Origin of the sequence: Variovorax sp. PvP013 (genome assembly GCF_050435945.1) — a bacterium.
In the GTDB taxonomy this organism is placed as follows: Bacteria; Pseudomonadota; Gammaproteobacteria; order Burkholderiales; family Burkholderiaceae_C; genus Variovorax.
In genome coordinates, this window is sequence record NZ_JBNDLF010000014.1 from 1 (window position 1) to 98,197 (window position 98,197).

A 98,197-nucleotide genomic window follows, 5' to 3' on the forward strand; every position below is an offset into this window, starting at 1 on the left:
GACGACAGCTCGACGATGGAGAGCGCGACCGGCTCGTACTGGGCCTCCAGCTTCTCCAGCTTGGCGAACAGCAGCCGCTCGCGCTCCGGGATGTCGGGATCACCGTTCATCGCATCGCGCAGTTTCATGAGCGCCGCGTGGAGTTCCTTGTTCGAGGCAACGGCCACTGCTTTCGCGGCATTGCGTTCCACGGCAACGTCGATCAGGGCCATGTCGCGCACGCCAATGGCTCGGCGATTGGCCGCCGCCCTGATGTCGGAGATCAGACCCTGCCGCTCGGCGACACCATGGACATAACCCGAGAAACGATCGTTCGAGCCACTCAACGCGCGCGTGGCGAGAAGGCTCACCAGCAGGACCAGCATCGCCAATGCAGTGAAGGTACAGACAAGAAGCTGATGGGTGGAGAGTCTCTTCATGGGAAATTTTCAGAGGGGCAGAGATTTCTTCGAGAACGCCGCACGCGATCTCGATATCCCTGCATCGGTCAGAAGTTGCCCCCTCTTGAGCCTGGTTGTCATCTGATCGACACGATCGCGAAACTTTTTTCAGTTTTGCGCAACTCAATCGATGCACTAAAAATCATCCTTACATTTTGAACAATAAAGTACTAGTTATTCAAAGGATGATTCGATTCAGTCTTGAACGAAATTCCAACCTGTCTTAGCGATATCAGAAAATACGTTGATCGATACTCAATCGAAGATTGATCATCAATCGTTGGTCATGCCCCCTGGCTCCTCACCCTAGCTGGCCCGGAGAAACGAAGGATTCGAAGGCGATGGCATGCCACCTGCAAAGTGAACGCTGAATCCACCGAGGTATGCGGGAGTGCATGTCACGAATCCGCTCAAACCAAGAATATCCCTGCATCCCCATGAACCAGCCAGTCGACCCGCCGAAGGACGACCAGAACTTCGTGCTTCATCGACCTCATCGCGTTTCGCTGCAGTCGAGCGATCTGGAGGAAACACAGTCCTTTCTGTCGTCACTGTTCAATTCGGTGACGGTAAAACCCAAGAACAAGGAACTCTTCGCATTCGAGGCCACGATGGTGATATTTGGCGGTGTCTATTCGGGCACGGCCAGTTCGCATTCGGGCATCGAGATGATGTTCAACGAACCATTCGACGGCTACGGCATGTCACTGTTGAATACCGGAATCCTGTCGGTCGGCACGGCCACCCTCGGCCAACTAGTCTCTCCCGCGAACACCGGGGTGATCGTCGATCTGCAGAGCGTCAGCGAGGCGACGTTCCGCCCCCATACAGGATTGCAGCGCATCGTTCTGGGCAGCGACGAACTGCATCGCCACATCGCTCTTCTGACGGAACAACCCTTGCGCCAGAGGGTGAAGTTCGCACCCTATTTCGATCAGAAATCAAGCGCCGCCCGACTGCTCTTCGCCGTTGGGCAAGCGATCATGAACGGGACACGCGGCACCGCGCCATTGCTGTCTGCGCCAACGGCGGTCGCCAGTCTCAAGTCTTCCATCCTCTCGATGTTCGTCGAGACCATGCCGCACAACTACTCGGACTTCCTGGGCCGCCGTACTCCCTTGCCGGCACCTCGGCACGTCAAGCGCGCCATCGACTTCATGCACGCCAAGCTCACCGAGCCGCTTCATCTGGAGGACATCGCGCGCGCGGCACAGACCAGTCCTCGATCGTTGCAGACGGGCTTTCGCAAGTTTCGTGGCATGACGCCCATGCAGTATCTCAAGCGCTTGCGTCTCGAGGGCGCACGCAGCGAATTGCTTCAGGCCGCTCCCGGCAGTCGGGTGGTCGACGTCGCGTACCGCTGGGGTTTCGCTCATCACGGAGTGTTCTCGGCGAGCTACGCGGACGTCTTTGGAGAGTTGCCCTCCGTCACCCTGCGGCGCGGCCACAAAAGCTGAGAGGGCGCAGACGAAATCAACCGGCCTGAACATTGCGGGTCGTCCGCCTTCGATGCAGGAAATGGCGACGACGAAGCACAGGCCCGAGCGTAGCGAGAAGGCGGTCAACCGAGGTGGCAGGCTTGTGGCGCTTACACCGCAACACATCCTCCTGTCGAGTGCAATCGTTGCCCGGATGCCGCACGCGACACTCGATGAACTCGCTGACGAACTCGATCGCCTCGGCGATCTTCGCGCCTGCACTGCGACCGTCCGCCGAACGCTGCGTGCGCAAGACATCGTGCGTTCGATGCCAGCGCGGCAGGCCCGAGGCGAACCGGTCGAGCCAGTCGCCCCGATCGCTGTGGCCAAGCGCCATGACGACCCCGCGGCGCACGGCGCCAGGCTGGCCGATACAGCACCGAACTGACCGATGCCCAATGGCACGTGGTCGCCGACCTTTCCAAGCGGCCCGAGGGCAGCTGCGGTGCGCCGGCACGCCACAAGCGCCGGGTCGAAGTCGACGCCTTCGAGCAGATGCGGGACCGGTCGCGCCAGCAGTGGCGAGAGCGCATGGGCCGCGCAGCCGAACCGAGTGCGGCGGTCATCGACGCGCAGTCCGACCCTGCCTGACCGCAGGGTGGCGAATGCGGCGATGACGCCGGCGAAAGGGTAAGGCAGGAAGCGCCACATCGCGGTGGACACGCTCGGGCTGCTGCCAGCCATGACGGTGACCACTGACAGCGTGCAGGACCGCGATGGCGCTGCCGACGTCGTGGCGCAGGCCTGTCGACAAGGTTCCCGCCGTCGAACGGCTCCAGACCGATGGTGCGTACGCCGGGCAGTGCGCCGGAGCGATCGAGCAGACCCACGGGATCCGGGTCGAGCGCGAATTCCAAGAGTTACTGGCGTTCCGGTCCTTCTGCATGACCCATGTCTCGACGTGACCCCAACCTCAACCTTCGACATCGAAACCGCGTGTACGGGCATCATCGAGCGGCAAGGCAAGGCAAGTCAAAGGCACTGAGGGGCTTCGCCAAGCGGCGTACGACGTCATCGGGAGTCGAGCGACAAGCAGACAGCCGGCGTGGCGGCCCATGACCAGACTCTTCGCGCTTCCGGATCGATAACTGCGTCAGAGGTCCGACGTCGATGCGCTTGATCGTGCAAGCGCATCCTCGATCGAGGAACCATTCGAAACAACGCCGACTGCGACCTCATCAACGGTATCGTCGTCGACCTCGAGAACGGTTTTTCAGACGGGGAGCGTGCAAGTCTCCAGCGGCTCTTGGAAAGTCACGAAGCCGCAGCCAGAAGGAATCCGTGATCGGCTTCGCAGGCATGGGAATGTCTGCTCTGGCGTTGCCGCCATGTCGGCTTTAAGCCCAAAGCGGACTTTCTGGTCAGCCGTCCAACCAATCGTTTTGTTGATAAACCATAGATCATGCCCCCTGCAGGCCAGTTGCTACCACTCGCAGAAAACAGGGTTGTTAAGAGCAATTTGTAGCACGATGGCGCAAGCCCCAATCCTCATTCGAGCCGTCAGGACTGGTAAAAGCGGCCCTAGCCTTCGCGTCGGCACATTCTTGCTTGCGTCGTTCTGCCTGCTCTTCCAACACCCTTTCATTAGACGAGCGCGGGTTATTTGCTTCAGGAGCCGACTGTGATGAAAGCGCCAGTCCTAGGAGCCCTAAAAGAATGTTGGCGCCTAACTCTTCTGACTGAGGACCTACCATTTGTACACCGTCAACTTTGACTAGAAGATTTTTTGCAAAATCACTCAGCAACGAATTTGATTGGGCGACTTTGGAAAAGTGTGATTTTGCCGCGCGCTTTGATTCTTCGAAACGGGCCAGTGCGGTTGCCTTACTGTTTTGGCCTGCGCCAGCTTGGCGTGCATTGCGCAGATGTAGAACACCCAGCGTAAGATGAGCGACAGGGTCATCCGCATTGGCGGCGATCCGCAAAATGAGCGCGCAACCTTCTTCTCCTGCAAAGTCCGGACTTGGCTCCTTCAAAACCTTTGACCATGGTGGCACTGCACGTCCACACATGCCATAGCTCATCAAGTGGCTGGCCATTGCCGACACCATGGCAGGCCCCCCAGACATTCGGGAAGCCGCCTCCAAGAGCTCAGCCGGTCGGTGCAATGCGGTATACGGAAGTATTTGGCCATTGACGACCATGAGGGTTTGGGCGAGAAGCACTTTAGGACCCGGCTCATACGGCCGAGCAGCACCAACGTCGTGCAAGCGCTGGACAAGGGTCCTGCGGTCGAATTCCTCGACACCGAAAATGAGAGAATGCGATTGCGCCCAAAGGGAACCAGCACGTGCTGCTCTTACAGTAACTTCGTCTGCTTCATTGTTAGGAAGTCCTGGTGGCCGATTTCGCATCGCCAACAAGGCTCTAGCTAAATGCTCATGTGCTACTATGGATTCTGGGAATTCTTCAATTGCTCGTCTGCACGCTGCAACCCCATTTTCACCAATACTTTCCAGGCTTCGGTAATCATTGACTGGGGAGTCTAGCTCGTGGTGAGTGTAAGTAACGCACGTTGCTAGAACTTTTGCGCGAGCGTTCTTGACTTCGTTTGCTCGCCGGGCGGATTCGAGGAGTTTGGTGCTCTCTCCCGCAGCTTCATGGACATCTAGTGCAGTTTTTTCATGCGACGAACTTCGCTCAGTTACTTGTGTCAGTCCTTGAGGCGTTTGATCACATCCAGTCAATATGACGACCAGCGTCACCGTAAAAAAGCTATGTCGAAGCGAACTGTTGAAAAACGTCATGCGTTCTCCTTCATCAACACTGAACCATTAATTTTTAAGACAGCAAAACCAGTTTGGCTGGTCTATCATTAATATCTAAAACTTCGGTTTCTTGTCAACTAGAACATAGTTAGAAATGATGATAGATACAGTTTTGTTGACTTTTGACTCAAAACAGTTTATGACACCGATCGAGTCGGAAGCAATCTTAGTTCTAGATTTCAGTCGATAAATTGCAAATCAATAATGTTTGCAAACACATTCATTGCCTTAAGATTACTCACATAATCTCAGGTGCAAATTTCATCGGCGCAAAATAATTTACGCCGCCGAGTTTGTTTTGGCATTAACTCTTCCAGCTGGTGGCCAGCGATCCTGCTGTGGCCCTGGATGCCTTCCTGACATTGATCTTCCCAATTGCGGTTCCGGAATCTGTTACTGGGCCGGTTCTAAAGGCTGTTGTACGAGCCATACGAGCTACTGGCTCCTGAAGTTCTTGATCCACGTCTGACGGCGGAATGCGTCCAGAACCGGAAGTTCGTCACGCTCCTGTGATTCTTGCCAGAAGCCGACGCTGTACGCTTGAGGAATGAATCTTGACGCACAGCCACTCGACGCCGGCCCGGTAGTCGCCCATGCTTACAGCCCGATGGATGTCCTCTTCAACGAGTGGCGCCCGCATGTTGTGGCAGAAGCCGGCCATTTTGTCGAAGACGGCATCGTCTGTGAGGAGGGTTGGCGAAAAGCCAAACGCAAGGTTCTTTTTGTGCTGAAAGAGCCGAACGGATACGAAGGTGAGCATGGAGCGCTGAATGAACTCCTGCGCAAAGCGACAGCACCGAACTCGACCAGCGCCATGTGGGACCGGCCGACCTTTCATACTTTAGGGCGCTGGGCGCATGGTTTGCTCCACTACTCCAGCGAAGTGGCCGGCTACGACGCAGCGCACCGCGCGCGCAAAAACGCAATTCTGGGGTGCGCTTACATCAACATCAAGAAGTCCACTGGCAGTGCGCGTGCGACCAGGAACGTCGAAGTGCACGCCGCAAAGTATGCAGATTTCCTACGACGTCAGGTAGCCATCATCAACCCGGATATTGTGGTTTGCGGCGGAACTTACGACATGCTCAAGGCGCATGCCTATCCGTCCATGTCGAAGGTGTCGGATCGCATCCACGAGTGCGAGAACTGCATCTTCATCAACGCTTTTCACCCTGGCTGTCGGAAGAACCGAAGGCTCGTATACGACCAAGTTCTCCTAAGCTTTGACCGGTACATGACTAGAACGTCGTGAAGCAACGCAGACGATGAAAGCTAATGCAGCACCAACAGGCCGCGTCGACTCGGTCACGTGGCAAAACAAGGCAGGAGTCATTTGGCGTGAAAGAGGAGGACATCCGCGCTAAGATGAAGACCATCTATCAACAACATGAAGATCTATTTAAGCGGCTTGCAGACTGTTAACTAGCCGCAGCCGGCCATTATCAGACCTTCACATTATCTTTTGCGTTTAACATTCACCGAAAGCCTGCAGACAACCACACCCCATTTGGCGCCCGCTCCCATACGAGAAGAAAAATATTCTAGTTCCTGCATCTACAGACTACCAATTTAATCGGCCCATAAAAAATAAAACTCGTCCTGCTTATCTAGCCGACGAATGCATAAAGCACCCAAGGTCATTTGTCGTTGCTCGCGCATCTCATGCCTGCAACTAACACGGCGTGTCCTAAAGGTTCCTCCGAATTTGCCGATATATCAATAGTTGATTTTATTGTCCAAGCCAATAGGCTTGAACGAATTGAAATTCCAAACGAATGCAGAACTCAGTATTGCCGTAATTCTATTTTGGCGTTAAGCCGCTTTGAGGAAGTTTAAATTGGTGGATTCCGCAAAAATTGCTTCGATCGCCGGTAAGGTGGCTTTTGAAATGTTTGTTCCCAGCTACATGAAGGCTGCATATTCGGCGCTCTCATCATCTCAAGAAGAGTTAAAGACGGCCGAAAATGTAGGGCTATCAGCCCTTGAGGAAGAGGCCAAAAAGCAAAAAGTGATCATGGAGTTTCAAGCTCATCAAGCACGCGTCACTCAGGAGCTTGCCATCGCCGAGCGCATTGCTACGTCACATGAGGTTGTCATCGAAGAATACTACGAAGGTTCGGGCAAGGGTCACGCCGGTTTAAAAGCAGAAAACGAAATGATTTCTGTCGGAGCCAGCGGCGAAGGTCGGCGTGTAACCAAACGCGTGATTCGGTTTAGCGGTTGGGTCGAGCAGACAGGTTCTGTCGAGAGCTAATTTAGCGTGAGGGGATCGGATGGCCTGCAAATCTGCTTCTACGCAAAGACTACTTCCGCTTTGGGCCGAGGCTGTGTGAAAACGTCCCCGACCTGACTAGACTTTGCGCATTCGCATGGATCGAGGTGGTGCATGAAGCGATTCATCGAAGGCGAGGACCGCAAGCAGGTGACGATGCTGCCGGAGTGCCTGGACGACTACATCGGCGAAGACAACCCGGTCCGGGTCGTCGAGGCCTTCGTCGAAGCACTCGACCTGCAGGGCCTCGGCTTCAGCGGTGCCGATCCCGCGGCGACCGGCAGTTCGGCCTACCACCTCGCGGTGCTGCTCAAGCTCTACCTCTACGGCTATCTCCACTGCTTGCTCCTGAGTCAACATCAGCAGCCTCACAAGGCTGCCATCGTCCCCCAGGTGGGTCGCATTACTTCAGCGCAGTGGGTCAGTTTTACATTGGCGCCAACACCTAGTGGGCGCACTGGCCGGTCTGCGATCTTCAGCGCCGCGGCCATCCAGTTCTGTCTGACCTTGAAATACATGTTCGGCTTGGCCTTGAGACAGGCTACCGCCTTGTCCGAGAGTCTCCTCAAGCTAGCCCAGTTCGACTGGAACGTGCCCGACTACAGCACTTTGTCCAGACGGCAAAAGACCTTGAAAATAGCCATCACGGCATGCCCGAACCGAGGTGGTTTGCATCTGCTGATTGACAGCACGGGTGTGAAGATGCTAGGAGAAGGGGCATGGAAGATCAGAAAGCACGGTGCCGACTATCGGGGTCAGTGGCGCAAAGTGCACTTGGGCGTGGATGCTCAGACTCTGGAGATCCGAGCCATCGAGGTGACCGACAACGCCATCGGCGACGCGCCGATACTGCCGCAGTTGCCAGCGCAGATTCCGGAAGACGAACTGCTCTGTTCGGTCAGTGCTGATGGCGCCTACGACACCAGGGCCTGTCACGAAGCCATGTCCCACCGACGCGCCACAGGCCATCATCCCAACGCGCAAAAACGCAAAGCCCTGGGCCGAGAGCCGGGCGGGAGCTCGAGCAAGGAATGAGATTTTGAGAGCAACCTAGGAACTGGGGCGCTCGATCTGGAAGAAATGGAGCGGCTAGCACCGACGCGGTCTTGTGGAAACCAAGATGGGCTGCTTCAAAAGATTGGGCGAGCGGGTAAGGGCGCGGGACTTAGAGCGTCAGGTCACCGAGCTGCAAGTGCGGGTCTCGATCCTCAACCGTTTACCCAGCTGGGCACGCCCGAGACAGTACGCGTGGCGTAACTCCGTCCGAGGTAAGGGGCACTGCAAAATAACTTAAGTTTATGCAACAACGCCGCATACACATAAAAGAGGAAATCCTTATTGCGCGCGTTACGATTCAGGCGCAAGATGAACCGAGTACCTTGTTGCTAGCAAAGATAAATACTCTGACCGTGATGGAGTTTCCACATGCATGTAAAGAAGTTCACGCGTATTTGTTTAACTGCGGCATTGATTAGCACTACACTTTTTGCCTGGGCGCAAGTAACCGAAGCGAACATTGGCAACATGAAATTTGTTGGCACATCAACGCCCCAAGGCTCTCCCCCTTGGGATGTCTCGATAAACTTCGCAAATGGTCTTGCAGTTTGGTCCAAGCCTGACGGCGCAAGAGCAGAACGGAATCTTTCTAGTTACTCGATCAATGGAAACCGGTTGTCGATCAAGCTTCAGGCCAAAAGTCCTGTTGGAATTCCCGATTTGATTTGCGATGGAACTGTCAGTGGGCGTCTTATAGATGCTCAGTGCATGGCCAATGCAGGCGGTCCTCCCGAAAAATTAGTAGGTCGTCTTGAGTAACGGCAGTAATTTGCTCTGGCATCGTTGCACAAATCCTAAGGAAACGTCCTGCGAAGTGCGCAATCTTAGTAGCCCGAAATAACAAGAAAGCGTATCGGGCACAGTACCTCACAACGAACTAACCCTCCCACAACGCTTTGTTCAAACGTCGCGGCTCGCTTACTGTCTAGATAAACCATAAGCTCGAATGGCAAGCTCCGCTTGGCAGTCGCCTTGGTTTGACTGCGGGCTATAGCGACGCGACCATCCAGTTCTGCCTGACCTTAAAGTGCATGTTCGGCCTAGGCCTGAAATAGCGTCAACGGCTAGGCCAAGAGCCTCCTTAAGCTGATCCAGTTCGGCTAGAACATGCCTGACTTCAGCACTTTGTCGCGACGCCAGAAGATACTGAGAGTGACAATCACGGCACACCCGAGCCGAGGTGGTTTGCATCTCCTGGTCGACGGCACGGCCGTGAAAATGCTGGGTAAAAGGGAATGAAAGATAAAAAGCATGGCGCCGACTTGTCAGTCGCCTGTGGTGCCAGGTGCATCTGGGCGTAAAGTCGCAGACGCTTGAAATCCGTGCTATCGAGGTAACCGACAACGCTGTCGGCGACGCACCGATGCTGCCTCAGCTGGTTGCCCAAATCCTAGAAGACGAGCTGCTCCGCTCGGTCAGCGCTGATAGCGTTTATGACATAAGGGCCTTGTTACGAGATCATTGCTCACAACACACCCTAGCCAGCATTCCAACGCGCAAGTATGCAAAGCCCTGGGTGGACAGTCGGGCAGGATCCTGAGCAGGAAATGAGATCTTGAGGGCGCCCCGGGAGCTGGCACGCACGATCTGGAAGAAGTGGAGCGGCTATCACCGACGCAGCCTGATGGAAACCAAGATGGGCTGCTTCAAAAAAATGGATGAGCGGTTGATAGCCTGAGACTTCAAACGTTAGGTCACCGAACTGCAAGTGCGCGTCTCTATCCTCAACCGGTTCACCTGACTGGGAACGCTTGAGACTGTGCGCGTAGCGTGATTTTGTCTGGGTAGGGGCACTGCTACCTGATTCAATTTTATGCGACAGTGCCGTTAGTATGTAAAGCGTCGTGGAGCTTTAATAACAGGGCCGCCATTGCACGCCGGTATAGCTACCATTGCAGCCACTGGTGCAGCGGCTACAGCATAGCCTGCAACAATCTGCTCTAGGATTTGGGGAGATTGCGGTGTGGACTTGTTAGTCAAGCCAACGAGTAGTCCGTTATTTAACGTGACACTGAACTCAGATGTCGCAAACCATGAGGGCTTATGGAGTATAACTCTCGGTTTTTGATAATCTGCGACAGTAATAATCTCTTCTTTTTGAACCACCTCTTTGCAGCCCAGAGGCGCACTACCTAGCAAATTCTTATCTTTGTCAATCAATTGGGTAAAAGTATGACTTACTTGTATAAGAGCCGGCTCATAATAAACCACCCCACCCACCGGTTTACCAACAGCAGAAAAGGTGGCAGGATCTAGTTGGATAGTTTCCACATATGAGGCGCAACCGCTGTTCAGCACGGCAAATCCTCCGAGAAATACATAATGCAATAAATAGAAAGTTTTTTTCATGGTATAACAGGCATATTACTGTAAATAAAATAGTCAATATATGAAAGTAAAATTTAAATAATTTTGGATCTTTTCAATGCTAGTTGATATTTCAAGTTGACGTGCAATTTGTCAATGTAATTTAATATTGCTGGAAATTTTTCCATCGCTTTTAAAAAAGTAAAATGCAAAGAGACTTTGCAGTAGCTCCTAATTATTTTTGATCATGAGATCTATATCTATTACACCACAAACCGATAAAGTGCCCAGCTTAAGCGATCGACCCACACAGCGCTGTTATACAGACCTAAATAGGTTGCAGTGACTCTCATCTAGGCGGGGTTACACCCCGCGTACTGTCGCAGGTACGCCCAGCTAAGCAAATCTGTTGAGGAGCGAGACCCTTAACTGTCGCTCGGCAACACACATCGCTCGAGGTGGCGCACTGTCACCCGCTCGCTTAGTCTTTTGAGGAAATACTTTTAGTTTTTTACGAGACAGCGTCGGTAGTGGAGCTTCTACACTCTTTCTAGGCCGAGCGCCACAACTCCAGGGTTGCTCTCAAAATATCATCGCTGACTCGGTTTCCTGAATAATTCTTGCTTCAGGACTTGGCATTTCCATGTGCTGGGATGATGGCTGTAGCTTGGTCAGCGTGTTTATCCCTGCTTGCTACTAGGAACACATGCTCAGCAAAAGCTGAGGTGATGAGTTACGCACTAGCGCCACCTCAAGTTGCAAATCTGTTAATTTGTAGAAACGTACAAGTACCAGCGCTGCGACCCGTCTGGTGGTCCATATTGCACATGACGGCAAGCGCCAGTGTCACCATACCGCACTCGATATGGCGCGTTAGATCCGGAGGCAAGTGTGAAACTGCTATTGCCACCTCCAACGTACCAAATCGTACATGAAATCGTGTAGTTGTTAGGATTTCCTGTTATGGTCGTACCACTACATCCTTGCTGATTAGTATAGCAATTGATCATAGTCGCTTGAATTGGACCTGTCACGATAGGTGCAGCTGGTGCGCCAGGTGTTGGGGCCAAGGAATCACTAGCTGTCGCTATAGCTTGCGATTTTTGCGTATGCGCCATCGGCACTGCGCATCCAGTCAGAACTGCCGCCCCTAAAAGCAAAGTGTAAAGCTTCATTTTGTCTCTCATAACGTAATGTTTAAAGATTTAAGGGCGGCACGCTCAATGGAAATTAGTCAATTATGACTTTAATAATTCATTCCTGATTCATTTTAATATTTCTTTATCGTTGATAACGATTTGATTGTTTCATTCGTTTTGAAAAACTTAGCTTGTTTGAGTTATTTTTTCCATGATGTAACTATAATTCCATCTTGAGTAATCAAGTTTAAAAGCTTTGAATATGTTTAAAGCCGAAACAGCTTTATATTATGAGACATAACTAGTAAAGGTTCAATGATTTTTTTGCTTTGTGATCATCAAAAATGATGATGTTATGAAACTTCATAATTGATATTATGAATTATATATAGTTATTTAATTTTCGGATTTTTATAGGAAGTTACGCCATGATAAAAAAATTTTCTCCCAAAGCGAATTCTTTTATCAAGCCATTTGAAATGGAGACGCCCGAAATAATCTTACGCGGCGCTGAAGCTTATACCCACAAATTAGATAACAATATAATTTGTTTAACAGATAGTCGAGCTCGCCCAAGGTCTCGTTTCGAGATAGTGCTTGAGGCAACAGAGGGATTTATTCCTTTATGGGATGAGAATCTTATTTTAAAATGGAATTTTAACAATTTGTCATTGATTAAGTTTAAAAATCCGGACGACGTTGCTGATCAAGTTCGAAATTTGGTATCAGAGGCTATTAAAGCATGGGGGTATGCCGCCCCTATCCGGTTTGTCGAGAATGGCGATAATTCAGATTTTGAAATTTTTGTCGAGGAGCACGAAAGTTGCAATCCAATGGGATGTACTCTCGCGCAAGCCTTCTTTCCAGATGCAGGTCGACATCAGCTGTACATATATCCCACGATGTTCAAACAAGTCATGGAAGAACAAGTTGATACTTTGACTCATGAGATAGGGCATATTTTTGGACTAAGGCATTTTTTTGCTCCTGAAAATGAGACTGAATGGCCGTCTGTTGTTTTTGGTAAACACAAGCCTTTTTCCATAATGAATTATGGAAAAAATAGTAAACTGACTGATAGTGATAAAGAAGATCTTTTTCTGTTGTATAAAGGAGCCTGGAGTGGCCAGCTAAAAAATATTAATGGAACGCCCATAAAACTTGTGCGCCCTTATCATTATTCTTTGCCTTGATTGATAAAACTTAGTAAAGTATTTTGGAAATTTGAAATCATAATTGCTTTAAACTGGCATTGTTTTAAAATTTCTAGTCAGACACTTAACGAAGTTTAATTTCATTAGCCTCATGTGACTAGCAAACCGGCGCTGTTGCATAACCTGAATTAGGCTGTAGTGCCCCCAACCCCAGACGGAGTTAGGCCACGCGCACCGTCTCAGGTGTGCCCAGCTGGGTGAACCTGTTGAGGATCGAGACCCGGACCTGCAGTTCAGTGACCTGCCGCTCGAAGTCCCGAGCCATCACGCGCTCGCCCAGTCTTTGGAAGGACCCCATCTTGGTCTCCACGAGGCTACGTCGGTGGTAGACGCTCCACTCCTTCCAGATCGAGCGTCCTAACTCCCGAGTCGCCCTCAAGATTTCATTTCTTGCTCGGGCTCCTGCCCGAATTTCTGCCCAGGGCTTGGCGTTCTTGCGCGTCGGGATGATGGCTGCAGCTTGCCGACCGGCAATGGCTTCGTGGCAGGCCTTGGTGTCATAGGCGCCGTCGGCACTGACCGAATGAAGCGGCTCGTCCTCTGGAATCTGAGCGAGCGCGAGCAACTGGGGGAGCATCGGCGCATCTCCAATGGCGTTGTCAGTGACCTCGATGGCCCGGATCTCCAGGGTCTGGGCGTACACGCCCAAGTGCACCTTGCGCCACTGGCGTCGGTAGTCAGCACCGTGTTTCAATATCCTCCCATTCACCTTCTCCCAACATCTTCACACCCGTGCTGTCGACCAGCAGGTGCAAACCACCTTGGCTCGAGCGTGCTGTGATGGCCACGCTCAGGGTCTTCTGGCGTCGTGACAGGGTGCTGTAGTCAGGCACGTTCCAGTCGAGCTGCGCCAGCTCGAGCAGACTCTCTGCCAAGCCCTTGGCCTGCCTCAGGCCCAGGCCGAACATGCATTTCAAGGTCAGACAAAACTCGATGGCGGCATCGCTGAAGACCGCAGGTCGACCAGCGCGCCCGCTGGGCGCAGCCTGCCACTGGAGCTCGGGGTCGAGCCAGACCATCAGCGAGCCGCGGCGCTTGAGCGAAGCGTTGTACGCAGGCCAGTTCGTTGTGCGGTACCGCGCTCGAGGTGGTTTACTCATCGCCTCAGGCTACCAAGATCGCGTGCTGGCAGGGACCTGGCCAAGGAGTTATGCAACAACGCCGGCCGCCACCTTAGAAGACCCGCCGACGGCGTTCGTATACCCGGTGTGCTCTACGCCCAGCTGGCACCCGCAGGACCGAGAGTACCGCTACTGTGGCCGCTGCCACCTGTTCGTCGACGATGGGATCGACAGCGCCGGCAGCAATTCGTAGGAGAAGGAATGTCGACTTTCGACGTCACCCTCGGACGGCGTTGTCGTTTCTGGTCAGCCCGCCCTCCCTGTCTGCGGACCACCGGGAAGGCGCTCCCCAATTCGCTCTCCCCTTCGGTTTGGTGGCTTCCACTGCAGCGCGAGCGCTTTCCGATTGAACCATCACATTGATAAATCACATAATCAACAATATATTTTCTTTAAACTTTAGTCCAGCAAAAGTCTCGATAACCCATTCAATAGTGCAATTTTTGCAACCTCTACGAGTCCTATCTCCACGCAGGCGATGCTTGGCGGCAAACCTGCGCAGCAGGATCGGAGTGATAGAAACGCGGAAACGAACCCGCTCGGACGATGGCTCCCTGCCCTCCTTCGTCAGCAGGCGCACCTCGGACGTGGGCCCGACGCTTCCGCATGCTCCAGACCTTCGCCATCACCGGTCCGATCTACGTTGTCATCGCCCTGGGCTTCGCGGCGGGCCACCTTGTCTTCAGCAAGCCCGACATGCGCGTGCTGGGCACCTACGTGGTCCGTTTCGCGCTGCCGGCGCTGGTGTTCACCGCGCTGTCGCAGCGCCCGGTCGGCGAGGTGCTCAACGCCCGTTATTTGCTCGGCTACGCGGTCGGTTCGCTGCTCATGATGACGGCGGGACTGCTGTGGGCCTGGCGCCGCCAGGGCAAGGGCTTCACGCTGAGCGCGCTGTGCGGACTGGGCGTCTCCAGCTCCAACAGCGGCTTCATCGGCTACCCGATCGCGATCCTGGTGGCCGGGCCGGCGCCGGCGGCGGTGGGGCTGGCGATGTGCATGCTGGTGGAAAACCTGCTGATGATCCCGCTGACGCTGGTCATGGCCGACAGCGGGCATGCGAGCAAGGGCAAGTGGCACCGCATCCTGCTTCAGTCGCTCGCCCAGCTCTCGCGCAACCCGGTGATCCTGGCCATCCTGGGCGGCGTCGCCGTCTCGCTCACGGGCATCACGATCACGGGCGTCCTCGCGCGCTCGATCAACATGCTGGCCATGTCCTCGGCGGCGGTCTCGCTGTTCGTCATCGGCGGCACGCTGGTGGGTTTGAAGACCAAGGGCATGCGGCGCGACGTCACCTCCATCGCGCTGGGCAAGCTGCTGCTGCATCCGCTGGCGGTGGGCACCATGATGTGGCTGCTGCCGCCCGACGACCCTGAACTGCGCGCGGCGGCGGTGATCTTCGCCGCCACGCCGATGCTCAGCATCTACCCGATCCTGGCGCAGAAGTACGGCTTCGAGGAGATGTGCGCGGCGGCATTGTTGCTGGCGACCGTGCTGTCGTTCGGGACCATCAGCCTCGCGATCTGGGTACTGAACCACGGACTGGGCTGGTAGACGCCTCGAGCCAGGGTTCAAAAAATTCGAACTTTGGCGTCAACCCGATTGAAAGCCGATGCCTGCGGGTCCTCTTAGACTGCGCCGAACGCGATGGCCCGTGGGGTCGCACTCTTTCAACGCACTCGACCCTCCGACGACATGACGACCCCTTCGCCGCAACCGATCCGCTACGGTGCCACGGCCATCACCCTGCACTGGCTGATGGTCCTGGCGCTGGTGGGCATGTTCGTGGTGGGCCTCTACATGACGGGCCTGCCGTTCTCCATGCAGCGGCTCAAGCTCTACAACTGGCACAAGTGGGCGGGCGTGACCGTCCTCGCGCTGGCGACGCTGCGCCTGCTCTGGCGGCTCGGCCATCGTCCACCCGCCCTGCCCGCGAAGGCGGCGGCGACCATGCCGCGCTGGCAGCACGTCGCGCATCAAGCCACGCACGCGCTCCTCTACGCGTTGTTCTTCATCGTCCCACTGGTGGGCTGGGCCTACAGCTCGGCGGCGGGCTTTCCGATCGTGTTCCTCGGCGTGCTGCCGCTGCCCAGTTTCGTGCCGGTGGACCCGGTCCTGGCCGAGGCCATCAAGCCGTGGCATCAGATCACGGCCTACGCACTGGCGGCGCTGGTGGTGCTGCACGTCGCGGCGGTGGCCAAGCACCAGCTCGTCGACCGCGACGGGCTGCTGCGACGCATGCTGCCGGGCCGGGGCTGACTCCCATTCTTTTTTCGACAGACACAGGGAACCCATGAAATATTCAAATCCTTTGAGCAGTCTGGTGCTCGCCTCCGCGGCCCTGCTGGCGGGCGCGCCGGCCTTCGCCCAGCAGGCCCTCGTGCCCGCGCAGAGCCAGATCACCTTCACCAGCAAGCAGATGGGCGTGCCCGTGGACGGCCAGTTCAGGAAGTTCGACGCCCAGATCGCCTTCGATCCGGCCAAGCTGGCCACCAGCAAGATCGCGTTCACCGTCGACACCGGCAGCGCCACGCTCGGCGTGAAGGAATCCGATGCTGAACTCCCCAAGGCCCCATGGTTCAACGTGCCGAAGTTCCCGCAGGCCACGTTCCAGTCGACGGCCATCAAGGCGCTCGGCGGCGGCAGGTACGAAGTGGCCGGCAAGCTCGCCATCAAGGGCAACGTGCAGGACGTCACCGTGCCGGTCGCCATGACGCAGAGCGGTCCCACCACCACGGCCACCGGCAGCTTCGTCATCAAGCGCCTGGCCTTCAAGATCGGCGAGAACGAGTGGGCCGACACCTCCATGGTGGCCGACGACGTCCAGGTGAAGTTCAAGCTCGCGCTGACGGGCGTGGGCAAGGTCTGACTACCCTTCGCGATCCCGTTCCTGTTCCTTCCCTTTCATCAACCCGGAAACCATCGACATGCGCAACACCCTCCTCGCCCTCGCCGCTCTGACCACTTTCGCCACGGGTGCCGCCCAGGCCCAGACCGCCACCTACGCAGTCGATCCGTCGCACACCTTCGCCACGTTCGAGATCGGCCACTTCGGCGCCAGCGTGAACCGCGGTCGCTTCGACAAGAAGGAAGGCACCGTGCAGCTGGACAAGGCGGCCAAGACCGGCAAGGTGGAGCTGACGTTCGAGATCGGCTCGATCAACACCGGCACGCCCCAATTCGACAAGCATCTGCAGAGCGCCGACATCTTCGACGCCGTGAAGTTTCCGACCGCCAAGTTCGTGGGCGACAAGTTCACCTTCGACGGCGACAAGGTGGTGTCCGTCGCGGGCGACCTGACGATCAAGGGCAAGACCCAGCCCGCCACCTTCAAGGCCAATCAGTTCGCCTGCTACCAGAGCCAGATGCTCAAGCGCGAGGTGTGCGGCGGCGACTTCGAGACCACCATCGACCGCACCCAGTTCGGCGTCGACTACGGCACGGCCTTCGGCATGCCGAAGAACGTGCGCATCGTGGCGCAGATCGAAGCCGTCAAGCAGTGAGCGGCACACCTGGGCGGATGGGCCGCGTCGCCAGCCCCGCTCAGTTGCGCTTGAATTTTTTCAGCGCCCGCCACACCAGCGGGGGCGTCATGAGGCGCAGGGCCTTCTTGGCGCGGTCGGCACGACGCGTGTGCATGAAGATCGACACGGCCTCCTCCGGGTCCTGGCGCCCGGCCTTGGGGCTGGTGTAGAAGTACGCGGCCACCGAGCGGCGCTGGACGCCCTCGGGCGGACACAGCGGCCCCGGGTGGCCGTGGAAGCTCGCCGGGCCGTGCGGCAGGATCAGCGTGTGGCCGAACTCCGGCCTCACGCGCGCCTGGCACTGCCCGTCCTTGGCGTCCCACAGCTCGAGCACGCCGCCCCAGGCGTCCTGCCAGCCGTGGTTCAGGTAGGTGATGCACACCATCTCGTTCTTCAGCCCGACGTGGGGGTGGTAGTTGAAGTCGCGGTGGATGGCGAAGGCGCCGCCCGCGCGGCTCTCGTGGAGGCCGCCGCCGAAGCGCTGGGGGTCGCCCAGCAGGTAGGGCGTGCCGGTCACGGCCGAGAGCCAGCGGGTGAACCAGCCGGAGTTGATGAGGTCGAAGTAGATCTGCGAGGCCGGCCCGAGGGCGGCGCCGAGCTCGGAACGGCGGGTGGACTCGTAGCTGCTGGTGACGTCCTTCCAGCCCTCGGCGGGGCGGTTGTCGAACTCCTCGCGCACGAGTTCGAGCAGGGCGGGGTTGAACAGGCCCTCGACGACCAGGTGCGGGAAGGGGGTGGCGGCCATGAGGCGCTCGTGCAGGCGCGCGGTGGCCTCGGGCGTGAGGAAGGAGGCGTCCACCAGCTGGTCCATGAGCAGGCGCACCCCGCGGATGCTCACGAAGTCCGCCGAGCGCTCGGCGACGACGCGCAGCGTGGGAGGCGGGGCGGAAAACGACAATTGCGCCGACATGAGGAATCTCCTGTGCTCCGACCTCGTTGTTGGATGGGGATTTTGAGATCTTGAGGCTTCCGATTGGATGTCGTCCGACTTAAAACTGCAATCCTCCGTACTAAGCATGTGTTGTAGAAATACTGCTTTAGTGCACAAAACACCACATCTTTTGCTCCGACTTTCGTGAAATCTTCACTTTGGTCTGCGCCGACTCTCCCCGAAAACCAAGGAACCTTTCCATGCGCAATCACCCCCTGGGCCGCACCGGCCTGTTCGTGTCCGAACTCTGTCTGGGCACCATGACCTTCGGCGGCACCGGCGAGATGTGGAGCAAGATCGGCGACCTGCAGCAGGACGCCGCCGAACGGCTCGTCGGGCAGGCGCTGGACGCCGGCATCAACTTCATCGACACGGCCGACGTGTATTCGGGCGGTCAATCCGAGGAGATCACCGGCCGGGCGCTGAAGAACCTCAAGGTTCCGCGCGACAGCATCGTCGTCGCCACCAAGGTGTTCGGCGAGACCGGACCCGGCCCGAACGCCCGTGGCCTGACCCGCAGCCACATCCTCGACGGCGTCAAGAAGAGCCTCGCGCGCCTGCAGCTCGACCACATCGACCTCTATCAGGTCCACGGTTTCGACCCGGCCACGCCGATCGAGGAGACCCTGCGCGCGCTCGACCAGCTGGTGCGCCACGGCCACGTGCGCTACGTGGGCGTCTCCAACTGGGCCGCCTGGCAGATCGCCAAAGCGCTGGGCATCTCCGAGCGGCTGGGACTGGCGCGCTTCGAGTCGCTGCAGGCCTACTACACCGTCGCCGGCCGCGACCTGGAGCGCGAACTCATACCCATGCTGCGCAGCGAGGGCGTCGGCCTGATGGTGTGGAGCCCGCTGGCCGGCGGCCTGCTCAGCGGCAAGTACGGGCGCGACCAGCCGGGCGCCCAGGGCGACCGCCGCACGCAGTTCGACTTTCCGCCGGTGGACAAGGAGCGCGCCTTCGACGCCGTCGACGCGATGCGTCCGATGGCCGAGTCGCGCGGCGTGTCGGTCGCCCGCATCGCGCTGGCCTGGCTGCTGCACCAGCCGCAGGTCACGAGCGTCATCGTCGGAGCCAAGCGTCCCGAGCAGCTGGCCGACAACATCGCCGCGACCGAAGTGAAGCTGACGGCCGAGGAGCTCGACGCCATCGGCGAGGCGAGTCGGTTGCCGCCCGAATACCCGGGCTGGATGCTGGAGCGCCAGGGCGGCGCGCGGCGATCGCAGATGGCCTGAAACGGCGCGGCCAGCCTCGGCAAGGCACCACGCGGAAGGAAGCGCTCACCCGTTTCGCGAGTCGGGCGGCATTCGAATACCTAATGCTAAAGTCGTCTTTTTAGGCCGATCTACAGAGGGAAACGGCCATGAACCGAGACAACGAAAGCGCGGCGATGGCTGAGTCACAACGCGGTCCCGTGCAGGACAAGATCCTTCGCACCTGGACCTTCTGGATCCGCACCGAACTGCGCGAGGAATGCCGCCTCCATCTGGAAGCCACCAAGCTCAAGGAGATGAACGCCGCGCCGGGCAACGAACGCACGACCGCGGTGTTCCGCGACCTGGGCGACGGCTCGACCGAGGTCGCGGTGGTGTCGATCTGGACGTCCATGGACATGATCCGGCGCTATGTCGACATCGAGGACATGCAGCCGTCGATCGATCCGGCCGATCGCCCGAAGCTGCTCGACCGCGAACCCGTGGTGCGCCACGAGGTCATGACGGACGAGGACGTGTTCTCGCTGTTGCCGGCGGAGTGGCGCTGAAGGGTGCGGCGTTCCGGTCTCGGCGCTGAATGAACGAACGACGGGGCGGAGATATGCCGCGGGTCGATGGTACAAAGCTTGCAATATGGAAAGAATGGCATATTGCCGTTTTTTCTCATCGGCTCCATCCGCTTTCGAAGGCTCCTTCCATGATTCGCAAACTCCTCGTCACGGCATTGCTCGCCGCCGGTCTCGCGCAGGCGTCCCTGGTCCAGGCCGAGACGGTCCGCTGGTCGCGCTCCAGCGATGCGGCCACGCTCGATCCGCACTCGGTCAACACCGGCACCAACATCAACATCTCGCACCAGATCTACGAGCCGCTGGTGCTGCGCGACATCAAGGGCAAGCTGATCCCGGCGCTGGCCACGTCGTGGAAGCTGACGTCCGACCCGTCGGTGTGGGAGTTCAAGCTGCGCCCGGGCGTCAAGTTCCACGACGGCAGCCTGATGACGGCCGACGACGTGGTGTTCTCGCTCGACCGCGCCCGCGCGCCGTCGTCGGGCATGAAGGCGCTGCTGGCCTCGGTGGCCGAGGTGAAGAAGACCGACCCGATGACGGTGCAGGTGCGCACCAAGGGCCCGAACCTGATCTTCCCGGACAACCTGGTCAACATCTTCGTGGTCAACGCCGCCTGGGCCAAGGCCAACAAGGCCGAGGTGCCGCAGGACGAGAAGGGCAAGGAGGAGAACCACTTCACCCGCCACGAGAACGGCACCGGCCCCTACGTGCTGGCCTCGCGCGAGCAGGACAGCCGCACGGTCTTCAAGGCCTTCCCGCAGTACTGGGGCAAGGGCGACGCGCCGATGCAGGTGACCGAGCTGGTGCTGCTGCCGATCAAGTCGCCCGCCACGCGCGTCGCGGCCCTGCTCTCCGGCGAGATCGACATCCTGCAGGACGTGCCGGTGCAGGACATCGCCCGCCTGAAGGCCGATGCCAAGCTGCGCGTGAACGAGGGGCCCGAGAACCGCACCATCTTCCTGGGCATGAACGTGGGCGCCGAGCCGCTGAAGTACGCCGACGTCAAGGACAAGAACCCCCTGTCCGACCCGCGCGTGCGCGAGGCGCTGAACCTGTCGATCGACCGCGACGCGATCCAGAAGTCGGTGATGCGCGGCCTGTCGATCCCCACCGGCATCATCGCGCCGCCCTTCGTGCACGGCTACGAGAAGGCCTTCGACACCTACCCCAAGGCCAACGCCGCCCAGGCCAAGAAGCTGCTGGCCGATGCCGGCTACCCCAACGGCTTCGGCATCACGCTGCACTGCCCGAACGACCGCTACGTCAACGACGAGGCGATCTGCACGGCGCTCTCGAGCTTCTTCGGCCGCATCGGCGTGAAGGCGACCGTGGCGGCGCGGCCCATCGCCATCCACAGCGCGGCCATCAACTCGGCCGACACCGACTTCTACCTGTTCGGCTGGGGCGTGCCGACCTTCGACTCGGCCTACGTCTTCGACTACCTGGTGCACACGCGCGGCAAGGACGGGCGCGGTCCGACCAACGCCACGCGCTACAGCAACCCGGCACTCGACGCCAAGATCGCCGGCCTGTCCTCGGAGAGCGACAAGGCCAAGCGCGACGCCGCGATCCACGACATCTGGACCACGGTGCAGAAGGAACGCATCTACATCCCGCTGCACCACCAGGTGCTCGACTACGCGATGGTCCGCAAGCTCGACATCCCGGTGGACCCGATGAACTACATCTTCTTCAAGAACGCCAAGGTCGCGGCGAAGTAGGCGGATGCTCGCGCACCTGCTGCGCCGCCTGGGCCAGTCCGTGCTGGTGCTGCTGGCGGTGTCCTTCATCTCGTTCATGGTGTTCCGCCACCTGGGCGATCCGACCATCAGCCTGCTGGGCGACGACGCCACGCTGGCCGAGCGCCAGGCCGTCACGGCCGAGCTGGGCTTCGACCAGCCGGTGCCGGTCCAGTACCTGCGCTACGTGTCGCACGCCGTGCGCGGCGACTTCGGCATCTCCTACCGCCTGAAGCGGCCGGTGACCGAGGTCATCGGCGAGCGCCTGCCGGCGACCCTGGAGCTGGCCTTCGTGGCCGCGCTGCTGGCGGTCGTCGGCGGCGTGGCGCTGGGCGTCTACACCGCCATCCGGCGCGACGGCTGGATCAGCCGGGCGCTGATGACGGTCTCGCTGGTGGGGGTGTCGCTGCCGACCTTCCTGATCGGCATCGGACTGATCTACGTCTTCGCGGTCGAGCTGCGCTGGCTGCCGTCCTTCGGCCGCGGCGACACGGTGACCGTCGGCGGCTGGACGACCGGGCTGCTGACCGCCTCGGGCTGGGCTTCGCTGGTGATGCCGGTATGCACGCTGGCGCTCTACAAGCTGACGCTGATCATGCGGCTGGTGCGCGCGGAGATGCTGGAGGCGTTGCGCGCCGACCACGTGCGCTTCGCCCGCGCGCGCGGCCTGCCGGAGCGGCGCATCCACTACGGCCACGCCCTGCGCAACACGCTGATCCCGGTGGTGACCATCGCCGGGCTGCAGATCGGCTCGCTGATCGCCTTCGCCATCGTCACCGAGACGGTGTTCCAGTGGCCCGGCGTCGGCCTGCTGTTCATCTCGTCGATCCAGGCGGTGGACGTGCCGGTCATCGCCGCCTACCTGCTGCTGATCGCGGTGCTGTACGTGGTGATCAACCTGGTGGTGGACCTGGTCTACCTGCTGGTCGATCCGCGGCTGCGCGGGCGCTGACGCCTTCCACCTCCGTCATCCCGGTCTTCTGCGTCGCGCTGCGCGGCGCAGAGGGACCGTCAAGAACCCTTCCGACACCGCCCATGCCCTCCCCTCCCCCCGCTTCCGACCTCCCGCCGCCGCCCCGCATCCGCTGGCGCGATGCCGACTCCCCGGTGCTGCGCAGCTTCGCGCGCTCGCGCGGAGTCCAGCTGGCCGCCGCGATACTGGCGCTGCTGCTGGTCGCGGCCCTCCTGGCGTCGTGGATCGCGCCGCAGAACCCGTTCGACCCCGCCGGCCTGGAACTGCTCGACGCCTTCACGCGCCCCGGCGCGGCCGGCCTGGGCGGCGGCACCTACGTGCTGGGCAGCGACGACCAGGGGCGCGACGTCTTCTCGGCCATCCTCTACGGCCTGCGCATGTCGCTGCTGGTGGGGGTGTCAGCGGTGGCGCTGTCGCTGGCCATCGGCATCCCGCTGGGACTGGTGGCGGGCTACGTCGGCGGCTGGTTCGACACGCTGGTCATGCGCGTGGCCGACATCCAGCTGACCTTCCCGGTGCTGCTGGTGGCGCTGCTGATCTTCGGCATCGCGCGCGGCGCCCTGCCGGCGGGCTACCGCGACGACATGGCGATCTACGTGATCGTGCTGGCCATCGGCCTCTCCGACTGGGTGCAGTACGCACGCACCGTGCGCGGCGCGGTGCTGGTGGAGAAGCACAAGGACTACGTGGCGGCGGCGCAGATCATCGGCCGCTCGCGCACCGGCATCCTGGTGCGCCATATCCTGCCGAACCTGCTCGCGCCGGTGCTGGTGATCGCCACCATCAGCTTCGCGCTGGCCATCGTCACCGAATCGACGCTGTCGTACCTGGGCGTCGGCCTGCCGCCGACCCAGCCCTCGCTGGGCACGCTGATCCGCATCGGCCAGGGCTTCCTGTTCTCGGGCGAGTGGTGGATCCTGCTGTTCCCGGCGCTGGTGCTGCTGGCGCTGGCGCTGTCGGTCAACCTGGTGGGCGATTGGCTGCGCGACGCCCTCAACCCGAAGCTCCAATGAACGACGTGACGCAAGACCATTCGGTCCCGACGCTGCGGGTGCGCGACCTGGGGGTCGCCTTCGACACCCACAAGGGCACCGTGCAGGTGCTCGAGGGCGTGTCCTTCGACATCGCGCCGGGCGAGATCCTGGGCGTGGTGGGCGAATCCGGCGCCGGCAAGTCGATGACCGGCAACGCCGTCATCGGCCTGATCGAGCCGCCCGGGCGCCTCTCCGCCGGCACCATCGAACTGCGCGGCGAGCGCATCGACACCCTGCGCGGCGAGGCCCGGCGCCGCATCCGCGGCCGGCGCATCGGCATGGTGTTCCAGGACCCGCTGACCAGCCTGAACCCGGTGATGACCATCGGCCGTCACCTGACCGAGACCCTGCGCCTGCACCTGCCGCTGTCGGCCGCCGCGGCGCGCCGGCGCGCCATCGAGCTGCTGGCCGACGTCGAGATCCCCGACCCGGCGAGCCGCCTCGACCAGTACCCGCACCAGTTCTCCGGCGGCATGCGCCAGCGCGTGGCGATCGCTCTGGCGCTGTGCGCCGAGCCCGAGCTGCTGATCGCCGACGAGCCGACGACGGCGCTCGACGTCTCGGTGCAGGCGCAGGTGATCCGCGTGTTCCGCCGCGTCTGCCGCGAGCGCGGCACCGCCGCCATGCTGGTGACGCACGACATGGGCGTGATCGCCGAGGCCGCCGACCGCGTGATGGTGATGTACCGCGGCCGCGTGCTGGAGACCGGCCCGGTGCGCGAGGTGCTCGACCACCCGCGCGAGCCCTACACGCGCGCCCTGATGGCCGCCATCCCGCCGGTGCATCGCCGGCTGCGGCGGCTGCCGGTGCCCGAGATCGGCGCCGACATCGCCGCGCCCGACGACCTGCCGCCGGCGGTCGTCGAGACGCCCGCCGCATCGAAGGCCGCGGCGGCCGAACGCCCGCTGGTGCAGGTGCAGGACCTCGCGCGCGAGTTCGACCTCTCGGCCGGCTGGCTGGCGCGCACCCTGGCCCGGGAACCGAGGAAGATCCTGCGCGCGGTCGACGGCGTCGCCTTCGACATCGCGCGCGGCACGACCTTCGGGCTGGTGGGCGAATCGGGCTCGGGCAAGTCGACCGTGGCGCGGATGATCGCCGGCCTCGTCGAGCCCACCGCCGGGCGCGTGCTGTTCGACGGCGTCGACCGCTGGCGCGGCACGTCGGCGCAGACCGCCGCCCTGCGCCGGCGCTTCCAGATGATCTTCCAGGACCCCTACGCCAGCCTCGACCCGCGCTGGCGGGTCGACCGGTTGATCGCCGAGCCGGTCGAGGTGCTGGGCCTGGCCGGCAGCGCCGAGGAGACCGCCGAGCGCGTGGCCGACGCCCTGCGCCGCGTGCGCCTGTCGCCCGACGACGCGCGCAAGTACCCGCACCAGTTCTCCGGCGGGCAGCGCCAGCGCATCGCCATCGCCCGCGCATTGGCCAGCCGGCCCGAGTTCATCGTCTGCGACGAGCCGACCTCCTCGCTCGACGTCTCGGTGCAGGCGCAGGTGCTCAACCTGATGCGCGACCTGCAGGACGAGTTCGGGCTGACCTACCTGCTCATCAGCCACAACCTCGCGGTCATCCGCCACATGTGCGACCACGTCGGCGTGATGCAGCGCGGCCGGCTGGTCGAGCAGGGCGCGGCCGAGGCGGTGTTCGAGGCGCCGCGCCACGCCTACACGCGCGAGCTGATGGCGGCCGTGCCGTCCCCGGACCGGGTGCGGGTCGACTGAGGCGGGTGCGCTGACAGCTTTCCGAAAGCAAGGGCGGGGCATCATCGGCGCCTCGACCCGAAATCCAGGAGACCCCATGCACATCGACGACCGCGACCCTTCCGCTTCCGCTTCCGCCGCCGCGCGCCTCACGCGCCGCCGCCTCCTGCAGGCAGCCGGCGCCCTCGGCGCGGGCGGCCTGCTCGCCGCGCCCGCCCTCGCCCAGGCTCCCTGGCCCTCGAAGTCGATCCGCTTCGTGGTGCCCTTCGCGCCCGGCGGCAGCTCCGAGATCGTGGCGCGCTCGACGGCCAACGAACTCACGACATTGCTCGGCCAGAGCGTGTACGTCGACAACAAGCCCGGCGCGGCCGGCAACATCGCCATGTCCGAAGTCGCGCGCGCCGACGACCAGCACACGATCATCCTCGGCCACATCGGCACGCTGGCGGTCAATCCGTACATCTTCGCCAAGCTGCCCTACGACGCCAACAAGGACTTCAAGCCGGTCAGCCTGCTGGCCAAGGTGCCCAGCCTGTACGTGGTGCATCCGGACGTGCCGGTGAAGAACCTCACCGAGTTCATCGCCTACGCCAAGGCCCGGCCCGGCAAGCTGAGCTACGGGTCGGCCGGCAACGGCAGCGCCGGCCACCTGGCCTTCGAGTACCTGAAGATGACCTCCGAGGTCTTCATGCTGCACGTGCCCTACCGCGGCACCGGCCCGATGCTCACCGACCTGCTCTCCGGCCGGCTCGAGGCCTCGGCCATCGGCGCGGCGGCGATCCTGCCCTTCATCAAGTCGGGCAAGGTGCGCTGCATCGCCACCGGCTCGGCCAAGCGCCTGCCGCAGCTGCCCGACGTGCCGACCGTCGCCGAGCAGGGCTTCCCGGGCTTCGAGATGACGCAGTGGTACGGCATGCTGGCGCCGGCCAACATGGCGCCGGCGAACATCGCGAAGCTGTCCGAGGCCACCATGAAAGCCGTCAAGGCGCCGGCGGCGCTGGAGCGCCTGCGCGGCGACGCGGCCGAGTCGATCGGCGGCACGCCCGAGCAGTTCGCGCAGTTCATCGCGGTGGAGCAGGGCCGCTGGCAGAAGGTGATCGCGCGCGCCGGCATCAAGCCCGACTGAGATCCGGTCCTTCCCGCCCCCCCCCGAGCGCATGCGCATCCTGCTGGCCGAAGACGAGCACGTCCTGGGCACCTGGCTGTGCAAGGCGCTGGAGCAGACCGGCATCCAGGTCGAGTGGGTCGACGACGGGCGGCTGGTCGACCGCGCCCTGCAGCAGCGCGACCACGACGCCCTGGTGCTCGACCTGGGCCTGCCCGGGCTCGACGGCCACACCGTGCTGCAGCGCCTGCGCGAGCGCGACCAGCGCCTGCCGACCCTGATCCTGACCGCGCGCGATTCGCTGGCCGAGCGCGTGGCCTCGCTCAACGCCGGCGCCGACGACTTCCTGGCCAAGCCCTTCGCGCTGGCCGAACTGGAGGCGCGCCTGCACGCCCTGGTCCGGCGCGCGCGCGGCACCGAGCACCCCCGCGTCGCCTGCGGACCGCTGGTCTACGACCATGCGCGGCGCCAGTTCGCGCTGGGCGGCGAGCCGCTGATGCTGTCGCCGCGCGAGCTGTCGGTGCTGCGCGTGCTGGCCCAGCGCAGCGGCGAGCCGCTGTCCAAGCAGCAGATCCTCGAGCGCGTGTTCCCCGACGACGAGGAGGTGCATCCCGAGGCGGTCGAGGTCTTCGTGCACCGGCTGCGCAAGCGCCTGGACGGCCGCGGCGTGCGCATCACGACGCTGCGCGGGATGGGCTACGCGCTGGAGGCGGAGTGAGGGGCGCGATGGCGGCGCCGCCCGGACCGGACACCCGGCGTTCGCCGATCCCGTCCGCCTGGCGCCGCGCCTCGGCCCGGGTGCGGCGGGCCAGCCTGCGGCAGCGGCTCGCGCTGCTGCTGCTGCCGGCGCTCCTGGGCGTCACCGCCGTCGGACTGCACATGACGCGCATCGACGCCGTCGCGGCGGCCGATTCGGCCTACGACCGCTCGCTGCTGGGCGCGCTGCGCTCCATCGACGCCAACATCTCGATCGCCTCGGGCGGTCTGTCGGTCGAGCTGCCCTACACAATGTTCGAGTTCTTCGAGCTGACGGCCAGCGGCCAGGTCTACTTCCGCGTCGCCACCTCCGACGGTCTGGTCGAACTCGGCAGCGCCGACCTGCCACTGCCGCCACGGGACCCGCGGCCGGACGCGCCGGTGTTCTACGACGCGAGCTACTTCGGCGCGGCGATCCGCGTGGCCGCCCTGCGCCGCGAACTGGAACGCCCGCCCGCCGGCAGCGCCGGCCGCACGGTGCTGATCCAGGTCGGCGAGAGCACGCGCTCACGCGAGGCCTTCACGGCGCGCTTCGTGCGCGCGGCGGCCGTGCGCGACGGCGTGGTGCTGCTGGTGCTGTTCGGCGCCACCGCCCTGGCGCTGGCGGCGGCGCTGCGGCCGCTCACGCGCCTGGCCCGTGAGGTGCAGGCGCGCCGCAGCGACGACCTCACGCGCATCGAGGTCGAGCCGCTGCCGGCCGACCTGCGCCCGCTGGTCGCCGCCGTCAACCGGCACATGGGCGACACCCAGGCCCTGCTGGCCCAGCAGCGCCGGTTCCTGGACGACGCCTCGCACCAGCTGCGCACCCATCTGACCACGCTGCAGATGCAGATCGACTACGCCCGGCGCGCACCGCAGGCCGAGAGCGTCGGCGACACGCTGGCCGCGATGGGCGCCGAGATCGGCCGCATCACGCGCAGCACGCAGCAGCTCCTGGCGCTCGGACGCTCGGACACGGTCGCGCTGGAGCCGGTCGAGATCGATCTGGCCGGACTGCTGCGCGGCCTGGCGATCGAGCTGCTGCCACGGGCGCGCGAGCGGCACATCGACCTGGGCATCCAGGCCGGCGCCGCGACGGCGACGGCCTGGGGCGACGAGGTGCTGGTGCGCGAGGCGCTCGCCAACCTGGTGGCCAACGCCATCGCCTACACCCCGCCGCACGGCGTCGTGACGCTCTACGCCTCCCGCGACGGCGGGCTGTGCCGCCTCACGGTCGAGGACAGCGGTCCCGGCCTGAGCCCGGCGGAATGCGCGGCCCTGGGACAGCGCTTCCGGCGCGGTCCCAGAGCCGGCCAGGGCGGCGCGGGCCTGGGCGTCGCCATCGCCCGCTCGATCGCGCAGCGCCATCGCGGTGGGCTCGACCTGCGTCCGCGACCGGACGCGCCGGGCCTGCTGGCGCAACTGTGGTGGCCGGCCGACGCTGCGGCGCCGGCGACGTCGGAGGCGAGCGCATGAACGCCCCCGGTCTGCCGCGTCGGCATCTGCTCGGCGCCGTATCGCTGCTGGCGTTGCCCGGTCTGGCCCGCGATGCCGTCGCGTCGGACGACCCGAGCCTGGGTGCGGCCGAGTGCGTGATTCCCGCCAGGGCCGGGGGCGGCTTCGAACTCACCTGCGCGCTGGCCGGCGACGCCCTGCAGACCGTGCGCCCGTCGCGCCCACCGTTGGCGCGGCGTCCGATGCCCGGCGGCATCGGCGCGCTCGCCTTCGACCAGGTCGCCAGCGGCCGGCTGGGTGGCGACGGGCTGCTGGTGGCCTTCTCCAGCGGCTCGCTGCTGAACCTGGCGCAGGGCCGCTTCGGCGCGCATTCGGCAACCGACGTGCGCTGGGTGGCGACCCTGGGCACCGACTACGGCGTCGTCGTGGTGCATCGCGATTCGCCCCTGCGAACGCTGCAGGACCTGCTGGCCGCCCTGCGGCGGCGGCCTTCGGACATCGTCTTCGGCGCCGGTGGCACCGTCGGCAGCCAGGACTGGGTCAAGGCCGCGTTGCTGACGCGACACGCGGGGCACGATCCCAGGGCGATGCGCTTCGTCGCCTTCGAAGGCGGCGGCGACGCGTTGCGGGCTCTGCAGGGCCGCCACGTCGACGTCTTTCCGGGCGATGCGGCCGAGGCGCTCCAGGCCATCGCCGGCGGCGCCGCGCTGCGCCTGCTGGCCGTGCTGTCGAACGACCGCCTGGACGTCGCGCTGGCCGGTGTCCCGACGGCGCGCGAGCAGTCGGTCGACCTGGTCTGGCCGACCGTGCGCGGCCTGTACGCCAGCGCCGGCATGAGCGATGCGGCCCGTCGCGCCTGGGCGCGGGCCTTCGACGAGGCGATGCGGGCAGCGACCTTCCCCGCCCTCCTGCGGCGCCATCGCCTGTACCCCCATGCCCTGACCGGCGCGGCGCTCGACGGTTTCGTCGCCGAGCGGATCGCGGGCTACCGCCGCCTCGCCGACGAACTGGGCTTGCGTCGCTGGGCGCGGTGAGACCCGACGTCAGAAACTGTGGCGCACGCCGACCTCGTAGCCGGTGACATCGGTACCGGCCGCGATCGTCGGGCTCGCCAGCGACGAGGACGACACCGTCAGACCCCGGGTCGCGAGACGGTCGTTGCGCACCCGGGACACGGTGGCGTAGAGCTGGGTGCGCTTGGACAGGTCGTGGCCGTAGCCCAGCGACAGCTTCCTGGAACCGGCATCGTCGAGGTCCTTGCGCCGGAACGTGCTGAAAGCGGCTCGGAACTCGTCCTTGTCGCCCAAGGCCACCGTCGCGCCCACGCCGAGCAGGTCGACGCGGCGGCCGTTGCCCCGCTCGGTCGCGAACATCGCCATCGGCTTGACCCGGCCGAGGTCGTAGGACGCGCCGACGTTGGTGGCGTCGTAGTCGACTCCCGCGGCGGTGGTCCCGCCACGGATCCGGCCGTGGCCCAGCGCGACGTTCAGTGCGCCGGCCTTGTAGCCCAGGCGCAGCGCGGCCGAATCGCGCAGCGAGCCGTTCCCGACGTTGGAAGCCTGTTCCCCGAACGCGTACTGGACCTGGCCGTAGAAGCCGCCGAGCGTCGCGGGCAGCAGGTAGTTGATGCCGTTGGACGCCCGCTTGGGCGCGCTGCCCTCGGGCGTGCCCACGGCCGTCGTCGTGCCGCCGATGAGGTTGGAACCACCCACGCCGCCGATGCCGATGTCGTTGAACGGATCGAAGGTCTCGATGTTCAGGTAGGCGGGGATCTTGTCGCGGCCGAGTCGCAACTCGCCCCAACGCTTGCTGGCCAGGCTGAGGGTGGAACGGCGATCGAACTGGAAGCCGTTCGCGTTGCCGTTGTCGGGGTTGATGCCGGCTTCCAGCCAGAACCCGCCGCTCAGGCCGCCGCCCAGGTCCTCCGTGCCGCGGAATCCCAACCGGCTGCTGGAGACGCCGCCGCTGGCCAGGCCGGTGACGGCACCCGAATCCGTGCGGATGTGCGCGACGGACGTGTCGAGCACGCCGAAGACCGCGACGTTGGACTGGGCCAGGGCGGGTCCTGCCGCGGCCGCTGCGAGGAGAAGGAAGGTCGATGACTCGCGAAGAAGATTCATGTGTGGATCAAAGAAATTTGGTACTTCGGATGGGCGCTATGCCCCTTGCCCCATCGAACGGCAGCGTACCCGGCGACAGATCGAAGCGTGCTGGCACCGGTCGGGCGAACGGCAGCCACGATGCGTTCGGGTCGAGCGTCTCATTGGACCGGGCCGATGTGACATCCCTGGGTCGGGTCGCTCGACCGTGGCATTCGCCTCTCGCGCTGGACCCCGTGCATCTCGACGCCGCACGACCCGGGCGGCGGCCGTGCGAGCAGCTTCCGAGCCCGTGCTTTCAGCGCTGAAAGCAAGGTGGCGCCTTTCCTTGCCGAGCAGATTGCCCATGGATCGCAGGAATCTCGAGTCTTCGGGAAAATCGCACCTATAAAATCGAGCCCAGCCGAGCATCGTGATGCCTCCATCGCGCCTCGATTCTCGAACGCTTTCAGCGCTGAAAGCCACACCGACAGGGAACCCATCGATGACAGCCAAAGTGATCACCGTCTTCAACCAGAAGGGAGGGTGCGGGAAAACCACCATCACGATGAGTCTGGCGGGCGCATTGACCTTCCGTGGCTATTCCTGCCTGGTCGTCGACATGGACCCGCAAGGCACCGCCAGCCGCTGGGCCAGCGCGGCGCCGGAAGAGCGCCCCTTCCCGGCCTCCGTGATGAGCCTCGCGCCGATGGAAGGCAAGATGCATCGGGAGGTCAGGAACCACATGGAAAACTTCGACGCGATCTTCATCGACTGCCCACCGGCCATGAGTTCTGCGGCCCCCACGTCGGCCATGCTGGTTTCCGACCTCGCCCTGATTCCCGTGGTGCCCAGTCCCGCGGACATCTGGGCCGCGGAGTCCGCCAAGCGGTTGGCCGAGGCGGCCCAGGCCACCAACGAATCGTTGGTGGCGCGCGTCGTGGCCAACATGGTCCAGAAGTCGACCTCGCTGGCGCGCGACCTGATCGAACTTCTCCAGGAAGACAAAGAGTTCCCGCTCATGGCTTCCTCGCTCGGGTCGAGAGCGGCTTTCCGTGAGGCGCAGATCATCGGCTCCACGGTGCATCTGGTGGCACGCGCGAAGTCCGCGGTCGACGAGGTGGAGACGATGACCGACGAGGTGTTGTCGCTGCTGGGTCTTCCCAGGAAAAGGAAAGGTACGTCGCGATGAGTCAGAAATTCGACAGGAAGAATGCCATGCGGGCCACGTTGTCGGCGGAGAAGAAGTCCGTCGAGGATCGGTTCGCCACGGCCGATGCCGTGCTCACGAAACGTCCGGCGGGCTTGGCCGCTCCGCCCGGGCGGGTGCCGGACTCCGCTTTCAGCGCTGAAAGCCACCCGGCTCGAGGCGGACGAACCGTCGTCAGCGTGACGCTCGACAGGATTCATGACAATCCTCTGAATGCGAGGACGATCTACGATCCGAATGTCGTCAAGGAATTGGCGGCGTCGCTCGCGATGCATGGGCAGATCGTGGTGGCACCGGCTGTCGAGCATCCCGAACTCCCCGGCCACTACCTGCTGATCGACGGCCATTACCGCAAGAAGGCGGCCGCGGCCGCCGGGCTGCAGAAGCTGGATCTGGAGATCAGACCGTCCGAAAGCGATGCCGAACTCTATCGCCTGAGTTGGATGCTCAACGAGGAGCGCAGCGCCCAGAGCGCCCTCGACAACGCACTGGCCTGGCGCAAGCTGCTGGACCAGGAGGTGGTGAAGAACGAGGGGCAGATCGCCGAGTTGCTGGGCGTGTCGCCGACGACCGTCAACAAGTCGCTGTCCCTGCTTCAATTGCCACCGGCGGCGCTGGAGCGGATGCGCGAGCGCCCCGAGAAGTTCGGCGTCTTCACGGGTTACGAACTCACGATGGCGTCCAAGAGGATGTCCGAGACCGAACTCGTGGGCCTGGTCGAGCGAATCCTGACCGAGGACCTCTCCACCCGCCAGGTCGCCGCGATCCGGGCCAAGCTCGAGACCGGCGACCAGCGCAAGCGCAAGGAGACGTCGCGCCAGTACAAGATCCGCCAGGGCGGTCAGCTGATCGGCTCCCTCAAGGAGTGGGACTCGGGCAAGGTGCTGCTGGAGGTGGTGCTGCCGGACTCTCAGGATCGCACGGCGCTGGTCGCCGCCTTGCGCCAACAGTTCGCGGCACCGGACTGATGCCTTCCGGCGCATGCCCGAGACATCGAGGCGGCGTCGAGAAGCACGAAAGGTGAGCTTCCGCAGGGAGTGTTTTCCAGCCATGTTCGAGCGGATGGACGCCCGAGTCGCCGTCGACCCCGTGGCCGACCTTCACACGCAGTCGGCGACGTCGAATCACCGCAAAGGTGAGCTTTTGCAGGGACTTCGGCAAGGTGAGCGTCGGTGCATTTTCGCCTCACCTTGGGAAAGCGGCGTTCGCCTGCACCCCCGAGTGACGGGGCGATGAAAATGCCCTTCCGACCCATGTCCCTGTCGGCGAATTCAGCGCCTGCGGATGCCGGATCGGAAAGTTTGCACGCACATCACGACAGGCCGACACGGTCCGGGGCGCACGACGTTCCAGCTGTGTCGCCGCGAGTCGCCCGCGAAGCCTTCACTCCCCGAACAAGCTCACCTTTGGAGGTCGCCGTCATCGAATTTCGCTCGGTGTCGCGTGCTCGACGTCCTCATCCACGAAGTGGTGGCGTCGTATCGAGTTCGACTCCCTGAAAAGCCTCACCTTTGCCAATCGTCCTGGTCGGATCCGCGTGCGCAGCGTCGACACGCGATGATGTTCTCGACTCGTCTGATGTCCTGTTCGCACGTGGGACTCCCCGAAAAAGCTCACCTTGGACGCCCCGGATCTGCTTCGAGGCGGTCGAAGCGTGTTCTGAGGGACGTGGGGTTGTTCCCGGTCCCCGTGGAACCTCACCTTTCACGATCCAGCAGCCCCCAAAGGGCTGTCGGTCATGCATTTCTTGCCGAGCAAAGGCTGTTTTGCCTTCTCGGCGCGTTCGTGGACGAGCGGTATGCCGTTGCGGCGATGCCTGTCGCCAGGGTGGAGCGCCGACCTACCGCCCTTGAGAGTATTGAATTCATAACGCTTGGAAACCTTGAATACATTGAAAGTGGCCGAATCCAGGCTGCATGCGCCCTGCAGCCCGTTTGGGGGAGCTTTCACGGGGACCTGGGTGAGCCTGCGCAGGGACATGGGTGAGGTCGCACAGGGAGTGACGTCCTCGATGGTGAGCTTGCACGGGGACCAAAGGTGTGTCGGATCAGGGAGTCGGGTGAGGTCGAACAGGGACCTGCCGATCGACGAGTTGTCCACAGGCGAGCCGCTGTCGCAGGCAATGCACGCCCGGTGCGGTGCGGCCGGTCGCGGGGACCGTGCAAAGGTGAGCCCATTGCTGCTAGATTCGCACCTTTCGCCCTCGTTCGACGGGCCGAGGGGCAAGCCACCGTGGTGACCAGAAAAGTCAAGTCAGATGCCGTGGCGGTCGCCGCGGGCGACTCGAACAACCTGCGTGAATTCCGCAAGACCAACGAGGCGATCGGCCTGCGGGTCGTGGAGGGCAGCCTCTCGCTGCTCTCGCGCAAGGTGTTCAACGTCATGATCTTCCACGCGCAGAACATGCAGGAGACGGGGATCAACGCCCCGATCGACACGCCGGCGTCGAAGAAGTACTTCTGGATCCCCCTGGCCAAGCTGGCACGCGACGCCGCCTACGACAGCAAGGACACGCAGAACCTCAAGGAGGTCCTGGAGGAGATGCAGAACATCAAGCTGAAGCTGGAGAACGGCCGGCAGTGGACCAGCGAGCGCCTGGTGTCGTCGGTGACGCTGGTGAATCCGGAAGGCTTCCACAAGAACTCCGGGCAGGTGTGGCTGGGCTATGCGTTTCCGCCGGAGGTGCACGAGCAGGTCATGGCGCCCAGCACCTTCACGCGCCTGTCGATCGTCTACCAGAGTTCGCTGAAGTCGGGCTCGGCATTGGCGCTCTACGAGATCTGCCGGCGCTACGCCACCAATCCGTCGAAGCTGACCTTCGTCCAGACCGTCGAGCACTGGCACGGACTGATCACCGGCAATCCGCTGTCCGCGGACTCCGCGCCGGTCTACAAGTACTTCAAGCGCGACACCCTCAAGCCGGCGATGGCCGAGGTCAACCAGCTCACGGACATCACCATCGAGCTCATCGAGCACAAGAACGGCCGGCGGGTGGAGAAGCTGCAGTTCAGGGTCGAGCTGGTCAAGCAGACGCCGCTGCTCTTTCCGGTGCCGGCGATCATCGACGACCAGCTGCTCCAACGGGTCGTGGCGCTGGGCTTCAGCAAGGCCGATGCGAGCGATCTGGTGGCTTCCTACAGCGACGAGGTGCTGCGCACGGCGCTCGATCGGGTCGAGGCGCGGTCGCGCGCGGCCGGCATGAGCCCGCTGAGCGCGCCGGCGGGCTATTTCCGCTGGGTGCTGCAGGACCTGGCCAAGAATCCGGCGTCGGCCGTCCAGGCGCCTCCCACGGCGCCGCCGACGCGCAAGTCCTCCGCGCCGAGCGTGATGGAGAAATTCCTCGCCGGGCGGGCCCAGGAGGCGCTGGCCGTGCACAAGGAACTCGACGAGCGGGAGCGCCGCACGGTCTTCGAGACGTTCCGGGCACAGAACGAGAGCGAGACGCTCAAGCTCGACCGCGGACTCGACAGCACCATGGTCCGGGTCCTGTTCTCGCAGTGGTACGCCAGGGAACTCTGGGGCGCTCCCACCGCGGAAGCCCTGGCCAGCTTCATCGAGAAGTCCGGCCCCTGAGCCGGGCGGGCGCGCCGGAGCGCCCCACGGCGGTCAGCCCTCCCGCTCGTGCGCGACCGCCCGGCCGGCATGCACGCCCGCCACGGCCTCGGACAGCCGCAGCAGCGAGATCGGCTTGGTGACGTGGCGCTGGAACCCGGCCGCCAGGGCCGCCTGCCGGTCGCCTTCCATGGCGAAGGCGGTCAGGGCGACGGCCGGGAGTTCGTCGGCCGACCGGATGCGGCGGATCGTCCGGATGAGCGTCAGTCCGTCCATCTCCGGCATGCCGATGTCCGACACCAGCACGTCGCAGGTCTCGGTCTCCAGCAGCCGCAGCACCTCCGCGCCGGACCCGGCCACGCGGACCTCCGCGCCCAGGCTGTTGAGCGCCACCTGGGCCATCTCGCGCGCGTCGGGCTCGTCGTCCACCAGCAGCACCCGGCAGCCCCGCAGCTCGACGACGCGCGACTCGGCGTCGTCGGAATCGTGGAAGGCCGCGGGCTGCGGCGCCCGCGCCGTCGCCGTCGGCGCGTGCAGGGGCAGGGCGACCGCGAACACCGCGCCCCGGCCCGGGCCGTCGCTGGCCGCCGTCACCGTGCCCTCGTGCAGCGCCACCAGCCCCTGGACGATCGACAGGCCCAGTCCCAGCCCGCCGGTCTTGCGGGTCTTCGACGAGTCCTCCTGGCGCATGCGTTCGAACACGTGGGGCAGGAAAAGGGGGTCGATGCCGCGTCCCGTGTCGCTCACCGACAGCGCGCCGTGGTCGGCCCGGCGGCGCACCTCGACCGTGATCGACCCGCCCGGCTCGGTGAACTTGAGCGCGTTGCCCACCAGGTTGGAGACGATCTGGAACACCCGCCGGCGATCGCCGCGCACCACGCAGGCCTCGGGCGCGACGCAGCGCAGGGCGACGCCCTTGAGCTGCGCCGAGGGCAGCTGGGCCGAGACCACCTCGGCCGCCACCGCCGCCAGGTCCACCGGTTCCAGGTTCAGCACCATCTTGCCGGCCGTCACCGCCGTGATGTCGATCAGGTCGTCGATGAGCGCGGCCTGCTGGCGCGCGTGGGTGCGGATGACCTCGGCGGCCTTGAGCGCGGTCGGGTTGTCCTGGCCCTTGCGTCGCAGGATCTCCGACCAGCCCGAGATCACGTTGAGCGGCGAGCGCAGCTCGTGCGAGACGGTGGCGAGGAAATCGTCGCGCAGCTGGCCGAGCTTCTCCGCCTCGGCGCGTGCCGTGCGCTCCTGCGTCAGGGCCCGCTCGGCGTCGTGCGCGTCGACGACGATCTGGTGCACGTCGACCAGCGTGCCGATCCACGCCCGCACGCCGCCGTCGGCATCGGCCAGGGGCCGGGCGTTGACGTCGTACCAGCGGCACGAGGGTTCGCCCGCCGGCTGCAGCAGGCAGCGCAGCGACACCGGCTGTCCGTCGCCGAGGCTGCGCCGCCAGGCCGGCGCCAGCGTCGAGACCGACGCCGGGTGGAACAGCGAGACCAGCGGGTGCCGCAGCAGACCGGCGGCTTCCACGCCCCCCGTGACCCAGGCGCGGTTGACGTAGTCGACCTGGCCGGCCGGATCGGTCTGGAAGACGCGCTGGGGCAGGGAGTCGGCCAGGGTCGCGAACTGGCGCTCGCTCAGGCGCCGGGCCTCGGTCTGGTCGAGCGTGGTGCGCGCCATGCGCGCCATGGCGCGCCGCACGCCCGCCACCTCGCTCGGCGTCGCGGCGCCGTAGGTCGACGCGGCACCGGCGGCGGCCCACTGCGTGTCGACGGCGTGCAGGCCGAGCTGGCGCACCGGCAGCAGCAGCCGTCCCGTCGCCCACCAGGCGAGCAGGGCGCCGCCGCAGCCGAGCGTGATGGCCGCCAGCACGAAGGCCAGGCGCAGGTGGCTGGCCGCCGCCGTGGCCAGCGCGGCGGGCTGGCGCGCCACCACGCGCCAGCCGAAGCCGGGGAACGCGCCGTGCGGCACCGTGCTGGCGCTCACGGTCAGCCAGGACCGGCCGTCGGGCCAGTCGACCAGCCGCGCGGGGTCGCCCGGCGCGCCGGCGACCGGGCCGAGCACGGTCCCCACGGGCACGTCCGGCGTCGCGGCCAGCACGACCTTGCCGGCCGAGTCGACCAGCAGCGCCTCGACGCCGTGGGTCGTCCTCAGGGGGCCGAAGATGTCGTTGCGCAGGCGCTCGGTCCACTGCCAGCCGATGTGCGTCGCGAAGACCCGGACGATCTGTCCGGTGTCGTCCCGGATCGGCGCGCTGGCGTCGAGGAAGCGCAGCTTCTCGCCGTTGCCCGGCGGCGGCAGCAGTTCGGCCAGGCGCACCGCGTCATGCACGTCGCCCACGAACAGGCCGCGCCGGCCTTCCTCGTAGCTGGGCCGCCCCGCCAGGCTGCCGCCCTCGAAGAGGCCGCCGCTGGCTGCCAGGACCCGGGCCGTCCCGACGTCGACGACGGCCGCGTAGGCGAACGCGGGGTTGGCGCGCAGGAAGTCGTCGAGGGCGCCGCGCATCGACGCCGCGGTCGACGCCGGACTGCGGAAGCGGTCCTGCAGGCTCTGCGTCACCGCCGCCTGCGCGAAGCCGTCCATGCCGGTGGCCAGTTCGCGCGCGAGCTGGCGCGAGACGATGTCGAGGTTGGCGGCGCTCTGCCGCAGCACCTGCCGCTCGGCGGCCGTCGCCATCAGCACCGCCAGCGTGACCGCGACGACCAGGACCAGCGCGGCCAGCGTGGCGCCGAGCCGGGCCTGGAGACTCGGAAGTTGGAACAGGTGCGCGGACTTCTTCATCATTTGAGATACATCAAAAGTATCAATATAAGAACCTGCGTATCGTTGTGTTACGCCAAAGACATCATAGGTTTGCGGCCCCGGCGCCGTCACCCTCCATGGCGTGAAACCATGCGAGCGGTCAGTGATCACGCACCACCGGTCGGCGGAAGCGGCCGCGCAGGCCGTCCGACGCTTCGCGGCATACTCGAAACGGTCTGCAACCCACCTGAAATCTTGCGAATGGATAAAGAAGTCGACCCCGCGGTCCTCGCGGTCATCAACGAGAAGCGCCTGCTGGGCGACAAGCGCACCCCCGTGGAGATCATCGCCAGGATGGGCGTGTTCGACGCCCGCCAGCAGGCCGCCGAGTCGGCCTGGCTGGCCACCGGCGACAACATCATCGCCACCGTCTGGGCCGAGTTCGTGAGCCCGGGCGAGGGCGGACGCTGGTTCTGCCTGGAATCGCTCGACACCCTGCGGCGCCTGGGCGACGGCGGCGGCGAGCGCAGCGAGGTGCAGATCCGCCGCGCCAAGGACCGGCTCGGCCTGCTCAAGCGCGCGTTCGACCGCGACCAGGGCCTGCGCGTCGTGCTGCAGACCAACCGCGTCGCCATCGCCGACGTCGAGACCGACAAGGCCGCCAAGGTGTCGGTGCGCGTGCCGGACGACCAGGAATGGCACGTCGCCGCCTGGGACGCCGACGAGAAGATGGCGGTGCTGGTGCGCGGCGAGCGCGGCTGGCAGCCGGGCGAGGCCGAGATCGACGCCGCCCGCGCGCGCGGCAGCGTGCCGGCGAAGCGCCGCGACGATCCGGGGGCGCAGGCGTCGCAGGACGACGTGCAGGCCGCCGCCAAGGCCTACCTGACCAAGCACTTCTCCAGCTACGGCTACCGCACCGAGGACGTGAGCGCCCAGCGGCTCGGCCACGACATCCAGGTCTCGGACAAGAAGGGCAACACGCTGCTGAAGCTGGCGGTCAAGGGCACCGTGCCCGGCCGGACCGGCTTCCGCCTCACGGCCGAGGAGCGCGCCGCGGTCGCCAAGGGCGACCCGTGGCGCCTCGCCGTCGTCACCGAGGCGACCAGTCCGGCGGCGACGCACAAGCTCTACCGGTCGACCGAGATCAACAACGCGTCGGGCCTGGAGCCGCTGCTGGACTGACGGCGCGGGCGGCGCGTCACGGCGGTGTCACGCGGGGGCGGCATCGTCGCGGCCCTCACTGGCCACCCTTCCTCCGACGCATGTCCTTTCCGATCCGCAGCGCCGCCGGCGCCGCCTTGCTCTGCATCGCCGCGCTCGTCCCCGTCCACGCCCAGCAGGCCCAGCAGGCCCCGCAGGCCTACCCGGCCGTCCTCGCCGGCCACGCCGTGCTGCCGGCGCAGACCGTCATCCCGGCGCCGCGCCACGCGCCGGCCGACCTGCAGACCAGCGGCAAGTTCACCACCGCGCGCCGCGTGGACGAACCCGGCAGCGTCGAGGGCACCTCGGCCGGACGCCCCACCGGCGTGTCGCTGCCGTTCCGCGGCCAGCCGGCGCAGGGCCACTCGGGCATCAAGCGCATGGCCGACGGAACGTTCTGGGTCCTGACGGACAACGGCGCCGGCACCAAGGCCAACTCGCCGGACTTCATGCTCTACCTCAACCACTACGCGGTGGACTTCCAGAGCGGCGAGTTCACGCGCCGCAGGACCGTCTTCCTGCACGACCCGGACCGCAAGGTGCCGTTCCGCATCGCCGAGGAGGGCACCAAGGAACGCTACCTGACCGGCGCGGACTTCGACCCCGAGAGCTTCCAGTTCGCCGGCGGCGCGCTGTGGATCGGCGACGAGTTCGGCCCGTACCTGATCAAGGCCGACCTCGACGGCCGCGTGCTGGCGGTGTTCGACACCCGGGTCGACGGCCGCGTCGTGCGCTCGCCCGACCATCCCGCCGTCACCACCGCCGCCGCGCCCGACGCCAAGGCGCCGGCCTTCGACGTCAAGCGCTCCAAGGGTTTCGAGGGCATGGCCGCGAGTCCGGACGGCAGCCGGCTGTACGCGCTGCTCGAAGGCCCGCTGTGGGACGAGGCGTCGAAGGCCTACGAGGCGGTCGACGGCGGCCGGCACTACCTGCGCGTGCTGGAGTTCGACGTCCAGGCCGGCCGCTGGACCGGCCGCCACTGGAAGTACGTGCTCGAAGCCGACCACCACGCCATCGGCGACTTCAACCTGATCGACGCCACCACCGGCCTCGTCATCGAGCGCGACAACGGCGAGGGCACCGCCGACCGCGCCTGCCCGGCCGGCGAGAAGCGCGCCGACTGCTTCCACGACGTCGCCAGGTTCAAGCGCGTCTACAAGGTGGAGATGACCGACGCCAACGCCGGCGCGCCGCTGCGCAAGGTCGGCTTCGTCGACCTGCTCGACATCCAGGACCCGCGCCGGCTGGCGAGGAAGCCGCTGACCGACGGCGTGCTGGCGTTTCCCTTCTTCACCATCGAGAACGTCGACGTCGTGGACGCCACGCACATCGTGGTGGGCAACGACAACAACCTGCCCTTCAGCAGCAGCCGCGACCCCGTGCGGGCCGACGACAACGAGCTGGTGCTGCTGGAGGTCGGCGAGCTGCTGCGCGCGCGCTGAGCGCCGGCGTCGAGCGCCGCCGGATCGACCGGCGCTCAGGACGCCGGCACGCGGTAGTGGTAGGCGTAGGCGACCCGGAAGCCGAGGCGCTCGTACAGGTCGATGGCCGGGCGGTTGGCCGCGAGCACCTGGAGAAAGGCCGTGTCGGCGCCGCGCCGCGCACCCCAGGCCAGGAGCGCACCGCACAGCCGCCGGGCCTCGCCCCGGCGCAGGTGGTCGGGGCGGGTCGCGATGTCGAACAGCCCGACGAGCCGATCGACCATGACGCCCAGTCCGCAGCACACCGGCCGGCCGTCGCGGCTTCGCACGGCCCAGGCGCAGGGATGCGCGATGCGCCGCAGGATGTCCCGGTGCGCGGCCTGGTCCGCGCCGGCCTGTCCGGCGACGTCGCCGAAGGCGTCGAGCCACGCCGTCGCGTCCGCCGCCAGCGCCGGGTCGGCCGTGGCGTCGGCCGGCGACAGCGGCCGCGTCATCACCAGCGACGGATCGCGGGCCCGGTAGCCCCGGCGCGCCAGCCGGTCGTCGGCCTCCCGGGCCTGCTCGGGCGTCGGCAGGCCGGCGGGCAGCCGGAAGACCGGCGTCAGTCCGCGACGCCGGAAGTGGTCCTCGATCGCGTCGACGTCGGTCTCGCGCAGGGGGAGCGCGTGCGCCGTCGCGTTGGCCGAGTTGGCGCGCTTCGTGTGGCCGCGGTCCAGGCGCAGGTGCCAGCCCCGGAGGTCCAGGGTCCGTTCGGAGGGCCAGGCCGCGAACGCGGCGGCTTCGAGGGTCGGCACGGATGTCATGGTCGCGCGGGGGAGGGCGCCGGTCGGGCGGGCGGAAACGAAGACAGCCCCGGATGGGGCTGTCGAGGAGGTCGGTACGAGGCGAGGCGGGCTCGCCGCCGCGCCTTACTTCTTGGTCTTCTTGGCCGGAGCGGCGGCCTTCTTCGCCGGGGCCGCCTTCTTGGCGGTCGCGGCGGTGGCGGCCGGCTTGGCCGCTGCCGCCTTGTCGGCCTTGCGCTTGGCGGCCTTGGGGTCGACGGCGGCCTTGAAGGCGGCGCCGGGGACGAACTTCGGCAGCTTGGCGGCGGCGATCTTGAGCTTGTCGCCGGTGCTCGGGTTCACGCCGGTGCGCGCGGCGCGGGCGACCTGCTTGAAGGTGCCGAAACCGAGGATCTGGACGGGATCGCCCTTCTTGACGGCGCCGACGATGGCGCCGGTGACGGTGTCCAGGACGCGGGCGGCTTCGGCCTTGCTCAGGTCATGGGCGGCGGCGATGGTTTGGACGAGTTCGATGCGGTTCAATGGAAGTCCTTGAGAGAGGGGAAAGCGTCCCGGCAGGAGGGCCGGGGCGACGCGCCGGCGCGAAGGGCGGCAAGCGGGCGCGAAGTTTAGCGTCGCTCGAATGCCCGTCGCAGCGGGACAGGCAACCGTGGGGACGGGGCCTTATCTGTTTTCGGCATGAAGTAGTCGGAACTTGATCGTTCCGGATCCAGGTCGGGCTCCCCAGAATCCACGGCTCCAGCTTCATTCCCCACCGCGTTCCCCGACGGACGCACCTGCCCGCCGCTCCCCCATGACCGTTCTCCTGATCGCCAGCAGCCCGACGATCCCGTCGCGCTCCACCGCCCTGCTCGAAGCCGCGGGGGAACGGCTGTCGCGGCGCGGCGCCCGCATCGAGCGCCTGGCCATCCGCGACCTGCCGGCCCAGGCGCTGCTGGGGGCCGAGTGGACGCACCCGGCCATCGAGCGCGCCATCGACCAGGTGGCGCGCGCCCGCGTCGTGGTGGTCGCGACCCCGATCTACAAGGCGGCCTACAGCGGCGTGCTGAAGGTCTTCCTCGACCTGCTCTCGCAGACCGCGCTCAAGGGCAAGACGGTGCTGCCGCTGGCCACCGGCGGCAGTCCGCACCACATGCTGGCGCTCGACTACGCCCTGCGCCCGGTGTTGCAGACCCTGTCGGCGCGCCACATCCTGCCGGGCATCTACGCCACCGACTCGCAGATCACCCTGACCCCCGAGGGCGCGCACCAGGTCCACGCCGACCTCTCGCAGCGCCTGGACGACGCCGGCGACATCCTGGCCACCGAGGCGCTCGGCCTGGGCACGGCGCACCACGGCTTCGAGTCGATCGCCTTCTCGCAGGTGCGATGCAGCGTCTGACGACGCCGGCCGCTTCCCTCGCGACCCGCCCGGTGCGCCGATTCCGCGCCGCGCGGGCATCCCATCGACCGCAGGAGACCCGTTCATGACATCCGATCCGACCACCCACCCGACACGCACCGCGCGCCGCCGTCTGCTCCAGGGCACGGCCGTCGCGCTGGCGCTGGCGCCGCTGGGCGCCCTCGCCCAGGGCCAGGCGCCGGCGCGCACGCTGCGCATCGGCCACCAGAAGGGCTACCTGAGCCTGCTCAGGGGCCGCGGCACGCTGGAGAAGCGGCTCGCGCTACTGGGCGTGGCGGTCAAGTGGACCGAGTTCACGGCCGGCCCGGTGCAGCTCGAAGCGCTCAACGTCGGCTCGATCGACTTCGGCGACGTCGGCGAGGCGCCGCCGATCTTCGCGCAGGCCGCCGGCGCGCCGCTGGCCTACGTGGCGGCGACCGTGCATCGCCCGGCGGCCGAGGCGGTGCTGGTGCCGGCGAACTCCGCCCTGCGCACGGTGGCCGATCTCAAGGGCAGGAAGATCGCCTTCAACAAGGGCAGCAACGTCCATTACTTCCTCGTCAAGCTGCTGGAGAAGCACGGCCTGGCCTACGGCGACGTGAACCCGGTCTTCCTGCCGCCGGCCGATGCCCGCGCCGCCTTCGAGCGCGGCGCGATCGACGCCTGGGTCATCTGGGACCCGTTCCTGGCCTCGGCCCAGCACGCGATCGGCGCGCGCGTCCTGGCCGACGCCCGGGGCGTGGTGGGCAACCGCGCCTACTACTTCTCCTCGCAGGACTACGCGCGACGCCATGCCGACGTGCTGCGCGGCGTCGTCGAGGAGATCGAGGGGGTCGAGCGCTGGGCGACGTCGAACCGCGACGCTTTCGCCACCGAGCTGGCGACGCTCTGGGGCACGCCCAAGCCGGCGGTGGACATCGCCGTCGCGCGCTGGCAGTTCGGCACGGTGCCGGTGACCCGGGCCATCCTGGCCGAGCAGCAGGCCATCGCCGACACCTTCCTCGCATTGAAGCTCATCCCCAGGCGCATCGACGTCCTCGACGCGGCGGCGCCCGGCCTCGCGGCCTGAAGTGCGATCCGCCACCCGCTCTTTCCGACGCTCCCACCGCCTTCCTCTCCCGCTCCACGACCGCCCATGCAAGTCTTCTGGTTCCTCCCCACCCACGGCGACAGCCGCTACCTCGGCACCACCGAGGGCGCGCGCGCGGTCGACCTCGACTACCTGCAGCAGATCGCCGGCGCCGCCGACCGCCTCGGCTACGAGGGCGTGCTGATCCCGACCGGGCGCTCCTGCGAGGACCCCTGGGTCGTCGCCTCCAGCCTGATCGGCGCGACACGGCGGCTGAAGTTCCTGGTCGCGGTGCGCCCCGGCCTGCACCAGCCGGCGCTGGCCGCGCGCATGGCCGCGACCTTCGACCGGCTCTCCGGCGGCCGGCTGCTGGTCAACCTGGTCACCGGCGGCGACCGCGCCGAGCTGGAGGGCGACGGCGTGTTCCTCGACCACGCCGAGCGCTACGCGCAGTCGGCCGAGTTCATCCGCATCTGGCGCGAGGTGATCGAGCGCAGCCACGCCGGCGGCAGCGTCGACTTCGACGGCCGGCACCTGAGCGTCAAGGGCGCCAAGCTGCTGTTCCCGAGCGTGCAGCGGCCGCACCCGCCGGTGTGGTTCGGCGGTTCGTCGGAAGCGGCGCACGAGCTCGCGGCCGAGCAGGTCGACAGCTACCTCACCTGGGGCGAGCCGCCGGCCGAGGTCGCGAAGAAGATCGCCGACGTCCGGGCGCGCGCCGCGCGCCGGGGCCGCGCGGTGACGTTCGGCATCCGCCTGCACGTCGTCGTGCGCGAGACCGAGGACGCGGCCTGGCGGGCCGCCGAGTCGCTCATCGGCCGCGTCGACGACGAGACGGTGGTGCGCGCGCAGGCCGCGTTCGCCCGCATGGATTCGGTCGGCCAGCGCCGCATGGCCGCGCTGCACGCGGGCGGCGCCAAGCGGACGCGCGCCGACCTGGAGATCAGCCCCAACCTGTGGGCCGGCGTCGGCCTGGTGCGTGGCGGTGCCGGCACGGCGCTGGTGGGCGACCCGCAGACCGTGGCCGCGCGCATCGAGGAATACGCCGCGCTGGGCATCGACCACTTCATCTTCTCCGGCTACCCGCACCTGGAGGAGGCCTACCGCTTCGCCGAGCTGGTCTTCCCGCTGCTGCCGGCCAAGCAGCGCGCCGGCGCTGCCGGTCTTGCCGGCGGCTCGCCGACCGGTCCTTTCGGCGAGGTCGTCGCCAACCTCGACGCGCCCTCGCGCCTCGTCTCCCAGAGCTGAACACATGAACACGAACACGATCGGCGGCCCCACGCCCACACTCGGCGCCCTGCGTGCCACCGTGCCGTCCCCCTCGCAAGGCACGACACCGGCGGACCGGCAAAGCCGGATCCGCGGTGTCCCACGCCTGTCCGGATTCCTGCTGAGCGTCGGGCGGCGGCTGATTCCCTGGCTGGTGCCGGTCACGCTGATCGTGGCCTGGCAGATCGCCTCGTCGTCGGGCTGGCTGTCGACGCGGGTGCTGCCGGCGCCGCTCGACGTCGTCAAGGCGGCCTGGACGCTCACCGCGTCGGGCGAGCTGTGGACGCACGTCAAGGTCAGCGCCGGGCGGGCGCTCGCGGGGCTGGCGATCGGCGGCGGGCTCGGGCTGGCGCTCGGGCTGCTGACCGGGTCGGTGAAGTTCTTCGAGACATTGCTGGACTCGACCATCCAGATGGTGCGCAACATCCCGGCGCTGGCGCTGATCCCGCTGGTGATCCTGTGGTTCGGCATCGACGAGACGGCCAAGCTGTTCCTCATCAGCGTGTCGGTGTTCTTCCCGATCTACCTCAACACCTTCCACGGCATCCGCAACGTCGACCCGCAGCTGATCGAGATGGGCCGCACCTACGGCCTGTCGCGCTGGGACCTGTACCGCCAGGTGATCCTGCCGGGCGCGCTGTCGTCGATCCTGGTCGGGCTGCGCTTCTCGCTCGGGCTGATGTGGGTGATCCTGATCGTGGCCGAGACGATCTCGGCGCAGGCCGGCATCGGCTACCTGACGATGAACGCGCGGGAGTTCCTGCAGACCGACATCGTGCTGGTGGGGATCCTGCTGTACGCGCTGCTGGGCAAGCTGGCCGACCTGTTCGCGCGCAGCCTCGAGCACTGGTGGCTGCGCTGGCACCCCGGGTATCAAGGCTGACCCCCAGTCTTCGCGCACTGCGTGTCGCTTCGCCAACCCCCTTCCAGGGGGCGACACCGGTGGACCGGCGGAGCCGGTTCCACGGTGTCACTGGCATGGGCCGCGCAGGTGCGGGGAGTGTCGGAGATGCGCAGCGGCGTCGAGGGATTGCCGAGGATCGATCACGGATTTCGAGTTTGGAATTGTCATGAATCAGGACGGAACGGGTTTCAGCCGGCGCGCCGCGCTGGTCGCGCTGGCGGGGCTGGCGGGGAGCGGGACGGTGTCGGCGCAGGGCGCGTCGGCGTCGGCGACGGTGCGCATCGGTTATCAGAAGTCGTCGACGCTGATCGCGGTGCTCAAGGCGCAGGGGACGCTGGAGCAGCGGCTGGCGCCGCTGGGGGTGAAGCCGAGCTGGCACGAGTTCACGAGCGGGCTGCCGCTGCTGGAGGCGCTCAACCTCGACAACCTGGACGTCACGGCGGACGTCGCCGACACGGTGCCGGTGTTCGCGCAGGCCGCCGGGGCGCGGCTGACCTTCGTGGCGCGGGAGACGGCGTCGCCGGCGGCGCAGGCGATCCTGGTGCGCGCCGACTCGCCGCTGCAGCGGGTGGCCGATCTCAAGGGCCGCAAGGTCGGCTTCGCCAAGGCGGCCGGCGCGCACTACCTGCTGATCGCGGCGCTGGAGAAGGCCGGGCTGTCGCTGCGCGACGTCGAGCCGGCCTACCTCACGCCGGCCGACGGGCGCGCGGCCTTCGAGCGCGGCGCCATCGACGCCTGGGTCGTGTGGGACCCGTTCCTGGCCGCGGCCGAGCGGCAGTCCGGCGCCCGCGTGCTGGCCGACGGCACCGGCATCGCGTCGTACCAGCGCTACTACCTGGCGCGCACGCGCTTCGCCGAGGCGCGGCCGGACGTGCTGAACCTGCTGTACGCCGGACTGGCCGAGACCGGCCGATGGGTCAAGCGCCGGCCGGCCGAGGCGGCCGCGCTGCTCTCGCCGGTCTGGGGACTGGACAGGGCCGTCATCGAGCAGGCCAACGCCCGCCGCAGCTACGACGTGCGTCCGGTGCTGGCCGCCGAGCTGGACGAGCAGCAGCGGATCGCCGATGCCTTCCTGGCCGAGCGGCTGCTGCCGCGCCGGGTCGACGCGCGGGACGTGGCGCTGTTCAGGCCGGGAACGCCGGCATGAGCACGGGCACCGACGGCGCCCACCTGCCGCATCACGCGACCGGCGACGCCTCCATGTCAACGAGTACCGCGCCGCGCCGCGCCAAGGAATTTCCATGAACACCACGACCCTCGACCGCCCGTCGACCGCCCGGCCCGCGCCGCACGACCCCGTCGTCGCCGGCGGCGTCCGGCTCGACGTGCGCGGCGTCGACAAGCGCTATGGCGAGCGCACCGTGCTGCGCGACGCGCGCATCGCGATCGAGCCGGGCCAGTTCGTCGCCATCGTCGGGCGCAGCGGCTGCGGCAAGAGCACGCTGCTGCGGCTGGTCGCCGGGCTGGAGCCGGTCTCCGGCGGCACGCTCGCGGCCGACGGCCGCACCATCGACGGCCTGCACGACGACACCCGGATCATGTTCCAGGAGGCGCGCCTGCTGCCCTGGCGGCGCGTGCTGGACAACGTCGTGCTGGGCCTGCCGGCCTCGGTGCGCGAGCGCGGACGCGAGGTGCTGGCGCAGGTCGGCCTGGCCGAGCGCGCCGACGAATGGCCCGCGCGCCTGTCGGGCGGCCAGCGCCAGCGCGTGGCCCTGGCGCGCGCGCTGGTGCACCACCCGCGCCTGCTGCTGCTTGACGAGCCGCTGGGCGCGCTCGACGCGCTGACCCGCATCGAGATGCACCGCCTCATCGAGGGCCTGTGGCAGCGGCACCGCTTCACCGCGCTGCTGGTGACGCACGACGTGCAGGAGGCGGTGGCCTTGGCCGACCGCGTGATCCTGATCGAGGACGGCCGCATCGCGCTGGACGAACCGATCGCCCTGGCGCGACCGCGCTCGCAGGGCGACCCGGCCTTCGCCGCGATCGAGAAACGCATCCTCGACCGCGTGCTGCAGAAGCCCGGCGCGAACGAACCGTCGCCCGCCGACGAGCCCCGCTGGCAGAACGCGCCGGGGCTGCGCTGGGCGATCTGAGCCGCGCCGCCCCGCGCCTTCCCTTTTCTTCCTTCTTCCTTTCTTTCACCCACCCTTCCCAAGGAAAACCACCATGTCCATCCAAGCCATCAACGTCCGCAACCAGTTCCGCGGCAAGGTCAAGGAAATCATCCGCGGCGACGTCGTCTCCGAGGTCGATGTCGAGACCGCCTGGGGCATCGTCACCTCGGTCATCACCACGCGCTCGGTCGACGAGCTGCAGCTCAAGCCGGGCTCCGACGTGGTCGCGCTGGTGAAGTCGACCGAGGTCTCCATCGCCAAACTCTGACCACCCCCAGGCTTGCGCACTTCGTGTCGCAGCGCCACCCCCCTTCGAGGGGGCGACACCGGTGGCCCGGCGGAGCCGGTTCTACGGTGTCCCTGGCCTTGGGACCAGCCCCAAGCTTGCTCATTGAGGGGGCGACACCGGCGGCCCGGCGGAGCCGGTTCCGCGGTGTCCTGGGCTTGGGGACCAGCCCCAGGCTTGCGCACGTCGTGTCGCAGCGCCTTCTTTCGAGAAAGTGGTCGGTCTCAGTCAGCCGGCGGCAGGTCCATCAGCAGCCGGCCTTCGCGGTCGTCGTCCCAGGGCGGGTGGCGCTCGCCGTCGGGGAGGTTGTAGTGCCACCACTCGCTGGCGATGTGCGCCCAGCCGCTGGCCGTCATGAGGCCCAGCAGCAGGGCGCGGTGGCGCTGGGCGGCGACCGGGATGTCGGTGCGGGCGTGGCCGGACTGCGGGGTCATGTCGTCGAAGCCGGTGCCCATGTCGAGCGCGACGCCGTCGGCCGACGCCAGGGTCAGGTCGACCGCGACGCCGCGGCAGTGCAGCGAGCCGATGCGCGGGTCGGCGACGAAGGTCGGATCGGGCAGGGCCTCCCACAGCCGCCACTGCGCCGCGACCGGCCGGTAGGCGTCGAACACCCGCAGGCGCAGGCCCTGGGCCGACGCGAGATCGGCCGCGACGGCGAGCGCGCGCTGCGCCTCGGGCCGCAGCAGCGCCACCGGGCGGTCGTAGATACGCCGGTGCGTGATGTTGTCGGCGGTGGCGTAGCGCAGATCGATGTCGATCGCGGGATGGGAGATGGGCACGGAGGGCATGTGCGGCGGAGGATAGCGGGTCGCTTCCCGGCGCCGGTCCGTGGGCGGTGGCCGGCGACATCCGGCCCGACCCCGCTCGCTCCGCCTCAGATCACCTCGAAATGGTGCGTCCCGTCCCGCCCCAGCTGCGCGACCAGCCCGAACTCCCAGTCCAGGTAGGCCTGCATCGCCTCGGCCGGCGCGTCGGTGCCCTCGTAGGGGCGGCGGTAGCGGTCGGTGCGCGGGGTGGCCAGTCGGGTCTCGCCCTGCTCCACCGGCAGGCCGGCGGCGATCCAGGCGGAGGTGCCGCCGTCGAGCACCCAGACCTGCGCGTCGGGCTCGCCGCGCCCGGCCAGCAGGCGCTGCAGGTCGGCGGCGGCGAAGCGCGCCAGCCGGCTGGTGCCGCAGGTCAGCACCCACACCGGCGCCGGCCCGATGCGATCGAGCGCCTGCGCCAGCTGGGCGCGGATCGCGAACCACGCGCCGGGGACGTGGCGCTGCACGTAGTTGGCGCTGGCGGTGACGTCGATGACCACGGCCTCGTGGCGCTTGAGCAGCAGCGCCAGCGCCGCCGGGCCGATCTCCTCGACCTCGGGCGAGGGCACGGTGTCGGGAGCCGGCGCGCCGGTGTCGCTCGCGACGAAGGCGTCGGCGCCGGGCACGGGATCGACGACGTGAACCTCCCAGCCCATCTGCGCCAGCCACGAGCCGGTCATCGACGCGCGCACGCCGTCGTCGTCGGCCAGCACGATGCGGGCGCCCCGCACGGGCGCGTGATGGTCGGTCTCCTGCACCAGTTGGCCGCCCGGCGCGTTCGCGAAACCGTCGAGGTGGCCGGCGGCGTGCTCCTCGGGCGTGCGGACGTCGAAGCGGTAGGTGGTGCGCCGGTCGGCGTCCGATGCCAGCGCGTCCAGGGCGTCGAGCGCGACGCGCCGCACGCCGGCGCGGTCGGCCACGCGGCGGGCGTCGGCGGCGGCGCGGCGGCGCGCTTCGGGGCTCGCCCCGGCCGGGGCGCGGCGCGCGGCGCCGTGGTCGAGCGCCTGGCCGGCGAGCTTCCAGCCGATGGTGCCGTTGCGCAGCGCCGCCACCGGGTTGGGGATGCCCGCGTTCACCAGCGACTGGGTGCCGATGATGCTGCGCGTGCGTCCGGCGCAGTTGACGATCACGCGCGTGGCCGGGTCGGGGGCCAGGTCGCGCACGCGCAGCACCAGCTCGGCGCCGGGCACGCTGGTGGCCGTCGGGATGCTCATGGTCCGGTACTCGTCGAAGCGCCGGGCGTCGAGCACGACGGCATCGGCGCCGGCGTCGATCAGCGCCTTCACTTCCGTGGCCGACAGCGAGGGCGTGCCGCGCTCGTGCTCGACCAGCTCGCCGAAGGCCTTGCTCGGCACGTTGACGTCGCGGAACAGCTCGCCGCCGGCCGCGCGCCAGGCGTCGAGGCCGCCGTCGAGCAGGTGCACGCGCGTGTAGCCGATCGACGCCAGCACCCGGGCCGCGCGCGGCGCCAGGTCCTCGCCGTCGTGCGTGCCGTAGACCACGACGACGGTGTCCGGGCGCGGGATGCGCCGGTGCGCCTCGATCTCGATGCGCGACAGCGGCAGGTTGGCGGCCCACAGCGGATGGGCTTGGGCGTAGGGGTCCTCCTCGCGAACGTCGAGCAGCGCGATCTCCTCGCGCGCGAGCAGGCGGGCGCGCACGGCGGCGACGTCGAGCGTCGGGATCGGGGCGGCGCGCTCGCCGGTGGCGGCGGCACCGCCCGGGGGCGCCGGGACCGGCGGCGCGGCGGGCCGGCGCGGGGCGCGGGCGGCGGCCCGGGCCTCGGCCTCGGCGTCGATCGCCGCCTCGACGTCGGCATCGACGACGGTGTCCGCAAAGGCCGGGGCGAGGGGGGTGTCGGGCAGGGTCATGGTGGGGTGCCTCGCGCAGCGGGGTAGAGGGGAGAGAGGGACGCCACGGCGACCGTGGCCGGATCGGCCGCACCGACGACCAGCCCCGGCGCCAGCGCCCGGGTGTAGCCGGAGACGAAGACCTTGGGCGGCGCGTCGTCCGGGTAGGTGTGGCGGCGCACCTGGCCGATGTCGGCGCCGTAGACGTGGATGCTGATCGAGGTGCGGTCGTCGAAGGCGTTGCGCACGCGGTGCACGTCGCCGATGGCGGGCGAGACCGCCTCGACGTCGCCCGGCGCCAGCCGCACGGGTTCGCCCTCGGGGCGCCAGCGGCCGCCGTCGCGCGGCGCGTAGGCCTGGGCGATCTCGGCGCCGCGCAGCATGCCGATCAGGCCCCAGACGGTGTGGTCGTGCACCGGCGTGGCCTGGCCCGGCCCCCAGACGAAGCTGACGACCGAGAAGCGCGCGCGCGGATCGAGGTGCAGCAGGTACTGCTGGTAGCGCGCCGGGTCGGGCTCGGCGAAGGCGTCGGGCAGCCAGTCGTCGCGCGCGACCAGGGTGCGCAGCAGGGCGGCGCCGTCGCGCAGGATCGCCGGTTCGCCGGGCGCGGCATCGAGCAGCCGGCCGAAGGCGCCGACGAACGCGCGCAGCGGCGCCAGGCGATCGGCGACCGTGGCCGTGGCGGTCATGCCGGCTCCCGCGCCTGCAGTGCCCGCCGGCCGGCGGCAGCGAGCACGGCGTCGTCCTGCGGCGTGTGCACGCGGCCGCACAGCACGTCGCGGTGGTGGCGCTCCAGCGGGTTCCGGCGCGACAGGCCGTGGTTGCCGGTGAGCGTCAGGCCGATCTCGACGGCGCGGATGGCCTGCGTCGTCACGGTGTGCTTGAGCAGGCCGCTGTCGATCGCGCTCGGCGGCCGGCCGGCGTCGACGTCGGCGGCGGCGCGGTCGAGCAGCACGCGATTGACGTGCAGCAGCGCCTCGATCTCGCCAACGTGCTCCTGCACGCGCGCGAGGCTGGCCAGCGGCGCGCCCAGGCTGCCGGGCGCGCGCCGGTTCAGGAAGTCGACCAGCCAGTCGCGCGCCGCGCGCGCCACGCCGTCGTAGAGGGCGCCCAGCAGCACCGTCATCCAGGCCTGCTGCAGCGCATGGGCGGCGACGTCGGCGGGACCGCCGGCGTCGGCGGCCCAGTCGGCGGGCGCGCGCAGGTCGACCGCGTGGTCGGGCGGAAGCGCCACGTCCTCGAAGACCACCTCGTGACTGCCCGAGGCGCGCAGGCCCAGGTGGTCCCAGCTGGCGATCACGCGCACGCCGGCGGCCGCGCGCGGGACCAGGAAGGTGCCCACGCGGGGCGCCGCCTCGTCAGTGCGGCCCCAGACGGCGAGCCAGCTCAGGCCCTCGATGCCGGTGGTGTAGAGCTTGTGGCCCGACAGGCGCCAGCCGCCGTCCACGCGGCGCGCCACGGTCGCGGGCAGGCCGCCGCGCGCGGGCGAGCCCAGGTCCGGCTCCACGCGCAGCGCATTGATCAGGGCGCCGCGCTCGACGGCGTCGCGCTGCACGCGCTCGCGCAGCGCGGCCGGCCAGCGGCCGTCGCGCCGGCCCAGGCCCTGGAGCTGCAGCCAGGTCATGGTCAGGATCAGCGCGGTCGCCGGCTCGCCCTGCGCCACGGCGGCGATCACCCGCCGCGCCGTCGCCAGGTCGGCGGCGCCGCCGCCGAGCGCGCGGGGCACGACCAGGCCGATCAGGCCGCGCGACTGCAGCTCGATGAAGTTGGCGCGCGGGAAGCCGCCGTCGCGGTCGTGGTCGGCGGCGGTGCTGGCGAACAGGGCGGTCAGGCGCGCCAGCGCCGCGGCGTCGGTGGCCGGCAGCGGCGCGGCGACGGACGACGGGGCGGCCAGGGGCCGGACGACGGAAGAGGAGGGGTCCGCCGGGGCGGCGTCCCGGCGCAGGGGGAGGGCACTCATGCCCGGCACCTTAGTCCCGCCGGCACGTCGGACCAACGATCTTTCGTGCATATGCAAACGTGTTTTCCTGCGTTCGTTTTCGACGGCGCGCTGGTTACGGTTCGGCTCCGCCTCGGTCCTTCCGATTCCTCCGACCCCCCCGTTCCCCCGCCGCATCGACATGACTCCCTTCCGATCCGACCGCCGCGCCTGGCTGCAGGGCCTCGCCGCCTGGAGCGCCGCCGCCGCCACGGGCGCCGCGTCCACCGCCGCGTGGGCGCGCCCCGCGCCGGCCGGCCCCGACCTCGCCGGCGTCACGCTGCGCGTGGGCACCTACAAGGGCCTGTGGCGCCCGCTGCTGCAGGCCTCCGGCCAGGCCGACACGCCCTACCGGATCGAATGGCGCGAGCTCAACAACGGCGTGCTGCACATCGAGGCGATCAACGGCGACGCGCTCGACCTCGGCTCGGGCAGCGAGATCCCGGCGGTGTTCGCCGCGCGCCAGAAAGCGTCCGTGCGCTTCGTCGCCGTCACGCACGAGGACCTCAACAACCAGGCCACGCTGGCGCGCGGCGACGCCGACATCCGCACGATCGCCGACCTCAAGGGCAGGCGCGTGGGCTACGTGCGCGCCACCACCTCGCACTACTACCTGGCGCGGCAGCTGGCCGAGGCCGGCCTGTCGTTCGCCGACATCCAGGCCGTCTCCCTGACGCCGGCCGACGGCCTGTCGGCCTTCGCGCGCGGCGACCTCGATGCCTGGGCGATCTACGGCTACAACGGCCAGATCGCCCGCACCCGGCATGGCGCGCGCGTCGTCAAGACCGGCGTGGGCTACCTGTCGGGCAACTTCCCCATCTACGCCAACCCGCGCGCGCTCGACGACGCGCGGCGCGGCGCCGCCATCGGCGACCTGCTGCAGCGCCTGCAGCGCTCGTTCGCCTGGATCAACGGCGACTTCCTGGCCTATGCCCGGGCGCAGTCGGCCGAGACGCGCGTGCCGGTGGGCGACCTGGTGGAACTGTTCAACCGGCGCAGCGGCGACTACAGCCTCGCGGGCGTCGACGAGTCCGTGATCCGCAGCCACCAGCAGGTGGCCGACACCTTCCGCCAGCTCGGCGTGCTCGACGGCGCGGCCGACGTGCGCCCCCTCTGGGACCGCCGCTACGAAAAGCTGTGAATCCATCTTCTGCGCGTCCCGATCTCGCACCTGCGGTCCTCGCCGTACGTCAGTACGGCTCCGGTCCTCGATGCGACCTCGGGCCTGCTCGACAACGATGGCTTCACAGCTTTTGAGCGCGCTGTCCATCTCTTCTTCCACCGTCTTCATCCGTCAGGAACCCGCCATGAGCCAGAACCAGCACCACCCCCGGGACGTCGAATTCATCGGCATGATCCAGTCGCGCAAGGTTTCGGAGATCCACGCCGCCGAGGGCCCCGCGATCGACCGCGACTACGTGCGCGCCTTCGCCCAGGCCCACGAGCAGGCCGGCTTCGACCGCGTGCTGGTGCCGCACCACTCCACCAGCCCCGACGCCACGCTGACCGTCGCCTACGCGGCCTCGGTCACCGAGCGCATCCACTTCATGCTGGCGCACCGTCCGGGCTTCGTCGCGCCGACGCTGGCGGCGCGGCAGTTCGCCTCGCTCGACCAGTTCAGCGGCGGCCGGCTGGGCGTGCACTACATCTCCGGCGGCTCCGACGAGGAGCAGCGCCGCGACGGCGACTGGCTCGACCACGACCAGCGCTACGCCCGCACCGACGAGTACCTCGACGTGCTGCGCAGGGTCTGGACCAGCGAGCAGCCCTTCGACCACGCGGGCGCGCACTACCGCTTCGAGGGCGCCTTCTCCGAGGTCAAGCCGGTGCAGACGCGCCACGGCCGGCCGCACGTGCCGGTGTACTTCGGCGGCGCCTCCGAGGCGGCGATCCCGGTCGCGGGCAAGCACGCCGACGTCTACGCGCTGTGGGGCGAGTCGCTCGACCAGGCGCGCGAGCTCACCGGCCGCGTGCGCGCCGAGGCGGCGAGGCACGGTCGGCAGATCGGCTTCTCGGTCTCGTTCCGGCCGATCGTGGCCGACACCGAGGCCGCGGCCTGGGAGCGCGCCGAGGCGATCCTGGCCGAGACCAAGCGCCTGCGCGTGGTGCAGGGCTTCGGGCGCGGCGGGCCGCAGCAGAGCGAGGGCGCCAAGCGCCTGCTGGCCGCGGCCGACAAGGGCCCGCGCCTGGACAAGCGCCTGTGGACCGCCATCGCGCAGGAGATCGGCGGGCGCTCCAACAGCACCGCCCTGGTCGGCACGCCCGAGCAGGTCGCCGACGCGCTGCTCGACTACTGGGACCTGGGCGTGGGCACCTTCCTCATCCGCGGCTTCGACCCGCTGGAGGACGCGCTCGACTACGGCCGCGAGCTGATCCCGCGCACCCGCGCCCTCGTCGCCGAGCGCATCGCTTCCCGCCGCAAGGCGGCCTGATATGAATCACACCCCCAGTCTTCGCGCACTTCGTGTCGCTGCGCCAACCCCCTTGCAGGGGGCAACACCAGTGGCCCGGCAAAGCCGGTTCCCCGGTGTTTCCGGTATCGAGCCGTGCCGGTTCCATCGGGCGTGGGTGGCGCGCCGCACCATGGAGAAATGAGATGAATGCCGTCCTTTCCATCGACCGCCACGCCCCCCGCCTGCAGCTCAACCCGAACCCGGTGCAGAAGTTCTGGTTCGACCCGCCGGCGCGCCGCCCCACGGTGGAGGCCGAGCGCCGCCACCGCCAGGAGCGCCTGGCCGGCGCCTTCCGGCTGTTCGCGCGCCTGGGCTTCGGCCAGGGGCTGGCCGGCCACATCACGGCGCGCGACCCGGAGCTGACCGACCACTTCTGGGTCAACCCGCTGGGCCTGAATTTCGCGCGCATCAAGGTGTCGGACTTGCTGCTGGTCAACGCCAGGGGCGAGACCGTGGTGGGAGACCGGCCGCTCAACAAGGCCGCCTTCGCCATCCACGCGGCGATCCACGAGCACGACCCGAGGATCGTCGCCGCCGCGCACACGCACTCGACCTACGGCAAGGCGTGGTCGACGCTCGGGCGCAAGCTCGACACCCTGACGCAGGACGCCTGCGCCTTCCACGGCGACGTGGCGCTGTTCGACGATTTCACCGGCATGGTGGTCGACGACAGCGAGGGCCTGCGCATCGCCCGCGCCCTGGGCGACGGCAAGGGCGCGATCCTGAAGAACCACGGCATCCTGACCGCCGGCCCCAGCGTCGAGGCCGCCGCCTGGTGGTACATGGCGCTGGACAACGCCTGCCACACGCAACTGCTGGCCGAAGCGGCCGGCACGCCGCAGCCGATCGACGAGGCCGTGGCGCGGCACACGCACGGCCAGATCGGCGGGCCGGAAGGCGCGCTGCACGCCTTCGAGAGTCTCTACGAGGGCTTGGTGGAAGCCGAGCCGGAATTGTTGGACTGACCCCCAGTCTTCGCGCACTTCGTGTCGCTTCGCCACCCCCTTTCCAGGGGTCAACACCAGCGGCCCGGCGAAGCCGGTTCCGCGGTGTTCCAGGCTTCGGCCGCGCTCTTTTCGTTCTTGGAGTCGTCGATGAAATCGTTCCTTTCTTCTTCTTCCGCCCTCGCTTCGCGGCGCGGCGCGCTGCGCGTGGCGGGCGCGGCCGCCGTCGTGGCCTCGGGCGGGCTGCTGGCGTCGCGGGCGTGGTCGCAGCCGCGCAAGCTGACCTTCGCCTGGAACGCGTCGGCGTTCTGCCTGTCGCCGGTGGTGGTGGCGCAGGAGCGCGGGATCTTCGAGAAGAACGGCCTGCAGGTCGACCTGATCAACTACACCGGCTCGACCGACCAGCTGCTGGAGTCGCTGGCCACCGCCAAGGCCGACGCGGCGGTGGGCATGATCCATCGCTGGCTCAAGCCGCTGGAGTCGGGCTTCGACGTCAAGATCGTGGGCAGTTCGCACGGCGGCTGCGTGCGGCTGGTGGGCGTGAAGGAGGCCGGCGTGACCAGCCTGCAGAAGCTCAAGGGCACCACCATCGGGGTGTCGGACATCGCGAGTCCGGGCAAGAACTTCTTCTCCATCCTGCTGAAGAAGAACGGCATCGACGCCGACCGCGACGTGAGCTGGCGGCAGTACCCGGCCGACCTGCTGGACATCGCCGTCAACAAGGGCGAGGTCCAGGCCATCGCCGACGGCGACCCGACGCTCTACCTGATCGAGAAGCGCAACCCGGGCCGCTACCTCGAACTGGCGTCGAACCTCACGGGCGAATACAAGGACAAGGTGTGCTGCATCGTCGGCGCGCGCGGCGAGCTGGTGCGCAAGGACCGGCCCACCGTCGCCGCGCTGGTGCGCTCGATCGTGCAGGCCTCCGACTTCGTGGCCGAGAACCCCAACGAGTCGGCCCGGCTGTTCGCCAAGTATTCGCCCAAGGTGCCGGTGGAGGACCTGCGCGCGCTGCTGGGCACGCTGACGCACGCCCACCACCCGGTGGGCCGCAACCTGCGCGACGAGGTCGAGTTCTACGCGCGCGACTTCCGCTCCGTCGGCGTGCTCAAGGCCTCGACCGACCCGGCGCGGCTGGCCAACCACGTGTCGGTGGACGTGCTGGCATGAGCGCCGTGCCCGTCGCCACGGCGGAGGGCGCGCCGGCCTTCCGCGCGCCCGCGTCCGTCCGCGTCGCCGCGGCGCGGCCGGCGTCGGCGCCGCCCGCCTCGCTGCAGGACGTCGCGCCCACCGGGGTCTGGCGCACCGGCCTCGCCGCCGCCGCGACCTGGGCGGCGCTGGGCGCGCTCACGCTGGCTTGGCCCAACGAGGAGGTCGGCTTCAGCGATTGGGCCTTCACCACCGAGCTCGGCGTGGCCGCCGTGGTGGCGGGCCTGCTGCTGGCGGCCGTGGCGCTGGCGGGCGCACGGGCCGGCGGCGTCGGCCGCGCGCTGCGCCCGGCCGGCCGGTGGCTGATCGCCGCGCCGCTGCTGCTGGCGCTGTGGGAGGTGCTGACGGCCAAGCTCGGCGCGCTGCCGCCGCCGTTCTTCGCGCCGCCGCAGAGCCTGATCGACGTCGCCCACGAGGACTGGGCGCGCCTGGGCCTGTCCACCGCGCACTCGCTGCGCCTGCTCGCGCACGGCTTCGTGCTGGGCGCGCTGGCGGGCTTCGGCACCGGGGTGTGGATCGGCTGGTCGCGCGTGGCTGGCTACTGGGTCCATCCGGTGCTGCGCTTCCTGGGGCCGGTGCCGGCCTCGGCGCTGCTGCCGCTGGCCTTCTTCTTCGCCCCGTCGAGCTACGCGGCGGCGGTGTTCCTGGTCGGCCTGGCCACCTTCTTCCCGGTGGCGGTGCTGACGTGGTCGGGCGTGGCGTCGGTCAACAAGAGCTACTACGACGTCGCGCGCACGCTGGGCGCCTCGGAATGGTTCCTGGTGCTGCGCGTGGCCGTGCCGGCCGCGCTGCCGCAGGTCTTCGTCGGGTTGTTCATGGGCCTGGGCGCGTCGTTCTCGGTGCTGGTGACGGCCGAGATGATGGGCGTGAAGGCCGGGCTCGGCTGGTACCTGCAGTGGGCCCAGGGCTGGGCCGCCTACGCCAACATGTACGCGGCGCTGCTGGTGATGGCGGTGCTGTGCTCGGGGCTGATCACGCTGCTGTTCGCGGTGCGCGACCGCGCGCTGACGTGGCAGAAGGGGACCGTGAAATGGTGAACGCCGCTGCCACTGCCGCCGCCACCGAACGTCCGGACGCCGCGTCCGGCGCCGCCGGGCCCGCGTCCGGCGCCCGCATCGACATCCGGGGCGTGAGCCACTGGTTCCGCCAGCCGAAGGGCGGCGTGCTGCAGGTGCTCGACGGCATCGACCTGCGGGTGCGCCCGGGCGAATTCGTCGCGCTGCTGGGGCCCAGCGGCTGCGGCAAGTCGACCCTGCTGCGCCTGGTCGCCGGGCTCGAGCCCGCGACCGCCGGGGCACTGCTGCAGGACGGCGCGCCCATCACCCGGCCCGATCCCTCGCGCATCGTCGTCTTCCAGGACCCGACGCTCTACCCGTGGCGCACCGTGCGCGACAACGTGGCCTTGGGCCCGCAGGCGCGCGGCCTGCTGAAGACGCAGCGCGCGCGCGTGGACGACGCGCTGGCGCTGGTCGGGCTGACCGATTTCGCCGACAGCTTTCCGCACCAGCTCTCCGGCGGCATGGCGCAGCGCGTGGCCCTGGCGCGCGCGCTGGTCAACGACCCCCGGCTGCTGGTGCTCGACGAGCCGCTGGGCAAGCTCGATTCGCTCACCCGCATCGCGATGCAGAGCGAACTGCTGGCCCTGTGGCAGCGCGCCGGCTTCTCGGCCCTGCTGGTGACGCACGACGTGGAGGAGGCGCTGTTCCTGGCCGACCGCGTGGTGGTGCTGAGCGACCGGCCGGCGCGCATCACGGCGGAACTGGTGATCGACCTGCCGCATCCGCGGCATCGCGGGGACCCGCGCCTGGTCGAGCTGCGCCACGAGGCGCTGCGGCACCTCGGCCTGGACGCGACGTGGTGACTGTTGCACTCCCCCAGGCTTCGCGCACTGCGTGTCGCTCTCGCCCACCCCCTCGCCGGGGGCGACACCGGCGGCCTGGCGGAGCCAGTTCCGCGGTGTCCCTGGCCAGGGCCGGGGCCGGGGCGTGCGATCGGAGTGTCCGGATTCGGGCGGCCGTGCGCGGCGGCTTGCCGGCTTCATGCGTCGCCTGAATGGACGCGCCGTGGGGAGCGCAATGGCTCAACGGGTTGATCGGCGGGCTGCAGGCGGGGCAGGTGGCGTTGCTGCGGATGCTGGCCGGGCTGGGGCTGGTCGATGCGGTGCACGGGCAGCCGGCGTGGCCGTGGGGCGCGCGGCTGTCGGGGGAGAACCTGCTGATCGACGCCGGGCAGGCGCGGCGGCTGGGGGTCGCGGCGGCGGTGCTGGCGGCGGCGGCGGTCGTCCTGCTGCTGGCGGTCGTGTGGCGGCGCCGGCGCCGGCCGCTCGTGGCGGTGGCCGCGCTGATGCTGCTGGCGGCGCCCTGGCCGGAGGGGCGGGTGCTGGCGGTCGCGGCGACGCCGGCGAGCTTCCATGCGTCGCCGGGCGGCTTCGACGTGGCGTCGATCGCACGGGGGCGGGCGCTCTTCGCCGCGCACTGCACGGCCTGCCACGGGGCCGACGGGCGCGGGCAGGGGCCGCTGGCGGCGGCGCAGCCGGTGTGGCCGCCCGACCTGGCCGGGCCGCTGCTGTGGCGCCGGGCCGACGGCGACCTGCTCTGGCACGTGCTGCACGGCATGCGGGACCGCCACGGCGCGCCGTCGATGCCGGGCTTCGGCGACCGGCTGCGCGACGACGAGGCCTGGGCCCTGATCGATTTCATGAAGGCGCAGGCCGCCGGCGAGGGCCTGCGCGCGACCGGCGCCTGGGCGCTGCCGGTGGCCCTGCCCGACGCCGGGGTGCGCTGCGACGGCCGGCCGGCGCGGCCGCTGTCGCGCTGGCGCGGCCAGCGCATCCGCGTCGTGGCCGAAGCCGAGGCCGATGCGCGGAGCGCGCCGCCGCTGGAGGACCCGCGCTTCGTGACCGTGCGCCTGCGCCCCGGCCCCGCGCCGGCCGGATCGGCCGCCGGACCCGGTGCGCCCGACGCGGCCGGCTGCGTGATCGACGACCCCGACGCCTGGGCCGCCTTCTCGCTGGTGGCCGGCACCGCGTCGCTGGCCGGCACGCGCCTCGTCGCCGATCGCGGCGGCTGGCTGCGGGCGCTGAACCGGCCCGGCGCCGGCGACTGGTCGGACGAGGACCTGCTGTGCCGCACGCCGTCGGCTTCGACCGCTTCGCGCGCCGTCGTCGTCGGCGATGCCCGCGCGGCGCCCGCGTCCTCCACCGACGGCCTGGACGCGCTGATCCGCCGCATGGAGGCCGAGCCGGTGCGCTTCGTCAAGGGCGGTTTCGTCCACTGAGGGAGCGACCCGCCGAGCCACCCGGCCTTCCGATCCGTCCCGGCCCCGACCGCCCTTTCACCGCCCGCCGATCGATCGTTCCGACGATCGCCGCCGCGCCGGCCGAGCGGCCCTTCGTTTCCAACTCGTTCGAGGACTTCCCATGACATCCACCTCCCGCCGCCGCTTCGTCGGCCGGACCCTCGGCACCGCCTCCGTGCTGGCGCTGCCGGCGACCTTCGCGCGGGCCCAGGGCCGCGTCCTGCTCAAGGCTGGCGACCAGAAGGGCGGCCTGCGCGCCGTGCTCGAGGCCGCCGGCGCGCTCGACGGCCTGGCCTACGACATCCAGTGGACCGAGTTCCCGGCCGCCGCGCCGCTGGCCGAGGCGCTCAACGCCCATGCGGTCGACCTGGGGCCGATCGGCGACGCGCCGCTGATCTTCGCGCTGGCCGCCGGCGCCCGCGTCAAGGCCATCGGCGCCAACCGTTCCGACGCCTACGGCACGGCGGTGCTGGTGCGGCCGGACTCGCCGCTGAAGTCGGCCGCCGACCTCAAGGGCCGCAGCGTGGCGACCAACCGCGGCTCCATCGGCCACTACGTGACGCTCAAGGCGATCGTGGCCGCCGGCCTGCAGCCCTCGGACGTGAACCTGCGCTTCCTCGCGCCGGCCGACGCCAAGCTGGCGCTGACGCAGGGCTCGGTCGACGCCTGGGCGACCTGGGAGCCCTACACCGCCCTGGCCGAGACCGGCGGCCACGCCCGCGTGCTGGTCAACGGCCGCGGCCTGCTGCCCGGCCTGAGCTACCTCGCCGCGACCGACCAGGCCATCGCCGCCAGGCGGCCCGCGCTGCAGGACTTCCTGCAGCGCGTGGTGCGCGCGCAGGCCTGGTCGTACCGCAACGTCGATGCCTTCTCGGCCACGCTGGCGCGCATCATCGGCATCCCGCCGGAAGCGGCGAAGCTGCAGTTCGAGCGGCGCCAGCAGAAGTGGGTCGCCATCGACGCCCAGGTGGTGCGCGACCAGCAGGCCACGGCCGACTTCTACCGCCAGGTGGGCCTCATCAAGCAGCCGCTGGAGGTCGCCGGCACCTTCGACACCGGGTTCGGCGTCGCGGGCTGAACGCCGCCGGCCGCCGCCCCGCCCGCTGCGCCGATCGGTGGAACAGGGTGGTGTTGACGGCTCACTTCGGACGGTCGGGATCGGACCCGCCTCCTAAGATTCACGTCACCGGATCGACTCGCTCGCGGCGGGATCGCAAGGCACCCCGTGCCGGCCATCCAGACCGGTTTCACGGTGTTCAACGGGTATCAAGGACGACGGAGTGCGACAAATGAAATGGCTGTCAGGACGGTGCGAAACCGTGTGGGGATGCATGACGCTCGGTGCGGTGGTCCTGGGCGTCATGTCGATGGTCCCGGCGACGGGCCATGCGACGGGCCGGACCGACGGCGCGCGACGCGAGGCGACGGTGGTGGCGCACTCGCGCGTCGCGCCGCCTCGGAACGTCCCCGTCCCGACCCGGTCGGCCGGATGCAACGAGGCGCTGGACGCCCTGGCCATCTGCAAGCTGCCGGCGACGGCGACGGCGACGGCGACGGCGACGACGACGACGACGACGACCCGGCGATCGGGCGGCGATGGCGCCGCGCCCGAGCACCGCGCTCCCGTGGCGGCGCCCGCGCAGCCCGCCCCGACGGCGACCGCCGATGCGGTCCACGCCCACGCCGCCGTCGAGGCCCCGGGGCGTCTGCTCCCCGTGTTCGCCCTCGGCCTGGCCGTCGCCGGCGCGTTGCTGGCACTGTTCGGCTTCCGTGCGATCGCATCGGCGGCGGGGCGCCAGGATCCGGTCGGCCGATCGACGCGCCGATCGCCCGGATCCCCGGGCCGTGTCAACGGTTTCCGGATCGGTTCCGCGAAGAGATCCGCCACCGCGGCCGTCGCCAAGGAACGTCTCCTGCACTACCGGACCGCCCCTCAGTGACCGGTGTCCCGGCCGTCGAGGGACGGCGCCGGGAACTCAGGCGTCCAGCGGGCCGTCGGCCCGCGCCGCCGCCTCCACGACGGCGCGCGTCAGGGTCGGCGCGAAGGATTCGATGAACGCGTGGACGTAGCCGCGCAGGTAGCTGCCGCGCTTGACCGCCAGCTTGGTCACGTTGACGCCGAAGAGGTGGCCGGCGTCGATGGCGCGCAGCTGCGTGTCGCGCTCGGCCTCGAAGGCGATGCCCGCCACGATGCCCACGCCCATGCCGAGCTGGGCGTAGGTCTTGATGACGTCGGCGTCCATCGCGGCCAGGGCGATGTGCGGCACCAGGCCGCGGCCGGCGAAGGCCTCGTCGATGCGGGTGCGGCCGGTGAAGCCGGTGTCGTAGGTGATGAGCGGGTGGCGCGCGAGCGACTCCAGCGTCAGCGGCTCGTCGAGCAGCGCGTGGCCCGGCGGCACGATCACCGAGTGCGTCCAGCGGTAGCAGGGCAGGGCCAGCAGCTGCGCGTAGTCGGCCAGGGCCTCGGTGGCGATGCCGACGTCGGCCTCGCCCTCCAGCAGCATGCGCGCCACCTGCGCGGGCGAGCCCTGGTGCAGGTGCAGCCGCACGTTCGGGAAGCGTACCCGGAACTCCTGCACCGCCACCGGCAGCGCGTAGCGGGCCTGCGAGTGGGTGGCCGCGATGGAGAGCAGGCCGTCCTGCCGGGCGACGAACTCCTGGCCCGCCTGGCGCAGGTTCTGGCTCTCCATCAGCACGCGCTCGATGATCGGCAGCACGTGGTCGCCGGGTTCGGTCAGGCCGGTGAGGCGCTTGCCGGCCCGCACGAACAGCTCGATGCCCAGCTCGTCCTCGAGCTCGCGGATCTGTCGGCTGACGCCGGGCTGGGACGTGTGCAGGGCCTGGGCGGCTTCGGTCAGGTTGAAGCCGTTGCGCACGGCCTCGCGCACCGAGCGCAGCTGTTGGAAATTCATGGGTGTGTCGGCGGAAGGATGCGTCCGGAGCGACGCGGGCGGCGATTGTCTCGTCGCGTTCTCATTCCGTGAACGACCGATTCGGCGTTTTCATATAAGGCATCTGTCTAACGAGGCCTGCCGAGCCGCGCCGCGACCGGCCGCAGCGGCAGCGCGTCGAAGGGCGCGATTCCCAGACCGATGGCCGCGGCCTCCTGCTTGAGCCGGTCGAGCACCATCGGCAGGCGATCGGGTCCCAGGCGGTCGGCGGTGGTGTCGATCGCCAGCGACGCCACGGCGCGGCCGCCCCGGTCCACGATCGGCACCGCGACGGCGGCCGCTCCCGCGCGGCTTCGGTGGCCGTGGCCGTGGCCGCGGCGCTCGGCGTGGCCGGCCTGCCGGGCGCGGTCGATGTCGGCGCGCAGTTCGGCGGTGTCGTCCGTCGCGGCGTCGTGCGCGGCCGCCGACCGGGCGCGCAGCAGCTGTTCGCGTTCGGCCTCCGGCAGGAACGCCAGGATCGCCAGCGGGGCCGCGTCCCGGCCGAGCGCGATGCGCAGACCCGGTTGCGCGGCCGCGTCGGGCGCGGGCGTGGCCGCCATGCCTTCGCTGCGGTCGACGCACACCGCGTCGCCCTCGCTGCGCGCGAACAGCACCACGCTCTCGCCCAGTCCCGCGCTCAGGCGCCGCAGCGCGGGCCGGCACAGCAGGCGCAGCTCGCCGGGGTGGCTCGCCTGCAGGGCGAGGGCGAAGAAGTCGGCCCCCAGCCGGTAGAGCCGGCGGCCCGCGTCCTGTTCGACCAGGCCCTCGGCGGCGAGCGACTGCAGCAGGCGGTGCGTGGTCGCCTGGGTCAGGCCCGCCGAGCGGGCGATCCGGATGAGGCCGCCGCCCCCGGCCGGCAGCAGGGACAGCTCGCGGACGACGCAGAACAGGCGGGCGATGCCGGCCTTGGGGGCACCGAGGTCTCGCATGGGGACCCTCCTTCGGGAAGGACTACGCCGGATTCTGCGCGTCCCCGTGGCCCGTGTCCGCACGCGACGGGCGGGTTCGCCACGGGTTTTCCCGGGCGATGACCCCGTGACATGGGGGCCATTCGCGCGAAATTGTTGCATCCAGCGCGGCGATCCGGGCGTACTCGACGATGTCGCCCGTGAAAGAACCGAATCCAACAAAGACGAGCGGCCTTCCATCCACTTCTATCCGGATTCGCACCATGACCCGATTCGACAAGCTCCGTCCCCTGGCCCTCGTCGCCGCGGCCGCCCTCGCGGCCTGCGGCGGCGGCGGCGACGACAACGACAGCCACAACGGCGCGGGCACCGCGCCCGGCGGCACGGTGGTGGTGGGCGACACCGTCGCCGTCACCGCCGGCGGCCGGGTGATCTCCTTCAACCGCGCGACGCCGGCGACGCTCGCGAGCAGCCTGCCCCTGACCGGCCTGCAGTTCGGCGAGACGCTCGTCGGCATCGACGTGCGGCCGGCCGACGGCCTCATCTACGCAGTGGCCACGACCGGACGCATCTTCTCGCTCGACGCCGCCACCGGCGCGCTCACGCCCCGCGCCACGCTGTCGACGGCGCTCGCGGGCACGCAGTTCGGCGTCGACTTCAATCCCGTGGCCGACCGGCTGCGGGTGGTCAGCGACACCGGCCAGAACCTGCGCATCGACGTCGCCACCGGAACGACGGTCGTCGACGGCGCCATCAACGGTGCGGCCGCCAGCGTCACCGCGTCGGCCTACACCAACTCGTTCGCCGGCACCACGAGCACGCAGCTCTACGACCTCGCCGCCACCGGCACGCTCTACCTGCAGGACCCGCCGAACAACGGCACGCTGGCCAACCCGGTGCCGCTGAACGTCGCGTTCTCGACCAGCAACGGCTTCGACATCGACCCGCGCACCAACGTCGGCTACGCGGCGCTGGGCGTGGGCGGCGTGACGCAGCTCTACACCGTGCCGCTCGCCGGCACGGCCGGTGCCCGCCTGGTGGGGCGCATCGGCAGCGGCGAGGCGCTCGTGGGACTGACGCTGGTGCCCCCGGCCGCGCCGCGTGCCTACGTGCTCGACGAGTCGTCGCGCCTGGCGAGCTTCGCGCCGGCCACGCCCAACACGCTGTCGACGCCGGTCGCCATCGGCGGCCTGCAGCCCAACGAGTCGGTGCTGGGCGTGGACTTCCGGCCCGCCAACGGCCGCCTCTACGCGCTGACCAGCACGGCGCGCCTGCTCACCGTCGACCCCGACACCGGCACCGCCACCCCCGTGAGCACGCTGGTCGCCGATGCCGCCGACACCACGCTGCCCTACGCCGGCCTCGCCGGCACGCGCTTCACGGTCGACTTCAACCCGGTGGCCGACCGCCTGCGGGTGATCAGCGAGACCGGCCAGAACCTGCGCATCAACGTCGACACCGGCGCCACGACCACCGACGGCGCGATCAACCGCGCCGCCGGCGCCGCCTCCGTGATCGCCGGGGCCTACACCAACAGCTTCGCCGGCGGCAGCGCCACCGACCTGTACGACATCGACGGCAACGCCAACGTGCTGGCGCGCCAGACGCCGCCCAACGACGGCACGCTGGTCAACGTCGGCGCCCTGGGCGTGGCCCTCAACGGCCGCGCGGCGATCGACATCGCCGGTGGCGCCAACGGCCTGGTGCTGGCGGCGCTGCGCGGCGGCGCGACGGGGCCGTTCAGCCTCTACAACGTGTCGCTGGCCACCGGCGCGGCCACGCTGCCGACCGCCGCGTCGGGCAACGCCGCGCTGGCGCAGATCGGCGGCGCCGGCGGACCGGCGGTGCGCGACATCGCGATCCGGTACTGAGCGGCGACCGGCCGGGCGGGGCGGCCGGTGGGGCGTCGCGCGGGTGGAAGCGCGCGGAGGAAGGCGCTGGTATCGTGCGGTCCGCCCGGCGCCGCCGCCGGAGCGCACACCCCGAGACACCCACCGAGACTGGCGCCCCCTCATGAAGCTCTCCATCCTGGCGCTCGCCGCCGCCCTGTCGATCGCCCTCGCTCCGCTCCAGGCCGGTGCGCAAGCCGGTGCCCAGATCGGCGCCCAGGCGCGGCCGAAGCACGACGACTTCTTCTGGCTCGGCGAGATCAACAAGGCCAGCGCCGTCATCAACACCGACGACGGCCTGCTCGACCGCGCGCTGGCGCCCCTGGTGCATCGCGGCATCGCCAAGGTGCTGGCCGACGGCGACCGGCCCGGCGGCAAGCGCCCGACGCTGGTCATCACCTTCGAGCCGCTGCTCATCGAGGCCGCCGGGCCGCAGATCACCCTGTTGCACGCCGGCCGCTCCAGCCAGGACATGCTCTCGACCGTGCGCGCGGCGATCCTGCGCGACGAGATGCTCGACTTGGCCGACGCGCTCAACCGGACCACCGCCACGCTGGTGCGCCTGGCCGGCAAGCACCGCGACACCGTCGTGCCCAACTACACCAACGGCGTCGCCGCCCAGCCCAACAGCTACGGCCACTACCTGCTGGGCTTCGCCGCCGGGCTCGACCGCGACGCCCAGCGCATCCGCGAGGCCTACGCCCGCATCGACCGCTCGCCCATGGGCACCACCGTGCTCAACGGCACCAGCTGGCCGCTCGACCGCGCGCGCATGGCCGGCTACCTCGGCTTCGCCGCCACGGTCGACAACGCCTACGACGCGGCGCAGATCTCGGCCGTCGACGCGCCGGTCGAGGCCGGCGCCATCGTGACGGCGGTGGCGCTGCACGCGGGCGCCTTCATGGAGGACGTGATGACGCAGTACGCCCAGGCCCGGCCGTGGATCCTGCTGGCCGAGGGCGGCGGCAACACCTACGTCTCCAGCGCGATGCCGCAGAAGCGCAATCCCGGCCTGCTCAACGCCACCCGGCGCGACGCCTCCACCGCGCTGACACTGGCGATGGGCGCGGCGATCCAGGCCCACAACATCCCGCCGGGCATGAGCGATCCGAAGGATGTGCGCGCCAACACCGCGATGGTGCGCAGCGCCGTCGGCGTGCTGGACAACTGGACCCGCATCCTCGACGCGCTGGTCATCGACCCGCAGCGCGCGCTGGAGGAACTCAACGGCGACTGGACCGCCTCGCAGGAACTCGCCGACGTGCTCATGCGCACCCACAAGCTGCCGTTCCGCGTCGGCCATCATTTCGCTTCCGAGGTGGTCGAGTACGCCAAGGCCAAGGACATCCGGCCGCTGGCCTTCCCGTACGCGGAGGCGCAGCGCATCTACGCCGAGACCGTCAAGGGCTCCGACTTCGACCCCGTGCTGCCGATGTCCGAGGCCGAGTTCCGCGCCACGCTCGACCCCGTCGCCATCGTCAAGAACCGCCGCACCGCCGGCGGGCCGCAGCCGCGCGAGATGGACCGCATGCTGGCCGAATCGACCCGGCGCGTCGCGCTGCAGGACGCCTGGATCCAGGAGCGCCGCACGCGCATCGCGGCGTCGCTCGCGCGGCTGGACGCGGACTTCGGCAAGCTCGCCACCCCTTCTCCACGCTGAACCCAGGACCCCGCGTCGATGCTCTCCATCCATGCCGACACCTCCCACGTCATCCAGCTGGCCGTCGGGCCGGCCTTCATGCTCGCCGCGATCGGCGGCACGCTCACGGTGCTCACCAACCGGCTGGCGCGCGTCAACGACCGCACCCTGAAGCGCCGCGAGGAGCGCGAGCACGCCGAGGCCGACGCCGGCAAGTGCGCCGCCATCGACGAGGAGCTCGCCACGCTCAACCGCCGCGCCAAGGTCATCAACGCCGCCGTGTCCGCCGGCGCGGGCTGCGCCATCCTGGTGTGCGTGCTGATCGGCTCGCTGTTCGTGGGCAACGAGCTGGAGTTCGCCTTCGACCGGCCGGTCGCGGTGCTGTTCATCCTGGCGATGCTGGGACTGGTGGGCACCTACCTGCTGCTGCTGGTGGAGATCTTCATCGCGCAGCGCAGCATCAATCCGACCTGAACGCCGCCGTCGCCCCGACCGGAACAGGGGTCGCCGCCGACCGGCCGGCGCCACGCGGTCGGCGGATGCGGCATTGCGTCACGGATGCGGCGTCCGCCGCGCATCCGATCGCCTCCGGCGCGCGTCTGTAGCGGATGACGCTCCGACTCCTCCATCGCCTCGCCGCTCAGGTGCCGCCCATCGCCATCACCGGCATCGACGAGGTCGAGGCCGTCCACGTCCTGATGCTGGCCGGCCATCTGGATGTCACCCTGGAACCTCCGACCTGCCGGCACGCCGGTGCCCGGTCGAGCGCCGCCACCGTCCACGGCGTGACGCGCCTGGGCCGCTGGGTGCTCCAGCAATTCCCGCCGCCGGAACGCGGCTGATCCGGGCCGGTCGGGCACGGCCCGTGCCGGGAACCGGACGGATTCCAGGTATTTTTAAGCGCTTAGAACGAAAGAGTTCGGCTGTTCGGAATCACAGGTCGGACGGTTGAAGTCGATAGTCCACATTTCCGGCATTCCGGCGAGGCACGGCCGAACGGTCGGCGGCGACAGGCAGATATATTGGTCCTGGCGTTCCCGATCGAGGAACGGCATCACCCGATCGGTCCGAGTCGCGTCGGAGCGGTGCGAACCGTGTGGAAGGACGCAGGCATGAACATTCGGCAGGGACATCGCTCCGGGCGGCGGCCGGCGATCGCCCGCCGGGTCCGTCTCGCCGTCCTCGCGGCCCTCGCGCTGCCGCCGGTCCTGGCCGCCTGCGGCGACGTCCGGGCGCAGGCGCCCGCGCCCGCGCCGCTCAAGCTGCGCGTCGTCGGCGGCATCGCGGGCGTGAACCAGTTCGTCCTGCACGAGGAGCCCTTCTGGACCCGCGAGCTCGCCCGGCGCAGCGGCGGGCGCTACGGCGCCGACATCGTGCCCTTCGACCGCGCCGGCGTGCCCGGCCACGACATGCTGACCCTGATGCGCCTGGGCGTGGTGCCCTTCGGCACGGTGCTGCTCGGGCAGGTGGTCGCCCGGCATCCCGAGCTCGGCGCGCCGGACCTGGCCGGCCTGAGTCCCGACGTCGGCACGCTGCGCCGCGCGGTCGCCGCGTTCCGTCCGCAGCTGGCGCAGTCGCTGCGCGACGATCACGCGCTGGAGCTGCTGGCCGTCTACATCTATCCGGCGCAGGTGTTCTTCTGCACCGACACGATCACGTCCCTGAAGGAGCTGGCGGGCCGCCGGATCCGCGTCTCCTCGCCGACGCAGGCGGACTTCGTCGCCGCCCTGGACGCGATCCCGGTGTCGACCGCGTTCACGGAGATCGTGCCGGCCATGCGCTCGGGCCGCGTCCAGTGCGCCGTCACCGGGGCGGTGTCCGGGCGCGCCATCGGCCTGGACGAGATCGCCCGGACCGTCTACGCGATGCCCGTGAGCTGGGGCATCGCGCTGTTCGCGGCCAACCGCGACGCCTGGCAGGCGCTGCCGGACGACCTGCGCCGGCTGCTGCGCGAGGAGCTGCCCCGGCTGGAGGCGGCCATCTGGGACGAGTCCGAGCGCGAGACCGGCCGCCCGCCGACCTGCGGCGTCGGTCCCGACTGCCGCTCCGGGGCGTCGTCGGCATCGCCGCTGGTGGTGTGGCCCTCGGAGGCGGAGCAGCGGAAGCGTCGCGAGCTGTTCGAGCGCGAGATCCTGCCGCGCTGGGTGCAGCGCTGCGGCGCCGAGTGCGCCCGGCTGTGGAACCGCACCCTCGCGTCGACGCTGGGCGTCAAGTCGCCGGTCGCCCCGTGAAGGATCGGGCGTCGCGCCGGCCCGCGGCCATCGTCTACGGCATCGCCGCGTGCATCGCCGTGGCGATCGGCGCGAGCGCCGTGTTCTTCGGCTGGCGCCTGCACGATCGCGTCCTGTCGAACGCCCAGAGCCAGGCCGAACGCTTCGTCAGCGGTGCCCAGGCGGCCCTCAACCGCAACGTGCTGGGCGTCGACGTGCTCCTGGCCGGCCTGGGCGAGACGGCACCGGAGGCCGGCGCGCCACCGCGTTCCGCCGAGGCCCCGCGCGTCCCGCGTTCGATGGCGGCGGCGGTGCGCCAGAACCTGCTGGTGCGCCACCTCGGGCTGTTCTCCGCCTCGGGCGCGGTGCTGGCGGCGTCCGATCCGCGCGGGGGGCCGGGGTCGTCCGGGCTGCCGGAGGGCTTCCTGCGCCGGGTGCTGGCCGAGCCCATCTCGACGCTGGTCGTCAGCGATCCGGTCGTCAACCCGTCGACTTCGCAGCGGGTGCTCTACTTCGGCCGCTTCCTGCCCTCGGCTCGGGGCGGGCGCGTCGCGGCCGTCGCCGAGGTGGAGGTCGCGCAGCTGGCCGCGATCCTGGTCCAGGGGGCCGACATCCCGGGGCTGGAGGTCGCGCTGGAGCGCGAGGGCGCCATCCTGGTGGCGAACATGCCCGAGCACCTGCCGCCGGCCCGACACGACGCGACGACGGCGCCGAGCAGCCTGGAGGCGCTGGCCGCGCGCGACGGCGGCGCCGCGTCCGCGCCGGCGCCGGTGCCGGCGCGCCTGAGCGGCCTGCCGGCGATGGTGGCGGCGCGTCACACCCTGCACCGCGACGTCGTCGTCACGGCGAGCATCCCGCTGGACTTCGCGCTGGCCGACTGGCGCCGCGAGCGCGACGTCATCGCGGCGCTGGCCCTGGCCTTCATCGCCCTGACGCTGGCGGTGGCCGCCTTCACGCACCTGCGCCTGCGCCGCCAGTGGCAGGCCAACCTGCGGCTGCGGCGCTCGACCGCGACGCTCGACCAGGCGCTGGGCGCGATGGACGTGGGCTTCGTCCTGCTCGACGCCGACGACCGGCTGCTGGTGTGGAACCGCCGCTTCCTGGAGATGTTTCCCTGGGCGCAGGGCCTGACCGGCCTGCACCGTCCGTTCCAGCCGATCCTGGAGCTGACGGCGATCTATCGCAGCGACCCCGCGCGCGCGTCCGGCGCCGACGGGCCGCTCGCGCGCGCCGTGCCCGCCGACGCCCGGACGCTGGAGCGGGAGCTGCGGCTGCCGGGCGACCGCGTGATCCGCTCGACCCAGAACCGCACGCCCGACGGCGGCCTGGTCTGCATCTACCAGGACATCACCGAGCGGCGTCGGCACACGGCCGAGATCGTCGAGGGCAAGGCGCAGCTGCAGGCCACGCTCGACGCGCTGCCCGACACCCTGCTGGAGATCGATCCCGGGGGCGGCTGCCGCCGTTTCCACGCGCCGGCGACGACGCGGCCGGTCGTCGCCCTGGCGCAGCCCGTGGGCCGGTCGATCGACGAGCTGTTCGCGCCGGAGGCGGCGGCGCAGGTCGCGGCGGCGCTGGCCGAGGCCGAGGCCGAGGGGTCGTCGCGCGGCCGGCGCCTCACGCTGGCGCACGACGGCGAGGCGGCGTTCTTCGAGATCTCGGTGTCGCGCAAACCCGCCGGCGGCGACGGCTGGCCGGGGTTCATCGTCATCCTGCGCGACACGACGCAGGCCGAGCAGGCGCGCCACCGCATCGAGCAGCTGGCCTTCTACGACGCGCTGACCGGCCTGCCCAACCGGCGGCTGCTGCTCGAGCGCATGGCGCGCGCGGTCGAGCACGACCACGACCGCCACGGCGCGCTGCTGTTCCTGGACCTCGACCACTTCAAGCTACTCAACGACGCCATGGGCCATGCGATGGGCGACGACCTGCTCAAGCAGGTGGCCGGCCGCGTGCGCGCCTGCGTCGGCGAGCACGACACCGTGGCCCGCCTGGGCGGCGACGAGTTCGTGGTGATGCTGCAGCGGCTGGACGCCGACGCCGCCGGGGCGCAGCGCCAGGCGCGCGCCGTCGGCGACGCGATCCTGGCCTCGCTCGACGGGCCCTACGCGCTGATGGGGCGGGTCGCGCACCGCGGCACCTGCAGCATCGGCGTGGTGCTCTTCGACGATCGCGAGCGCTCGCTCGAGGACCTCCTCAAGCGCGCCGACATCGCGATGTACTACGCCAAGACCTCGGGCGGCAACGCCCTGCGCTTCTTCGAGCCGGCGATGGAGGTGGCCATCGCCCGGCGCTCGGCGCTGGAGGGCGAGTTGCGCGAAGCGCTGGAGGCCGGCCAGTTCGAGCTGCACTACCAGAGCCAGGTCACGCACGCGGGCGCGATCGTCGGCGCCGAGGCCCTGGTGCGCTGGCGGCATCCGCGCCACGGCATGGTGCCGCCGGGCGAGTTCATCGGGGTGGCCGAGGAGACCGGCCTGATCGTGCCGCTGGGCACCTGGGTGCTGGCCGCGGCGTGCCGCCAGCTGACGGCCTGGAGCCGGCTGCCGCGGCGCCGCCACCTGCACCTGGCGGTCAACGTCAGCGAGCGGCAGTTCCGGCGCGACGACTTCGTGGCGCAGGTGCGGCAGGTGCTCGCGGAGACCGGCGCCGACCCGCGGCGGCTCAAGCTCGAACTCACCGAGAGCCTGCTGCAGAGCCAGGTCGAGCAGACCATCGGCAAGATGAAGACGCTGCGCGCGCTGGGCATCCGCTTCTCGATGGACGACTTCGGCACCGGCTACTCGTCGCTCTCCTACCTGACCCAGCTGCCGCTGGACCAGGTGAAGATCGACAAGTTCTTCGTCGGCGGCATCGGCTGCGATCCGAAGGTCGAGCTCCTCGTGCAGACCATCATCGGCATGGCGCGCAACCTCGACGTCGAGCCGATCGCCGAGGGCGTGGAGACGCTCGAACAGCAGCGCTTCCTGGAACGCAACGGCTGCCTGCTCTGCCAGGGCTATCTGTTCAGCAAGCCGCTGCCGCTGGCCGGCTTCGAGGCGATGCTCGACGCGCCGCGCGACGTCGGCGAGGCCGCTGCGGCCTGAAAACGACGTCGACGCCGAAGCCGGGGGCCGTCCGAGGGATTACGCGCACGCGCGTTGTGCCTCCGACGGGCTTCAGTTATTTTCCGGGGTCCGACCGATCCCGGTCTGCATTCCACTGGAGACATTCCCCCATGCCCGCACACGACGATTCCTCTCCGCTCTCCAGACGCCAGCTGATGGGCCTGGGCCTCGCTGCAGCCGCCGGGACCGCCGCCGCGCCGCTGGCCTGGGCGCAGGCCGCCTGGCCGACCCGCGCGGTCACGCTGGTGGTGGGCTACCCGCCCGGCGGCCAGACCGACTTCGCCGGCCGCATGGTCACCGCCGGCATGCAGACCGTGCTCGGCCAGGGCGTGGTGATCGACAACAAGGCCGGTGCCGGCGGCAACATCGGCACCGACTACGTCATGAAGGCCGCGCCCGACGGCTACCGCCTGCTGGTGGGCAACGGCAACATCACGCTCAACCCGCACACCTACCGCAACACGGCCATGGCCGACCCGCTCAAGCTGACGCCGATCGGCCTGCTGCTGCAGTCCTCGCTGGTGCTGGCGATCCCCAACACCGTGCCGGCGAAGAACTTCAAGGAGTTCGTCGAGTGGGTCAAGAGCAACAAGGACGGCATCGACTACGCCTCCGCCGGCCCGGGCAGCCTGACGCACGCCAGCATGGAACTGTTCCGCGAGCGCATCGGCAAGCCGAAGATGAACCACGTGCCGTACAAGGGCAGCAGCCCGGCCACGATCGACCTGATCGCCGGCCGCGTGAGCGCGATGTTCGACGCCGCCTCGGTCATGGCGCCGTTCATCACGTCGGGCAAGCTGCGCCCGCTGATCGTCACCGGCGCCAAGCGCGTGCCGGCCTTCCCCGACGTGCCCACGGCCGCCGAGGTCGGGCTGAAGAACTTCGAGCTGATCTCCTTCGTCGGCCTCTACGGCCCGCCGGGCCTGCCGGCGGACATCGTGAAGAAGGCCAACACCGCCATGAACACGGCGCTCAAGGACCCGACGATCCAGAAGGGCATCGTCGATCGCGGCGACGAGCCCGGCGGCGGCACGCCCGAGCAGCTGGCCAAGCTGACGCAGGACTACTACAAGCTCTGGGGCGAGGTGGTCAAGGCGAACGACATCCGCGCCGAATGACCTCGCGCCCCGCGGGGCGCGCGGACGACGGCGGACGGTCGTGGGCCGCCCTCGGGCGCGGATTCGCCGCGCGCCTGGCGCCGGTGCGCGCGCCGGTCGACGCGCGCGAACGCTGGCGCGCCTGCGTCGGCGCGGGCATCGGCATCCTCGTCACGGCACTGGTCGCGCGCTGGTTCACCGGCGCCGTCCATGCCGGATCGCCGTGGCTGGCGGCGCCGCTGGGCGCCAGCGCGGTGCTGGTGTTCGCGGTGCCGGGCAGTCCGCTGGCGCAGCCGTGGGCGGTGGTGGGCGGTAACGTCGGCTCGGCGCTGGTCGGTGCGGCCTGCGCGCGCCTCGTCGGCGATCCGGCGCTGGCCGGCGCGACGGCGGTGCTGTTGGCGATCGCCCTGATGTTCGCGCTGCGCTGCCTGCATCCGCCCGGCGGCGCGACGGCCCTGCTGGCCGCGACCGCCCCGGCGGGCTTCGGCTTCGCGGTGTTCCCGATGCTGCTGGACTCGCTGCTGCTGGTGCTCGCGGGCATGCTCTACAACGAGTTGACCGGCCGGCGCTATCCGCACGCGCCGGCGCCCGCCGCGTCGGGCGCCGCGGCCGCGTCGGCCGGGCGCTTCTCGACGGCCGACCTCGACGCCGCGCTGGCGCACTACAACCAGGTGCTCGACGTCGGCCGGGGCGACCTGGAGCGCCTGCTGCACTTCGCCGAGGCGGCCGCGTACGAGCGCAACTTCGGCCACCTGACCTGCGCCGACGTCATGTCGAGCGAGCCGCACGCGGTGCAGTTTGGCACCGGGCTCGACGAGGCCTGGGCGCTGATGCGCCGGCACCGCGTCAAGGCGCTGCCGGTGATCGACCGCACGCGGCGCGTGGTGGGCATCCTGACGGTGTCGGACTTCATGCGCCACGTCGACCTGGACGCGCGCGAAGGCATCGGCGAGCGCTTGCGCGCGTTCGTGCGACGCGACGGCGCGGTGCATTCGAGCAAGCCCGAGGCGGTCGGGCAGATCATGACGCGGCAGGTGCGCGTGGCCAGCGCGTCGCGGCCGGTGGCCGAGCTGGTGCCGCTGTTCTCGGAGGACGGCCACCACCACATCCCGGTGATCGACGCGCAGCAGCGCCTGGTGGGCATCCTCACGCAGTCGGACCTGGTGCGCGCGCTGCACCGCTTCACGCGCGCGGCGGCCTGATCCGACGCCGCCTGCGGCGGCGTTGCGTCGCCGCCGTCACGGCGCCGGCCGGACGCCTACAGGCGGAATGCGGATCGGCTCACGGACCGCCGCCGGAGCGCGCGCGAGGCTCGTCGCACGGTCCCGACCTCCGGGACGCTCGCCCTCTGCGCCCCCGGCGTTCGAAAGAAGACAACCATGACCCCATCGCATCCCAGGCTGGCATCGCTCCTGATCGCCGCCGCCCTCGCCGGGGGCTTCGCCGGCACCGTCACGACGGCCGTCCACGCCCAGACCCTCGAAGCCAAGTCGCTGTCCGAGGACGACCGCGAGTTCATGCTCAAGGCGGCCGGTGGCGGCCTGTTCGAGATCGAGGCTTCCAAGATGGCCGCCAAGAAGTCCCAGAACGCCGAGATCAAGCGCTACGCCGCCATGCTGGTGAAGGACCACACGGCCGCCAGCGAGGAACTCAAGGCCATCGCCCAGTCCCTGCCGCTGCGCCTGCCGCGCAACATGCCCGACGGCGAGAAGGCCGAGCTCAACAAGATGTCGAAGATGAACGCCGCCGAGTTCGACGAGAACTACATGAAGGTCGTCGCCTTCGACCACCACGAGACCGACATCAAGATGTACGAGGAGCGCGCCGAGAAGGCCGAGCAACCCAAGGTTAAGGCCTTCGCCGCCAAGACCCTGCCCAAGCTGAAGGCGCACATGGCGGCGGCCGAGAAGATCGGCCGCGGCAGCGCGCAGGCGGCCGGCGCCAAGTGATCCTCGCCGCCATCCGTTCCATCAGTCTCCTCCGTAGTTCTCCCATGCGATCCACTTTCTCCCTCGCCGCACTGAGCGCGGCCGTCTTGCTCTCCGCCTGCGCCCAGACGCCCACCGGGCCCGGTGCCATGCTGACGACCACGGTCGCGCCGACCTCTGCGACCGGCGCCCGGCTGCAGACCGTGGCCCGCTTCGACCACCAGGTCACCGGCGTCACGGTCTCGCGCGACGGCCGCGTCTTCGTGAACTTCCCGCGCTGGACCGAGGACTCGCCGGTCTCCGTGGCCGAAGTGTTGAAGGACGGCTCGACCCGCGCCTTCCCCGACGAGCGCTGGAACGCCTGGCGCAACGCGCGCAAGGACGAGCTGAACGCGCGCGAGCACTGGGTCTGCGTGCAGAGCGTGGTGGCCGACCGCCAGGGCAACGTCTGGGTGCTCGACGCCGCCGCGCCGGGGCAGGGGTCGCTGGTGCCGATGGGGCCGAAGCTGGTCAAGATCGACCTGGCGACGAACCGCGCCGTGCTCACCGTGCCCTTCGACGAGACCATCGCGCCGCAGGGCAGCTACCTCAACGACGTGCGCTTCAGCCCCGACGGCCGCCATGCCTACATCACCGACTCGGGCGCCAAGGGCGCGCTGGTGGTGGTCGATCTCACGACCGGCCGCTCGCGCCGCCTGCTCGACGGCGATCCGCGCACGCAGCCGGAAAAGGACGTGCTGGTCAAGGCCGACGGCCAGGTGCTGCGCCGCACCGACGGCCGCGCGGTCGAGTTCGCGGCCGACGGCATCGCGCTGTCGCCCGACGGCGCCACACTCTACTGGCAGGCCATCAAGGGCAGGACGCTCTACGGCGTGCCGACCACGGCGCTGACCGACCCTGCCCTGGCGCCGGCCCAGCTGTCGGCGCGCGTCGTGCGCGTGGGCGACAACGGCCCGGCCGACGGCCTGCTGATCGGCCGCGACGGCCGGATGTACGTGACGGCGCCGGAGGACGATGCCGTGAAGGTGCGCGACACCGTGACGGCGCCGCTGCGCGTGCTGGTCAGGGACGCCCGTCTGCGCTGGCCCGACACGATGGCCGAAGGTCCGGACGGCGCGGTCTACGTCACGAGTTCGCGCATCCAGGACATGAACTGGTACAAGCCGGCCAGTCCGGCGGCCCTGCCGACGACGCTGTTCCGCATCGAGGGGCGCTGAGCCGCCGGAGGAGCGGAAGCGGCAGGCTCAGACCAGGCTGCCCAGCACGCTCCGGCGCATCAGGTCGACGGCGTGGCAGGTCGCCTCGCCGCCCGTGTCGAGATAGCTGCGGCATTCCAGCGCCGGCAGCGGACGGCTGAAGTAGTAACCCTGCAGTTCGTCGCAGCCGTTGTCCTGGAGGTAGGCCATCTGCTCGACGGTCTCGACGCCCTCGGCGATCACGGTCAGGTCGAGGTCGTGGGCCAGCGAGATGATCGCCAGCACGATGGAGGCGCTCTCGCCGTCGGCGGCAATGTCGCGCACGAAGGAGCGGTCGATCTTGAGTTCGTCGACCGGGAAGCGCTTGAGGTAGGACAGGCCCGAATAGCCGGTGCCGAAGTCGTCGATCGACAGCTTCACGCCCAGCGCCTTGAGCTGGCCGAGCTTGAGGATCGAGGCTTCGACATCGGCCATGAGCAGGTTCTCGGTCAGTTCGAGCGTGAGCCAGCGGGCCTCCAGCCCGCTCTCGGCCAGGACGCGGGCCACGTACTCGACGAAATCGGCCTGCGCGAACTGCCGCGGCGACAGGTTGACTGCCAGGCGGAGCTCCGGGAACCCCGTCTCGTGCCAGGCCTTGCACTGCAGGCAGGCGGTGCGCAGCACCCAGGCGCCGATGGGCACGATCAGCCCGGTCTCCTCGGCCAGCGGGATGAAGCGGTCGGGCATCACGATGCCCAGCGTGGGATGGCGCCAGCGCAGCAGCGCCTCCACGCCCAGGACCTGCTCGCCGTCGCCCGAGAGCTGCGGCTGGAAGTGCAGGAACAGTTCGTTGTGCTCGAGCGCCGTGCGCAGGGCGGCCTCGATGTGGACCCGGTCGTGCAGCGCCGCCTGCATGGCGGGGGTGAAGAACTGCCAGTTGTTGCGGCCCTGCTGCTTGGCGCAGTACATCGCGATGTCGGACTTCTCGACCAGGTCCTCCAGCACGCTGCTGTCCTGGGGGAAGCGGGCCACGCCGAGGCTGCAGGTCAGGGAGAGCCGGCGCCCGGCGATGTCGTTCGGGCGCACCAGTCGTGCCATCAGCTCGTCCAGGAAGCGCGCGAGGTCGACGTCGTTGCGGCGATCGGGCAGCACCAGCACGAACTCGTCGCCGCCGAGCCGGGCCACCGTGTCCGCGGGCGTCGTGGCGGCACGCAGCGTGTCGGCGACCTGCTTGAGCACCAGGTCGCCCACGCCGTGGCCGAGGCTGTCGTTGATGAACTTGAAGCGGTCGAGGTCGATGAACACGACCGCGACCGAGTGCGAATGCCGCCTTGCCTCGGCGACCTCGGCGGCCAGGCGCTCGCGCAGCAGCGTGCGGTTGGGCAGGCCCGTCAACGCGTCGTGGGTCGCCTGATCGAGCAGCTGCCGTTCCAGGCGCCGGCGCTGGGAGATGTCGCGCGCGACCATCTGCACGGCCGCCCGGCCCCGATGGTGGAAGGCGATGCGCGTGACGGCCACGTCCACGATCCGGCCGTCGGCGGCGAGCACCGTCTCCTCGCCGTGGACGGCCGGCTCGCCGCCCGCGAGGGCCGCCAGCGCCGCCAGGGCCTGGGGTCGGCACTGCGGGGCGGCCAGCGATGCCAGGTCGCGGTCGGCCGGCCAGGCCGCCTCGTCGCCGCAGCCGACGAACAGGCGGCACGCCGCGGGGTTGGCGTAGACGATCCGGCCGTCCGACTCGATCAGGATGGCGTCGGGCGTCAGCTGCACCAGCAGGCGGTAGCGCTCCTCGCTCTCGCGCAGGGCCGCCACGGCCCGCTCGCGCTGCTGGGCTTCCTCGTAGAGCGCCAGGCTCTTGGCCTCGAGCAGCTGCTCGGCCTGGCGGCGGGCGTTGTCGGCGCGGGCCAGGCGGCGTTCGAGGAGTGCCAGCTCAGGGTTCATGGGCCAGCCTCCGCAGGACGAAGCGCGCGTGCGCGCCGACGTCGCAGGGAAAGTCCTCGCGCGTCACCTCGATGCGCTCCCGGAAATGCGCGATGCAGCCGTCGATCAGGCCGTGGGCCAGGTCGGCGAACGGCCGCTTGGAGCGGTAGACGAACGCCATGACCGACGGGTCGTCGAAGCTGTGGTCGAAGACGGGCAGCTCCGCGTCCGGATAGAGCTTCTTGACCTCGACGTGGATCTTGTTGTCCAGGATGGCGAGGAAGTCGAAGGTGCTGCTGCGGCCGGCGAAGTAGGCCGGGAACATGGCGACGAAGCGTTCCAGGAGGTGCTTGCCGAAGGCGTGCAGCAGGACCGGCAGCGCGATGCCGGTGCGCTCGCTCAGATGCACGACGAGCTGCACCATCTCGCGGTGGTCGTAGGTGCCCACGGAGGTGTAGGCGCCGCCGGTCGACAGATCGGAGGACTCGATGATGTCGTCGGCGATGGCGGGCGAGAAGCTGTTCTCGACCATCTCGATGAATTCCCGGAAGACCACGCCTTTCATATGCCGCCTTGAGAGGCCATTGGGGCCTTGAGTCCACTATCGGCAGCCGACTGGAATACTTGAAAAGAATTCAGCGGGTCGGACGGCTCACGCCGGGCCGGCGCCTGCCTCGACGCCCTGCGGCTGCAGCATCGCGATCGTGTTGCGGCCCGCCGCCTTGGCCGCGTAGAGCCCCCGGTCGGCGCGTTCGAGCAGTCCGGCGCCGTCGGCCGCGCGGTCGCCGGCGAGCCGCGCGGCGACGCCGGCGCTGATCGACACGCGCCCGACCGGATTGCCCTGGTGCGGGATGTCCAGTGCCAGCACGGCCGCGCGGATCGCCTCGGCGACGATCGCGGCGCCGGCGTCGTCGGTCTCGGGCAGCAGCACCACGATCTCCTCGCCGCCGTAGCGCGCGACGAGGTCGCCCGGCCGGCGCACCGCCGACCGCACCGCCGCGGCCACCCGCTGCAGGCAGCGGTCGCCCTCGGGGTGGCCGTAGAGGTCGTTGTAGCGCTTGAAGAAGTCGACGTCGATCATGACGAGCGCGAGGGGGCGGTCGTGGCGCTGCGCCTGCCGGAACGCCAGGTCGAACTGCTGGTCGAAGTGGCGCCGGTTGGACAGGCCGGTCAGGCCGTCGTTGCGCGCCAGCTCGGCCAGCTGCGCGTTGGCCCGCTCCAGCTCGCCGAGCGCCTGCTGCAGGCTCAGCTCGGTGCGCCAGCGCAGGCGCACCAGGGCGATGATGCGGCTGCCCGCCACGCCGATGAGCACGCACAGCGACAGGATCCAGGCGCTCTGGATGATGCTGGAGGTCTTCCAGTCCTGCAGCAGCTCGTCCTCCGCCGGCGCCACCGTCACGATCAGCGGGTGATCGCCCAGGTGCTGGAAGCTCACCAGGCGCCGCACGCCGTCGACCGGCGAGCGCGCCTCGGTCATGCCGACGCGGCTCGCGCGCAGCATGGCGTAGAGCGGCGAGCCGACGATGCTCTTGCCCAGGTCATCCTGCGCGAACGGCAGGCGCGCCATGATCGTGCCGTTGCCCTGGATCAATGCGATCGCGCCGCGGCGCCCGATGTCGAACTCGCTCATCAGCCGCAGCACGTAGTCCAGCCGCACGGTGGCGAGCACGACGCCGGCGAAGCGGCCCTCCGCGTCGTCGATGCGCCGCGACACCGGGATGATCCACACCCGCGTCGAGCGGCTGACGATGGGCGCGCCGACGTGCCACTGCTTGCTCGCGTTGTGGCGGTGATGGATGAAGTAGGCGCGATCGGCGTTGTTGGCGTTCGGACTGACGACGGGCTCGGAATGGGCGATCCAGCGCCCGGCCGCGTCGTAGACGAACAGGCCGTGGATCTGGTCGATCGTGGCCACCTGATTGACCAGCACCGGCTGCAGCCGCTCCAGCACGGCGGGGGTCACGTCGGCGCGCTCGAGTTCGTAGCCCAGGCTGTCGAGCACGTGGCCGACCTCGGAGAACATGGCGTTCATCTGCTGCGAGACGGCGCGCGTCAGGTTGGTGGTGGCGACGGTGGCCTGCCGGAAGTCGGCGACGCGCGCCTTCCAGATCAGCCAGGCGTTCACCGCCACCAGCGCGAGGCAGATCGAGACCACGAACGCGACGGTCGCCCGCAGTGTCCGGTTCTTCTGCGGGCTCGGCAGGTCCGTCACGTCGCCGGGTTCACAGGCCGCGCGAGGGCCGGGTCGCGGGCGGCGGCGTGCGCCACGCCTTGAACAGCTCGTTCGCGCAGGCGCGGAAGTCGTCGCCGGTCTCGGTCGTCAGCTCCTGCACGGTGCGGCCGTCCTGCGTGCGCGTGGCGGCGACCTGCACGTCGATCAGCGCCGTCACGTCCTGCTCCCCGGCGGCGCGGTTGAAGGCCACCGCGAAGCTCCGGTCCTCGACGATCGAGCGGAAGGTGGCCGCGAAGGTGTCGTCCAGGGCGTCGAAGAACAGCGCATGGCCGGGATTGGCCGCGTCCAGGCGCAGCGGCCGGCGCGGCGCCGGTCCCCGGGGCGCCCGGACGAAGGCGTTGTGCGGCGCCACGGGATGGTCCCACGCCAGGCCGTCGTAGAGACCGAGCTTGAGCGAGTAGCCCGGGCCGCCCTGCGGCCAGGCGCGCAGTTCGTAGCGGCCGGCGAGCTTGACCGGGAGGCCCTGGCGGGTGCTGTGGTCGATGGCGACCGCCGCGAACTCCAGCCCGCAGGCCGACAGCCGGCCGTCGATCGTCTCGCGGTGGTGCCTGACGTAGAGCGTGCCGGCCGCGACCGCCGCGGTCGCCGGCCCCGGCGACGCGGGCGTCGAGGCGGCGGCGCTGACCGAGAGGCTCGCCACCAGCAGGAAAGACGTCAGGGATCGATGGATTCGCATGGGGCCGTTCCGCGAACCGGTCGAGGCGTCGACCGCTAGTGGGAGTCTGCACTCGAACGATCGATCAGGCGAGCCGTCATTTCCGACGCCATGCGCAGGCGCTTGAGGTCGCGCTCGGTCAGCGTCTCGTCCGGCGCGAGGCTGAAGCAGCAGAAGGTGCCGTAGACCTCGCCGTTGCCCAGCACCAGCGGCGTGCTCAGGTGCGCGCCGATGCGGAACGGCAGCGGCGGCAGCGCATCGGCATCGGGCAGCCGGGCCACGTCGCGCACCAGCTCGGGCATGCGGCCGTCCACGACGCGCTGGCACAGGCTCATCTCCAGCGGATCGGAGTGGCCCACCTGCAGCAGCGGCCGCGCCGGGTCCTGCTCGACGTGGCGGAAGACCCGGCGGCCGTTCTCGAAGCGGGAGACGAACACCACGTCCATCTGGAGGTGGTCGCGCACCAGCTGGAGCACCTCGCCCACCGAGCGGTGGATGTCGGTGTCGCTGCGCTCGGCCGTCGCGATCGCCAGGCGGGACAGCTGGCGGTCGAAGACCTCCAGGGTCATGAGCGGATCACGGGCCGACATGCTGCAGCTCCGTCGCGTCCCGGGTCGGCATCGACGGCGATGGCATCCGCGTCGCCCCGTTCGTCGGTCGTCTTTTGAACAATTTCATACACATCGCTCATTTTTCGCACAGTCCGGGCGAATTGCAAACTGTTGGTTTGCATTTGTCGTCGGGCCGTGCGGTCCATGCGCAACACCGGCATCGTGTCCTTCCTCGGGCACCGTTCCTACAGCGCTGCCCGTCGAGACGACTTAATTTGAGTGGCACCCAACGACCGATCAGGAGATCACGCCATGCCAGACCAACCGAATTCGTCCACCACGCCTTCGCAGGACAAGGACCGCCACGTCACGGAACCGGAGATCCATCAGGACCTGCTCGACCCGGACGGCGCTCCGGAGGCCGGCAAGCCGGGGCAGGACGAGAACGCTCCCGGTTTCATCAAGCCAGGAGCCCCGTGATGCCGACGCGCGACAAGTTCGTCGAGACCTACGACGCCTGGCTGCGGGCGGACGACCAGCATCGCGACCAGATGGCGGCGGTGATGGACGGTCGCCAGCCGCTCGACGCCAAGGCCATGCACGCCAGGCTGGCCGAGGTGGAGCGCCTGCACCTGGACTGGATGGCGCTGGCCGAGCAGTTCGCCGCGCGCGGCTAGCGCCGGCTGCCGCTAGGGCTTGCAGGTGCCGCCGGCCGGCATGCTGCCGTCGCGGCACTCGGTGAGCATCTGCGACCGGGCGGGTGCGGACGCCGGCGCAGGCTGCGTCTCGTAGACGATCTTGCGGCTGCCCCGGCCGCAGGTGCCGACGACGCGTCCGGTGTCGACCGTGGCGTCGACATCCACGACGCGGACGCTGAAGCTCGCGACGCCGGCCGCGGCGATGCGCGACTCGATCTGGCCGCGCAGCACGTCGCAGTTCTCGCCGGCGGCCGTCGCGGCGGCGCTCGCCGCCGCGCTGGTCGTCGGTGGCGTCGCGGGACCGGCGGCATGGACGCCCACGGCCGCGAGCGCGAGGATCAGGAAGGAACCCAGGGTCGGCAGTCGTCGCGGTGTCTTCGTCATCCTCGACAGTGTAGGAACGACCGTGGCGCGGGGCTGTGTGCGCAGGTAACGACCCGCGAAACCGAGGAGCACGCCGACGTTGCCGGTCCTCAGGCGCTCAGCACGATGCGCTTGGCCGGCGCGGTCCGCGCCTCGAGGCCGGCACCGGCCGAACCCTCGATCACGCTCTGCAGCTTCAGGGTCGCGGCGACGTCGCTCAGCATGGCGGCGGGCACCGGTTTCGAGAAGTAGTAGCCCTGGAACTGGTTGCAGCCGAGCTGCATCATCTGCGCCACCTCGGCCGCGGTCTCGGTGCCCTCGGCCAGCACCGTGATGCCCAGGCCGTCGGAGAGTTCGACCAGCGCGCGGCAGATCGCCAGGCTCTTGGGGCGCTGCTCGACGTTCATCACGAACTCGCGGTCGATCTTGAGCTTGTCGAAGGGCAGGGTGCGCAGGTAGCTCATGCTGGAGTAACCGGTGCCGAAGTCGTCGATGGCCGAGGTCACGCCCAGGTTGCGCAGCGACGACAGGATCGCGTGCGTCATGCGGCTGTCGCGCATCGCCGCCGTCTCGGTCAGTTCGATCTCCAGTCGCGAGGGCGAGACGCCGTTGGAGCGCAGCGCGTTGGAGATGTGGCGCACGATGCGCTCGTTGCGGAACTGACGCGCCGAGAGGTTGATCGACAGCCGCAGCGCTTCCAGGTCGGTGCCGGTCCAGGCGTTGAGCTGGCGCGCGGCGGCCTCCAGCACCCACTGGCCGATCGGGTCCATCAGGCCGCTCTCCTCGGCGACGCCGATGAACTGGCCCGGCCCGATCAGGCCGAGTTCCGGATGGTTCCAGCGGATCAGCGCCTCGGCGCCGAAGACGCGCTGCTTGCCCACGTCCACCAGGGGCTGGTAGTGCAGCACGAACTCGTCGCGATCCAGCGCCCGGCGCAAGTCCTGCTCGATGCGCACCCGCGTGCGCGTGCGCTCGCTGGCCTCGCGCGAGGCCGGGTTCGGCACCGCCGTGCCCGCGGCGGCCACCGGCGCCAGCGCGGCGATGGCGCGATCGAGCAGCTCGTCCGGCTCGGTGCTGTCGACCGGATGCAGCGCCATGCCGAGCTCGAATTCGGGGTTGAAGCGGAGTTCGCCCACCGTGATCTCCTGCCGCAGGCCGCGCACCAGGCGCGTCGCGCGATCGCCCGGTGCGGCGTCCTGCGCGCCGGCCTCGATCCGGAAGCCGAGGAGTTCGGCGTCGATGCGCGAGAGCAGGGGCCGCTCGCAGCCGTTCTCGGCCAGGCCGGCTTCGAGCTTGGCGAAGAAGGCGACCGTGGCGGTGTTCGCCGGTGCGTTGCCGAAGGCGAGCGTGAGCTTGGGCAGGTTGGCCACGCGCAGCACGCACAGCGCGTACGAGGCCGACGCGTCGCCTTCCTCGAGCCGGCGCAGGAACGTGGCACGGTTGGGCAATCCGGTCAGGCGGTCGTAGTTCGCCAGTTCGCCCAGGGCGCCGTCGAGATGGGCGAGGGCATGGCAGGTGTCGGACATCAGCGTGCCGACCTCGTCCTCGTACTCCATCGGCAGCGCCGGGAGCGTCCGGTTGAGGGTGTATTCGCGCAGGCCCTCGGAGGTCATCATGACCGGGCGCATCAGCTGCGCGAGCGCCCAGACCATGCCGCCGATGCCCGTCAGGGTCGCGATCATGGCGATCAGCAGGGTCATGATCGTCGCGTTGAGCGCGAGCGAGTTCCGGTAGGTGAAGAAGCCGACCAGCGCCAGCAGAGGCACGTGCGCGCCGACGCACACGACCAGCAGGACCATGCTGCGGTAGCTGATGCGCCATCGGGACGAGAGTTTGCTGTAGAGCCAGAGTGGGTGGGCCACGTCGCTGCCTTTGAAAGTGAGGGAGCGAACCGCTCCGACCTTTCTTTATCGGCGTTTTTCCGGCCGGCTTGAATGCGGCTCTGCGCTCGGGTCGGGATTTTTCGTGTCGTACGCCACGAACTTCCGCTTACGCCCGCATGGCGCGGACCGGAGACACTGGCGCCATGAAATCCGAATCCAGAAACGAAATCGAAAGCGCGTCCAGCATGAATTCCTTCCGGCAGACCGCCCACAAGGACTTCGTGCGGGTTCCACCCGTCGAGCGTTTCGGTCATCGCGACCGATGGGACGGCCGGGCGACACCGCGCAGGCCCGGCTTCAAGGTCGTGGCGACCCTGTTCGCCTTCACCGGCATCGGGATGCTGGCGCTGGCCGACTGACGACCGGACCGTGTCCGGCGACCGGCCAGGGAGGTCGCCGGACGACGCGGGCAGGCAGCGGGATCACCGCGCGATGGCGCACTTGCGAGAATGATTCTCAAGTGCATCCGTACAATGACGGCCATCGAAATCCCGTGATCCCACGCCATCGGACGCTGCGATGCGTTCGATTGCGCAAGAAAATGAAACACCCTCTGGTCTCGTCCACCTCCCTGCTGCTCGCATCGGCCCTCGTCCACGCCCAGCCCCAATCCCCGTCCCAGCCGCAACCTCCGTCGACGCAGGCGCGCGCCGGTGAGCTCGACACCGTGACCGTGCGTTCCGACCGCGCCGACGGTTTCGTCGCCAACACCGTCGAGGCCGGCACCTTCCGCGGCGCCTCGATCATGGACGTGCCGGCCACCGTGAACACGGTGACGCGCGAGGTCATCGAGCGCCAGGCCCCCGCCGGCATCTACGACGTCCTGCGCAACACCGCCGGCGTCACCCGGCAGCAGAACGGCGGCGACACCTTCGACCAGCTCGTCATCCGCGGCATCGCGGTCGAGAACCGCACCAACTACCGGCTCAACGGGTCGCTGGCGGTGCCCAACGTGTCGGAGATCCCGCTGGAGAACAAGGAGCGCGTCGAGGTGCTCAAGGGCGCCTCGGCGCTGTACTACGGCTTCACCTCGCCCGCCGGCGTGGTGAACCTGGTGACCAAGCGCGCCGGCCCCGTGCCGGTGACCGCCGTGGGCATGAGCTTCGACGACCACGGCACGGTGCAGGGCTTCGCCGACATCGGCCGGCAGTTCGGCGAGCGCAACCAGTTCGGCGTGCGCATCAACGCGGCCGGCGGGCAGCTGGGCTCGGCCATCGACGGCGTCGACGGCAACCGCAAGTTCTTCTCCGGCGCGTTCGACTGGCGCGTCAACAGCCGGCTGACGCTGCGCGCGGACGTCGAGACCTACCGCAAGAGCATCCTGGAGCAGGCCGGCATCGCGCGGCTGGCGGCGGTCAACGGCGTGATCGCCCTGCCGGCGCTGCCCGATCCCAAGCGCCTGCTCGGCTCGACCGGCGCCACCTTCGACGCCGAGGTCACCAACACCCAGGTGCGCGCCGACTACGCGCTCTCCGACACCTGGGCGCTGATGGTGGAGGCCGGCCGCTCCGAGGCCAAGCGCGACCGCCGCCTGTCGATCTTCGGCAACTACAACGTGCGGACGGGCGCCGGGCGCATCACCGGCAATTCGCAGCACCTCGAGCAGAGTTCCGACCTGGTGCGCACCGAGCTGTTCGGCACCTTCGCCGCGGCCGGCTGGCAGCACGAGGTGACGCTCGGCGCTGCGCGCACCAGCAAGACCCAGGACCCGATCTTCCAGCGCACCTACGGCGGCGCCACCACCCTGCAGAACCTCTACGACCCGCGCGTCATCGGCGAGCTGCCGCTGTCGGCGGTGCCCACGCGCCCGACCACCGGCGCCCAGGACAGCCGCGAGCTGGGTCTCTACGCGCTCGACCGCATCACCTTCTCCGAGCAGTGGCAGCTCGTCGCGGGCGTGCGCCACACCAGTTTCGAGAGCAGCCAGCAGCCCAGCGCGACGCTGCCGCTGATCGCCTACGACGTCAGCAAGACGACGCCGCTTGCCGCGCTGAGCTACAAGTTCACGCCGGACCTGATGGCCTACGTCTCCTACGCCCAGGGCGTGGAGGAGGGCGACGTGGCACCCACCGGCACGGCCAACCAGAACAACCGACTGGCGCCGGGCGTGAGCAAGCAGAAGGAGGCCGGCCTGCGCTGGCTGACCCCCACCGGCACGCTGCTGTCGGGCGCGTTGTTCGACATCGCGCGGCCGGGCGCCTACACCAACGCGGCCAACGTGTTCACGGGCGACGGCCGCCAGACCTACCGCGGCGCCGAGGTCTCGGCCCAGGGCCGCCTGACGCGCCAGCTCGCTTGGCAGCTGTCGGGCCAGGCGCTGAACGCCCGGTTCCGCGACATCGACGCGCAGTACGACGGCAGGCAGCCCGAGAACACCGCGAAGCACACGGCCAGCGCCTTCCTCTCCTACGACATCGCGCCGGTGCCGGGCCTCTCGGTCAACGGCGGCGCCTATTTCACCGGGCGCCGGCCGGTCGACGACCTGAACCAGGCCTTCATCGGCGGCGTCACCGTCCTCGGCCTGGGCGCGCGCTACGCCACCCGGGTCATGGGCCGGCGCGCGCTGTTCCAGCTCAACGTCGACAACGTCGCCGACCGGCGCTACTGGGCCGCCGCCGGCACCCGGCTGGCGGTCGGCACGCCGCGCACCGTGCGCGCCCTGGTCAAGTTCGACCTGTGACGACCGGCGGCGGGACGCGGACGGCGCGCCGCGCGCCGTTCATGAGCCTTCTGCGCGAGGCCTGGGTCCGGATCCACTGGTTCGTCGGCATCACGGCCGGCAGCGTGCTGGTGGTGGTGGGGCTCTCGGGCGCGGTGCTGTCGTTCCGCGCCGAGATCGTCGAGGCGCTGAATCCGGGCCTGCGCCACGTCGCCGCGCCGTCGCCCGGCGCGATGCCGCTCGCGCCGGCCGAACTGGTCGAGCGGCTGCGCGCGGGGTCGCCGCAGCGGCGCATCGCCACGCTCACCGTCTCCGCCGAGGCGGGCCGGCCGGCGCGCGCCAACTTCGCGCCGCCGCCGGGCGAGCGCCGGGGCGAGACGCGCGCCGTCGACCCCTACACCGGCGCACTGCTGCCGCACCCGCGCGGCGACGACTTCTTCGAGTTCGTCGAGCGGCTGCACCGCTGGCTGCTGCTGCCGCGCGAGGACGGCAAGCCCGTGACGGGCACCCTGGCCGCCGGCCTGCTGGTGCTGGCGTTCTCCGGCCTGTACCTGCGCTGGCCGCGCCGGCCGTTGTCCTGGCGCGCCTGGCTGCGGATCGACTTCGGTCTGAAGGGGCGCGCGTTCCTGTGGAGCCTGCACGCGGTGGTCGGCACGGTCGCGCTGCCGCTCTACGTGGTCTCGGCCGCGACCGGCGTGTACTGGGGCTTCGACGCCGTGCGCACGTGGGTCGACGGCGCGGCCGGCGAGGGCCGCGAGGTGCGCATGCAGCGCATGGGCGCGGCGCCCGGCACCGCGCCGGCCGATGCCGCGGCGGCCGGCCCGGACCTGCCCCGGGTCTGGTCCGCGTTCCAGGCCGCCACCGCCGGCGACTGGACCCAGGTCACCCTGCGGCTGCCCGCGCGCGGCGCGTCGCAGGTCGAGGCCACCTACCTGCGCGCCGACGCGGCCCACGAGCGCGCCCGCAACCGCCTCTACCTCGATGCCGCCACCGGCGCGGCGACGCGGCACGAACGCTATGCCGACAAGCCGCTCGCCGGCCGGCTGGTCCACAGCGTCTACCCGCTGCACATGGGCACCTACTGGGGGCTGCCCGGACGCGTCGCGATGGCGCTGTCGAGCGCCGCGCTGGCGTTGTTCGCGATCACGGGATGGTGGATGTACCTGGCACGGCGCCGCACCGGGGCGCAGGTGCGGCGGGAGCGGGCCCGGCTGGCGGCGACGGCGCCCGGCGGCGTCACCGGAGGCGCCGCGCCGGTGCTGCTGGCCTTCGCCTCGCAGACCGGCCACGCCGAGCGCATCGCGCTGCGCACCGCCGCCGCGCTGCAGGCGGCGGGCGTGGCGGTCGACGTGCGGCCGCTGGCGGCGCTGGACGCCGATCTGCTGCGTTCGCAGCGCCACCTGCTCATCGTCGCCAGCACCTTCGGCGACGGCGATCCGCCCGATGCCGCCCACGGCGTGGTCGAGCGCCTGGACCGCGAAGCCGGCGCGGCCGGCCTGCCCCATCTGCGCTATGGCCTCCTGGCCCTGGGCGACGTCCACTACGCGACCTTCTGCGGCTTCGGCCGCACGCTGCGGCACCACCTGCAGGGCCTGGGCGCGCAGCCGCTGTTCCCGATGATCGAGGTCGACGATCGTGATCCGGCGGCGCTCGCGCGCTGGACGCACGAGGTCGGCGCGGCGCTCGGCGTCGACCTGGACGCCTCGGCGCTCCATCCGGCGCAGGCTTCCCACGACGAGCCGGCCTTCGAGGCCTGGCGGCTGGTCCGCCGCACCCTGCTCAACCCCGGCAGCCAGGGGGAGCCGCTGTACGAGATCGAACTGCGGCGCGACGGCGATGGCGATGGCGCGTCCGGCGGCGCATCCGGCGCCCCGGCCGATGCCAGGCCGGTCGCGCCGGCGGGCGCCCTGGCCTGGGCACCGGGCGCGCTGGCCGAACTGCGGCCGCCGCAGGCCGGCGGCACCGCGCAGTCGGCCGCGCCGCGGCGCTACTCGGTGGCGTCGCTGCCGAACGACGGCTGCATCCAGCTGCTGGTGCGGCAGGTGCGCCACGCCGGCGGGCTGGGCCTGGCCTCGGGCTGGCTGACCGAGCACGCGCCGCTGGGCGCCAGCGTCGCGCTGCGGCTGCGGCCGAATCCCGCCTTCGCGCTGGTGGAGGACGACCGGCCGTGCCTCTTCGTCGGCAACGGCTCGGGCTTCGGCGGCCTGCGCGGCCACCTGCGCGAGCGCGTGCGGCGCGGGCACCATCGCAACTGGCTGGTCCACGGCGAGCGGCAGGCCTCACACGACGACTTCGTCGCGACCGAACTCGCCGGCTGGCAGCGCGCCGGCGCCGTCGAACGCGCCGACCGGGTGTTCTCGCGCGACACGCCCGTGCGGCGTCATGTCCAGGACCGCCTGCGCGAGGCGGCCGACGCCCTGCGCCGGTGGGTCGACGACGGCGGCGTGATCTACGTCTGCGGCAGCCTGGCCGGCATGGCCCCGGGCGTCGACCGGGCCCTGCGGGACGTGCTGGGCGACGCGAAGGTGGACGACCTGCTGGCGGAGAACCGGTATCGCCGCGATGTGTACTGAGCTCGCCCCCAGGCTTCGCGCACTGCGTGTCGCTTCGCCAACCCCCTGCCGGGGGCGGCACCGGCGGACCGGCGGAGCCGGTTCCACGGTGTCCTGGGCTTGACCCCCGGCGTGCCCACCGCGTGTGGCAGCGCCTGCCCCCTTCGAGGGGCGACAGCGGCGGCCTGACGGAGCCGGTTTCGCGGTGTCCCTGGCCCGGGGGCCGTGACGGGTGTCGTCAGCCGCCGGTCGTCTGCCGCTCGATCATCCGGAAGCCGACGTCGATCACCGGCTGCGCGACCGGCTCGCCCTTGCAGCGCTGGACGATCAGGCGCGCCGCCAGCCGGCCGATCTCGGGGCCGTCGACGTGCACGGTGGTGATCGAAGGCACCATGTGGGCGCTGAAGTCGGCGTTGCCGAAGCCGCAGATCGCCAGGTCCTCGGGCACCCGCAGACCGCGCGCGAGCGCCTCGATGAAGACGCCGTGGGCGAGCTGGTCGGAGCTGCAGCACACGGCCTGCAGGCGCGGCTCCTGCGCCAGCAGCTCGGCCAGGGCGCGGCGGCCGCGCTCCAGGCTGCTGGGCGCCTCGACGTAGGCGGTGGGCACGTCGCGTCCGAGCGTGGTGACGAAGCCGTCGCGCCGCGTCAGGGCGCGCTCGTCGTTGCCGGTGGCGATGCCGACGTGCCGCCAGCCCTTGGCCAGGAAGAAGCCGCCCACCGCGCCGCCGACCTTCAGGTGCGAGAAGCCCACGCACATGTCGATCGGCCGGTCGCTCAGGTCCCAGATCTCCACCACCGGGATGCCCGAGCGCTTGAGCCGGTCGCGCACCTTCTGCGACTGCACCAGCCCGGTCATGACGATGCCGTCGGGCTGACGGCCGATCATGGTGTTGAGCACGGTCTCCTCGCGCTCCGGGTCGTAGGCCGTCTGGCCCAGGATGAGCTGGTAGCCGGCGGCGGCCAGCTCGTTGGTCAGCGACTGCACGGTCGGCAGGAACTGCCACACCGACAGCGCCGGCACCACGCCCGCGACCATCAGGCTGCGCTTGGACTTCAGGCCGCCGGCGAGCAGGTTGGGGATGTAGCCGGTGGCCTCGACCGCCGCCTGCACGCGCGCGATGGTCTTGTCCGACACCACGCCCGGGTTGCCCAGCGCCCGCGACGCCGTGATGAGCGAGACGCCCGCCGCCTTGGCGACGTCGTGCAGCGTGGCGGACTTGAAGGCGGGCGGAGCGTTCATGGCGAGACCCGGGAAGGGCGGTGCGTGGCGGGGAATCGAAGGAGTGCGGAGCCCGGCGACGGGCAGGCCCGGGTATGGTAGATGACAACGTTAACAACGCCGCATGACGATGCGACGTCGACGGACGCGCGAAGCCTTCCCCACGATGCGCCCAGGACCGATCGCGTCACCATGCAAGGGGAAACCCTGCCTCGAAAATCCTTGACCCGGCCAAAATGATAACGCTATCATTTGTCTCGCTTCCTCGATCGGCACCGACCGATCGCCCTCGAAAGCGGTGAATCCAGGGTCGGGCACGAATGGCTCGACGGCAAATGACAACGTTAGCATTTGCAGGTGGAGCGCCGTGGCCCGTCCGCAATCCGTCCATTCCCTGGAGACAACCCTGTGAAGAAGATCCTGACCGTGCTCGCCTTCGGCCTGACCGCGCTGGCCGCCAGCGCCCAGAACTGGCCCGAGAAGGCCGTGACCTTCGTGGTGCCGTTCCCGCCCGGCGGCTCGACCGACCAGGTGGCCCGCGCGATGGCCCCGCGCCTGACCGACAAGTTCAAGCAGTCCTTCCTGGTCGACAACAAGGCCGGCGCCACCGGCACCATCGGCGCGACCTTCGTCAAGCGCGCGCCGGCCGACGGCTACACCTTCCTGGTGACCTCGCTCGGCCCGCTGGTCATCGTGCCGCACCTGATCAAGGGCCTGCAGTACGACGCGATGAAGGACTTCGACCTGATCACGGTCGCCGTCGCCTCGCCCAACATCCTGGTGGTGCCGGCCAACTCGCCGCACAAGAGCGTGGCCGACGTCATCGCCTACGAGAAGGCCAATCCCGGCAAGATGACCTTCGCCTCGGCCGGCAACGGCTCCAGCGACCACCTGACGACCGAGCTGTTCTGGCAGCAGACCGGCACCACCGGCATCCACGTGCCCTACAAGGGCGGAGCGCCGGCCCACACCGACCTCATGGGCGGGCAGGTCGACGCCTCGTTCCAGAACGTCAACTCGGTGGCCCAGTACATCAAGGGCGGCAAGATGCGTCCCCTGGCCATCACCAGCCCCAAGCGTTCGCCCATCTTCCCGGACGTGCCGACCCTGGCCGAGGCCGGCGTCAAGGGCGTGGAGGTGACCTCCTGGCAGGCCGTCGTCGCGCCCAAGGGGCTGCCGGTGGCCGTGCGCGACAAGGCGCACGACGCCTTCGTCGAGGCGCTCAACGACCCCAAGGTCAAGGAGCAGTTCACCTCCATCGGCTTCGAGATGGTGACCAACACGCCGGCCCAGTTCGCCGAGTTCCAGGCCAAGGAGTACGCGCGCTGGAAGAAGGTGATCGAGGTCGGAAAGATCTCGATCGACTGATCCGCTCCGTCACACGCCGTCCAGAAAGCCCGCCGACCATGACCACGTCCGTTCCTTCTTCCGCCGCCGGCGACGCCATCGCCTGGGTCCGCGTCTCGTCGTGCTACCTGCCGCTGGCCAATCCGATCAGCGACGCCAAGGTGCTGACCGGGCGCCAGAAGCCGATGACCGAGATCGCGATGCTGTTCGCCGAGATCGAGACGAAGGACGGCCACCGGGGCCTGGGCTTCAGCTACTCCAAGCGTGCCGGCGGGCCGGGCCAGTTCGCCCATGCCAAGGAGGTCGCGCCGGCCCTGATCGGCGAGGACCCGAGCGACATCTCCAAGCTGTGGACCAAGCTGTGCTGGGCCGGCGCCTCGGTCGGGCGCAGCGGCATGGCGGTGCAGGCGATCGGCGCCTTCGACGTCGCGCTCTACGACCTGAAGGCGCGCCGCGCCGGGCTGTCGCTGTCGAAGCTGCTGGGCTCGCAGCGCGACTCGGTGCGCTGCTACAACACCTCGGGCGGCTTCCTGCACACGCCGATCGACCAGCTGGTGGTGAACGCCGGTGCCTCGATCGAGCGCGGCATCGGCGGCATCAAGCTCAAGGTCGGCCAGCCCGACCGCGCGCTCGACATCCGGCGCGTCGAGACCGTGCGCAAGCACCTGGGCGAGGGCGTACCGCTGATGGTCGACGCCAACCAGCAGTGGGACCGTCCGACCGCGCAGCGCATGTGCCGCGTGTTCGAGGAGTTCGACCTGGTCTGGATCGAGGAACCGCTCGACGCCTACGACTTCGAGGGCCACGCCGCCCTGGCCGCCGCCTTCGACACCCCCATCGCCACCGGCGAGATGCTGACCAGCGCGGCCGAACACGGCGAGCTGATCCGCCACCGCTCCTGCGACTACCTGATGCCCGACGCCCCGCGCGTGGGCGGCATCACGCCGTTCCTGAAGATCGCCGCGCAGGCCGAGCACGCCGGCCTCAGCCTGGGCCCGCACTTCGCGATGGAGTTGCACGTGCACCTGGGCGCGGTCTACGCGACCGAGCCCTGGGTCGAGCACTTCGACTGGCTGGAGCCGCTGTTCAACGAGCGCCTGGAGATCAAGGACGGCCGCATGTTGGTGCCCACGCGCCCCGGCCTCGGCCTGAGCCTGAGCGAACAGGCCGCGCTCTGGACCCGGGAGTCGGCGGAGATCGGCCGACGCGCCTGACACTCCGGCCATCCCCACACCACGAAGAAACCCACGAACCATGTCCGAAACGCTGCTCACCCAAGCGCCACTGTGCATCAGCATGCACGAGCGCGACAACGTCGCCATCGTCGCCAACGACGGCGGCCTGCCCGCGGGCACCGTCTTCCCCTCGGGGCTGACGCTGGTCGACAAGGTGCCGCAGGCGCACAAGGTCGCGCTGGTCGACATCCCCGAGGGCGGCGAGGTGCGCCGCTACGACGTCGTCATCGGCTATGCGCTCAAGGCGCTGCCGGCCGGCACCTGGGTCCATGAGCGCCTCTTGAAGATGCCCGCCGCGCGCGAGCTGGTCGGCCTGCCGATCGCCACCGTGCGCCCCGAGCCGCAGCCGCCGCTGGAGGGCTACACCTTCGAGGGCTTCCGCAACCCGGACGGCTCGGTGGGCACGCGCAACATCCTGGCCATCACGCAGACCGTGCAGTGCGTGGCCGGCGTCACCGACTTCGCGGTGCAGCGGGTCAAGGCCGAGCTGCTGCCGAAGTACCCGAACGTCGACGACGTCGTCGCGCTGGAGCACACCTACGGCTGCGGCGTCGCCATCGACGCGCCCGACGCCGTCATCCCGATCCGCACGCTGCGCAACATCAGCCTCAACCCCAACTTCGGCGGCGAGGTGATGGTGGTCAGCCTGGGCTGCGAGAAGCTGCAGCCCGAGCGCCTGCTGCCCCCGGGCAGCATCCCGCTGATCGACGAGCGCAACGTGGCCGACATCGGCGACAGCGCCAGCCCGAAGCTCGACGTCGTGTGCCTGCAGGACGACGCCCACGTCGGCTTCATGTCGATGGTCGAATCGATCATGCGGCAGGCCGAGGAGCACCTCGAACGCCTCAACGCCCGCCGGCGCGAGACCGTCCCCGCCAGCGAGCTGGTGGTGGGCGTGCAGTGCGGCGGCAGCGACGCCTTCTCCGGCGTCACGGCCAATCCGGCGGTGGGCTTCTGCACCGACTTGCTGGTGCGCGCCGGCGCCACCGTGATGTTCTCCGAGGTCACCGAGGTGCGCGACGGCATCGACCAGCTGACCTCGCGCGCCACCACGCCGGAGGTGGCCGAGGCCATGATCCGCGAGATGGCCTGGTACGACGCCTACCTCGACAAGGGCCGCGTCGACCGCAGCGCCAACACCACGCCCGGCAACAAGAAGGGCGGCCTGTCCAACATCGTCGAGAAGGCGATGGGCTCGATCGTCAAGAGCGGCTCCTCGCCCATCTCCGGCGTGATCTCGCCCGGCGAGAAGCTCAGCCAGAAGGGCCTGATCTACGCCGCCACGCCGGCGAGCGACTTCATCTGCGGCACGCTGCAGCTGGCCGCCGGCATGAACCTGCACGTCTTCACCACCGGCCGCGGCACGCCCTACGGCCTGGCCGAGGTGCCGGTCATCAAGGTCGCCACCCGCGCCGACCTGGCGCGCCGCTGGCACGACCTGATGGACATCAACGCCGGCACCATCGCCACCGGCGAGAAGACCATCGCCGACGTCGGCTGGGAGATGTTCCAGCTGATGCTCGACGTCGCCAGCGGCCGCAAGAAGACCTGGGCCGAGCACTGGAAGCTCCACAACGCGCTCGTCCTCTTCAATCCCGCGCCGGTCACCTGACGCGCCCCGATCCTTCCTCCTCTCTTCGACCCCGTCCCTCAGGAGCTTTACGCACATGAATCCGCAAGAACTCAAGACCATCATGGGCTCCGGCCTGCTGTCGTTCCCGCTGACCGACTTCGACGCCAACGGCGACTTCGACAAGAAGGGCTACGAGCAGCGCTTGGAGTGGCTCGCTCCCTACGGCGCGACGGCGCTGTTCGCCGCCGGCGGCACGGGCGAGTTCTTCTCGCTGACGGGCGACGAGTACCCCGGCATCATCCAGACGGCGGTGGACACCTGCCGCGGCGTGGTGCCGATCATCGCCGGCGCCGGCGGCCCGACGCGCTTCGCCATCCAGTGCGCGCAGGCGGCCGAGAAGGCCGGCGCGCACGGCATCCTGCTGATGCCGCACTACCTCACCGAAGCCGGCCAGGAAGGCCTGGCCGCGCACGTCGAGGCGGTGTGCAAGAGCGTCGACTTCGGCGTCGTGGTCTACAACCGCGGCGGCGCCACGCGCTTCAAGCCCGACACGCTGGAGATGCTGGCCGAGCGCAATCCCAACCTGGTGGGCTTCAAGGACGGCGTGGGCGACATCGAGGCGATGGTGGCGGTCTACCAGCGCATGGGCGACCGCTTCGCCTACCTGGGCGGCCTGCCCACGGCCGAGGTCTACGCCGCCGCCTACAAGGCGATGGGCACCCCGGTGTACTCGTCGGCGGTGTTCAACTTCATCCCGAAGACGGCGATGGACTTCTATCACGCGGTCGCGGCCGACGACCTGAAGACCCAGCATCGCCTGCTCAAGGACTTCTTCATGCCCTACCTGGAGATCCGCAACCGCATGCAGGGCTACGCCGTGAGCATCGTCAAGGCCGGCGCCACCATCGTCGGCCACAGCGCCGGCCCGGTGCGCCCGCCGCTGACCGACCTCAAGCCCGACGAGGTCGAGATGCTCGCCGCCCTGATCGAGAAGCTCGGTCCGCAGGGCCTCTGAGCCCGGTCCCCCATCCTTCCAGGAACCCCATGCAAAGACACGACAACCTCATCGGCGGCGAGTGGACCCCCGGGGCGAGCTACAGCCCGAACCTGAACCCGTCGAACCTGGGCGACACGATC

General features: G+C 68.9%; 83 protein-coding genes and 6 pseudogenes. 64 read left to right on the forward strand and 25 right to left on the reverse strand.

Annotated elements, in window-relative coordinates; translation table 11 throughout:
- Positions 1-419 (reverse strand): annotated as a pseudogene (locus ABID77_RS21390) (methyl-accepting chemotaxis protein); the annotation flags it as partial.
- Between the two features lie 458 nt (positions 420-877).
- Here ABID77_RS21390 and ABID77_RS21395 point away from each other — a divergent pair.
- From ABID77_RS21395 to ABID77_RS21405, 3 genes and pseudogenes are all read left to right on the forward strand, one after another.
- A complete protein-coding gene (locus ABID77_RS21395) occupies positions 878-1,897 on the forward strand; it encodes a helix-turn-helix transcriptional regulator (protein WP_429600352.1) in 1,020 nt (339 codons plus the stop codon).
- A gap of 61 nt (positions 1,898-1,958) precedes the next feature.
- Positions 1,959-2,306, forward strand: coding sequence for a hypothetical protein (locus ABID77_RS21400; protein WP_429600354.1), 348 nt, complete (start codon positions 1,959-1,961; stop codon positions 2,304-2,306).
- A pseudogene (locus tag ABID77_RS21405) lies at positions 2,294-2,763 on the forward strand (transposase); the annotation flags it as partial. The gene ABID77_RS21400 and the pseudogene ABID77_RS21405, both read left to right, overlap by 13 nt.
- 603 nt (positions 2,764-3,366) lie before the next feature.
- Here ABID77_RS21405 and ABID77_RS21410 read toward each other — a convergent pair.
- A complete protein-coding gene (locus tag ABID77_RS21410; RefSeq protein WP_429600357.1) occupies positions 3,367-4,665 on the reverse strand; it encodes a hypothetical protein in 1,299 nt (432 codons plus the stop codon).
- Positions 4,666-5,233: 568 nt separating this feature from the next.
- Here ABID77_RS21410 and ABID77_RS21415 point away from each other — a divergent pair.
- The 6 genes and pseudogenes from ABID77_RS21415 (at position 5,234) to ABID77_RS21440 (ending at position 9,755) form a co-directional block, all read left to right on the forward strand.
- Entirely contained in the window at positions 5,234-5,938 is a 705-nt protein-coding gene (locus tag ABID77_RS21415) for a hypothetical protein (RefSeq protein WP_429600361.1), read from the forward strand.
- 588 nt (positions 5,939-6,526) lie between these two features.
- Positions 6,527-6,940: a hypothetical protein gene (locus tag ABID77_RS21420; RefSeq protein ID WP_429600364.1), complete on the forward strand. Its 414-nt coding sequence runs from the start codon at positions 6,527-6,529 to the stop codon at positions 6,938-6,940.
- 132 nt (positions 6,941-7,072) lie between these two features.
- Positions 7,073-7,298, forward strand: a pseudogene (locus ABID77_RS21425) (IS5/IS1182 family transposase); the annotation flags it as partial.
- 104 nt (positions 7,299-7,402) lie between these two features.
- Positions 7,403-8,215, forward strand: a pseudogene (locus ABID77_RS21430) (IS5 family transposase); the annotation flags it as partial.
- Positions 8,216-8,383: 168 nt separating this feature from the next.
- Entirely contained in the window at positions 8,384-8,773 is a 390-nt protein-coding gene (locus ABID77_RS21435; RefSeq protein WP_429600366.1) for a hypothetical protein, read from the forward strand.
- 137 nt (positions 8,774-8,910) lie between these two features.
- Positions 8,911-9,755: pseudogene (locus ABID77_RS21440) on the forward strand (IS5 family transposase).
- Between the two features lie 86 nt (positions 9,756-9,841).
- On the opposite strand, the gene ABID77_RS21445 reads toward ABID77_RS21440, so the two are convergent.
- A complete protein-coding gene (locus tag ABID77_RS21445) occupies positions 9,842-10,363 on the reverse strand; it encodes a hypothetical protein (RefSeq protein WP_429600369.1) in 522 nt (173 codons plus the stop codon).
- Between the two features lie 1,525 nt (positions 10,364-11,888).
- Here ABID77_RS21445 and ABID77_RS21450 point away from each other — a divergent pair.
- Positions 11,889-12,653: a matrixin family metalloprotease gene (locus ABID77_RS21450; protein WP_429600372.1), complete on the forward strand. Its 765-nt coding sequence runs from the start codon at positions 11,889-11,891 to the stop codon at positions 12,651-12,653.
- A gap of 181 nt (positions 12,654-12,834) precedes the next feature.
- On the opposite strand, the pseudogene ABID77_RS21455 reads toward ABID77_RS21450, so the two are convergent.
- Positions 12,835-13,774 (reverse strand): annotated as a pseudogene (locus tag ABID77_RS21455) (IS5 family transposase).
- 627 nt (positions 13,775-14,401) lie between these two features.
- On the opposite strand from ABID77_RS21455, the gene ABID77_RS21460 reads away from it, so the two are divergent.
- From ABID77_RS21460 to ABID77_RS21475, 4 genes are all read left to right on the forward strand, one after another.
- Complete coding sequence (locus tag ABID77_RS21460) at positions 14,402-15,346, forward strand: AEC family transporter (RefSeq protein WP_429600375.1); 945 nt, start codon at positions 14,402-14,404, stop codon at positions 15,344-15,346.
- A gap of 141 nt (positions 15,347-15,487) precedes the next feature.
- A complete protein-coding gene (locus tag ABID77_RS21465; RefSeq protein ID WP_429600378.1) occupies positions 15,488-16,051 on the forward strand; it encodes a cytochrome b in 564 nt (187 codons plus the stop codon).
- 34 nt (positions 16,052-16,085) lie between these two features.
- Entirely contained in the window at positions 16,086-16,661 is a 576-nt protein-coding gene (locus tag ABID77_RS21470; protein WP_429600380.1) for a YceI family protein, read from the forward strand.
- A gap of 58 nt (positions 16,662-16,719) precedes the next feature.
- The gene (locus ABID77_RS21475) at positions 16,720-17,295 is read left to right on the forward strand and encodes a YceI family protein (protein WP_429600383.1); all 576 of its coding nucleotides are present in this window, start codon (positions 16,720-16,722) and stop codon (positions 17,293-17,295) included.
- A gap of 40 nt (positions 17,296-17,335) precedes the next feature.
- Here ABID77_RS21475 and ABID77_RS21480 read toward each other — a convergent pair whose 3' ends face one another.
- Positions 17,336-18,226, reverse strand: coding sequence for a 2OG-Fe(II) oxygenase (locus ABID77_RS21480; protein WP_429600386.1), 891 nt, complete (start codon positions 18,224-18,226; stop codon positions 17,336-17,338).
- Positions 18,227-18,447: 221 nt separating this feature from the next.
- Here ABID77_RS21480 and ABID77_RS21485 point away from each other — a divergent pair, with 221 nt between their 5' ends.
- From ABID77_RS21485 to ABID77_RS21530, 10 genes are all read left to right on the forward strand, one after another.
- Entirely contained in the window at positions 18,448-19,479 is a 1,032-nt protein-coding gene (locus tag ABID77_RS21485; protein WP_429600388.1) for an aldo/keto reductase, read from the forward strand.
- Between the two features lie 128 nt (positions 19,480-19,607).
- Complete coding sequence (locus tag ABID77_RS21490; protein WP_429600390.1) at positions 19,608-20,006, forward strand: hypothetical protein; 399 nt, start codon at positions 19,608-19,610, stop codon at positions 20,004-20,006.
- 149 nt (positions 20,007-20,155) lie between these two features.
- Positions 20,156-21,745 (forward strand): ABC transporter substrate-binding protein, encoded by a 1,590-nt coding sequence (locus tag ABID77_RS21495; RefSeq protein ID WP_429600392.1) that lies wholly within the window; start codon positions 20,156-20,158, stop codon positions 21,743-21,745.
- 4 nt (positions 21,746-21,749) lie between these two features.
- On the forward strand, positions 21,750-22,715 hold the full coding sequence (locus ABID77_RS21500) for an ABC transporter permease (RefSeq protein ID WP_429600394.1): 966 nt from the start codon (positions 21,750-21,752) through the stop codon (positions 22,713-22,715).
- A gap of 83 nt (positions 22,716-22,798) precedes the next feature.
- Complete coding sequence (locus ABID77_RS21505) at positions 22,799-23,749, forward strand: ABC transporter permease (protein ID WP_429600396.1); 951 nt, start codon at positions 22,799-22,801, stop codon at positions 23,747-23,749.
- A 5-nt stretch (positions 23,750-23,754) separates the two neighbouring features.
- On the forward strand, positions 23,755-25,488 hold the full coding sequence (locus ABID77_RS21510; RefSeq protein ID WP_429600399.1) for a dipeptide ABC transporter ATP-binding protein: 1,734 nt from the start codon (positions 23,755-23,757) through the stop codon (positions 25,486-25,488).
- 76 nt (positions 25,489-25,564) lie between these two features.
- A complete protein-coding gene (locus ABID77_RS21515; RefSeq protein WP_429600401.1) occupies positions 25,565-26,593 on the forward strand; it encodes a Bug family tripartite tricarboxylate transporter substrate binding protein in 1,029 nt (342 codons plus the stop codon).
- A 31-nt stretch (positions 26,594-26,624) separates the two neighbouring features.
- Complete coding sequence (locus tag ABID77_RS21520) at positions 26,625-27,290, forward strand: response regulator (RefSeq protein ID WP_429600403.1); 666 nt, start codon at positions 26,625-26,627, stop codon at positions 27,288-27,290.
- A gap of 8 nt (positions 27,291-27,298) precedes the next feature.
- The gene (locus ABID77_RS21525; protein WP_429600406.1) at positions 27,299-28,783 is read left to right on the forward strand and encodes a sensor histidine kinase; all 1,485 of its coding nucleotides are present in this window, start codon (positions 27,299-27,301) and stop codon (positions 28,781-28,783) included.
- A complete protein-coding gene (locus ABID77_RS21530) occupies positions 28,780-29,796 on the forward strand; it encodes a Bug family tripartite tricarboxylate transporter substrate binding protein (RefSeq protein ID WP_429600409.1) in 1,017 nt (338 codons plus the stop codon). The genes ABID77_RS21525 and ABID77_RS21530 overlap by 4 nt, the downstream gene beginning before the upstream one ends.
- Positions 29,797-29,805: 9 nt before the next feature.
- On the opposite strand, the gene ABID77_RS21535 is transcribed toward ABID77_RS21530, so the two are convergent.
- Positions 29,806-30,882: a porin gene (locus tag ABID77_RS21535; RefSeq protein WP_429600411.1), complete on the reverse strand. Its 1,077-nt coding sequence runs from the start codon at positions 30,880-30,882 to the stop codon at positions 29,806-29,808.
- A 463-nt stretch (positions 30,883-31,345) separates the two neighbouring features.
- On the opposite strand from ABID77_RS21535, the gene parA reads away from it, so the two are divergent.
- Both parA and ABID77_RS21545 read left to right on the forward strand, forming a co-directional pair.
- The gene (gene parA, locus ABID77_RS21540; protein WP_429600414.1) at positions 31,346-32,032 is read left to right on the forward strand and encodes a ParA family partition ATPase; all 687 of its coding nucleotides are present in this window, start codon (positions 31,346-31,348) and stop codon (positions 32,030-32,032) included.
- Complete coding sequence (locus tag ABID77_RS21545) at positions 32,029-33,018, forward strand: ParB/RepB/Spo0J family partition protein (RefSeq protein ID WP_429600417.1); 990 nt, start codon at positions 32,029-32,031, stop codon at positions 33,016-33,018. The genes parA and ABID77_RS21545 overlap by 4 nt, the downstream gene beginning before the upstream one ends.
- A gap of 736 nt (positions 33,019-33,754) precedes the next feature.
- On the opposite strand, the gene ABID77_RS21550 is transcribed toward ABID77_RS21545, so the two are convergent.
- Complete coding sequence (locus ABID77_RS21550; protein WP_429600420.1) at positions 33,755-34,030, reverse strand: hypothetical protein; 276 nt, start codon at positions 34,028-34,030, stop codon at positions 33,755-33,757.
- A 252-nt stretch (positions 34,031-34,282) separates the two neighbouring features.
- On the opposite strand from ABID77_RS21550, the gene ABID77_RS21555 reads away from it, so the two are divergent.
- A complete protein-coding gene (locus ABID77_RS21555) occupies positions 34,283-35,623 on the forward strand; it encodes a replication initiation protein (RefSeq protein WP_429600422.1) in 1,341 nt (446 codons plus the stop codon).
- A gap of 33 nt (positions 35,624-35,656) precedes the next feature.
- Here the strand turns inward: ABID77_RS21555 and ABID77_RS21560 are convergent, their stop codons facing one another.
- The gene (locus ABID77_RS21560) at positions 35,657-38,380 is read right to left on the reverse strand and encodes an ATP-binding protein (protein WP_429600424.1); all 2,724 of its coding nucleotides are present in this window, start codon (positions 38,378-38,380) and stop codon (positions 35,657-35,659) included.
- A gap of 219 nt (positions 38,381-38,599) precedes the next feature.
- On the opposite strand from ABID77_RS21560, the gene ABID77_RS21565 reads away from it, so the two are divergent.
- Positions 38,600-39,520, forward strand: coding sequence for a protein NO VEIN domain-containing protein (locus ABID77_RS21565; RefSeq protein ID WP_429600425.1), 921 nt, complete (start codon positions 38,600-38,602; stop codon positions 39,518-39,520).
- Between the two features lie 80 nt (positions 39,521-39,600).
- Entirely contained in the window at positions 39,601-40,980 is a 1,380-nt protein-coding gene (locus tag ABID77_RS21570) for an esterase-like activity of phytase family protein (protein WP_429600427.1), read from the forward strand.
- Positions 40,981-41,015: 35 nt separating this feature from the next.
- Here the strand turns inward: ABID77_RS21570 and ABID77_RS21575 are convergent, their stop codons facing one another.
- Positions 41,016-41,753, reverse strand: a complete 738-nt coding sequence (locus ABID77_RS21575; RefSeq protein ID WP_429600428.1) for a GNAT family N-acetyltransferase — start codon at positions 41,751-41,753, stop codon at positions 41,016-41,018.
- 114 nt (positions 41,754-41,867) lie between these two features.
- Positions 41,868-42,263 (reverse strand): HU family DNA-binding protein, encoded by a 396-nt coding sequence (locus ABID77_RS21580; protein WP_429600430.1) that lies wholly within the window; start codon positions 42,261-42,263, stop codon positions 41,868-41,870.
- 271 nt (positions 42,264-42,534) lie between these two features.
- On the opposite strand from ABID77_RS21580, the gene ssuE reads away from it, so the two are divergent.
- The 7 genes from ssuE to ABID77_RS21615 all read left to right on the forward strand — a co-directional run bounded on the left by ssuE (position 42,535) and on the right by ABID77_RS21615 (position 48,743).
- Entirely contained in the window at positions 42,535-43,122 is a 588-nt protein-coding gene (ssuE, locus tag ABID77_RS21585) for an NADPH-dependent FMN reductase (RefSeq protein ID WP_429600432.1), read from the forward strand.
- A gap of 85 nt (positions 43,123-43,207) precedes the next feature.
- Positions 43,208-44,191: a sulfonate ABC transporter substrate-binding protein gene (locus ABID77_RS21590; protein ID WP_429600434.1), complete on the forward strand. Its 984-nt coding sequence runs from the start codon at positions 43,208-43,210 to the stop codon at positions 44,189-44,191.
- A gap of 66 nt (positions 44,192-44,257) precedes the next feature.
- Positions 44,258-45,436, forward strand: coding sequence for an FMNH2-dependent alkanesulfonate monooxygenase (gene ssuD, locus ABID77_RS21595; protein ID WP_429600436.1), 1,179 nt, complete (start codon positions 44,258-44,260; stop codon positions 45,434-45,436).
- A 4-nt stretch (positions 45,437-45,440) separates the two neighbouring features.
- Entirely contained in the window at positions 45,441-46,340 is a 900-nt protein-coding gene (ssuC, locus tag ABID77_RS21600) for an aliphatic sulfonate ABC transporter permease SsuC (protein ID WP_429600437.1), read from the forward strand.
- Positions 46,341-46,527: 187 nt separating this feature from the next.
- The gene (locus ABID77_RS21605; RefSeq protein WP_429600439.1) at positions 46,528-47,508 is read left to right on the forward strand and encodes an aliphatic sulfonate ABC transporter substrate-binding protein; all 981 of its coding nucleotides are present in this window, start codon (positions 46,528-46,530) and stop codon (positions 47,506-47,508) included.
- A 94-nt stretch (positions 47,509-47,602) separates the two neighbouring features.
- Entirely contained in the window at positions 47,603-48,454 is an 852-nt protein-coding gene (locus ABID77_RS21610) for an ATP-binding cassette domain-containing protein (protein WP_429600441.1), read from the forward strand.
- Positions 48,455-48,527: 73 nt separating this feature from the next.
- The gene (locus ABID77_RS21615) at positions 48,528-48,743 is read left to right on the forward strand and encodes a TOBE domain-containing protein (protein ID WP_429600443.1); all 216 of its coding nucleotides are present in this window, start codon (positions 48,528-48,530) and stop codon (positions 48,741-48,743) included.
- A gap of 242 nt (positions 48,744-48,985) precedes the next feature.
- On the opposite strand, the gene ddpX is transcribed toward ABID77_RS21615, so the two are convergent.
- The 4 genes from ddpX to ABID77_RS21635 form a co-directional block, all read right to left on the reverse strand.
- Complete coding sequence (ddpX, locus tag ABID77_RS21620) at positions 48,986-49,549, reverse strand: D-alanyl-D-alanine dipeptidase (protein WP_429600444.1); 564 nt, start codon at positions 49,547-49,549, stop codon at positions 48,986-48,988.
- 86 nt (positions 49,550-49,635) lie between these two features.
- A complete protein-coding gene (locus tag ABID77_RS21625) occupies positions 49,636-51,435 on the reverse strand; it encodes a rhodanese-related sulfurtransferase (protein WP_429600445.1) in 1,800 nt (599 codons plus the stop codon).
- Positions 51,432-52,103 (reverse strand): cysteine dioxygenase, encoded by a 672-nt coding sequence (locus ABID77_RS21630; RefSeq protein ID WP_429600447.1) that lies wholly within the window; start codon positions 52,101-52,103, stop codon positions 51,432-51,434. The genes ABID77_RS21625 and ABID77_RS21630 overlap by 4 nt, the downstream gene beginning before the upstream one ends.
- Positions 52,100-53,374, reverse strand: coding sequence for an acyl-CoA dehydrogenase family protein (locus ABID77_RS21635; RefSeq protein ID WP_429600449.1), 1,275 nt, complete (start codon positions 53,372-53,374; stop codon positions 52,100-52,102). The genes ABID77_RS21630 and ABID77_RS21635 overlap by 4 nt, the downstream gene beginning before the upstream one ends.
- Positions 53,375-53,534: 160 nt before the next feature.
- Between ABID77_RS21635 and ABID77_RS21640 the strand changes: the two genes are divergently transcribed.
- From ABID77_RS21640 to ABID77_RS21680, 9 genes are all read left to right on the forward strand, one after another.
- Positions 53,535-54,533 (forward strand): ABC transporter substrate-binding protein, encoded by a 999-nt coding sequence (locus tag ABID77_RS21640; RefSeq protein WP_429600450.1) that lies wholly within the window; start codon positions 53,535-53,537, stop codon positions 54,531-54,533.
- A 166-nt stretch (positions 54,534-54,699) separates the two neighbouring features.
- Positions 54,700-55,824, forward strand: coding sequence for an LLM class flavin-dependent oxidoreductase (locus ABID77_RS21645; RefSeq protein ID WP_429600451.1), 1,125 nt, complete (start codon positions 54,700-54,702; stop codon positions 55,822-55,824).
- Positions 55,825-55,988: 164 nt separating this feature from the next.
- On the forward strand, positions 55,989-56,810 hold the full coding sequence (locus tag ABID77_RS21650; RefSeq protein ID WP_429600453.1) for a class II aldolase/adducin family protein: 822 nt from the start codon (positions 55,989-55,991) through the stop codon (positions 56,808-56,810).
- Positions 56,811-56,939: 129 nt separating this feature from the next.
- Positions 56,940-57,959 carry an ABC transporter substrate-binding protein gene (locus ABID77_RS21655; RefSeq protein ID WP_429600455.1) on the forward strand — a complete coding sequence of 340 codons (1,020 nt, stop codon included), beginning with the start codon at positions 56,940-56,942 and terminating at the stop codon, positions 57,957-57,959.
- Positions 57,956-59,035: an ABC transporter permease gene (locus ABID77_RS21660; RefSeq protein WP_429600457.1), complete on the forward strand. Its 1,080-nt coding sequence runs from the start codon at positions 57,956-57,958 to the stop codon at positions 59,033-59,035. The genes ABID77_RS21655 and ABID77_RS21660 overlap by 4 nt, the downstream gene beginning before the upstream one ends.
- Positions 59,029-59,859: an ABC transporter ATP-binding protein gene (locus tag ABID77_RS21665; protein WP_429600459.1), complete on the forward strand. Its 831-nt coding sequence runs from the start codon at positions 59,029-59,031 to the stop codon at positions 59,857-59,859. The genes ABID77_RS21660 and ABID77_RS21665 overlap by 7 nt, the downstream gene beginning before the upstream one ends.
- A 191-nt stretch (positions 59,860-60,050) precedes the next feature.
- Positions 60,051-61,274 carry a c-type cytochrome gene (locus ABID77_RS21670; RefSeq protein ID WP_429600461.1) on the forward strand — a complete coding sequence of 408 codons (1,224 nt, stop codon included), beginning with the start codon at positions 60,051-60,053 and terminating at the stop codon, positions 61,272-61,274.
- Between the two features lie 142 nt (positions 61,275-61,416).
- Positions 61,417-62,373 carry an ABC transporter substrate-binding protein gene (locus tag ABID77_RS21675; protein WP_429600462.1) on the forward strand — a complete coding sequence of 319 codons (957 nt, stop codon included), beginning with the start codon at positions 61,417-61,419 and terminating at the stop codon, positions 62,371-62,373.
- Between the two features lie 253 nt (positions 62,374-62,626).
- Positions 62,627-63,235 (forward strand): hypothetical protein, encoded by a 609-nt coding sequence (locus ABID77_RS21680; RefSeq protein WP_429600464.1) that lies wholly within the window; start codon positions 62,627-62,629, stop codon positions 63,233-63,235.
- 36 nt (positions 63,236-63,271) lie between these two features.
- Here the strand turns inward: ABID77_RS21680 and ABID77_RS21685 are convergent, their stop codons facing one another.
- Both ABID77_RS21685 and ABID77_RS21690 read right to left on the reverse strand, forming a co-directional pair.
- Positions 63,272-64,207 (reverse strand): CysB family HTH-type transcriptional regulator, encoded by a 936-nt coding sequence (locus tag ABID77_RS21685; RefSeq protein ID WP_429600466.1) that lies wholly within the window; start codon positions 64,205-64,207, stop codon positions 63,272-63,274.
- 107 nt (positions 64,208-64,314) lie between these two features.
- Positions 64,315-65,154, reverse strand: a complete 840-nt coding sequence (locus ABID77_RS21690; RefSeq protein ID WP_429600467.1) for an IclR family transcriptional regulator — start codon at positions 65,152-65,154, stop codon at positions 64,315-64,317.
- Positions 65,155-65,396: 242 nt separating this feature from the next.
- Here ABID77_RS21690 and ABID77_RS21695 point away from each other — a divergent pair, with 242 nt between their 5' ends.
- From ABID77_RS21695 to ABID77_RS21740, 10 genes are all read left to right on the forward strand, one after another.
- On the forward strand, positions 65,397-67,004 hold the full coding sequence (locus tag ABID77_RS21695; RefSeq protein ID WP_429600469.1) for a DUF4394 domain-containing protein: 1,608 nt from the start codon (positions 65,397-65,399) through the stop codon (positions 67,002-67,004).
- 142 nt (positions 67,005-67,146) lie between these two features.
- A complete protein-coding gene (locus ABID77_RS21700; RefSeq protein WP_429600470.1) occupies positions 67,147-68,682 on the forward strand; it encodes a lyase family protein in 1,536 nt (511 codons plus the stop codon).
- Between the two features lie 18 nt (positions 68,683-68,700).
- Entirely contained in the window at positions 68,701-69,135 is a 435-nt protein-coding gene (locus ABID77_RS21705; RefSeq protein WP_429600471.1) for a DUF2721 domain-containing protein, read from the forward strand.
- A gap of 134 nt (positions 69,136-69,269) precedes the next feature.
- Complete coding sequence (locus tag ABID77_RS21710; RefSeq protein ID WP_429600473.1) at positions 69,270-69,503, forward strand: hypothetical protein; 234 nt, start codon at positions 69,270-69,272, stop codon at positions 69,501-69,503.
- A gap of 270 nt (positions 69,504-69,773) precedes the next feature.
- Entirely contained in the window at positions 69,774-70,892 is a 1,119-nt protein-coding gene (locus tag ABID77_RS21715; protein ID WP_429600475.1) for a TRAP transporter substrate-binding protein, read from the forward strand.
- Positions 70,889-73,954, forward strand: coding sequence for a bifunctional diguanylate cyclase/phosphodiesterase (locus ABID77_RS21720; RefSeq protein WP_429600477.1), 3,066 nt, complete (start codon positions 70,889-70,891; stop codon positions 73,952-73,954). The genes ABID77_RS21715 and ABID77_RS21720 overlap by 4 nt, the downstream gene beginning before the upstream one ends.
- A gap of 131 nt (positions 73,955-74,085) precedes the next feature.
- On the forward strand, positions 74,086-75,093 hold the full coding sequence (locus ABID77_RS21725) for a tripartite tricarboxylate transporter substrate binding protein (protein ID WP_429600478.1): 1,008 nt from the start codon (positions 74,086-74,088) through the stop codon (positions 75,091-75,093).
- Complete coding sequence (locus ABID77_RS21730; RefSeq protein WP_429600480.1) at positions 75,090-76,274, forward strand: HPP family protein; 1,185 nt, start codon at positions 75,090-75,092, stop codon at positions 76,272-76,274. The genes ABID77_RS21725 and ABID77_RS21730 overlap by 4 nt, the downstream gene beginning before the upstream one ends.
- A gap of 177 nt (positions 76,275-76,451) precedes the next feature.
- Positions 76,452-77,021, forward strand: coding sequence for a DUF4142 domain-containing protein (locus ABID77_RS21735; protein WP_429600481.1), 570 nt, complete (start codon positions 76,452-76,454; stop codon positions 77,019-77,021).
- 44 nt (positions 77,022-77,065) lie between these two features.
- Complete coding sequence (locus ABID77_RS21740; protein ID WP_429600482.1) at positions 77,066-78,217, forward strand: L-dopachrome tautomerase-related protein; 1,152 nt, start codon at positions 77,066-77,068, stop codon at positions 78,215-78,217.
- Between the two features lie 27 nt (positions 78,218-78,244).
- On the opposite strand, the gene ABID77_RS21745 is transcribed toward ABID77_RS21740, so the two are convergent.
- From ABID77_RS21745 to ABID77_RS21770, 6 genes are all read right to left on the reverse strand, one after another.
- Positions 78,245-80,113: a putative bifunctional diguanylate cyclase/phosphodiesterase gene (locus ABID77_RS21745; RefSeq protein ID WP_429600484.1), complete on the reverse strand. Its 1,869-nt coding sequence runs from the start codon at positions 80,111-80,113 to the stop codon at positions 78,245-78,247.
- On the reverse strand, positions 80,103-80,657 hold the full coding sequence (locus tag ABID77_RS21750; protein WP_429600485.1) for a heme NO-binding domain-containing protein: 555 nt from the start codon (positions 80,655-80,657) through the stop codon (positions 80,103-80,105). The genes ABID77_RS21745 and ABID77_RS21750 overlap by 11 nt, the downstream gene beginning before the upstream one ends.
- Positions 80,658-80,744: 87 nt before the next feature.
- Entirely contained in the window at positions 80,745-82,304 is a 1,560-nt protein-coding gene (locus tag ABID77_RS21755) for a diguanylate cyclase (protein ID WP_429600487.1), read from the reverse strand.
- A gap of 10 nt (positions 82,305-82,314) precedes the next feature.
- The gene (locus ABID77_RS21760; protein ID WP_429600489.1) at positions 82,315-83,001 is read right to left on the reverse strand and encodes a hypothetical protein; all 687 of its coding nucleotides are present in this window, start codon (positions 82,999-83,001) and stop codon (positions 82,315-82,317) included.
- A gap of 35 nt (positions 83,002-83,036) precedes the next feature.
- Positions 83,037-83,570: a GAF domain-containing protein gene (locus tag ABID77_RS21765; RefSeq protein ID WP_429600490.1), complete on the reverse strand. Its 534-nt coding sequence runs from the start codon at positions 83,568-83,570 to the stop codon at positions 83,037-83,039.
- Positions 83,546-83,752, reverse strand: coding sequence for a hypothetical protein (locus ABID77_RS21770; RefSeq protein WP_429600492.1), 207 nt, complete (start codon positions 83,750-83,752; stop codon positions 83,546-83,548). The genes ABID77_RS21765 and ABID77_RS21770 overlap by 25 nt, the downstream gene beginning before the upstream one ends.
- Before the next feature lie 91 nt (positions 83,753-83,843).
- Here ABID77_RS21770 and ABID77_RS21775 point away from each other — a divergent pair, with 91 nt between their 5' ends.
- Together ABID77_RS21775 and ABID77_RS21780 are read left to right on the forward strand one after the other, a co-directional pair.
- Entirely contained in the window at positions 83,844-84,011 is a 168-nt protein-coding gene (locus tag ABID77_RS21775; protein ID WP_429600494.1) for a hypothetical protein, read from the forward strand.
- Positions 84,011-84,208 carry a hypothetical protein gene (locus tag ABID77_RS21780; protein ID WP_429600496.1) on the forward strand — a complete coding sequence of 66 codons (198 nt, stop codon included), beginning with the start codon at positions 84,011-84,013 and terminating at the stop codon, positions 84,206-84,208. Before ABID77_RS21775 ends, ABID77_RS21780 begins: the two co-directional genes overlap by 1 nt.
- 12 nt (positions 84,209-84,220) lie before the next feature.
- On the opposite strand, the gene ABID77_RS21785 is transcribed toward ABID77_RS21780, so the two are convergent.
- Together ABID77_RS21785 and ABID77_RS21790 are read right to left on the reverse strand one after the other, a co-directional pair.
- Positions 84,221-84,613, reverse strand: a complete 393-nt coding sequence (locus tag ABID77_RS21785) for a DUF1161 domain-containing protein (protein WP_429600497.1) — start codon at positions 84,611-84,613, stop codon at positions 84,221-84,223.
- An 89-nt stretch (positions 84,614-84,702) separates the two neighbouring features.
- A complete protein-coding gene (locus tag ABID77_RS21790; protein ID WP_429600499.1) occupies positions 84,703-86,454 on the reverse strand; it encodes a putative bifunctional diguanylate cyclase/phosphodiesterase in 1,752 nt (583 codons plus the stop codon).
- Between the two features lie 206 nt (positions 86,455-86,660).
- Between ABID77_RS21790 and ABID77_RS21795 the strand changes: the two genes are divergently transcribed.
- The 3 genes from ABID77_RS21795 to ABID77_RS21805 all read left to right on the forward strand — a co-directional run bounded on the left by ABID77_RS21795 (position 86,661) and on the right by ABID77_RS21805 (position 91,707).
- Positions 86,661-86,834: a hypothetical protein gene (locus ABID77_RS21795; protein ID WP_429600501.1), complete on the forward strand. Its 174-nt coding sequence runs from the start codon at positions 86,661-86,663 to the stop codon at positions 86,832-86,834.
- 182 nt (positions 86,835-87,016) lie between these two features.
- Positions 87,017-89,155, forward strand: a complete 2,139-nt coding sequence (locus ABID77_RS21800; RefSeq protein WP_429600503.1) for a TonB-dependent siderophore receptor — start codon at positions 87,017-87,019, stop codon at positions 89,153-89,155.
- 41 nt (positions 89,156-89,196) lie between these two features.
- On the forward strand, positions 89,197-91,707 hold the full coding sequence (locus ABID77_RS21805) for a PepSY domain-containing protein (protein ID WP_429600505.1): 2,511 nt from the start codon (positions 89,197-89,199) through the stop codon (positions 91,705-91,707).
- A gap of 217 nt (positions 91,708-91,924) precedes the next feature.
- Here ABID77_RS21805 and ABID77_RS21810 read toward each other — a convergent pair whose 3' ends face one another.
- Positions 91,925-92,926, reverse strand: coding sequence for a LacI family DNA-binding transcriptional regulator (locus ABID77_RS21810; protein WP_429600506.1), 1,002 nt, complete (start codon positions 92,924-92,926; stop codon positions 91,925-91,927).
- A gap of 387 nt (positions 92,927-93,313) precedes the next feature.
- On the opposite strand from ABID77_RS21810, the gene ABID77_RS21815 reads away from it, so the two are divergent.
- The 4 genes from ABID77_RS21815 to kdgD are packed head-to-tail and all read left to right on the forward strand — an operon-like array spanning position 93,314 to position 98,075.
- Positions 93,314-94,273, forward strand: a complete 960-nt coding sequence (locus tag ABID77_RS21815) for a Bug family tripartite tricarboxylate transporter substrate binding protein (protein ID WP_429600507.1) — start codon at positions 93,314-93,316, stop codon at positions 94,271-94,273.
- Positions 94,274-94,311: 38 nt separating this feature from the next.
- Complete coding sequence (locus ABID77_RS21820) at positions 94,312-95,466, forward strand: L-talarate/galactarate dehydratase (protein WP_429600509.1); 1,155 nt, start codon at positions 94,312-94,314, stop codon at positions 95,464-95,466.
- Between the two features lie 40 nt (positions 95,467-95,506).
- Positions 95,507-97,099 (forward strand): galactarate dehydratase, encoded by a 1,593-nt coding sequence (gene garD, locus ABID77_RS21825; RefSeq protein WP_429600511.1) that lies wholly within the window; start codon positions 95,507-95,509, stop codon positions 97,097-97,099.
- Positions 97,100-97,154: 55 nt separating this feature from the next.
- Positions 97,155-98,075, forward strand: a complete 921-nt coding sequence (kdgD, locus tag ABID77_RS21830) for a 5-dehydro-4-deoxyglucarate dehydratase (RefSeq protein ID WP_429600512.1) — start codon at positions 97,155-97,157, stop codon at positions 98,073-98,075.
- Positions 98,076-98,197 lie beyond the last annotated feature (122 nt).

Coding starts and splice junctions, on each gene's coding strand:
- ABID77_RS21395 (WP_429600352.1), top strand. CDS start 878: ATGAACCAGCCAGTCGACCCGCCGAAGGACGACCAGAACTTCGTGCTT.
- ABID77_RS21400 (WP_429600354.1), top strand. CDS start 1,959: ATGGCGACGACGAAGCACAGGCCCGAGCGTAGCGAGAAGGCGGTCAAC.
- ABID77_RS21410 (WP_429600357.1), bottom strand. CDS start 4,665: ATGACGTTTTTCAACAGTTCGCTTCGACATAGCTTTTTTACGGTGACG.
- ABID77_RS21415 (WP_429600361.1), top strand. CDS start 5,234: ATGAATCTTGACGCACAGCCACTCGACGCCGGCCCGGTAGTCGCCCAT.
- ABID77_RS21435 (WP_429600366.1), top strand. CDS start 8,384: ATGCATGTAAAGAAGTTCACGCGTATTTGTTTAACTGCGGCATTGATT.
- ABID77_RS21445 (WP_429600369.1), bottom strand. CDS start 10,363: ATGAAAAAAACTTTCTATTTATTGCATTATGTATTTCTCGGAGGATTT.
- ABID77_RS21450 (WP_429600372.1), top strand. CDS start 11,889: ATGATAAAAAAATTTTCTCCCAAAGCGAATTCTTTTATCAAGCCATTT.
- ABID77_RS21460 (WP_429600375.1), top strand. CDS start 14,402: ATGCTCCAGACCTTCGCCATCACCGGTCCGATCTACGTTGTCATCGCC.
- ABID77_RS21465 (WP_429600378.1), top strand. CDS start 15,488: ATGACGACCCCTTCGCCGCAACCGATCCGCTACGGTGCCACGGCCATC.
- ABID77_RS21470 (WP_429600380.1), top strand. CDS start 16,086: ATGAAATATTCAAATCCTTTGAGCAGTCTGGTGCTCGCCTCCGCGGCC.
- ABID77_RS21475 (WP_429600383.1), top strand. CDS start 16,720: ATGCGCAACACCCTCCTCGCCCTCGCCGCTCTGACCACTTTCGCCACG.
- ABID77_RS21480 (WP_429600386.1), bottom strand. CDS start 18,226: ATGTCGGCGCAATTGTCGTTTTCCGCCCCGCCTCCCACGCTGCGCGTC.
- ABID77_RS21485 (WP_429600388.1), top strand. CDS start 18,448: ATGCGCAATCACCCCCTGGGCCGCACCGGCCTGTTCGTGTCCGAACTC.
- ABID77_RS21490 (WP_429600390.1), top strand. CDS start 19,608: ATGAACCGAGACAACGAAAGCGCGGCGATGGCTGAGTCACAACGCGGT.
- ABID77_RS21495 (WP_429600392.1), top strand. CDS start 20,156: ATGATTCGCAAACTCCTCGTCACGGCATTGCTCGCCGCCGGTCTCGCG.
- ABID77_RS21500 (WP_429600394.1), top strand. CDS start 21,750: ATGCTCGCGCACCTGCTGCGCCGCCTGGGCCAGTCCGTGCTGGTGCTG.
- ABID77_RS21505 (WP_429600396.1), top strand. CDS start 22,799: ATGCCCTCCCCTCCCCCCGCTTCCGACCTCCCGCCGCCGCCCCGCATC.
- ABID77_RS21515 (WP_429600401.1), top strand. CDS start 25,565: ATGCACATCGACGACCGCGACCCTTCCGCTTCCGCTTCCGCCGCCGCG.
- ABID77_RS21520 (WP_429600403.1), top strand. CDS start 26,625: ATGCGCATCCTGCTGGCCGAAGACGAGCACGTCCTGGGCACCTGGCTG.
- ABID77_RS21525 (WP_429600406.1), top strand. CDS start 27,299: ATGGCGGCGCCGCCCGGACCGGACACCCGGCGTTCGCCGATCCCGTCC.
- ABID77_RS21530 (WP_429600409.1), top strand. CDS start 28,780: ATGAACGCCCCCGGTCTGCCGCGTCGGCATCTGCTCGGCGCCGTATCG.
- ABID77_RS21535 (WP_429600411.1), bottom strand. CDS start 30,882: ATGAATCTTCTTCGCGAGTCATCGACCTTCCTTCTCCTCGCAGCGGCC.
- parA (WP_429600414.1), top strand. CDS start 31,346: ATGACAGCCAAAGTGATCACCGTCTTCAACCAGAAGGGAGGGTGCGGG.
- ABID77_RS21545 (WP_429600417.1), top strand. CDS start 32,029: ATGAGTCAGAAATTCGACAGGAAGAATGCCATGCGGGCCACGTTGTCG.
- ABID77_RS21550 (WP_429600420.1), bottom strand. CDS start 34,030: ATGTCCCTGCGCAGGCTCACCCAGGTCCCCGTGAAAGCTCCCCCAAAC.
- ABID77_RS21560 (WP_429600424.1), bottom strand. CDS start 38,380: ATGATGAAGAAGTCCGCGCACCTGTTCCAACTTCCGAGTCTCCAGGCC.
- ABID77_RS21565 (WP_429600425.1), top strand. CDS start 38,600: ATGGATAAAGAAGTCGACCCCGCGGTCCTCGCGGTCATCAACGAGAAG.
- ABID77_RS21570 (WP_429600427.1), top strand. CDS start 39,601: ATGTCCTTTCCGATCCGCAGCGCCGCCGGCGCCGCCTTGCTCTGCATC.
- ssuE (WP_429600432.1), top strand. CDS start 42,535: ATGACCGTTCTCCTGATCGCCAGCAGCCCGACGATCCCGTCGCGCTCC.
- ABID77_RS21590 (WP_429600434.1), top strand. CDS start 43,208: ATGACATCCGATCCGACCACCCACCCGACACGCACCGCGCGCCGCCGT.
- ssuD (WP_429600436.1), top strand. CDS start 44,258: ATGCAAGTCTTCTGGTTCCTCCCCACCCACGGCGACAGCCGCTACCTC.
- ssuC (WP_429600437.1), top strand. CDS start 45,441: ATGAACACGAACACGATCGGCGGCCCCACGCCCACACTCGGCGCCCTG.
- ABID77_RS21605 (WP_429600439.1), top strand. CDS start 46,528: ATGAATCAGGACGGAACGGGTTTCAGCCGGCGCGCCGCGCTGGTCGCG.
- ABID77_RS21610 (WP_429600441.1), top strand. CDS start 47,603: ATGAACACCACGACCCTCGACCGCCCGTCGACCGCCCGGCCCGCGCCG.
- ABID77_RS21615 (WP_429600443.1), top strand. CDS start 48,528: ATGTCCATCCAAGCCATCAACGTCCGCAACCAGTTCCGCGGCAAGGTC.
- ddpX (WP_429600444.1), bottom strand. CDS start 49,549: ATGCCCTCCGTGCCCATCTCCCATCCCGCGATCGACATCGATCTGCGC.
- ABID77_RS21625 (WP_429600445.1), bottom strand. CDS start 51,435: ATGACCCTGCCCGACACCCCCCTCGCCCCGGCCTTTGCGGACACCGTC.
- ABID77_RS21630 (WP_429600447.1), bottom strand. CDS start 52,103: ATGACCGCCACGGCCACGGTCGCCGATCGCCTGGCGCCGCTGCGCGCG.
- ABID77_RS21635 (WP_429600449.1), bottom strand. CDS start 53,374: ATGAGTGCCCTCCCCCTGCGCCGGGACGCCGCCCCGGCGGACCCCTCC.
- ABID77_RS21640 (WP_429600450.1), top strand. CDS start 53,535: ATGACTCCCTTCCGATCCGACCGCCGCGCCTGGCTGCAGGGCCTCGCC.
- ABID77_RS21645 (WP_429600451.1), top strand. CDS start 54,700: ATGAGCCAGAACCAGCACCACCCCCGGGACGTCGAATTCATCGGCATG.
- ABID77_RS21650 (WP_429600453.1), top strand. CDS start 55,989: ATGAATGCCGTCCTTTCCATCGACCGCCACGCCCCCCGCCTGCAGCTC.
- ABID77_RS21655 (WP_429600455.1), top strand. CDS start 56,940: ATGAAATCGTTCCTTTCTTCTTCTTCCGCCCTCGCTTCGCGGCGCGGC.
- ABID77_RS21660 (WP_429600457.1), top strand. CDS start 57,956: ATGAGCGCCGTGCCCGTCGCCACGGCGGAGGGCGCGCCGGCCTTCCGC.
- ABID77_RS21665 (WP_429600459.1), top strand. CDS start 59,029: ATGGTGAACGCCGCTGCCACTGCCGCCGCCACCGAACGTCCGGACGCC.
- ABID77_RS21670 (WP_429600461.1), top strand. CDS start 60,051: ATGGACGCGCCGTGGGGAGCGCAATGGCTCAACGGGTTGATCGGCGGG.
- ABID77_RS21675 (WP_429600462.1), top strand. CDS start 61,417: ATGACATCCACCTCCCGCCGCCGCTTCGTCGGCCGGACCCTCGGCACC.
- ABID77_RS21680 (WP_429600464.1), top strand. CDS start 62,627: ATGACGCTCGGTGCGGTGGTCCTGGGCGTCATGTCGATGGTCCCGGCG.
- ABID77_RS21685 (WP_429600466.1), bottom strand. CDS start 64,207: ATGAATTTCCAACAGCTGCGCTCGGTGCGCGAGGCCGTGCGCAACGGC.
- ABID77_RS21690 (WP_429600467.1), bottom strand. CDS start 65,154: ATGCGAGACCTCGGTGCCCCCAAGGCCGGCATCGCCCGCCTGTTCTGC.
- ABID77_RS21695 (WP_429600469.1), top strand. CDS start 65,397: ATGACCCGATTCGACAAGCTCCGTCCCCTGGCCCTCGTCGCCGCGGCC.
- ABID77_RS21700 (WP_429600470.1), top strand. CDS start 67,147: ATGAAGCTCTCCATCCTGGCGCTCGCCGCCGCCCTGTCGATCGCCCTC.
- ABID77_RS21705 (WP_429600471.1), top strand. CDS start 68,701: ATGCTCTCCATCCATGCCGACACCTCCCACGTCATCCAGCTGGCCGTC.
- ABID77_RS21710 (WP_429600473.1), top strand. CDS start 69,270: ATGACGCTCCGACTCCTCCATCGCCTCGCCGCTCAGGTGCCGCCCATC.
- ABID77_RS21715 (WP_429600475.1), top strand. CDS start 69,774: ATGAACATTCGGCAGGGACATCGCTCCGGGCGGCGGCCGGCGATCGCC.
- ABID77_RS21725 (WP_429600478.1), top strand. CDS start 74,086: ATGCCCGCACACGACGATTCCTCTCCGCTCTCCAGACGCCAGCTGATG.
- ABID77_RS21730 (WP_429600480.1), top strand. CDS start 75,090: ATGACCTCGCGCCCCGCGGGGCGCGCGGACGACGGCGGACGGTCGTGG.
- ABID77_RS21735 (WP_429600481.1), top strand. CDS start 76,452: ATGACCCCATCGCATCCCAGGCTGGCATCGCTCCTGATCGCCGCCGCC.
- ABID77_RS21740 (WP_429600482.1), top strand. CDS start 77,066: ATGCGATCCACTTTCTCCCTCGCCGCACTGAGCGCGGCCGTCTTGCTC.
- ABID77_RS21745 (WP_429600484.1), bottom strand. CDS start 80,113: ATGAACCCTGAGCTGGCACTCCTCGAACGCCGCCTGGCCCGCGCCGAC.
- ABID77_RS21750 (WP_429600485.1), bottom strand. CDS start 80,657: ATGAAAGGCGTGGTCTTCCGGGAATTCATCGAGATGGTCGAGAACAGC.
- ABID77_RS21760 (WP_429600489.1), bottom strand. CDS start 83,001: ATGCGAATCCATCGATCCCTGACGTCTTTCCTGCTGGTGGCGAGCCTC.
- ABID77_RS21765 (WP_429600490.1), bottom strand. CDS start 83,570: ATGTCGGCCCGTGATCCGCTCATGACCCTGGAGGTCTTCGACCGCCAG.
- ABID77_RS21770 (WP_429600492.1), bottom strand. CDS start 83,752: ATGCCGGTGTTGCGCATGGACCGCACGGCCCGACGACAAATGCAAACC.
- ABID77_RS21775 (WP_429600494.1), top strand. CDS start 83,844: ATGCCAGACCAACCGAATTCGTCCACCACGCCTTCGCAGGACAAGGAC.
- ABID77_RS21780 (WP_429600496.1), top strand. CDS start 84,011: ATGCCGACGCGCGACAAGTTCGTCGAGACCTACGACGCCTGGCTGCGG.
- ABID77_RS21785 (WP_429600497.1), bottom strand. CDS start 84,613: ATGACGAAGACACCGCGACGACTGCCGACCCTGGGTTCCTTCCTGATC.
- ABID77_RS21795 (WP_429600501.1), top strand. CDS start 86,661: ATGAATTCCTTCCGGCAGACCGCCCACAAGGACTTCGTGCGGGTTCCA.
- ABID77_RS21800 (WP_429600503.1), top strand. CDS start 87,017: ATGAAACACCCTCTGGTCTCGTCCACCTCCCTGCTGCTCGCATCGGCC.
- ABID77_RS21805 (WP_429600505.1), top strand. CDS start 89,197: ATGAGCCTTCTGCGCGAGGCCTGGGTCCGGATCCACTGGTTCGTCGGC.
- ABID77_RS21810 (WP_429600506.1), bottom strand. CDS start 92,926: ATGAACGCTCCGCCCGCCTTCAAGTCCGCCACGCTGCACGACGTCGCC.
- ABID77_RS21820 (WP_429600509.1), top strand. CDS start 94,312: ATGACCACGTCCGTTCCTTCTTCCGCCGCCGGCGACGCCATCGCCTGG.
- garD (WP_429600511.1), top strand. CDS start 95,507: ATGTCCGAAACGCTGCTCACCCAAGCGCCACTGTGCATCAGCATGCAC.
- kdgD (WP_429600512.1), top strand. CDS start 97,155: ATGAATCCGCAAGAACTCAAGACCATCATGGGCTCCGGCCTGCTGTCG.